General features: G+C 63.7%; 114 protein-coding genes, 1 tRNA gene and 1 other RNA gene (1 of these 116 running past the window's edge). 53 read left to right on the plus strand and 63 right to left on the minus strand.

Going from position 1 to position 111,083, the window contains the following annotated elements; translation table 11 throughout:
• A partial coding sequence (locus tag CLV78_RS11240) for a DNA methyltransferase (protein WP_146136678.1) occupies positions 1 to 332 on the plus strand: 332 nt, incomplete at its 5' end.
• Between the two features lie 150 nt (positions 333 to 482).
• Entirely contained in the window at positions 483 to 1,043 is a 561-nt protein-coding gene (locus CLV78_RS11245; RefSeq protein WP_146136679.1) for a thermonuclease family protein, read from the plus strand.
• A gap of 1 nt (position 1,044) precedes the next feature.
• Here the strand turns inward: CLV78_RS11245 and CLV78_RS11250 are convergent, their stop codons facing one another.
• Together CLV78_RS11250 and CLV78_RS11255 are read right to left on the minus strand one after the other, a co-directional pair.
• Positions 1,045 to 1,578: a DUF3489 domain-containing protein gene (locus tag CLV78_RS11250; RefSeq protein WP_106204921.1), complete on the minus strand. Its 534-nt coding sequence runs from the start codon at positions 1,576 to 1,578 to the stop codon at positions 1,045 to 1,047.
• Between the two features lie 112 nt (positions 1,579 to 1,690).
• Entirely contained in the window at positions 1,691 to 1,918 is a 228-nt protein-coding gene (locus tag CLV78_RS11255) for a hypothetical protein (RefSeq protein WP_106204922.1), read from the minus strand.
• A 111-nt stretch (positions 1,919 to 2,029) separates the two neighbouring features.
• Between CLV78_RS11255 and CLV78_RS11260 the strand changes: the two genes are divergently transcribed.
• From CLV78_RS11260 to CLV78_RS11275, 4 genes are read left to right on the plus strand one after another with little or no spacing between them, the layout of a single operon-like run.
• A complete protein-coding gene (locus CLV78_RS11260; RefSeq protein WP_106204923.1) occupies positions 2,030 to 2,563 on the plus strand; it encodes a hypothetical protein in 534 nt (177 codons plus the stop codon).
• Positions 2,511 to 4,550, plus strand: a complete 2,040-nt coding sequence (locus tag CLV78_RS11265; RefSeq protein WP_106204924.1) for a phage terminase large subunit family protein — start codon at positions 2,511 to 2,513, stop codon at positions 4,548 to 4,550. Before CLV78_RS11260 ends, CLV78_RS11265 begins: the two co-directional genes overlap by 53 nt.
• 1 nt (position 4,551) lies before the next feature.
• Entirely contained in the window at positions 4,552 to 4,764 is a 213-nt protein-coding gene (locus CLV78_RS11270) for a phage head-tail joining protein (RefSeq protein WP_106204925.1), read from the plus strand.
• Between the two features lie 3 nt (positions 4,765 to 4,767).
• Positions 4,768 to 6,240, plus strand: coding sequence for a phage portal protein (locus CLV78_RS11275; protein WP_106204926.1), 1,473 nt, complete (start codon positions 4,768 to 4,770; stop codon positions 6,238 to 6,240).
• A gap of 5 nt (positions 6,241 to 6,245) precedes the next feature.
• On the opposite strand, the gene CLV78_RS11280 is transcribed toward CLV78_RS11275, so the two are convergent.
• Positions 6,246 to 6,644: a type II toxin-antitoxin system VapC family toxin gene (locus CLV78_RS11280; RefSeq protein ID WP_106204927.1), complete on the minus strand. Its 399-nt coding sequence runs from the start codon at positions 6,642 to 6,644 to the stop codon at positions 6,246 to 6,248.
• Complete coding sequence (locus CLV78_RS11285) at positions 6,641 to 6,886, minus strand: AbrB/MazE/SpoVT family DNA-binding domain-containing protein (protein WP_106204928.1); 246 nt, start codon at positions 6,884 to 6,886, stop codon at positions 6,641 to 6,643. The genes CLV78_RS11280 and CLV78_RS11285 overlap by 4 nt, the downstream gene beginning before the upstream one ends.
• 99 nt (positions 6,887 to 6,985) lie before the next feature.
• On the opposite strand from CLV78_RS11285, the gene CLV78_RS11290 reads away from it, so the two are divergent.
• The 5 genes from CLV78_RS11290 to CLV78_RS11310 are packed head-to-tail and all read left to right on the plus strand — an operon-like array spanning position 6,986 to position 10,723.
• The gene (locus tag CLV78_RS11290; RefSeq protein ID WP_106204929.1) at positions 6,986 to 8,320 is read left to right on the plus strand and encodes a S49 family peptidase; all 1,335 of its coding nucleotides are present in this window, start codon (positions 6,986 to 6,988) and stop codon (positions 8,318 to 8,320) included.
• A 28-nt stretch (positions 8,321 to 8,348) separates the two neighbouring features.
• Positions 8,349 to 8,729 (plus strand): head decoration protein, encoded by a 381-nt coding sequence (locus tag CLV78_RS11295; RefSeq protein ID WP_106204930.1) that lies wholly within the window; start codon positions 8,349 to 8,351, stop codon positions 8,727 to 8,729.
• Between the two features lie 22 nt (positions 8,730 to 8,751).
• Positions 8,752 to 9,774, plus strand: coding sequence for a major capsid protein (locus CLV78_RS11300; protein WP_106204931.1), 1,023 nt, complete (start codon positions 8,752 to 8,754; stop codon positions 9,772 to 9,774).
• A 5-nt stretch (positions 9,775 to 9,779) separates the two neighbouring features.
• Positions 9,780 to 10,094 carry a head-tail joining protein gene (locus CLV78_RS11305; RefSeq protein ID WP_106204932.1) on the plus strand — a complete coding sequence of 105 codons (315 nt, stop codon included), beginning with the start codon at positions 9,780 to 9,782 and terminating at the stop codon, positions 10,092 to 10,094.
• A complete protein-coding gene (locus CLV78_RS11310) occupies positions 10,091 to 10,723 on the plus strand; it encodes a DUF6441 family protein (RefSeq protein ID WP_106204933.1) in 633 nt (210 codons plus the stop codon). The genes CLV78_RS11305 and CLV78_RS11310 overlap by 4 nt, the downstream gene beginning before the upstream one ends.
• Before the next feature lie 17 nt (positions 10,724 to 10,740).
• Here the strand turns inward: CLV78_RS11310 and CLV78_RS11315 are convergent, their stop codons facing one another.
• Positions 10,741 to 11,232, minus strand: coding sequence for a hypothetical protein (locus CLV78_RS11315; protein WP_106204934.1), 492 nt, complete (start codon positions 11,230 to 11,232; stop codon positions 10,741 to 10,743).
• Between the two features lie 58 nt (positions 11,233 to 11,290).
• Between CLV78_RS11315 and CLV78_RS11320 the strand changes: the two genes are divergently transcribed.
• The 14 genes from CLV78_RS11320 to CLV78_RS11380 all read left to right on the plus strand — a co-directional run bounded on the left by CLV78_RS11320 (position 11,291) and on the right by CLV78_RS11380 (position 23,888).
• Positions 11,291 to 11,710, plus strand: a complete 420-nt coding sequence (locus CLV78_RS11320) for an acyl-CoA transferase (RefSeq protein WP_106204935.1) — start codon at positions 11,291 to 11,293, stop codon at positions 11,708 to 11,710.
• 24 nt (positions 11,711 to 11,734) lie between these two features.
• The gene (locus CLV78_RS11325) at positions 11,735 to 12,673 is read left to right on the plus strand and encodes a phage tail tube protein (protein ID WP_106204936.1); all 939 of its coding nucleotides are present in this window, start codon (positions 11,735 to 11,737) and stop codon (positions 12,671 to 12,673) included.
• The gene (locus tag CLV78_RS11330) at positions 12,673 to 13,110 is read left to right on the plus strand and encodes a hypothetical protein (RefSeq protein WP_106204937.1); all 438 of its coding nucleotides are present in this window, start codon (positions 12,673 to 12,675) and stop codon (positions 13,108 to 13,110) included. The genes CLV78_RS11325 and CLV78_RS11330 overlap by 1 nt, the downstream gene beginning before the upstream one ends.
• A gap of 14 nt (positions 13,111 to 13,124) precedes the next feature.
• Positions 13,125 to 13,337, plus strand: coding sequence for a DUF7697 family protein (locus CLV78_RS11335; protein ID WP_106204938.1), 213 nt, complete (start codon positions 13,125 to 13,127; stop codon positions 13,335 to 13,337).
• Complete coding sequence (locus tag CLV78_RS11340) at positions 13,330 to 15,495, plus strand: phage tail tape measure C-terminal domain-containing protein (RefSeq protein ID WP_106204939.1); 2,166 nt, start codon at positions 13,330 to 13,332, stop codon at positions 15,493 to 15,495. The genes CLV78_RS11335 and CLV78_RS11340 overlap by 8 nt, the downstream gene beginning before the upstream one ends.
• 61 nt (positions 15,496 to 15,556) lie before the next feature.
• A complete protein-coding gene (locus tag CLV78_RS11345; RefSeq protein ID WP_106204940.1) occupies positions 15,557 to 16,183 on the plus strand; it encodes a DUF2460 domain-containing protein in 627 nt (208 codons plus the stop codon).
• Positions 16,180 to 16,527, plus strand: coding sequence for a hypothetical protein (locus tag CLV78_RS11350; RefSeq protein ID WP_106204941.1), 348 nt, complete (start codon positions 16,180 to 16,182; stop codon positions 16,525 to 16,527). The genes CLV78_RS11345 and CLV78_RS11350 overlap by 4 nt, the downstream gene beginning before the upstream one ends.
• Entirely contained in the window at positions 16,520 to 16,651 is a 132-nt protein-coding gene (locus CLV78_RS24780; protein WP_281261143.1) for a hypothetical protein, read from the plus strand. Before CLV78_RS11350 ends, CLV78_RS24780 begins: the two co-directional genes overlap by 8 nt.
• 4 nt (positions 16,652 to 16,655) lie before the next feature.
• A complete protein-coding gene (locus CLV78_RS11355) occupies positions 16,656 to 17,279 on the plus strand; it encodes a lysozyme (protein ID WP_106204942.1) in 624 nt (207 codons plus the stop codon).
• Positions 17,280 to 17,281: 2 nt separating this feature from the next.
• Entirely contained in the window at positions 17,282 to 17,512 is a 231-nt protein-coding gene (locus CLV78_RS11360) for a hypothetical protein (protein ID WP_106204943.1), read from the plus strand.
• On the plus strand, positions 17,509 to 18,393 hold the full coding sequence (locus tag CLV78_RS11365; protein WP_106204944.1) for a DUF2163 domain-containing protein: 885 nt from the start codon (positions 17,509 to 17,511) through the stop codon (positions 18,391 to 18,393). Before CLV78_RS11360 ends, CLV78_RS11365 begins: the two co-directional genes overlap by 4 nt.
• Positions 18,390 to 18,830: an NlpC/P60 family protein gene (locus tag CLV78_RS11370; protein WP_106204945.1), complete on the plus strand. Its 441-nt coding sequence runs from the start codon at positions 18,390 to 18,392 to the stop codon at positions 18,828 to 18,830. The genes CLV78_RS11365 and CLV78_RS11370 overlap by 4 nt, the downstream gene beginning before the upstream one ends.
• A 3-nt stretch (positions 18,831 to 18,833) precedes the next feature.
• Positions 18,834 to 22,799, plus strand: coding sequence for a baseplate multidomain protein megatron (locus CLV78_RS11375; RefSeq protein WP_106204946.1), 3,966 nt, complete (start codon positions 18,834 to 18,836; stop codon positions 22,797 to 22,799).
• Positions 22,800 to 22,811: 12 nt separating this feature from the next.
• Positions 22,812 to 23,888 (plus strand): DUF2793 domain-containing protein, encoded by a 1,077-nt coding sequence (locus CLV78_RS11380; RefSeq protein ID WP_106204947.1) that lies wholly within the window; start codon positions 22,812 to 22,814, stop codon positions 23,886 to 23,888.
• A 366-nt stretch (positions 23,889 to 24,254) separates the two neighbouring features.
• On the opposite strand, the gene CLV78_RS11385 is transcribed toward CLV78_RS11380, so the two are convergent.
• From CLV78_RS11385 to CLV78_RS11415, 7 genes are all read right to left on the minus strand, one after another.
• Complete coding sequence (locus CLV78_RS11385) at positions 24,255 to 25,364, minus strand: HlyD family secretion protein (RefSeq protein WP_106204948.1); 1,110 nt, start codon at positions 25,362 to 25,364, stop codon at positions 24,255 to 24,257.
• A 57-nt stretch (positions 25,365 to 25,421) separates the two neighbouring features.
• A complete protein-coding gene (locus CLV78_RS11390) occupies positions 25,422 to 26,516 on the minus strand; it encodes an ABC transporter substrate-binding protein (RefSeq protein ID WP_106204949.1) in 1,095 nt (364 codons plus the stop codon).
• A gap of 45 nt (positions 26,517 to 26,561) precedes the next feature.
• The gene (locus CLV78_RS24470) at positions 26,562 to 27,374 is read right to left on the minus strand and encodes a hypothetical protein (protein ID WP_106204950.1); all 813 of its coding nucleotides are present in this window, start codon (positions 27,372 to 27,374) and stop codon (positions 26,562 to 26,564) included.
• 106 nt (positions 27,375 to 27,480) lie between these two features.
• A complete protein-coding gene (locus CLV78_RS11400; protein ID WP_158263509.1) occupies positions 27,481 to 29,112 on the minus strand; it encodes a sulfatase-like hydrolase/transferase in 1,632 nt (543 codons plus the stop codon).
• 114 nt (positions 29,113 to 29,226) lie between these two features.
• Entirely contained in the window at positions 29,227 to 30,990 is a 1,764-nt protein-coding gene (locus tag CLV78_RS11405; protein WP_158263510.1) for a sulfatase-like hydrolase/transferase, read from the minus strand.
• Positions 30,991 to 31,241: 251 nt separating this feature from the next.
• Positions 31,242 to 32,924, minus strand: a complete 1,683-nt coding sequence (locus tag CLV78_RS11410; RefSeq protein WP_211300983.1) for a sulfatase-like hydrolase/transferase — start codon at positions 32,922 to 32,924, stop codon at positions 31,242 to 31,244.
• Between the two features lie 46 nt (positions 32,925 to 32,970).
• Positions 32,971 to 33,237 (minus strand): hypothetical protein, encoded by a 267-nt coding sequence (locus CLV78_RS11415; protein WP_106204953.1) that lies wholly within the window; start codon positions 33,235 to 33,237, stop codon positions 32,971 to 32,973.
• A gap of 98 nt (positions 33,238 to 33,335) precedes the next feature.
• Here CLV78_RS11415 and CLV78_RS11420 point away from each other — a divergent pair, with 98 nt between their 5' ends.
• Positions 33,336 to 34,694 carry a tetratricopeptide repeat protein gene (locus tag CLV78_RS11420; RefSeq protein ID WP_106204954.1) on the plus strand — a complete coding sequence of 453 codons (1,359 nt, stop codon included), beginning with the start codon at positions 33,336 to 33,338 and terminating at the stop codon, positions 34,692 to 34,694.
• A gap of 22 nt (positions 34,695 to 34,716) precedes the next feature.
• Here the strand turns inward: CLV78_RS11420 and CLV78_RS11425 are convergent, their stop codons facing one another.
• Positions 34,717 to 35,511: a patatin-like phospholipase family protein gene (locus CLV78_RS11425; protein ID WP_106204955.1), complete on the minus strand. Its 795-nt coding sequence runs from the start codon at positions 35,509 to 35,511 to the stop codon at positions 34,717 to 34,719.
• 543 nt (positions 35,512 to 36,054) lie between these two features.
• On the opposite strand from CLV78_RS11425, the gene CLV78_RS11430 reads away from it, so the two are divergent.
• On the plus strand, positions 36,055 to 37,128 hold the full coding sequence (locus CLV78_RS11430) for a mechanosensitive ion channel family protein (protein ID WP_106204956.1): 1,074 nt from the start codon (positions 36,055 to 36,057) through the stop codon (positions 37,126 to 37,128).
• 410 nt (positions 37,129 to 37,538) lie between these two features.
• Here CLV78_RS11430 and CLV78_RS11435 read toward each other — a convergent pair.
• Both CLV78_RS11435 and CLV78_RS11440 read right to left on the minus strand, forming a co-directional pair.
• Positions 37,539 to 37,615: transfer RNA gene (locus CLV78_RS11435), tRNA-Met, on the minus strand.
• A 142-nt stretch (positions 37,616 to 37,757) separates the two neighbouring features.
• Positions 37,758 to 38,717, minus strand: coding sequence for an O-fucosyltransferase family protein (locus CLV78_RS11440; protein ID WP_106204957.1), 960 nt, complete (start codon positions 38,715 to 38,717; stop codon positions 37,758 to 37,760).
• Between the two features lie 349 nt (positions 38,718 to 39,066).
• Here CLV78_RS11440 and CLV78_RS11445 point away from each other — a divergent pair, with 349 nt between their 5' ends.
• On the plus strand, positions 39,067 to 40,572 hold the full coding sequence (locus CLV78_RS11445) for a UbiA family prenyltransferase (RefSeq protein WP_245924984.1): 1,506 nt from the start codon (positions 39,067 to 39,069) through the stop codon (positions 40,570 to 40,572).
• Between the two features lie 60 nt (positions 40,573 to 40,632).
• Here the strand turns inward: CLV78_RS11445 and CLV78_RS11450 are convergent, their stop codons facing one another.
• Positions 40,633 to 43,452: a hypothetical protein gene (locus tag CLV78_RS11450; protein ID WP_106204958.1), complete on the minus strand. Its 2,820-nt coding sequence runs from the start codon at positions 43,450 to 43,452 to the stop codon at positions 40,633 to 40,635.
• Positions 43,453 to 43,786: 334 nt separating this feature from the next.
• Here CLV78_RS11450 and CLV78_RS11455 point away from each other — a divergent pair, with 334 nt between their 5' ends.
• The gene (locus CLV78_RS11455) at positions 43,787 to 44,161 is read left to right on the plus strand and encodes a rhodanese-like domain-containing protein (protein ID WP_106204959.1); all 375 of its coding nucleotides are present in this window, start codon (positions 43,787 to 43,789) and stop codon (positions 44,159 to 44,161) included.
• A gap of 32 nt (positions 44,162 to 44,193) precedes the next feature.
• Here the strand turns inward: CLV78_RS11455 and CLV78_RS11460 are convergent, their stop codons facing one another.
• The 6 genes from CLV78_RS11460 to CLV78_RS11485 form a co-directional block, all read right to left on the minus strand.
• On the minus strand, positions 44,194 to 44,742 hold the full coding sequence (locus CLV78_RS11460; RefSeq protein ID WP_106204960.1) for an NADPH-dependent FMN reductase: 549 nt from the start codon (positions 44,740 to 44,742) through the stop codon (positions 44,194 to 44,196).
• A 725-nt stretch (positions 44,743 to 45,467) separates the two neighbouring features.
• Complete coding sequence (gene rplA, locus CLV78_RS11465) at positions 45,468 to 46,166, minus strand: 50S ribosomal protein L1 (protein ID WP_106204961.1); 699 nt, start codon at positions 46,164 to 46,166, stop codon at positions 45,468 to 45,470.
• A 3-nt stretch (positions 46,167 to 46,169) separates the two neighbouring features.
• Positions 46,170 to 46,598, minus strand: coding sequence for a 50S ribosomal protein L11 (rplK, locus tag CLV78_RS11470; protein ID WP_106204962.1), 429 nt, complete (start codon positions 46,596 to 46,598; stop codon positions 46,170 to 46,172).
• 141 nt (positions 46,599 to 46,739) lie between these two features.
• Positions 46,740 to 47,273 (minus strand): transcription termination/antitermination protein NusG, encoded by a 534-nt coding sequence (nusG, locus tag CLV78_RS11475; RefSeq protein WP_106204963.1) that lies wholly within the window; start codon positions 47,271 to 47,273, stop codon positions 46,740 to 46,742.
• Positions 47,274 to 47,463: 190 nt separating this feature from the next.
• The gene (secE, locus tag CLV78_RS11480) at positions 47,464 to 47,655 is read right to left on the minus strand and encodes a preprotein translocase subunit SecE (RefSeq protein ID WP_106204964.1); all 192 of its coding nucleotides are present in this window, start codon (positions 47,653 to 47,655) and stop codon (positions 47,464 to 47,466) included.
• 302 nt (positions 47,656 to 47,957) lie between these two features.
• Positions 47,958 to 48,944 (minus strand): 2-hydroxyacid dehydrogenase, encoded by a 987-nt coding sequence (locus CLV78_RS11485; protein WP_106204965.1) that lies wholly within the window; start codon positions 48,942 to 48,944, stop codon positions 47,958 to 47,960.
• Between the two features lie 168 nt (positions 48,945 to 49,112).
• On the opposite strand from CLV78_RS11485, the gene CLV78_RS11490 reads away from it, so the two are divergent.
• Positions 49,113 to 49,604: an SH3 domain-containing protein gene (locus CLV78_RS11490; protein WP_106205249.1), complete on the plus strand. Its 492-nt coding sequence runs from the start codon at positions 49,113 to 49,115 to the stop codon at positions 49,602 to 49,604.
• Positions 49,605 to 49,608: 4 nt separating this feature from the next.
• Here CLV78_RS11490 and soxR read toward each other — a convergent pair whose 3' ends face one another.
• Positions 49,609 to 50,091, minus strand: coding sequence for a redox-sensitive transcriptional activator SoxR (gene soxR / locus CLV78_RS11495; RefSeq protein ID WP_106204966.1), 483 nt, complete (start codon positions 50,089 to 50,091; stop codon positions 49,609 to 49,611).
• Between the two features lie 90 nt (positions 50,092 to 50,181).
• On the opposite strand from soxR, the gene CLV78_RS11500 reads away from it, so the two are divergent.
• Both CLV78_RS11500 and CLV78_RS11505 read left to right on the plus strand, forming a co-directional pair.
• A complete protein-coding gene (locus tag CLV78_RS11500; protein WP_106204967.1) occupies positions 50,182 to 50,568 on the plus strand; it encodes a VOC family protein in 387 nt (128 codons plus the stop codon).
• 514 nt (positions 50,569 to 51,082) lie between these two features.
• A complete protein-coding gene (locus CLV78_RS11505) occupies positions 51,083 to 51,994 on the plus strand; it encodes a cation diffusion facilitator family transporter (RefSeq protein WP_106204968.1) in 912 nt (303 codons plus the stop codon).
• On the opposite strand, the gene CLV78_RS11510 is transcribed toward CLV78_RS11505, so the two are convergent.
• The 9 genes from CLV78_RS11510 to CLV78_RS11550 all read right to left on the minus strand — a co-directional run bounded on the left by CLV78_RS11510 (position 51,991) and on the right by CLV78_RS11550 (position 61,287).
• The gene (locus CLV78_RS11510) at positions 51,991 to 54,018 is read right to left on the minus strand and encodes a M3 family metallopeptidase (protein ID WP_106204969.1); all 2,028 of its coding nucleotides are present in this window, start codon (positions 54,016 to 54,018) and stop codon (positions 51,991 to 51,993) included. The two genes, CLV78_RS11505 and CLV78_RS11510, sit on opposite strands and share 4 nt — an antisense overlap.
• Positions 54,019 to 54,080: 62 nt before the next feature.
• Positions 54,081 to 54,512 carry a DUF4399 domain-containing protein gene (locus tag CLV78_RS11515; RefSeq protein ID WP_106204970.1) on the minus strand — a complete coding sequence of 144 codons (432 nt, stop codon included), beginning with the start codon at positions 54,510 to 54,512 and terminating at the stop codon, positions 54,081 to 54,083.
• A 438-nt stretch (positions 54,513 to 54,950) separates the two neighbouring features.
• Complete coding sequence (locus CLV78_RS11520; RefSeq protein WP_245924997.1) at positions 54,951 to 55,742, minus strand: amino acid ABC transporter permease; 792 nt, start codon at positions 55,740 to 55,742, stop codon at positions 54,951 to 54,953.
• 133 nt (positions 55,743 to 55,875) lie between these two features.
• Positions 55,876 to 56,667 carry a transporter substrate-binding domain-containing protein gene (locus tag CLV78_RS11525; RefSeq protein WP_106204972.1) on the minus strand — a complete coding sequence of 264 codons (792 nt, stop codon included), beginning with the start codon at positions 56,665 to 56,667 and terminating at the stop codon, positions 55,876 to 55,878.
• A 57-nt stretch (positions 56,668 to 56,724) separates the two neighbouring features.
• Complete coding sequence (locus CLV78_RS11530; protein ID WP_106204973.1) at positions 56,725 to 57,762, minus strand: HesA/MoeB/ThiF family protein; 1,038 nt, start codon at positions 57,760 to 57,762, stop codon at positions 56,725 to 56,727.
• Positions 57,762 to 58,229 (minus strand): dUTP diphosphatase, encoded by a 468-nt coding sequence (gene dut, locus CLV78_RS11535; RefSeq protein ID WP_106204974.1) that lies wholly within the window; start codon positions 58,227 to 58,229, stop codon positions 57,762 to 57,764. Before dut ends, CLV78_RS11530 begins: the two co-directional genes overlap by 1 nt.
• A complete protein-coding gene (coaBC, locus tag CLV78_RS11540; protein WP_106204975.1) occupies positions 58,226 to 59,428 on the minus strand; it encodes a bifunctional phosphopantothenoylcysteine decarboxylase/phosphopantothenate--cysteine ligase CoaBC in 1,203 nt (400 codons plus the stop codon). Before coaBC ends, dut begins: the two co-directional genes overlap by 4 nt.
• A 171-nt stretch (positions 59,429 to 59,599) precedes the next feature.
• The gene (locus tag CLV78_RS11545) at positions 59,600 to 60,385 is read right to left on the minus strand and encodes a ChaN family lipoprotein (RefSeq protein ID WP_245925000.1); all 786 of its coding nucleotides are present in this window, start codon (positions 60,383 to 60,385) and stop codon (positions 59,600 to 59,602) included.
• 23 nt (positions 60,386 to 60,408) lie between these two features.
• Positions 60,409 to 61,287 carry an RNA polymerase factor sigma-32 gene (locus CLV78_RS11550; protein ID WP_106204977.1) on the minus strand — a complete coding sequence of 293 codons (879 nt, stop codon included), beginning with the start codon at positions 61,285 to 61,287 and terminating at the stop codon, positions 60,409 to 60,411.
• Between the two features lie 97 nt (positions 61,288 to 61,384).
• On the opposite strand from CLV78_RS11550, the gene cobU reads away from it, so the two are divergent.
• The 4 genes from cobU to CLV78_RS11570 all read left to right on the plus strand — a co-directional run bounded on the left by cobU (position 61,385) and on the right by CLV78_RS11570 (position 64,999).
• Positions 61,385 to 61,921 (plus strand): bifunctional adenosylcobinamide kinase/adenosylcobinamide-phosphate guanylyltransferase, encoded by a 537-nt coding sequence (cobU, locus tag CLV78_RS11555; protein WP_106205250.1) that lies wholly within the window; start codon positions 61,385 to 61,387, stop codon positions 61,919 to 61,921.
• Entirely contained in the window at positions 61,915 to 62,487 is a 573-nt protein-coding gene (locus CLV78_RS11560; protein ID WP_106204978.1) for a histidine phosphatase family protein, read from the plus strand. Before cobU ends, CLV78_RS11560 begins: the two co-directional genes overlap by 7 nt.
• 58 nt (positions 62,488 to 62,545) lie before the next feature.
• Positions 62,546 to 63,421, plus strand: coding sequence for a glutathione S-transferase (locus tag CLV78_RS11565; protein WP_106204979.1), 876 nt, complete (start codon positions 62,546 to 62,548; stop codon positions 63,419 to 63,421).
• 63 nt (positions 63,422 to 63,484) lie between these two features.
• Positions 63,485 to 64,999 (plus strand): YifB family Mg chelatase-like AAA ATPase, encoded by a 1,515-nt coding sequence (locus CLV78_RS11570; protein ID WP_106204980.1) that lies wholly within the window; start codon positions 63,485 to 63,487, stop codon positions 64,997 to 64,999.
• Between the two features lie 392 nt (positions 65,000 to 65,391).
• On the opposite strand, the gene CLV78_RS11575 is transcribed toward CLV78_RS11570, so the two are convergent.
• The 5 genes from CLV78_RS11575 to CLV78_RS11595 all read right to left on the minus strand — a co-directional run bounded on the left by CLV78_RS11575 (position 65,392) and on the right by CLV78_RS11595 (position 71,663).
• Positions 65,392 to 66,741 (minus strand): hypothetical protein, encoded by a 1,350-nt coding sequence (locus CLV78_RS11575; RefSeq protein WP_106204981.1) that lies wholly within the window; start codon positions 66,739 to 66,741, stop codon positions 65,392 to 65,394.
• 122 nt (positions 66,742 to 66,863) lie between these two features.
• Positions 66,864 to 68,192 carry a TolC family outer membrane protein gene (locus CLV78_RS11580; protein WP_245925002.1) on the minus strand — a complete coding sequence of 443 codons (1,329 nt, stop codon included), beginning with the start codon at positions 68,190 to 68,192 and terminating at the stop codon, positions 66,864 to 66,866.
• A 161-nt stretch (positions 68,193 to 68,353) separates the two neighbouring features.
• Positions 68,354 to 69,007, minus strand: coding sequence for a protein-L-isoaspartate O-methyltransferase family protein (locus CLV78_RS11585; protein WP_106204983.1), 654 nt, complete (start codon positions 69,005 to 69,007; stop codon positions 68,354 to 68,356).
• Positions 69,008 to 69,413: 406 nt separating this feature from the next.
• Complete coding sequence (locus tag CLV78_RS11590) at positions 69,414 to 70,634, minus strand: anaerobic sulfatase maturase (protein WP_106204984.1); 1,221 nt, start codon at positions 70,632 to 70,634, stop codon at positions 69,414 to 69,416.
• A gap of 66 nt (positions 70,635 to 70,700) precedes the next feature.
• Entirely contained in the window at positions 70,701 to 71,663 is a 963-nt protein-coding gene (locus CLV78_RS11595; protein WP_106204985.1) for a LysR substrate-binding domain-containing protein, read from the minus strand.
• Between the two features lie 455 nt (positions 71,664 to 72,118).
• Between CLV78_RS11595 and katG the strand changes: the two genes are divergently transcribed.
• From katG to CLV78_RS11610, 3 genes are all read left to right on the plus strand, one after another.
• Entirely contained in the window at positions 72,119 to 74,290 is a 2,172-nt protein-coding gene (gene katG, locus CLV78_RS11600; RefSeq protein ID WP_106204986.1) for a catalase/peroxidase HPI, read from the plus strand.
• 251 nt (positions 74,291 to 74,541) lie between these two features.
• Entirely contained in the window at positions 74,542 to 75,003 is a 462-nt protein-coding gene (locus tag CLV78_RS11605) for a (2Fe-2S)-binding protein (protein WP_106204987.1), read from the plus strand.
• Position 75,004: 1 nt separating this feature from the next.
• Positions 75,005 to 77,248 (plus strand): xanthine dehydrogenase family protein molybdopterin-binding subunit, encoded by a 2,244-nt coding sequence (locus tag CLV78_RS11610; protein WP_106204988.1) that lies wholly within the window; start codon positions 75,005 to 75,007, stop codon positions 77,246 to 77,248.
• A 424-nt stretch (positions 77,249 to 77,672) separates the two neighbouring features.
• On the opposite strand, the gene CLV78_RS11615 is transcribed toward CLV78_RS11610, so the two are convergent.
• The gene (locus tag CLV78_RS11615) at positions 77,673 to 78,233 is read right to left on the minus strand and encodes a 5-formyltetrahydrofolate cyclo-ligase (protein ID WP_106204989.1); all 561 of its coding nucleotides are present in this window, start codon (positions 78,231 to 78,233) and stop codon (positions 77,673 to 77,675) included.
• The gene (gene mgtE, locus CLV78_RS11620; RefSeq protein WP_106204990.1) at positions 78,230 to 79,618 is read right to left on the minus strand and encodes a magnesium transporter; all 1,389 of its coding nucleotides are present in this window, start codon (positions 79,616 to 79,618) and stop codon (positions 78,230 to 78,232) included. Before mgtE ends, CLV78_RS11615 begins: the two co-directional genes overlap by 4 nt.
• Positions 79,619 to 79,763: 145 nt before the next feature.
• Between mgtE and guaD the strand changes: the two genes are divergently transcribed.
• Entirely contained in the window at positions 79,764 to 81,131 is a 1,368-nt protein-coding gene (gene guaD, locus CLV78_RS11625; RefSeq protein ID WP_106205251.1) for a guanine deaminase, read from the plus strand.
• 52 nt (positions 81,132 to 81,183) lie between these two features.
• On the opposite strand, the gene CLV78_RS11630 is transcribed toward guaD, so the two are convergent.
• The 5 genes from CLV78_RS11630 to CLV78_RS11650 all read right to left on the minus strand — a co-directional run bounded on the left by CLV78_RS11630 (position 81,184) and on the right by CLV78_RS11650 (position 84,908).
• On the minus strand, positions 81,184 to 81,672 hold the full coding sequence (locus CLV78_RS11630; RefSeq protein ID WP_106204991.1) for a CAP domain-containing protein: 489 nt from the start codon (positions 81,670 to 81,672) through the stop codon (positions 81,184 to 81,186).
• A 113-nt stretch (positions 81,673 to 81,785) separates the two neighbouring features.
• The gene (locus tag CLV78_RS11635; RefSeq protein WP_158263512.1) at positions 81,786 to 82,277 is read right to left on the minus strand and encodes a CAP domain-containing protein; all 492 of its coding nucleotides are present in this window, start codon (positions 82,275 to 82,277) and stop codon (positions 81,786 to 81,788) included.
• Between the two features lie 37 nt (positions 82,278 to 82,314).
• Positions 82,315 to 83,658, minus strand: a complete 1,344-nt coding sequence (locus CLV78_RS11640; protein WP_106204993.1) for an 8-oxoguanine deaminase — start codon at positions 83,656 to 83,658, stop codon at positions 82,315 to 82,317.
• Positions 83,659 to 83,661: 3 nt separating this feature from the next.
• Positions 83,662 to 84,477, minus strand: coding sequence for a histidinol-phosphatase (gene hisN / locus CLV78_RS11645; RefSeq protein WP_106204994.1), 816 nt, complete (start codon positions 84,475 to 84,477; stop codon positions 83,662 to 83,664).
• A gap of 71 nt (positions 84,478 to 84,548) precedes the next feature.
• Entirely contained in the window at positions 84,549 to 84,908 is a 360-nt protein-coding gene (locus CLV78_RS11650) for a helix-turn-helix domain-containing protein (RefSeq protein WP_106204995.1), read from the minus strand.
• Between the two features lie 317 nt (positions 84,909 to 85,225).
• On the opposite strand from CLV78_RS11650, the gene CLV78_RS11655 reads away from it, so the two are divergent.
• The gene (locus tag CLV78_RS11655) at positions 85,226 to 86,188 is read left to right on the plus strand and encodes an NADPH:quinone oxidoreductase family protein (protein WP_106204996.1); all 963 of its coding nucleotides are present in this window, start codon (positions 85,226 to 85,228) and stop codon (positions 86,186 to 86,188) included.
• Here CLV78_RS11655 and CLV78_RS11660 read toward each other — a convergent pair.
• A complete protein-coding gene (locus CLV78_RS11660) occupies positions 86,139 to 87,044 on the minus strand; it encodes a LysR family transcriptional regulator (protein ID WP_106204997.1) in 906 nt (301 codons plus the stop codon). The genes CLV78_RS11655 and CLV78_RS11660 overlap by 50 nt on opposite strands.
• Positions 87,045 to 87,169: 125 nt before the next feature.
• Between CLV78_RS11660 and CLV78_RS11665 the strand changes: the two genes are divergently transcribed.
• The gene (locus tag CLV78_RS11665) at positions 87,170 to 87,385 is read left to right on the plus strand and encodes a DUF1127 domain-containing protein (RefSeq protein ID WP_106204998.1); all 216 of its coding nucleotides are present in this window, start codon (positions 87,170 to 87,172) and stop codon (positions 87,383 to 87,385) included.
• A gap of 131 nt (positions 87,386 to 87,516) precedes the next feature.
• Positions 87,517 to 88,299, plus strand: a complete 783-nt coding sequence (locus tag CLV78_RS11670; RefSeq protein ID WP_106204999.1) for a Bax inhibitor-1/YccA family protein — start codon at positions 87,517 to 87,519, stop codon at positions 88,297 to 88,299.
• An 821-nt stretch (positions 88,300 to 89,120) separates the two neighbouring features.
• On the opposite strand, the gene rpmG is transcribed toward CLV78_RS11670, so the two are convergent.
• From rpmG to gatC, 7 genes are all read right to left on the minus strand, one after another.
• Positions 89,121 to 89,288: a 50S ribosomal protein L33 gene (gene rpmG, locus CLV78_RS11675; protein ID WP_068113852.1), complete on the minus strand. Its 168-nt coding sequence runs from the start codon at positions 89,286 to 89,288 to the stop codon at positions 89,121 to 89,123.
• A gap of 123 nt (positions 89,289 to 89,411) precedes the next feature.
• On the minus strand, positions 89,412 to 90,128 hold the full coding sequence (locus tag CLV78_RS11680; RefSeq protein ID WP_106205000.1) for a DUF533 domain-containing protein: 717 nt from the start codon (positions 90,126 to 90,128) through the stop codon (positions 89,412 to 89,414).
• 101 nt (positions 90,129 to 90,229) lie between these two features.
• Positions 90,230 to 90,608, minus strand: an RNA gene (rnpB, locus tag CLV78_RS11685) — RNase P RNA component class A.
• A gap of 11 nt (positions 90,609 to 90,619) precedes the next feature.
• Positions 90,620 to 91,252, minus strand: a complete 633-nt coding sequence (locus tag CLV78_RS11690) for an N-acetylmuramoyl-L-alanine amidase (protein ID WP_106205252.1) — start codon at positions 91,250 to 91,252, stop codon at positions 90,620 to 90,622.
• Between the two features lie 59 nt (positions 91,253 to 91,311).
• Positions 91,312 to 92,013, minus strand: a complete 702-nt coding sequence (locus CLV78_RS11695) for a hypothetical protein (protein ID WP_106205001.1) — start codon at positions 92,011 to 92,013, stop codon at positions 91,312 to 91,314.
• 35 nt (positions 92,014 to 92,048) lie between these two features.
• On the minus strand, positions 92,049 to 93,536 hold the full coding sequence (gene gatA, locus CLV78_RS11700; RefSeq protein ID WP_106205002.1) for an Asp-tRNA(Asn)/Glu-tRNA(Gln) amidotransferase subunit GatA: 1,488 nt from the start codon (positions 93,534 to 93,536) through the stop codon (positions 92,049 to 92,051).
• Positions 93,536 to 93,823 carry an Asp-tRNA(Asn)/Glu-tRNA(Gln) amidotransferase subunit GatC gene (gatC, locus tag CLV78_RS11705; protein ID WP_106205003.1) on the minus strand — a complete coding sequence of 96 codons (288 nt, stop codon included), beginning with the start codon at positions 93,821 to 93,823 and terminating at the stop codon, positions 93,536 to 93,538. Before gatC ends, gatA begins: the two co-directional genes overlap by 1 nt.
• A 232-nt stretch (positions 93,824 to 94,055) precedes the next feature.
• On the opposite strand from gatC, the gene CLV78_RS11710 reads away from it, so the two are divergent.
• Positions 94,056 to 95,381 carry an MFS transporter gene (locus CLV78_RS11710; protein ID WP_106205004.1) on the plus strand — a complete coding sequence of 442 codons (1,326 nt, stop codon included), beginning with the start codon at positions 94,056 to 94,058 and terminating at the stop codon, positions 95,379 to 95,381.
• 5 nt (positions 95,382 to 95,386) lie between these two features.
• Here CLV78_RS11710 and CLV78_RS11715 read toward each other — a convergent pair whose 3' ends face one another.
• Positions 95,387 to 96,043 carry a ceramidase domain-containing protein gene (locus CLV78_RS11715; RefSeq protein WP_106205005.1) on the minus strand — a complete coding sequence of 219 codons (657 nt, stop codon included), beginning with the start codon at positions 96,041 to 96,043 and terminating at the stop codon, positions 95,387 to 95,389.
• A gap of 56 nt (positions 96,044 to 96,099) precedes the next feature.
• Between CLV78_RS11715 and CLV78_RS11720 the strand changes: the two genes are divergently transcribed.
• Entirely contained in the window at positions 96,100 to 96,792 is a 693-nt protein-coding gene (locus CLV78_RS11720; RefSeq protein ID WP_106205006.1) for a metal-dependent hydrolase, read from the plus strand.
• 14 nt (positions 96,793 to 96,806) lie between these two features.
• Here CLV78_RS11720 and CLV78_RS11725 read toward each other — a convergent pair whose 3' ends face one another.
• On the minus strand, positions 96,807 to 97,262 hold the full coding sequence (locus CLV78_RS11725; RefSeq protein WP_106205007.1) for a nucleoside deaminase: 456 nt from the start codon (positions 97,260 to 97,262) through the stop codon (positions 96,807 to 96,809).
• Between the two features lie 72 nt (positions 97,263 to 97,334).
• On the opposite strand from CLV78_RS11725, the gene CLV78_RS11730 reads away from it, so the two are divergent.
• A complete protein-coding gene (locus tag CLV78_RS11730) occupies positions 97,335 to 98,129 on the plus strand; it encodes a pseudouridine synthase (protein WP_106205008.1) in 795 nt (264 codons plus the stop codon).
• 12 nt (positions 98,130 to 98,141) lie between these two features.
• On the opposite strand, the gene CLV78_RS11735 is transcribed toward CLV78_RS11730, so the two are convergent.
• A complete protein-coding gene (locus CLV78_RS11735; RefSeq protein WP_106205009.1) occupies positions 98,142 to 98,522 on the minus strand; it encodes a YrdB family protein in 381 nt (126 codons plus the stop codon).
• A gap of 45 nt (positions 98,523 to 98,567) precedes the next feature.
• Here CLV78_RS11735 and rimO point away from each other — a divergent pair, with 45 nt between their 5' ends.
• Entirely contained in the window at positions 98,568 to 99,956 is a 1,389-nt protein-coding gene (gene rimO / locus CLV78_RS11740; protein WP_106205010.1) for a 30S ribosomal protein S12 methylthiotransferase RimO, read from the plus strand.
• A gap of 21 nt (positions 99,957 to 99,977) precedes the next feature.
• On the opposite strand, the gene CLV78_RS11745 is transcribed toward rimO, so the two are convergent.
• The 5 genes from CLV78_RS11745 to CLV78_RS11765 all read right to left on the minus strand — a co-directional run bounded on the left by CLV78_RS11745 (position 99,978) and on the right by CLV78_RS11765 (position 101,916).
• Positions 99,978 to 100,265, minus strand: coding sequence for a hypothetical protein (locus tag CLV78_RS11745; RefSeq protein WP_211300984.1), 288 nt, complete (start codon positions 100,263 to 100,265; stop codon positions 99,978 to 99,980).
• 56 nt (positions 100,266 to 100,321) lie between these two features.
• A complete protein-coding gene (locus CLV78_RS11750; RefSeq protein WP_106205011.1) occupies positions 100,322 to 100,672 on the minus strand; it encodes a YigZ family protein in 351 nt (116 codons plus the stop codon).
• A 61-nt stretch (positions 100,673 to 100,733) separates the two neighbouring features.
• Entirely contained in the window at positions 100,734 to 100,997 is a 264-nt protein-coding gene (locus CLV78_RS11755) for a DUF6455 family protein (protein WP_106205012.1), read from the minus strand.
• A gap of 15 nt (positions 100,998 to 101,012) precedes the next feature.
• The gene (locus CLV78_RS11760; protein WP_106205013.1) at positions 101,013 to 101,288 is read right to left on the minus strand and encodes a DUF6455 family protein; all 276 of its coding nucleotides are present in this window, start codon (positions 101,286 to 101,288) and stop codon (positions 101,013 to 101,015) included.
• Between the two features lie 76 nt (positions 101,289 to 101,364).
• Entirely contained in the window at positions 101,365 to 101,916 is a 552-nt protein-coding gene (locus CLV78_RS11765) for a M48 family metallopeptidase (RefSeq protein ID WP_245925006.1), read from the minus strand.
• A 277-nt stretch (positions 101,917 to 102,193) separates the two neighbouring features.
• Between CLV78_RS11765 and CLV78_RS11770 the strand changes: the two genes are divergently transcribed.
• On the plus strand, positions 102,194 to 102,430 hold the full coding sequence (locus CLV78_RS11770) for a hypothetical protein (RefSeq protein ID WP_106205015.1): 237 nt from the start codon (positions 102,194 to 102,196) through the stop codon (positions 102,428 to 102,430).
• 168 nt (positions 102,431 to 102,598) lie between these two features.
• The gene (locus CLV78_RS11775; protein ID WP_106205016.1) at positions 102,599 to 103,054 is read left to right on the plus strand and encodes an NUDIX domain-containing protein; all 456 of its coding nucleotides are present in this window, start codon (positions 102,599 to 102,601) and stop codon (positions 103,052 to 103,054) included.
• On the opposite strand, the gene CLV78_RS11780 is transcribed toward CLV78_RS11775, so the two are convergent.
• From CLV78_RS11780 to groES, 3 genes are all read right to left on the minus strand, one after another.
• Complete coding sequence (locus tag CLV78_RS11780; RefSeq protein ID WP_106205017.1) at positions 103,020 to 103,946, minus strand: GGDEF domain-containing protein; 927 nt, start codon at positions 103,944 to 103,946, stop codon at positions 103,020 to 103,022. The two genes, CLV78_RS11775 and CLV78_RS11780, sit on opposite strands and share 35 nt — an antisense overlap.
• Positions 103,947 to 104,066: 120 nt before the next feature.
• Positions 104,067 to 105,719 carry a chaperonin GroEL gene (gene groL, locus CLV78_RS11785; protein ID WP_106205018.1) on the minus strand — a complete coding sequence of 551 codons (1,653 nt, stop codon included), beginning with the start codon at positions 105,717 to 105,719 and terminating at the stop codon, positions 104,067 to 104,069.
• Between the two features lie 56 nt (positions 105,720 to 105,775).
• Complete coding sequence (gene groES, locus CLV78_RS11790) at positions 105,776 to 106,063, minus strand: co-chaperone GroES (RefSeq protein ID WP_106205019.1); 288 nt, start codon at positions 106,061 to 106,063, stop codon at positions 105,776 to 105,778.
• A 233-nt stretch (positions 106,064 to 106,296) separates the two neighbouring features.
• Between groES and CLV78_RS11795 the strand changes: the two genes are divergently transcribed.
• From CLV78_RS11795 to CLV78_RS11810, 4 genes are all read left to right on the plus strand, one after another.
• Positions 106,297 to 107,637 carry a glycosyltransferase family 4 protein gene (locus CLV78_RS11795; RefSeq protein WP_245925007.1) on the plus strand — a complete coding sequence of 447 codons (1,341 nt, stop codon included), beginning with the start codon at positions 106,297 to 106,299 and terminating at the stop codon, positions 107,635 to 107,637.
• 524 nt (positions 107,638 to 108,161) lie between these two features.
• A complete protein-coding gene (locus tag CLV78_RS11800; RefSeq protein WP_106205021.1) occupies positions 108,162 to 108,413 on the plus strand; it encodes a hypothetical protein in 252 nt (83 codons plus the stop codon).
• A 769-nt stretch (positions 108,414 to 109,182) separates the two neighbouring features.
• Entirely contained in the window at positions 109,183 to 110,103 is a 921-nt protein-coding gene (locus tag CLV78_RS11805) for a manganese-dependent inorganic pyrophosphatase (RefSeq protein ID WP_106205022.1), read from the plus strand.
• A 243-nt stretch (positions 110,104 to 110,346) separates the two neighbouring features.
• A protein-coding gene (locus CLV78_RS11810) for a coniferyl aldehyde dehydrogenase (RefSeq protein WP_106205023.1) crosses the window boundary here: on the plus strand, positions 110,347 to 111,083 show its 5' portion. The gene runs 688 nt beyond the window's last position; the window shows 737 of its 1,425 coding nt (coding positions 1–737); the start codon lies at positions 110,347 to 110,349; its stop codon lies beyond the right edge, outside the window.

Genomic DNA, 111,083 nt, shown 5'->3' on the forward strand with positions numbered 1-111,083 from the left:
GGAAACAGACCACACTCTGGCAGATTGCCAACCGCGATCAGGATGCCGAGACTGTGCACGGCACCCAGAAGCCGGTCGAATGCATGCGCCGGCCGGTCCTCAACAATTCCGATCCCGGACAGGCGGTCTACGAGCCGTTCATGGGATCGGGCACGACGCTGATTGCTGCCGAGACCACCAATCGGATCTGCCTCGGGGTCGAGCTCAACCCGGCCTATGTCGATGTCGCGGTTGAGCGCTGGCAGGCCTTCACCGGAAAGGCTGCGGTGCATGAGGCAACCGGCTCTACCTGGGCCGAACTGAAGGCGGAGAGGATCGGAACGGACACCTGACGCCGGGTTCCCGGTCGCGGAATGGCCCCTTCGCCGTCATAGTCAGGAAAGGTTTCTGATGCGATAATCGCGCCGCAACGAGGGAACCGCAGGCACATGCGCCGCAGGCAGGACAACCGACCGATCAGATCGCAGCGCGACTGGCGCCGAATGGCGAAGGAACACGAGAAGGCGCGGCGCCGGAACAATCGACCTTCGCAAAGCTGGCTCACCCGTATGAACCGCCGCTACCCGATGGCGATTCTGATCATCCCGGTCGCGGCATTCCTGCTCTGGATGGCCGCGTTCGGATCGGACAGGTACCCGGAGTTGTTTCCTGGCTTCCTTCGGGAAACCGGCAACAGCGCATCTTCCCCGACGCCGCGCGTGCTTCGTGGTGGCGACGCGCTCAACAACCGGACGGCCACCGCGCCGCAGACCTCGGGCGGTCGCAACCTGTCCGGTCGGGTCAGCCATGTCCGGGATGGCGACACGATCGAGGTGACCGGCACGCCGATCCGGATCGCGGCGCTCGACTGTGCCGAGAAGGGAACCGCGCAGGGCAATGCCGCAACCCGGCGAATGAAGCAGCTGGTTTCCGGCAAACGTCTCGACTGCGCGCTCACCGGGCGGCGCAGCTACGATCGTTGGATCGGCTCCTGCCGGCTGGATGATGGCCGCGATATCGCAGCCATCATGATTTCCGAGGGTGCCTGCCGGCGCTGGCGGTGAGTCACGCGCCAGCGATCCGGTAGACCCTGCCGCGCTCGGGCTCGGCCGTTGCCTCCACGGTCAGCCCGAGCTTCTTGCGCAGCGTGCCGGAGATCGCGCCGCGAACGCTGTGCGCCTGCCAGCCGGTCTCGTCGGAGATCTCGGCGATCGTGGCGCCGCCCGGGGCGGAGAGCATCTCGATCAGCCGGGCCTGCTTTGTGCCGGCGCGCGGCGCGCTGGGCGTGGGTTCGACCGGCTCCGGATTTCGCCGGTCCAGCCGGGTCCGGATCTCGGCCGACGAAAGCCCGATCGCTGCAAGCCCGGCCTCGGTTGCGATCAGAGTTGTGCCATGACTATCGCCGGTCTCCCGCCAGAGCGCCACGCCGCGGGTGATGTTGGCATCGACCTCCTCGAGGAAGCCGAGCTCGGTCATTCTGGTGACGGCTTTCTTCGCCGCGGCACCATGCAGGCCCTTTGGCAGCGGCATGGCAATGGCGTCGTTTCTTGCGGCGGCGAGTTCGAGAATGCGGATTTGGGTGTCGGTAAGGTCGGACATGCTGGGCTCCGTAGAAGCGGGCCCGCGGGATGCAAGCCCTCCTACGAGGCCCGGGCCCGGCCGGCGCATCCCGTTCTGGAACGCGTGCCGGGCTGGCGGGGAAGTATCCTGCCTATTCGGCGCACTCACCCTCGCGGAAGGCGCTGTCGGTGATATCGCGCAGCCGGGCCGCGTAGTGCTGCAGCGTGCCCACATCGCCCCAGCTGACCTCGTCGGGATGAGTGTTGAAATGCTCGTCGCTCAGGGCCTGCAGGCGCCTGAGCATCGTGTCGATCTCGGCCTTGGTGGCGATGAAGGTGCTCAGGGCTTCGGCCTGATTCTGTTGGCGGCGGGTCTTCATAGCTGGCTTCCGATGCAGGTCTGTTCCGTTGCAATCAGAATCGCTCTGTCGCGGAGCGCCATCAACGATAATCGAAGCAATATCATTGCTTTAATCTCTTTGGAGCGATCCATGCAGGGCATGAGTGAACGGGACTACGCCGCGCATGCCGGGCTCTCCCGCGGAGCGATCCAGAAGGCGAAACGCACCGGACGGCTAGCGCTCTTCGCAGATGGCTCGATCGATGCGGCGGCCTCCGATGCCCGCCGCGCGGAGACAACCGATCCCGATCAGCAGAGGCGCTCTGTCGGAGAGTCTGCGCTTTCCGGTCCCGGCGAGAGCAGCTCCTACCTCAAGGCCCGGACGGCGCTCACGGTTTACCAGGCGCAGGAACGGCAGATCGCAATTCAGAAGAAGAAGGGCGCGCTGGTCGACCGCGCCCGGGCCGAGGCGCTGGTGTTCCGTCTCGCCCGGCAGGAACGCGATGCCTGGGTAACCTGGCCGGCGCGGGTGGCGGCGCTGATCGCGGCGCAGGTCTCGGCCGAGTGCGAGAGCGTCTCCGGTGCATCACTCGCGATCGACACCGCGATCATGCAGAGGGTGCTGGAAGCCCATGTCCGGGAACAACTCGACGCCCTCGCCGAACTCCGGGTCTCGCTCGGGTGACCCCGATGACCTGAGCGGGATCGACCAGGGTTTCGACGGCGCCGACGACATCCTGCGGTCCTGGCGTCGTGGCCTGCGGCCCGATCCGGATCTCACGGTTTCCGAATGGGCCGACCGGCATCGCTGGCTCTCCTCCCGCGCCAGCGCCGAGCCCGGCCGCTACCGCACGGACCGCACGCCCTACCTGCGGGAAATCATGGATGCGCTCTCGCCGAGGCATCCGGCGCAGCGCATCAGCTTCATGAAGGCCGCCCAGGTCGGCGCCACGGAGGCCGGTAACAACTGGGCCGGCTTCGTGATCCACCACGCGCCGGGACCGATGCTGGCGGTGCTGCCGACCGTGGAGATGGCCAAGCGCGCCTCGCGCGGGCGGCTCGATCCGCTCATCGCCGAGAGCCCGGTGCTGCGGGATCGGGTGACACCGGCCCGTTCGCGCGAGGCCGGCAACTCGATGCTCTCAAAAGAGTTTCCGGGTGGCATCCTGGTGCTGACCGGGGCGAACAGCGCCACCGGCCTGCGCTCGATGCCGGCGCGCTATATCTTTCTCGACGAGGTCGATGCCTATCCGGCCTCGGCCGACGAGGAAGGCGATCCGGTCGCGCTCGCCGAGGCGCGGACCACGACCTTCGCGCATCGCCGGAAGGTCTTCATGGTCTCGACACCGACCATCCGCGGCCTCAGCCGGATCGAGCGGGAATACGAGGCGAGCGACCAGCGGCGCTACTTCGTACCCTGTCCGCATTGCGGCCACATGCAGTGGCTGCAGTTCGAACGCCTGCGCTGGGAAAAGGGCCGGCCGGAGACCGCCGCCTATCATTGCGAGGGATGCGAGCAGCCGATTGCCGAGCACCACAAGACCGCCATGCTGGCCTCCGGCGAATGGCGGGCAACCGCGACCTCGGCCGATCCGACGGCCATCGGCTTCCACATCTCGGCGCTCTATTCGCCGGTGGGCTGGAAGTCCTGGGAGCAGATCGCCCGGGAATGGCTGGCCGCCCAGGGTTCGGAAGACATGCTCAGGGCGGCGCGCAACACGCTGCTAGGCGAGACCTGGGTCGAGAGCGGCGAGGCGCCGGAATGGCAGCGGCTGGCAGAACGGCGCGAGCCATGGGACACCGCCGGCCTGCCGAATGGTGTGCTGTTCCTGACCGCCGGCGCCGACGTGCAGAAGGACCGGATCGAGGTCGATATCTGGGGCTGGGGCCGCGGGCTGGAAAGCTGGCTTGTCGATCACATTGTCATCGAGGGTGGGCCGAACCGGGCGGAGGCCTGGGCAGAGCTGACGAAGCTCCTCGGCCGCACCTGGGATCTCGCCAATGGCTCGGTGATGCCGATCGCGAAGCTCGCCATCGATACCGGCTACGAGGCCGCGGCGGTCTATGGCTGGACCCGGGCGCAGGGCTTCGGCCAGGTCGCACCGGTCAAGGGCCTCGAAGGCTTCAACCGGGCGACGCCGGTTTCCGGCCCCACCTTTGTCGACGCCACGATCGGCGGAAGGCGGCTGCGACGCGGCGCCCGGCTTTGGTCGGTCGCCACCTCGACTTTCAAGATCGAGACCTACCGCTTCCTGCGGCTGGAGCGGCCCGACGATGCCGAGCGGGCCGCGGGGATCTGCGACCCACCGGGGACCATGCACCTGCCGGACTGGATCGACAGCGAGTGGATCCGCCAGCTGGTGGCCGAGCAACTGGTCACGGTGCGCAATCGGCGCGGCTACGCCCGGCAGGAATGGCAGAAGATCCGCGAGCGGAATGAGGCGCTGGACACGAGAGTCTACGCCCGGGCTGCCGCCTGGATCATGGGCGCCGATCGCTGGGACGAGGCCACATGGCGCCAGCTCGAGGAACAGGCGGGGACAGAAAGCCGGGTGATCGACACACAACCGAGCCCCGGACCTGCGGAGCAGGATCAACAACCACGCGCCGGCACGCCGGTTACGCCACGGCGACGCCAGCGGGCCTATACGCCGCGCTTCATGAGGGACTGAGATGGAGATCGACAGGATGCGCAGCCTGCTCAGCGCGCTGCAGGAGGCGCGCTACGCAGGCATCCGCTCGGTGAGCTATGACGGCAAGACCATCACCTATGGATCGGATGCCGAGCTGGCCGCCGCCGTCACGGATCTCGAAGCCCGGCTGGCTTCGGCCGAGGGCACACCCCGCCGGCGGCGCTGGGGAACCTTGGCGACCAAGGGGCTCTGAGCGATGGCATTCGACTATGTTCGCCAGCTGCTCACCGCGGTGACCGGTGGATTTGACGCCGCGCAAGGTCACAGGCGGCTGCGTGGCTTCCGGGCCTCCCGGGCGCATGTGAACACGCTGATCGCCGGAGCCGGCGCGACCATCACCGCCCGGGCGCGATGGCTTGCCCGCAACAACGGCTATGCCGCGAATGCCGTCGAATCCTTCGCCAGCAATGTCGTCGGCGACGGGATCAAGCCATCGTCGCGGATCGAGGATGCGGCTCTCAAGGAAGAGGTGCAATCGCTCTGGCTCGCCTGGACCGACGAGGCGGATGCCGAAGGTGTCACCGATTTCTACGGGCTGCAGCGCCGGGCGGCCCGCGAGGTGTATCTCACCGGCGAAGTCTTCCTGCGGATCCGGTCGCGCCGCCCTGAGGACGGCCTGACAGTACCGCTGCAACTGCAGATGCTCCCTTCGGAGATGTTGCCGCTCGATCTCAACCGGGAACTGCCGGGCGCTGGATCAATCCGGCAGGGGATCGAGTTTGACGGGATCGGCCGGCGCGTCGCCTATCACTTCCTGCGCCGGCATCCCGGTGACATGACCGAGCCCGGGCTGGCCGGCGAGACGGTCCGGGTTCCGGCGGAGGATGTGATCCATGTGCTGGACCCAAGCGAGGCCGGACAATTGCGCGGGGTCTCGCGTTTCACCCCGGCGATCGTGAAACTCTTCACGCTGGATCTCTACGACGATGCCGAGTTGGAGCGGAAGAAGACGGCGGCGATGTTCGCGATGTTCATCACCTCGCCGGCGCCGGAGACACCGCTGGAGCCCGCCGAGGAGGATCTTGAGGTCGAACCCGGCCAGGTCGTCCGTCTCGATCCCGGAGAGGATGTCTCGACGCCTGCCACGCCGGATTCCGGCTCGACCTATGAGCCCTTCCAGTACCGGACGCTGCTGCAGATCTCGGCCGCGCTGGGCATTCCCTACGGGTATCTCACCAATGACACCGCGAAGGGCAACTTCTCGAATACGCGGATCTCGCTCGTCGACTTCCGCCGCCGGATCTCGGCCTGGCAACATGGCGTGCTGGTCTACCAGATGTGCCGGGCCGTCTGGACCCGCTGGATGGATCTCTCGGTGCTCTCCGGCGCGCTCGACATCCCGGACTACGATCAGAACCGACGCGCGTATCTCGCCTGCGACTGGCTGCCGACAAAGTGGGACTGGGTCGATCCGATGAAGGATGCCTCGGCCGAGATCCTGCAGATCGAGGCCGGGCTCAAATCCCGCACGCAGGCGCTGTCGGAACGCGGCTACGACGCCGAGCAGGTCGATCGCGAGATCGCCGCTGAGAGAGACCGCGAGCAGGCACTGGGCCTCGACTTCCGACGTCCGGGATCACCGGCGCAGGGGCCGTCAGAAACCGGCAGCGAAGATCAAAACGAAGAGACGGAAACGGACGACAAGCGCTCGCCAGAGGAGAAGGCCTGATGCCTTCAGGATTCGAGCAGTTCGACCCCTGGGATGCGGGCGGCTTTCCTATCGAAAGTCACCAGCGGAACGGCATCCGCCCGATGTGCCGCCGCAGCGATCATCAGGTCGGCAAAGCCGAAGCCCCCATCGCGATACTGGAAGACGGCCCGGCCGGTGTCGTCAGCCTGTTCAACCTCGATCTCGGTGGCCGACAGCAGGCCTTCGAGCGCGCCGGCGACTTCGGCGCGGCTGAAGCCATAGGCGCGCTCGAGCACCCAGACGAGTTCCACCATGACCTCGCGGCTGATGAAGCCGGGATCACTCTGGCGGAGCCCGTTCATGAAGTCCGCGGCGACGCGGGCCTGATCAGGATCGTCCTGGGTCAGGAACCGCACCAGCACATTGGTGTCGATGGCGATCACGCGTCGGAATCCTCAGCGGCGCCACCGGCAATGGCTTCATCCATCTCGTCGAGGCTGACCGGTTTCCGGCCCGGCCGGGCCAACAGGCCGGCAAGCCCGCTGACGGGTTGTACCTTCAGCAGCCGGACCTCGCCGTCGAGGATGACATACCGGACCCGATCGCCACTCGCGAGACCAAGCGCCCGCCGCACGTCCTTCGGCAGGGTCGTCTGGCCCTTCATCGTCACTGTCGATTCCTGCATGGGTGTCGCGCCTTACGTTTGAGCATTTCGCCTTACTATATCGGATTAGGGGCGGAGTTTTCAAGATCCATTGCCCCCAACCACAACGAGCAAGAGCTGATGCACCATCCTCAGATCGCCCAGCGGGTGTTCAACACGCCGCTGCTGGTGGAGCCTGCCAAGGCCGCGGCCTTCCTGACCGGCCTCGGTCCCCGCATTGCCGGACAGGAGATCGCTTTCGCGGGCTTGGGGCTCAATAAGGCCGATGTCGTGCGCGCCGCGGCGCGGGCGCAGGCATCCCTCCTTGCCGGAAATACAACCAGGCAAACCGGAGAACAGCCGGACCGGCCCTATGCGCTCACGGATGGCGTTGCCGTCATCCCCATCGCCGGCACGCTGGTGCATCGCGGTGCCTGGATCGGCCAGTCCTCCGGGCTGACGTCTTACGAGGGGATCGCCACGCAGATCGACACTGCGCTGGGCGACCCGGAGGTCCGGGGCATTGCGCTGGAGATCGACAGCTTCGGCGGAGAGGTCGCCGGCGCCTTTGACCTCGCCGATCGCATCCGCGCGGCCCGGGATGTCAAACCGGTGCAGGCCTTCGTCGCGGACCATGCGCTCTCCGCCGGCTACGCGCTCGCCTCCCAGGCCGACCGGATCGTGCTGTCGCGCACCGGCGCCGTCGGCAGCATCGGCGTGGTGCTGATGCACACTGACATGAGCGGCATGCTGGCGGCAAAAGGCCTCGCGGTCACGCTGGTCTATGCCGGGGCCCACAAGGCCGACGGTAATCCCTATGAGCCGTTGCCCGAACCTGTCCGGGACCGGCTGCAGGCCGAGCTCGAAGACCTGCGGGCCCTTTTTGCCGGGACCGTCGCGGCAGGACGTGGAGACAGGCTGACCAGCGGGGCAGCTCTTGCCACCGAGGCCGCCGTGGTCCGCGGCACAGACGCTGTGACCGCCGGCCTCGCCGATGCCGTTGTCGACCCGCGGAGCGCTTTCGCCGGGTTCGTTTCCGAACTGAACGCGCGCGGGGCCGCAGCCCTCCCGAAACACTCACCACTCACGATCGAATCCCAGCAGGAGACCCCAATGACCGAACAGACTGACGCGGCCCCGTCCGTTGCGGAAACGCCGACTATCGCGGAACTGGCTCCCGCGGCCGAGAATGAGGCGCCGACCGCAGCGGCCCCCGATGCCGACGCCATCCGTGCCGAAGCCGCCGAGGTGGCGCAGATCTGCGCCCAGGCCGGGCGTCTCGGCCTCTCGATCGACGCTGCCGATTCCGTCCGGCGTGGCCTGAAACCCGACGCCCTGCGCACGAAGATCCTTGGAGATCTCGCCGCCGCCGGTGACGCGGCCGGCATCCATGCCGCCGCCCCCGCAGCGACACCGCCCGCGGAAAGCCCGATCGTAGCGGCAGCACGCCGCGCCGCCGGCACCGCCGAGCGCTGAGCTTCTCTCTCACCCCGGAGACTGATCCATGAGTCCTCTCATCCAGCCGCCCTCGATGGGCGACGCCCTCAAATACGAGGTCAATCCGAACTACACCCGCGAGACCGTCACCCTGCTGCAGGGCATGGAATATCCCGTGGGCTCGGTCCTCGGCCGCATCACCGCCAGCGGCAAGTACACGCTGGCGACTGATGGCGGTTCCGATGGTGCCGAAACGGCCGTCGGCGTTCTGCTCTATGCCGTTGACACCACGCTGGCCGACGCCACCGGAATCGTGCTGATGCGCGGCCCCGCGATCGTCGCCCGCGAGGGCCTCGCCTTTGACGGCACCGTCGATGACGCGACCAAGATCGCCACCAAGCATTCCGAGCTCGCCGCCGCCGGCATCCTCGTGCGCGACAGCGCCTGATCCATCCCTTCCGGAGCACCCCATGACCATCATCCGCAATCCGTTTGACGCCGGCGGCTATTCGCTGGCGGAGATGACGCAGGCCATCAACATCCTGCCGAACCTCTACACCCGCCTCGCGCAGATCGGCCTATTCGCCTTTGAGGGCGTGACCCAGCGGTCCGTCATCATCGAGCAGATGGAGGGCGTTCTGAACCTGCTGCCGTCCGTCCCGCTCGGTGGCCCGGCCACGGTTGGCACGCGAGAAGGCCGCTCGATGCGCAGCTTCGCGCTGCCCTGGATTCCCCATGACGATGTGATCCTGCCGGCCGACATCCAGGGCACGCCCGCCTTCGGTACGGCGGACACTGCCGATCCGCTGGTGCAAGTGATGAACCGCAAGCTCACGCTGATGCGGCGCAAGCATGCCCAGACCCGGGAATACATGGAGATGAACGCGCTCCGCGGCATCGTGAAGGACGGCGCCGGCACGACGCTCTACAACTACTTCACTGAGTTTGGCCTGACCCAGATCTCGGTCGACTTCCTGCTCGGTACGGCTGGGACCAATGTACAGGGCAAGGTGCGCGAGGTGCTGCGTGCCATGGAGGACAACCTGCTCGGCGAAAGCATGTCCGGTGTCCATGCGCTGGTGAGCCCGGAGTTCTTCGACAAGCTGATCTCCCATGCCAAAACCGAGGAGGCCTACAAGTTCTACGCCGCCACTGGCGCCCAGCCGCTGCGCCAGGACGTGCGCCGCAACTTCCCCTTCGCCGGCATCCTCTTCGAGGAATACACCGGCAGCGTCACGCTCTCGACCAAGGCCACCGAGCGCCTGATCCCGGAAGGTGAAGGCATCGCCTTCCCGCTGGGGACCAGTGACACCTTCACCACCTATGGCGGGCCAGCGAACCTGCTGGAGACCGCCAACACGATCGGCCTGCCGCTTTACGCTCGCCAGCATCTCGACGAGAAGGGCCGCTGGATCGACCTGATGACCGAGGCCTCGATCCTGCCGGTTAACAAGCGCCCGAAACTGGCGATCCGGCTGCATTCGTCGAACTAGGTCCGATGACTGCCTTTGCCGCCGCGCTGGACCGGATCTTCGGTCATGCCGACATGGCCACGGATGCCGTCTGGATCTCCGCGGCCACATCGGAGGAGCGCACGGTCCGGGTCATGCAGAAGGGACCGGACCGGATCACCGGCTTTGGCGATGCCCGGATCCTCTCCGACACGACCACAATCGACGTCCGGGTCGGGGAGCTGCCTGCGCCGCGATCGGGAGACCTGATCATCCTCGGCGCCGACAGTTTCGTGGTTCAGGGAGAACCCATCCGGGATCGCGAGCGGCTGATCTGGACGCTGGATCTGAGGCCGGCATGAAGCTCAAGCTCGAAGTCACACCGGACCTCGTCGCCGCCATGGCAGCCGAGATTGCGGCCGGCGAGAAGGCGGTCACCGCCGCCATGCGCGAGGCTGGCACCGGGCTCAAGACCGCCTGGCGTGGGCAGATCACCGGTGCCGGGCTCGGGCGGCGGCTGGCGAACTCGATCCGGATCCAGACCTACCCGAAGTCGGGTGAAAGCCTGAGTGCCGCGGCACTGGTCTGGTCCAAGGCGCCGGTGATCATTGGCGCCCACGACACCGGCCGGTTCATTCGCTCGAAAGATGGGTTCTGGTTGGCGATCCCGCTCGAAGCGGCGGGAAAGGGCTTCAGGGGCGGTCGGATCACCCCTGGTGAATGGGAACGAAGGCGCGGGCTGCGGCTGCGGTTCGTCTATCGCCGGCGCGGGCCGAGCCTGCTGGTGGCTGACGGGCGGCTGAACACGCGGCGCCTGGGCGTGGCGTCGCGGTCAAAGACCGGTCGCGGGCGGGCCACGGTGCCGGTCTTCCTATTGGTCCCGCAGGTCAGGCTACCGAAGCGGTTGGATCTGGACCGGGATGCCGAGCGGGCGATCGACAGCGTGCCGGGGCTGATCGTGGCAAACTGGGTGGAGGGCAGAATCGGATGAGGGCGGTAATACGCTCACTATGCCGCGTTGAAGTCGAGGATACGCGTCAGAACGATTGTCGCATGTTCGAAGTTCCGCTGCTGATCACGCATTTCATATGCCCATTTGATCCCGTGAAAGAGGTTATTTCGCAAGCGAAAGGCAATGATGAGTAGTGCTTTGGCGATCTCGCCCGGCACGACGTCATCTTCCAACAAAACGGCCTCGACGAGTTCACGTCGGTCGTTCCTTCTGAAGTTCAGCCTCTGAAACTTGTGGTTGGTTCCACCGTCTGACACGTATCTCTGTCGAAAATGCAGTAGAGCATTGGCAAAGGGTTCAGCTGATCTGAAGTTTTGTTCGTTCTGATCGACAAAACGCACGATGGCATTCGCGTTGGCATTTGTCGCAAGAGCTCGCGCCTCGAAGACGCTCCAAACGATAGAAAAGCCGGCTACGGCAGATCGCTCTCCGTCTGAGAGTTCCTGGTAACCCGGTTGAGTTCGTTCAAGCCATTCTTCTGCAAGCATCACGCACCCAAATTCATCCCGTGCACACAATAACCAAGATCTCAGGTTTCTAAAACCAATGCCCACCCACCGCGAAACCATCCTCGCCGCGCTGCATTCGCGGCTCTCGGCGCTGCCCGCCACTGCCCTGCGCGGCGAGGTGCTGCCGGAACGCGTCCCGGCCGACGGCCTGCTGATCCTGCGCGACGGCGAGCCGGGGGAGCCCGAGGTGACGCTGTCGCCGCTCGCCTACCATTACCAGCACCGGGCCGAGATCGAGGCGGTCGTGCAGGGTGCCGAGCGTGACGCGGGCTTCGACACGCTATGCAGCAGCATAAGCACATCGCTCGCGACTGACCGGACGCTGGGCGGGCTCTGCGACTGGGTCGAGGCGGAAGCGCCCCGGCCTGTCGACCTGCCGGTCGAGGGTGCTGCGAGCCTGAAGGCGGCGGTCATACCCGTCATCCTGCACTACACCACCGCCGACCCGCTCGGCTGACCCCACGCACAACAGGAGAACAAGATGGCACGAGCCCAGGGGGCGCGGGCGCAGATGGCGCTTGCGTTCGAGACCGTCTATGGCACGCCGCCCGCGAGCGGCTTCACCAAGATGCCCTTTGCCAGCACGACGCTTGGTGCCGAGCAGCCGCTGCTGAACTCGGAGCTTCTGGGCTATGGGCGCGATCCGCTGGCGCCGATCAAGGACGCGGTGACGGCCGACGGCGATGTCGTCGTGCCGCTCGATGCCGAGGCATTCGGCTTCTGGCTGAAGGCGGCTTTCGGTGCACCGACTACGACCGGCACCGGCCCCTGGACGCATGAGTTTCAGTCCGGCGCCTGGACGCTGCCCAGCCTCTCGATCGAGACCGGAATGCCGGAGGTGCCGCGCTATGCGATGTATTCAGGTTGCGTGCTCGACCAGCTGACCTGGCAGATGCAGCGCTCGGGACTGCTCACTGCAACGGCGCGCCTGGTGGCGCAGGGCGAGACGGTGGACACAGCCACCGCTGCCGGTACGCTCGCCGACCTGGAACTGAATCGCTTCGGCCATTTCAACGGGGCGATCACGCGGAACGGCTCGGCGCTGGGCAACGTGGTCTCGGCCGATATCACCTATGCCAACAATCTCGACCGGATCGAGACGATCCGTGACGATGGGCGCATCGATGGGGCGGACCCGTCCATCGCCGCGCTGACCGGCTCGATCGAGGTGCGCTTCGCCGACAGCACGCTGGTGACCCAGGCGATCAATGGTGAGGCCTGCGAGCTGGAGTTCGGTTACGCACTGCCCTCGGGCGAGAGTTTCACCTTCACCGCGCACGCCGTCTACCTGCCGCGCCCGCGGATCGAGATCTCGGGCCCGCAGGGCGTGCAGGCCACATTCGACTGGCAAGCCGCGCGCGACAGCGTGGTCGGCCGGATGTGCAGCGCCACCCTGATCAACAACACGGAGACGTTCTGATGCTCACGCTCGATCTGACGAATGAACCGCGCTGGCATGACCTTGCCCCCGGCGTCCGGTTGCAGTTGCGCCCGCTGACCACCGCGCTGATGGTGGCGACGCGCAGCGATCCTGACGTCGAGGCTGTACACGAGGAGGCCTCCGACGAGGAGCGCGCGGTGGCCTTCGCAAAGGCGCTGGCCCGGCGGGCGGTGCTCGTCTGGGAAGGTGTCGGCGACGCCGACGGCAATGCCATCGAGCCCAGCTCCGATGCCATCGACGCGCTTCTCGACATCTGGCCGATCTTCGAGGCCTTCCAGCTGACCTACGTCTCGAAGGGCCTGCTACTGGAACAGGAAAAAAACGCCTCCGCGCTCTCGCCGAATGGTCCTTCGGTGGGGGCGACCGATATTGCAGCGCCTGTGCAGGGCACTGCGACGACTGCCCCGCAAGGCTGAACGAACCGCTCACAATGGAAGGTTGGCAGGTCTGGGATCTGGTCGGCCGCCTCGGTGGCCAGCTCCGGGTTCTGCCCGGTGCTGTCATCGGCTGGGATCTGGCCGCCGCGCTTGCACTCGCCGATGCGCTCGGAGTGCCGCCGGTCGCAGCAGCCGAACTGCTGCCCGTCATCGAAGCGGTGATGGTGGCCAAACTCAACGAGCAAATGGATCACGCCAATGGCTGAGAAACGCGTTTCTGTCCGCCTTGCTGCGGTCGGTGGCCGACAAGTGCGCGCCGAGCTGGAAGGTGTCGGCGAGGCCGGTGCCCGGGGTTTCGGACGGTTGTCGCGTGAGATGGAGACTGCGAATGTGCGGATGGCCGGGTTTTCGCGCCGCGTGAAGGTGGCAGCTGCCGCGGCGGTTGCTGCGGCAACAGCGGCCGGTGTCGTCATGGTGCGGTCGGGACTCCAGACCGTCGATGCACAGGCCAAGCTCGCGCAGTCCCTCGGGACCACCGTGGCCTCGATCCAGACGCTGGGGCGCGCGGGCGAGTTGGCCGGTGTCTCCATGTCCGGGATCGAACAGGCGACCAAGGACCTGACCCGCCGTCTGAGCCAGGCAGCGGCCGGAGGCGGACCGGCGGCGCAGGCGCTGGAGCGGCTGGGGCTTTCGGCCTCCGACCTGCTGGAGCTGCCGCTCGACGCACGCGTCGGGGCGATCAACGCCGCAATCGAGGAGTTCGTGCCGGCCGCCGAGCGCGCGGCCGTCGCAGGCCAGCTCTTCGGCGAGGAAGGCTCCATCGCCATATCGCGCATCGACACCGCAACGCTGCGCCAGGCGACCGAGGACGTGCGTGCCTTCGGGGTCGTGGTTTCCGAGCAGGATGCCGACCGGATCGAGCGCACGAACGATGCCATCTCCCGGCTTGGGCTAATCTGGCGGGGCCTGTCGAACCAGCTTGCGGTCGCCGCAGCCCCGGCGCTGGAGGCCGTGGCAGACGCCATGGCGGCGGTGGCCAGTCGAACCGGTCCGCTTGGCCGAGCCATCGCCGGCCTCTTTGACAATATTGGCCGTCTGACCACCTACGCCGCCACTTTTGCCGTGTTTCTGGCCGGGCGCTGGGTCGCCGGGCTTGCCGCGGCAGCGCTCTCCGTCCGCGGCCTCGCCACTGCTCTGGTTGTCCTGCGCGGGGCGCTGATCCGTACCGGGATCGGCGCGCTCATCGTTGGCGCCAGCGATTTGGTTTACCAGTTCACGAAGCTCGCGCAGGGTGCTGGAGGTTTCGGGAAGGCGCTCGAGTTGATGGGCAATGTGGCGAGAGGGGTCTGGGACGGGATCCGCGCCACCACGCTCTCCTTGGTCGACGACTTCCGGGCCGTGCGGGCGGACGTGGAAGCAATCTGGCTGAAGCTGATGGCCTTCCTCTCCCAGAAATGGGCCGACTTCCTCGGCCAGATCGGACCGACCTTCAATGCCGTCGCCGAGGAGATCGGCTCGGAGACCCGGATCGACTGGTTCGGCGCCATGTCCCGCGCCTCGATGCTAGAGCATGGTGCTGCCAATGCCGGATCCCAGGCCGAGAGCTACCGGGCACGGGCTGCCGACACGCGGGCCGGTGCCTTCGACGGCGTCGGCACCGCCATGCAGGCGCTGCGGGATGCGATGACCGGCAGTGACGCGGAGGGCGAGGCTGCCATCGACCAGGCCACCGATGCCGTGGATCGGATGAACGACGCGCTGGACACTTCGGCTCAGGCCGCGCGCGGCGCGGGCGCGGCCGGACGCGCAGCTGGAAGGGAAACCGCCGACGGAGCGGCGAAAGCCGCCACCGGTTGGCAGGCGGCCAACTCGACGCTCAGCGACTATGCCGGCAAGGCCCGCGATATCGGGGCCGATATCGGCCAGAGCCTCGTCGGTGCCTTCCAGTCAGCCGAGAGCGCGGTGGGCGAGTTCGTCAAAACCGGCAAACTCGACTTCCGGGACCTTGTGACCTCGATGATTGCGGATCTGGCCAAGCTCGCAGCGCGGAAGTTCATCCTCGGACCGATCGCCAGCGCGCTGGGCGGGGTGCTGGGCAGTGCCGGCGGTGTGTTCGCCAATGTCCTGCATAGCGGCGGAATGGTCGGTTCGGCGGGATCGTCCCGGATGGTGCCAGCACTCGCCTTTGCCGGTGCCCCGCGCATGCACAGCGGTGGCACGGTCGGACTGCGCCACGACGAGGTGCCGGCGATCCTGCAGCGTGGCGAGCGGGTGCTCTCGCGTCGGGAAGCGCAGGACTACGGCGCTGGCGGCGGAGTGACGATCAACATCAATACCCGCGACGCCGAGAGTTTTCGGCAGTCGCGAACTCAGGTCGCCGCGGACATAGCCCGGGCGGTCTCGCTGGGGCGGAGGGGCATGTGAGTGCGACCCCGCAAGTGGGAACCGGTTACGGGGCCCAGAGCACGAACCACGGAGAGAATCCATGGCATTCCATGAGGTCCGGTTTCCGGACAATATCAGCCGTGGCGCCCGGGGCGGGCCGGAGCGAAGAACGCAGATCGTCGAGCTCGCCTCCGGCGACGAAGAGCGCAATGCCAGCTGGGCCAATTCGCGTCGCCGCTACGACGTGGCCTACGGTATCCGGCGCGCCGATGATCTGGCCGCGGTGGTTGCCTTCTTCGAGGCCCGCAACGGCCGGCTGCACGGCTTCCGCTTCCGGGACTGGGCGGACTACAAATCCTGCCTGCCCTCGCAGAGCCCGGCTCCCACCGATCAGGGGATCGGCACCGGCGATGGCGAGACCTCGGGGTTCCAGCTGCTCAAGACCTACCCGTCCGGGGCACAGGCCTGGAGCCGGTCCATTGCCAGGCCCGTCTCCGGTTCGGTTCAGATCGCGCTCGATGGCGTCGAGCAGGTTTCCGGCTGGTCGGTCGATACGACCTCTGGTCTCGTCACTTTCGATGCGTCACCCGGCGCTGGCGTGCTCGTCACCGCCGGCTTCGAATACGACGTGCCGGTCCGCTTCGACAGCGACACGCTCGATGTGACGCTGGATATCGAGCGACTGGGATCGATCACCTCCATTCCGATCGTGGAGATCCGGCGATGAGTGAAGAGACGGGCTTTATCGCCACCGTGCTGCGCGATCTCACGACCTCGACTGCGGTGATCCTCGCGGCCTGGGGCGCGCTGGGTGGGGCCACCAATGCACTCACGACGAAGATGCATCTGCGGGACGCGCTGCGGCACATCCTGCTCGGCGGGCTGATCGCGGCCGGCATGGGCAGCCTGTCTATGGCCGTCATCACCACCTGGATGGGGCTTCCATCGGCGGCGATCCCGTCCGGCGGCGCGGCTGGCTCGGCGGCCTATCTGGTCGGGGTGTTCGGTCCGGCCTTCATCGAGGTGATCCTCGTACGACTACGTGGCGCGACGGGGGATGGAGATGAATGAGCTGCTCCGCCGCGCAGGTGCCATCCGCTGCGACATCCCCGATCCACGCGAGGCTTTCGGCCACCGTCTCCGCGTCGGTCTGGTGGTCGCGGCATTCATCCTGATCCTCTCACTACTCGGGTAATCCCATGCATATGACGGACCGGGGGCTCATCGCCCTCATCCGGCACGAAGGACTCGTGCCGGGACCTTACCTCGATGTCCGTGACATCTGGACCTTTGGCATCGGACATACCGCAGCGGCTGGCGATCCTGATCCAGCGTCTCTCCCGCGCGGAATGCCGGAGAACCTTGAGGACGGTATCCGCGAGGCCTTCTGCGTGTTCCGGGCCGATATCGCCCGCTATGAGCACGACGTCTGCAATGCCATTGCCGTGTCGGTTGAGCCGCATGAGTTCGATGCGCTGGTCTCGTTTCACTACAACACCGGCGGCATCGCACGGGCAGACCTCACGCGCCGCCTGAACGCGGGCAACCGGGACGCTGCGGCGCAGGCCTTCCTGAACTGGCGGCGACCAGCGGCGATCATCCCGCGCCGGGAGGCGGAGCGGATTCTGTTCCTCGAAGGTCGCTATCCCGCCGGAACCATTCCCGTCTGGTCTGTCGATGCCGGCGGCCGGGTGGATTTCTCGCGCTGTTCGCGACGGCTCACCGAGGCCGAAGCGCTCGCATTCCTGCGACCCGTGCCCGAACCGGCCGGGGTTCTCGCCCGGCTCCGGGCCTTTCTTTCCTTGCTCATCAACAGGAGATGACTATGCGATATGTCCTTCCCGCTTCCCTGACCTGGTGGAGCGGCCTGGCGTCGGTGCTGACCGGCATCGCGGCGCTGGTGCTGCCCGAAGGTGATGCGATATCAGAACTGACCGTCCTGGTTGCGCGACTGGCGAATGCCGGCGATGCCTCTCCCGCCACGCTGATCTTTGTCGGACTGGGTCTCATTGGCTTGCGCGACCGGATTGAGCGCGGGCTGGCCGGAACGCAATGAAGGCGCTGGGCACCGCGCTCCAGGCCCATCTCGACGACGGCACCACGACGCTGGCGTGGTGCTGGCGCATCACCCGCAGCGATGGCGTGGTTCTGGGCTTCACCGATCACGACCGGGATCTTGCCTTCGACGGCACCGGGTTCGAACCGGAGAGCGGCTTTGCCGCCTCAGAAGTGCGTTCTGCCTCGGACCTGTCCGTCGACGCGCAGGATGCGGAGGGCGTGCTGAGCTCGGACCGGATTACAGAGACGGACATCCGTGACGGGCGCTGGGACAATGCCGATGTCGAAGTCTGGCGGGTGAACTGGGCCAACACCAGCCAGCGCGTTCTGATGCGCCGGGGCGCCATCGGCCAGATCCGTCGCGGGCGCCTCGCTTTTGTCGCCGAGGTGCGCTCGCTCGCGCATCTGCTGGGGCAGAATGTCGGGCGCAGCTTTCAGGCGACCTGCGATGCGGTCGTCGGCGATTCCCGCTGCGGGGTGGATCTGGACGATCCTGCTTATCGGAGTGCCGGCGTTGTCACCGGTATCTCACTGGATCGCGCCTTCACCGCTTCCGGCATCGGGAGCTTTGAGGCGGGCTGGTTTACGTTCGGTACGGTGGAATGGACCTCCGGCGCCAATGCTGGCCGGCGGGCAGAGGTTTCCGGCCATGGGCTGGACGGCGGGGATGCATCTGTCAGCCTGCTCGAAGCGCCGGTCCTGCAAATCGCAGAGGGAGATGGCTTCGTCATTCGTGCGGGCTGCGACAAGCGAGTTGCCACCTGCGCAGACCGCTTCGCCAATGCCGTCAACTTCCGGGGCTTTCCGCACATCCCCGGCCAGGACACCATTCTGCGCTACGCCACGAGCGATGGCGGTCACGATGGGAGCGTGTTGTGAGAGCCACCGCCGACCCCGAACGGATCATCGCCACGGCGCGGTCCTGGCTCGGCACGCCCTACCACGATCAGGCAAGCGTCAGGGGCGCAGGCTGCGACTGCCTCGGGCTGGCCCGCGGTGTTTGGCGGGAGGTGGTCGGGCCGGAACCATTTCCGATGCCGCCCTATTCCCGCGACTGGGGCGAGACCGGGACGATCGAGGTGCTGGCTGAGGGTGCGCGGCGCATGATGTCGGAGATTGATCCTGCCGAAGCTGGACCGGGCGCGCTGATCCTGTTCCGCATGCAGCCCCGCGCCATCGCCAAGCATGTCGGCATCCTGACCGGGCCTGATCGTTTCATCCATGCCTATGAGCGACTGGGTGTGATCGAGCAGCCGCTGTCGCCCGCCTGGCGGCGGCGCATTGCCTTCGCTTTCCTGTTTCCGGATCGGAGCTGAGCAATGGCCACCCTCGTCCTCGGCGCGGCCGGTGCTGCCATTGGCGGTTCGATCGGCGGCGCCATTCTTGGTGTCAGTGCTGCCACTATCGGCGGCTTCATCGGCTCGACCATCGGGTCCTACGTGGACAGCTGGATCATTTCCTCTCTCACGCCGGGACAGGACCAGAGTTTCACCGGCCAGCGTCTCGACAGTCTGCGGGTCACGACCTCGACCGAGGGCGCGGTGATCCCGCGCGTCTTCGGCCGGTTGCGGATGGGCACCAATATCATCTGGGCCACCGATTTCCGCGAGAAGAAGAAAACCACCACTCAGGGTGGCGGCGGCAAGGGCGGTGGAGGTGGTGGCGGAACAAAAACCACCACCTACACTTACTTCGCCTCCTTCGCGGTGGCGGTCTGCGAGGGGCCGATCACCGGTGTGGGGCGCATCTGGGCAGATGGCGAGCTGATGGACCTCTCCGGCGTCACCTGGCGCTGGTATCCCGGCGACGAGGTTCAGGAGGCTGATCCTTATATTGCGGCGAAGTCGGGCGCGGAGGCCACGCCGGCCTACCGGGGCACGGCCTATCTGGTGTTCGAGGATCTGGCGCTGGCGGGTTTCGGCAACCGCATCCCTCAGATCAATGTCGAGGTGTTCCGACCTCTGGTCGAGGCGGATACGGCAGAGGGCCTGGTGCGGGCCGTCACCCTGATCCCTGCCTCAGGCGAATTTGTCTATGCCACCGAAGCCATCCGCAAGAGCAACGGCGCCGAGAACCTCAACGCCTCATCGGGCACGACCGACATGGTAGAGGCGCTCGACCGGCTCGAAGCCTCCGCGCCCAATGTCGAAAGCGTCAGCCTTGTGGTCTCGTGGTTCGGCGATGACCTGCGTTGCGGGGAGTGCCGGATCCGGCCGGGCGTCGAGCTCACTTCGAAATCGACCAAACCGAAGTCCTGGCGGGTCAATGGTGTCGCTCGGGACGGGGCGCATCTGGTCAGCCGCGATGATGAGGGCCGTCCGGTCTATGGCGGGACACCGGCGGATTTTTCGGTCGTGCAGGCCATCCAGGAGCTGAAGTCGCGGGGAAAACGGGTCACTCTCTATCCCTTCCTGATGATGGATGTCCCGGCCGACAACACCCTGCCGGATCCGTATTCCGACAACGCTTCCGGGACCGGTCAACCGCCCTTTCCATGGCGCGGCCGGATCACCTGTTCGCCGGCAGTGGGCTATGCCGGCTCGGTCGACAAGACCGCCGCGGCAGCGACGCAGGTCACGGAGTTCTTCGGCGAGGCGGAGGTGTCGGATTTCTCCGTGTCAGGCACCTCTGTCAGCTGGACGGGATCATCGCTCGACAGGGGATTCCGGCGCATGATCCTGCACTACGCGCATCTCTGCGCGGCGGCGGGGGGCGTCGATGCCTTTCTGATCGGCTCGGAAATGCGCGGCCTGACCACCATTCGCGACGGCGCGGCGAGCTACCCGGCCGTGCAGGCGCTCCGCGATCTCGCAACCGACGTGCGCGCCATCCTCGGGCCCTCCACGAAGATAAGCTACGCGGCCGACTGGTCGGAGTATTTCGGCCACCATCCGGACGATGGCTCCGACGACGTGTTTTTCCACCTCGATCCGTTCTGGGCCGATCCGGAGATCGATTTCATCGGCATCGACAACTACATGCCCGTCTCCGACTGGCGTGACGGCTTCGAGCATGCTGATGCACAGGACGGGTGGCCGGCGATCTACGACCGCAGCTACCTGCAATCCAACATCGCCGGCAGTGAGGGGTTCGACTGGTTCTATGCCAGCGCCGCCGACCGCACCGCGCAGCTCCGCACACCAATCAGCGATGGTGCGCACGGCAAGCCATGGGTCTTCCGATACAAAGATCTGCAAGCCTGGTGGTCGAATGCACATTTCGACCGGCCCGACGGGGTTGAGAGCGGGACGCCTACTTCATGGTTGCCGCAATCCAAGCCGATCTGGTTCACCGAGCTCGGCTGTCCCGCCATCGACCGGGGCACCAACCAACCCAACGTGTTCTTCGATCCGAAGTCGTCCGAGAGCTTCACGCCGTATTTCTCGCGGGGCTGGCGGGATGACGCGATCCAGCGAGCGTACCTCGAAGCAACCTGGCTCCACTGGGGCGAGGCCACGAACAATCCGACATCGTCAGTCTATGGCGGACGGATGGTCGAAGTTTCTGAAAGTGCCGCCTGGACCTGGGATGCACGGCCCTATCCCTTCTTTCCGGAGCTGACCGATGTCTGGAGTGATGGCGAGAACTGGCGCCTAGGCCATTGGCTCATCGGCCGGCTCGGATCCGCATCCTTACCAGCACTGGTGCGCCATATCTGCATGCGCGCCGGGCTGTCTGAGGACAGCATCGACGTGTCCGGCCTCTGGGGCGCGGTTGAGGGCTATGCCATCACCTCGATCGAGGCCCCGCGCACTGCGCTCACAACACTTGGGCGGCATTTCGGTTTTGATGCGGTCGAGAGCGAGGGCGTGATCCGTTTCTTCGTGCGAGGGCGGGTCCCGGTCGTGACGCTCACCTTTGAGGACCTGGTGGCCGCCGGCGAAGGCGAGCCTGTCGAGTTGACCCGCGCGCAGGAAACGGAATTGCCGCAGGCCCTGAAATGGAGCATAGCGCGGGCCGATGAGGATTATGACGCGGCGGTGGTCGAGGCGCGCCGGATCACGGTCGACTCTGCACGGATCAGCAGCGAATCCTGGCCCATCGCGGTCCCGCCCGAAGAGGCGGAGCGGCGCTGCCGCCGCGCGCTGATGGAAGCATGGGTCGGGCGTGAAACGGCCACTTTCCAGCTGCCACCGTCGCGTCTCGCGCTGGATCCGGCCGATGTGGTGGAACTCGACCATGATGGGCGGCTGGCCGAGTATCGCCTGACCTCCATCGCCGACAGCGGGGCGCGACTGATCGAGGGGATCCGCCAGGATCGCGAGACAGAAGCGCTGCCGCCCGGCAGCCCGCGCGAGACCTCACCTGATCGCCCGGTGGTGTTCGGGGAGCCGGAAGTTGTCCTTCTCGATCTGCCGCAGATCTCTGAAAACATCCCCGCGCACCGGCCACTGGTCGCGGCCCATGCCATGCCATGGCCGGGGGAGATCGCGGTCTGGCGCTCCGCTGCGGAGGACGGCTTTGAATGGTTGACCGGCATCGACACACCCGCCAACCTGGGTGTTCTCGTGTCCGATCTCTGGTCTGGACCGGTGTCGCGTTTCGACCATGGCAATCAGCTGATCGTCGATCTGAGCTCCGGGACGCTCGAATCCGTTTCGGATCTGGCCCTGTTTTCCGGGGCGAACGCACTGGCCATTGAGTCCGCGCCAGGTGTCTGGGAGATCGTCCAGGCGGGCACGGCGGAGCTTCTGGCAGCGGGGCGCTATCGGCTAACGCGGCTCCTGCGGGGCCAGCGCGGAACCGAGCACGCCATCGGCAATCCAACGCCGGCCGGGGCGCGGGTGGTCGTTCTGGATACGAGCCTAGCGCCGCTTCCCGTCGCGGAGGCGAACCTCGGCATTCCGTGGAACTGGCGCATAGGTCCCGCGAGCCATGCCATCACGGATGATACCTTTGTCGCAGAGACGTTCACGCCCACTGGCGCTGGGCTGCGGCCCTTCTCGGTCGCCCATGTCGAGCAGCCCTGGCGCAGGCCGCGGGCACTCGGCGATCTGACAATCCGTTGGACTCGCCGGTCACGGGCGCTCTCGGCGGACAGCTGGACCGCGTTGGAGGTTCCGCTTGTCGAGGAATTGCAGGCCTTCGAGGTGGAGATCCTTGACGGGGAAAGTGTCAGGCGAACGCTGACCGCCAATACCGCCAGCGCCACCTACACCGCCGCCCAACAGACAGCCGATTGGGATGCACTTCTCGGCACCGGCGACAGCCTCGCCATTCGCATCTATCAGCTCTCCGCGCTCGTCGGGCGCGGGGCGCCAAAGACCGCCACGCTCAATTTCTAGAAAGTTCCGCCCATGTCCGATGCCACCACGAACCTTATGCTGCCATATCTGGTAGCCAGCCAGGCCCAGAAGCATGTTACCCATAACGAGGCGCTGCGGCTGCTGGATGGGCTGGTCCAGATGGCGGTGATTGACCGGGATCTGACCGTGCCGCCAGCATTGCCCGCGGACGGGGACCGCTACATCGTCGGCTCGGGCACCACCGGAGACTGGTCGGGCTGGGATCTGAGCGTTGCGCTCTACGCCGATGGCGTCTGGACCCGCCTCGCGCCGAGGCCGGGCTGGCGCGCATGGGTCGAAGACGAGGGAGTGTTGCTGGTTTGGGATGGTGCGGCCTGGGCGAGCATCCTGTCCACTGAGTTGCAGGACATGGCGCTTCTCGGCATCGGCACCACAGCGGATGCTGCCAACCCGTTCTCCGCGAAGCTCAATTCTGCGCTCTGGACCGCGAAAAGTGTGGCCGAGGGCGGGAGCGGCGATCTCTACTACACCATGAACAAGGAGTCTGCCGGCGACGATCTCGGTCTCACACTACAGACCGGCTACGTGACAAAGGCTCTGATGGGGTTGTTCGGGTCCGACAAGTTCCGACTCGCGGTCTCGGCCGACGGCAGCGCTTTCTTCGACGGGCTGATCGTCGACAACACCACCGGCATCGTCGATCAGCCGCAACTGCCGCGGTTCAAAGGATACACGAACTACGACAACTACGTCAGCGTCGACACCTGGACGAAGATCGGTATCAACAACACCGACTACAACGATCAGGGGGCGTTCGACGCCGTGAACAGCCGTTTCGTTGCACCAGTTGACGGCACGTATCTCTTGGGTGCCTCGCTGCTCTACAAGGTCAATTCCAGCACTTCGTCGCGGATGCGAGGTCGGCTGGTGCTCAATGGCACGACCGAAATTCGGGGATCAATGGGGGAGATCTCCGGTTCGCATGTTTCGGACACAACCGCGCTCTGGTTGCAGACCATGGTGGCGCTCAGCGTCGGAGATACCGTCGAGCTTCAAGGGTATTTTCGGGCGGTAGACGGGTACTTCGCCGCCGAGCATACCTCGTTTTGGGGAACGAAGTTCGGGTGACCATCTTGGAGCCTTGGAATTTCACTAGCAATCGGAAGCGAGGCCCATCGTCGAACACTGACCAGCACGGGAAAGCGCAACGACCTGTCATGGCGGTGCCACTTTGCGCAGCGAGTGCTGAATGCGAACCGAACGCTTGACCGTTCAGTAGCCCTCGCTGTACATCCAAAATTTTCCGATCTGCTGGAGCATCAGCAGGAACCATGGCCGGCGCCAGTTCGATCTCCGAATGATCAGAAAGGCCTACAAGAACACGATGAAAAAACCTCCGGCCAGGTCCGTTCATTACGCGTCTTGCTCCAAACGAAAGATCGGGATGCACGCCCTAAGCCACTCGAAGCAGACAAGGAACAGCGACCATCATGTTCATAGATAGTTCATTTGTTTGGTGATCCAGAACAGGATTTCGGCCAGGATACCGATCGCCCCGGCTTTTTCTGTCAGGACGAGGGCTGTTCCTGAACTGCCAATTGGCAGGTTGGAAAGATTGGTCTCTGCCGGGGAGGCGATCAACACGGGGTATTGCGCACTTCCGCGCAACTCTCTCAGGCTCGGCAATCCGGTACGCGTGTCCAGCGCGCCTTCGGCGGTGCCGGTTGGGAAAGCCGCGATCTGCGAGGTGAACTCGGTGCCCGGCATCGTGCGAAGGGCAATGCGAATGTCGTCCCCGACGGACACATTCCCCCGGCTCGATTGCGGCAGAGCCGCAATGAGGAACCGGTCGTCACGAATGGTGAAGTTGATTGCGCCGCGGATCGTTGTGGCCCGGTTTCCGGGGCGGAGCGTCACACCAGTGACGCGGCCGTCCGCCGGGGCTCGCACGACCGTCTGTTCGAGATTCCAGCGAGCCTGCGCCAGCGCGTTCTCGACCTCAACGACACCGACATCCGTATCGTCGATCTGAGCCGCGATGCGCCTTTCCAGGCTGGCTTTGCGCGCCTCGGCGGCACGAATGCTGGCCTTGAACTGATCGATTGTGGAAACCGCTTCCTGCAACTGGAACGTCGTCGACGCGCCGCGATCTTCCAGCTCGATGATGTCGTCCCGGCGTTGGATCCCGAAGGCAAGCTGGACCTGCAAGGACTCGATCTCGGCTTCCGCCGCCACCAGATCTTCCCGAAGCTGATCGGCCGCCGAAAGCGCCGCCTCCCGCGAGGCTTCCAGCCGCGCGACCTCGGCGGCATAGACCGTGTCGTCGATCCGGAACAACACGTCACCCTCGTTGACGTCGCTGTTCGGCGCGACGGCCACTTCGGTCACCCGGCCGGCCACATTGGGGACGATGTTGGTTACCACACCCTGCACCGACACCGTCCCGGTGGGCGTTGTGTAGGTCAGCGCGCCGATCACCACGAGTGCGATGACAAGAGCACCGGTCCAGACAAGGCCCTTGAACCCGCCGTTCCAGGGCAGCAGCTTCAGCCGGAAGAAGATCAGCCAGACGAGGCCGGCATAAAGTCCAAGGATAATGAGCATCGGTCGTGTCTTTCGGTAAATGGGCGTTTGGGATCGCAAGAGGCCGGGGGCCGTTCCTTAGATGCCCTCTGCGAAATCGAGGCTCTCGGGGAGGAAGGTGTCCTCGATCGTCAGAACGCTGTTGGCAAGCCCCTGGTCGTGGGAATAGCGATACAGCGTCTCGATGGCTTTGCGGTTGGCCTCCATCCCGTAGGGATAGAAATTCTGCCCCATCAGCGCGCGGGTGTTTTCCAGCTCCTGAGAATACCACGGCAGCATATCGGTGGCCCAGGTCAGCCGGTCCTTGGTGCGATAGGCCAGCAACTTTGCCTGCGAATAGGCGTCGAACACGGCGCGCGCCAGCCAGGGATGCTCGGCGGCTGTGTCGCGGCGGATTGCCAGCACATGCATGATCGGGAAGATCCCGGTGCGGCCGAAGTACTCCTGCTCGACAGAACGGAAATCGGGAAACAGCCGCGCGATGCGTTCGTCGCCCTGAAGGTAGGCGGCCGGGGTTGCGGCATGGAACAGGGCGTCGACCTCGCCCGCCAGCAACAGTTCCGACTCGTCCATGCCCGGTGTGCCGGTTGAGACCTTCACACCCTCGGGCAAGCGGTTCTCCTGATCCGAGATATTGCCGGCCTCGCCGGCGGAGCTGTCATCGGTGGCGATCACCCATTCCAGATCGGACGGATTCACTCCGTAGTCTTCCTCGAAAATCCCGCGAATCCAGGTCAGCGAGGTCGAGGAATAGCCCGCCGTGCCGATCCGCCGCCCCTTCAGATCCTCGGGGAGATTAATCCCGGCATCAGTGCGCACAAAGACGCTCTTGTGCCGGAACTGGCGAAGCAGGGGCACGGGCAGCAGGGCATAGTCCCGGAACCCCTCATTGGCATGGGCCAGCATGAAGGGATGCAGGCCAAGCTCGGTGATTTCGTTCTTGCCGGCACCGGTAAAGGCGGCAGTGTTCATGTCGCCGATGGCATCCTGCACAAAGGTCGCCTGCGCGCCTTCGATCTCCACGCTGCCATTGAACAGGGCCTGCGTGCGGTCCAGCAGATAGCTGGACACGGTGATCGGCAGGGCGCCCTGCGCCGTGGCGCGGCTGGCCCGAAGGAATGCTGGCGTTGCCAGAACGGCGGCGCCGGTTTGAAGGAAGTCTCTGCGGATCATCTGTCAGGTCCTTTGAGTGGGTAAAAGCGAGCGGGACGCGCGCGGTTATTTCGGAAACAGCAATGTTGCCCCAAGCGTCACGCCCCAGTCGTCCGGGCCCCCGTCCGGTGAGGTGACCCAGTGCCGCGCGGTGGCCGACAGGCTGATTCGCTGGCCGCCGATGGACACCAGCTTGCTTGTCTTGAGATTGACCGGAACGGTCCATTCCTCGCTGAGCCAGTCATAGGTGCTTTCGGTGTTGAGCGCGAAGGTCCAGGCGTTTTGCGTGGTGTAGTTGACGAAGGGCTGGAGGAACGTATCGCTCTGGCTTGGCGCGGAGGTGTCGATATTCCAGATATGGTTGGCCAGCATGCCATAGGTCCATGGCCCGGATTGCTTCAGGGCCACACCCGTCAGACCGGCGCCCCATTCGTTGCGGCCCGGGCGATTGTCGGCAGTGGCGATGGCATCGAACGGGATCTGAAAGACCGGCCCGACACCCCAGGTCAGGCCACCGGCCGTCGGTTGCTTGGGGGAAAAGAAGAAACTCTGAACCACATCGGCAAGCCCCTCTCTGGACGGTCCGGGGGTGATGTCGCTCTGCGAGACAAAGGGAATGATCGTCCGCGAAATGACGTTCCAGTCCTCGGAGATGCTGAACGGAATGACCGGCTTCACGACAAAGGCCGTCTGTGATCCGTTGCCGTCCGCGCCGAGCCCCTCGTCGTAGATCAACTCGATCGGAACCGAGATCAGAGAGGCAATCGGATTGGCAAGTTGCTTGGCAAGCTCTTCCTCCGACTGGGCCTGAACGCCGGAAGCTAGAGAGGACACCGCGCCGACGAAGCAAACAAGGAGCGCGCATTTTTGATCTGGCATTCGGGGCGGTCTCCGCAGCGGATTGGAGTGGCTCAAGGCGCATTCGCCTGAGCCTCAAAGACAGCCCCCGGCCCTCAACAAGAAGGCCGGGGGCAGGACCAGCAGATTACTGATCTTCGAGCCGCACGATGCTCGTGTAGGGCTCGCCACGGGCAACCGGTGTGTGCGGGTATTCCCCGATCAGAGCGGTATGGCGCTCGACGATGTGGTCGAACTGCGCCCAAGCCCAGAGGAACTCGGCCATCAGCGGATGTTCTTCGCGCGGGTCCTTATAGATGTCGAAGAACTCGGCCCCCGCGAGTCCACCACCGCCCAGAGAGAAGTGACGCTTGAACTGCTGCTTCACCACCGAGCCAAGCTGGGCACCCTTGTAGGTAAAGACGTAGTCACGGCGCCCGTGGGTGTCGCCGTTGACGAACAGCGCAGTCTGGTCGATGCCGTCGATGATACGATCAGTCGGGATCTGGTCATACCGACCGGTGATGCGGGCGAAGGTATTGAACAGGTCCGAGACGTGGATCATGTCGCCAATCACCGTGCCCGGCTCGATCACGCCCGGCCACTTGATGAAAGCGGGCACGCGGATGCCGCCTTCGGTGACGTCGTTCTTGCCACCCCGGAAGAAGCCGTTCTGGCCGGTTTCGGGCCAGACATGGGCCATCGGGCCATTGTCGGCCATGGCGATGACGATTGTGTTTTCGGCAATGCCCTGCTCTTCAAGCAATGCGAACAGTTCACCGATCTTGGCGTCCATCCGCTTGATGCTTTCGGCCGAGGCGGTGCCATTTTGCGTCGTGAAGGGACGCACAGCATCTTCGTCTGCCAGATCGAACACGTTCGGCCACCATTGCAGCATGAACGGCTTGTCGCTGTCAGCGTGCTTGACCACGAATTCCTTCGTGCGCTCCCACATCCGTGCATTTGCGTCCTGATAGTCGGCAAAGGTCTTCGGCGTGGAGAACTCGCGAACTTCGCCGCCCTCGGTGCCTTCGACGGTCCAGATCCATTCCAACGGACGGAACGTGTCATCGAAGAAGTACTTCTTGTCGTAGCCGTCCTCGTTATAGGCCGTTGTGTAGCCGGTATTCTCGGCGTCCTCCGTGAACATCTGGCCGGCGAACTGGTTGTAGAGCGAGAAGATCGCCTCGTCCCAGCCCTGGTTGGTGACGTAACCTTCTTCCTGGTCGCCGAAATGCGCCTTCTCGAAGAAGCCGGTGTGATAGGTGTCGTCCACCACTTCGGCAATCGTCACCTCGGAGCCCGGAAGGCCCATGCGGTGGATCGGGAAGATCGGGAAAACCATGCCGGACCGCACCGCAAGACGGCCGGTCGCGGCGGCAACCCGCGTGGGCGTGCAGGAGGGCTCGGTGTACATCCGCGTGAACGAGGCGCCTTCGGCAGCCATCTGTTCGATGTTCGGTGCGTCGTAGCCCGTGATATCGGTCAGCAAGCGATGGCCGACTGAGCCATAGCGCGTGTCGTCCCACAGGATGTGGATGATGTTGGGCTTCTTGCCGAACCTCGCCTCAAGCTCGGCGAGTTTCGCCGCGACCTCCTTGTCTTCTTCGGCCCACCGGTCCCCATTCTGCTCCCAAAGGCGCTGGAACTCGGCGTCGTGTACGAGGCCGCCGGGCACAGGTGCAGTCTGAGCCGTCGCCGAAACTGCGGACAGTCCGGCGAGGGCGACGGCCGATGCGGCCAGAATCCCCGTGTATTTCGGGTGTTTGAGACGCTTCACAATGATCTCCTATCTGAGCTTTCCCAAGTGTTGTTCAGTTTGGCGGCCGGTCCGCCACGACAGACAATAGGCGGGTTCGCGGCCCCACGCGGAGGGCCGCAATCCTGAACCGGCTCAGTTGCCGATGTCGGGATCCATCGCAGGGTCAAACGGCAACTGATCCAGATGCTCGATATACTCCAGCGGATCGAAGGGCAGATCCTTCAGCACAAGCTGTGGATTCTGTTCTTTGATCAGCGCCTCGGATGCATTGGCGATCCCGGTCCATGGGATACCGTGCACTTCGGTCCGGTCCGGATAACGCTGTTTCCAAAGATCGTGGCGCAGACGCATCCGGTTGAAGGGCCGCTTGAGGTGAATGAGGTTGGTCAGCATCGGCGACGCCTCGCGCGGGTCGGCTGGCAGGAAGTAGAATGCCGCCGGAATGCCGCTTGCGTCACCCACCGGGTCGGGCGAGATGAAGTGGCGCTTGTAGTCGCCCTTCACGATCGCACCAAGCATTGGACCGGCATAGGTGAAGGTGTAGTCGCGACGGCTGTGGCTATCTCCGTTCAGCAGCAGCGCGGTCTGGTCGATGCCGTCAATCACCCGGTCGGTTGGGATGTTAGCCATAGCGCCGGCCACGCTGGCAAAGGTGGTGAAGAGGTCGGTGATATGGATCATATCGCCTGCCAGTTGCCCTGCTTCGATCATGCCGGGCCACACCGCGAAGGCCGGCACACGCACGCCACCTTCAAGAAAGTCGCCCTTGCCGCCCCGGAAAATGGTCTCGGCAAAACCGGTGCCCGGAGGCGGGTTGTGCGACATCGGACCGTTGTCTGCCATGGCGATGATCAGGGTGTTCTCGGCCACGCCCAGTTCGTCCAGCTTGGCGCGGATATCGGCGATCAGCGGATCGATCGTGCATTGCAGCCCGTTGTGCAGCATGCTGCGGGCGCGGGTGCACTTCGGCCGGATTGGCAGGAAGCTCGACATCATCGGCCAGTTGGCGACATAGAAGGGCTGTTTGGCTTCGACGCTGCGCTCCATAAACGCCATCATGCGCTCAAGACCCTCGCCATCGATCATCTCGTAGGATTCAAGGCTGTTGTCGCGCCATTGCCGCGTTTCGCCGCCCTTGGTGCCCTCGGCGACCATCACCCAGTCCTTGGTGACGAAAGTATCGTCGAGCTTGTAAGGATCTTCGATCAGCAAGTCCTCGAACAGGCCGAGCTGCGCGTTGCCTTGTTCGGCTTCGCGCGTGTTCAGAGACAGGATCTGGTTGTATCCGGTAAACAGCGCTTCATCGAAGCCCTGGTTGTGCGGATAACTCTGTTCGATGTCGCCAAGGTGCCATTTGCCATAGAACGCAGTGGCATAGCCCGCCTTGGACAGCACTTCGGCCATGGTCACTTCTTCGTCCGCCAGGCCGTGGCTTTCTTGCAGCATGCCGATATTGTACATGCCGCTGCGGATCGCCATGCGACCGGTGGCAGCCGCTGCCCGGCTGGGTGTACAGCCAACCTCGGTATACATACGGGTGAACATCATGCCGTCTTCGGCCAATGCGTTGATGTTGGGTGTGTCCAACCCGCGCACCTTTTGAATGGCGGGGATGCCCAGATCACCATAGGCGGTATCGTCCCACATGATATGAATCAGGTTGGGCGGCGTGCCAAACTTTGCTTCAAGCTCAGCAAGTTTGGCCTCGATATCGACATCCTCGGCAGCCCAACGCTCGCCATTCTGGGCGTGCAGAACGTAGTATTCTGCGTCGTGAACGATCTGGCCCGAGCTCTCGTCGCTCTGCGCCCAACCGGGAGACGCAAATATCCCCCCGGCCATTATCGCTGCAGCAGCGAATACGCCGCCGGTCAGCTTTCTTCTGCATGTCGTCATCATTGCTCTCCTGTTGAATTCAAGCGTGGATTTTTACAAGAAATTGTCATCCACGGCCTGTCTCGCGCCGCATAACCCAATAGATTTCGTCTTCCGGCCTTTTCCGGGCGTTCTGTTCCCGAAGTGTCACCGGCGACTTCGTCCCGGCGCATTCCTGCCACTGGTTCGAGGTCGCCGCTGATCTTTTCGGAGATCGTACTTGGTCGTGTATCCGATCCCAATCAGTGATCGAGTGTAGAGACCAATCTGGATCAGTTCTTCCCGGTTTCCATGGTTCTGCGAACATTCTGCTGGTATTCGATGCTCTCGGGGCGCAGATTCTCGATACCTTCAAACGGAACGCCGTGACGCGTCGGGGTGAACGGGTATTTCGCGTTCATCTGTTCATGACGTTTCTTCATCTGATCAAACGGCCCCCACGCCCACAAGAACTGCGCCATCATTCCGCGCATCTCACGGGGGTCCTGGTAGAGGTCGAAAAAGTCATTCTTCACCAGACCGGCGCGGCCGCCAACCCAAACCCGCTTGTATTGTTGCTTGATGGTCGCTGCATGCTGAGGGCCCGTGTAGACGTGATAATAGTCGCGGCGGCTCTGCCCGTCACCGAGCAGAAAGCTCGCGGTCTGGTCGATGCCATCAATGATCCGGTCTCTCGGAATATGCTGCGTGGCGTCGCCAAGCCGGGCGAAAGTGGTGAACAGATCGTGCACCGTAATCATGTCACCCATGATCGTTTCGGGTTCGATGACACCTTTCCACTCGGCGAAAGCTGCGACCCGGATACCGCCCTCGCGATAGTCGCCTTTACCGCCGGCAAACACGACCTGATACTGGGCACCGACAACCTCAACGAAGGGTCCGTTGTCTGCCATGGCGATGACCAAGGTATTCTCGGCAATGCCCAGTTCTTCGAGTTCCGCAAGAATTGTCCCGATTTCACGGTCTAGGCGCTCAATATTCTGAGCAAACGCGCTTCCGTTGCTCGTGGTCATCTCCTCGTCGTTTCGAATGACATCATAGACATTGGGCCAGTAGGCGAGGAAGAAGGGGTTGTCGTCGTTGGCTTTCCTGCGGATGAAGTCGAGGGACTTCTCGAAGTGCATCTTGTTGAGGGCGCGGTAGTTTTCGAGCGTGTCCTCGATCGTGGCAGGGAGCGTTTCCCGGGCCAGGCCGCCTTTCTCGCCCTCGATATCCATGATGTAGCCATATGGTCTGAACTGCTGATCGACCAGATAGTTTTTCTCGGTCATTTCAGGTGTGTAGCCAATGGACATCCCGGCCGCTTCACCATCCGCATGCCAGAAGTTTGCCGGGAACTGGTTGTACATCGAGAACTGGGCTTCATCGAATCCCTGATTGTGCATAAAGCTCTCTTCGATGTCGCCCTGGTGCCCTTTGCCGAAGAGCGCAGTACTATAGCCGGCTTCCGAGAGGACCTCCGCAATCGTGACTTCCTCTGCCGGTAGACCGGCGCCTTCCGGAGGAAAAGCGACTGTGTGCATTCCGCTGCGCACGGCGAGCCTGCCAGTAAGAAGCGCCGCCCGGGTCGGTGTGCAGGAAGGTTCGGTGTACATACGGGTGAAGGTCATACCCTCTTTACCCATCTGGTTCAGACTTGGAGTGTCAAAACCGCGGATCTTGTTGAGCGACGGGATGCCCACCTCGCCAAAGCTGTTGTCGTCCCACATGATGTGAACGATGTTCGGGCGCTTGCCGTACTTTTCATACATTGCATCCAGCGTCTGCTGGAGTTCCTCGTCTTGAACAGCCCATTGCTCCCCAAACTGCTCTTGCAGAATATCCTGCTCTGCATCGTGGATGATGCCGCCAGCGGTCTCGGCACCCTGTGCCCAAGCGGGGAATGTCATTGCCCCGGCCAATGTCACCGCCAGGGCGAGTGCGCCGCCGGTCAGCTTGTTTCTGCATGTCGTCATGAATGGTCTCCAATTTTTTTTTGCCATGCTGCCTGACGGGTGGCGGTCACACGCTGCCGGTTTCGTGCGTCAGGGCGCGACGAATTTCGTCTTTCAGGCCCTCAAGGCACTCAGTCACGGCATCGTCAGCCGGTCCTTCGTCCCGCAGAATTCCCGCCACCGTTTCGAGGTCGTTGCAGATCTCTGCGAACACCGGATGGCTCCCGCGCAGACGCCGTATCTCTTCCCGCCAAGTCGGGAAGAAATCCTCAGCGGTCCGTGCATCGGGATGGTTTGGTGCGGGCTCAGTCTTCATCACGGAGTGTTGCGTCATCCTTGATTTCTCAAGCAAGGGGTATACCGTGTAATCAACGTTAAACTCTCAGTTTAACATGTATTCAACATGCTGTTAGAAAAGGGAATTTTTGACAGATGCACGACGCGGCGGAGAATGATGATCCGAACGAAGCGGTGCCAGAAATGTCCATCCGTGTCGAACTCGATCGTATTCTCCGAAGCGCGGCATTCGCGAATGCCGACCGGCTGAAGGCGTTTCTGAGCTACGTGGTCGAGGAGAGTCTCGCGGGTCGGGGGCACCGTGTCGCCGGCAAGACCATCGCCCATGATATTTACGGCCGGGCACCGGATGACGGCAGCGCCAGCATTGTTCGCGTAGATGCGGGCAGGTTGCGGCGCAAGCTCTCAGAGTACTACGAGGGCGAAGGCGCCGGAGATCCGGTCAGGATCCATATCGACAGTGGCGGCTATGCTCCGCGCTTCGAGGCAATGGAACCAAGTGCAGCGACTCCAATTCTCGAGGGCCAGCCTCACGAGGCTTCGCCCCAGCCCCGTGGCGATCTTCCATGGTTGCTCATTGGAGCCGTCGTCCTGGCGTTGGTGGTTCTGGTCGGAGTATTGCTGGTCCGATGGCAGAGGACGTCGGAGGTGACACCGCCTTCGGATCATTCGTTCCAAAACCAGACGGAACGATCCGCCCTTGCCGAAAGATCCACTGCAACCCTTCAGGCGTCAAACCTCGCCGAACAGGCCAGCGGATTGCTGTTCCCGATTGCAGATGTCAATCATCAAAAACTCGCCACGTCCATGTATAGGGAAGCCATCCGGATAGAACCGGATCTTTCCGATGGCTACGCCGGTGCCGGCCACAGCCTCGGCACCCTTGCGCTGCTGGCACCGGATGCGGGAGTTGGTGCCGACCTTCTGCGCGAAGCCGGGGCGATGGCGGACAGGGCCGTCAACCTCGCCCCGCGCAGCGGATGGTCCCAGTCCGCAGCGGCCTGGGTTGCGTTTGCAAATGGTGACTACGAGCGGGCCGTGGACCTGAGCCGACTGGCGGTTTCGTTGGACGACATGGACGGCAAAACACTTGATTTCCATGGTGTCATTTTGGGAACGACCGGTCACTTCGCGGAATCCGCCGATGTCTCCGCCCCCGCACGCCCCCGAAACGACAGGGGCCGTCACCCGGCCCACCTGAACATCCACGGTGTCGCGAACTTCCACCTTGGCAACTACGAGACCGCGCTCGCCTCCTTCAATGCAGCGATTGAAGAGGGCGGGCCCGTTGGTCAACTCACCTTGATGTACAAGGCTGCCGCCCATCAGGCCCTCGGCGATACCGCCGCAGCAAAAGCCCTGCTAACGGAATTGCAGGCAACCTGGCCCGCCTTCCGCCCGGATGTCGCACTAAAGCGGTTTTACCAGCACCCGGAGCATGCCGAACAGGTTCTCGCAATGCTGGTGGCGGCCGGGTGGTCCGTAGAGCCGTAGGCTGGAGAATCAAAAAACTGCCTCAGGACAGTACGCGATCCAGCGCGCGTTTCACATTGTCCCGGTTGGCCGTCGCCACCTCGAGGATCTCGGCGGCTTTGTGATAATCCATCGATTGGAATGCACTCGTTCTCGGCTCGATCAGAAGGGCTCCGGGCCGGTCACTCAGCTGCTGCTGCAGCATGCGCCTCATCATGATCCGCATCGCCCCAACCGCAGTTTCCATCGGGCCCGGAACGTCAACACTGTCGAGCGCCTCCATACTTGCCACATCAACAGCCAGAGTGACATCCGCGTCCGCCAGTGCGTCAAGCGGAAGGTTGCTGGTGACCCCACCGTCAACAAGCACCCGGCCAGCAAGGAGCGTCGGTCGAAAAACGCCGGGGATGGCGATCGACGCTGCCAATGCAGGCTTGAGAAGGCCATCACGGAGGAACACCGTCTCACGCGCATGGAAATCCGTTGCGACCGCCGTAAATGGGATGTGGAGCATGTCGAACCGTTCGGGAACGGTCGGCGGAAGCGCGATCTCGATGGCGTCATGTGAGTTGAACGCGCCGGGCACGCCCGGAAGCCGCGCTGGATTTGATGCGAGGAACCGCCTCAACACGCGGCCGGGATTCGCCGCGACGCCGAGGATCCACTCTCGAATATCAATGCCCGTCATTCCAGCGGCATAGCCGGCCCCGATCAGTGCGCCCATCGACGTTCCTGCAATCTCAACAGGACGCAGGCCCAGTTCGTCCACCACCTCGAGGACCGGCACGTGCCCGATCCCTGCTGCTCCTCCCCCACTCAGTGCAATCGCAATCCTCATCGCCACGAGCCGCGCGATTGATACCTGACCGGAGTTCCCGCTTCCAAAGGCATAAGCTAAAATCCCCACTGCGCATTCCCACCGATGCAGCGTAGAGTGATCGTATGCGGCCGCTCAAGATGTCCTCTCGCAAAAAGCTGGGCTGCGCTCACATCCTTGTTGTGGGGGTGGCCACATGGGCCGCTCCTACCGGGTCGCAAGATCTGGAACTGAAAACGGATTTCGAACAAGCATGTCCCTCCGCTGCGACGCCTTGCGTTGAAGGGGCCGGGCGTCTTCATTGTACAGGAAAGTCCTCAAGAGAGCGGCGCACCATGAACACCGCGAAAGACGTCGCTTCCCGTCTTGCCCCGTTGCCGAGCGACGTGTCGAGGGCGGAATCCCATACGAGACACCGGAGCAATGCTCGCCTCATGACAGGTGCCCAACCCGGCGCCTTGGCAATCGCTCTGGCGGCAACCTCATTGCTTTGGGTATAAGTCTACAGCCCGGATTTTCTGAAAACTGCTTCTGGGTACTGCAAAGAATCATGAGGTTCAGATATTGGGCGAAGGTCTTGCTTCGAACGTTTCCCCGCAGGTCGGAGCGCTGCTTGCACTGGCGCTTCTGGCGGTCTTCGTCCTTTGGCGACTTGTACGATTGTCCGGGCCGGTTCAGGCATTTCTGAAGCGTTATCCATGGGGAAGCGCGGCAATCGATATGGTCCTCTTTCCGGCTGCGGTCTACGGATCCGGCCGACTTGTCGAGGCGTTGTTCGGTCGGATGGGCCTTTCGATCTGGCAAGGCGCCGTACGGGAGGTGACCGAACTCCTGATCATCCTCGCCGTCTCCTCTGGCGTGGCGCGACTGATCGAACTCTGGTTGGTGTTTCAACGGCCGGGACAGGCATCCGGCAGCCGCGAAATGAAGCTGTCACAGCTTGGTCGGACAGTTCTGTTCGGGTTCTGTTTGTTCATCGGCCTTCTCGTTTATCTGTCCGCGAACGATCTCGCGCCGACGGAACTCTACGTTTCGACCGGGGCCGTCGCTGCGGTGCTCGCCTTTGCAATGCAACAGACGCTCGGCGACCTCTTCGCGGGAATTGCGCTGAGCATCGAACGACCTTTCCGGATCGGCGACTGGCTGCGCTTCAGCGACGGGATGGAGGGCGAGGTGACGGATATCAACTGGCGAGCGACCCGGTTGCGCGGTTGGGACAACACGACCTATGTCGTTCCCAATGGGGAGCTTTCGCGGCAGAGCTTCACGAACCTGCATGGCCCGGACCACGTTTTTGCACCGTGGTACCTCGTGAATGTCTCTGGCGACTCAGATCCGCAAGACGTCAAGACCCTGCTGGAACAGGCAGCCGTACATTGTGAAGCCATTCTCAAGGAGCCCGCCCCGGTTGCGCGCCTGATGGACGGCACGTCGAACCCCTACACCTACATGGTTTGGGTCCATTTCCCCAACTACCCCACGATGTTTGCCGGCCGGGAGCAACTATATCGCGAGATCCATCGCCGGTTGAAGTCTGAGGGGTTGCAGATCTCTGCCGATATCCACGAAATCCGGAGTCGCTCGGAAGTGCACACAGAGGCCGCGTCATCCGGTGCGCCAGAAACAGATCGACCATGACGCCTGCTTGGGCGTCCATTGGGTGAACAGGGTCACGTCCGACAATGGGTATTTGGTCGGCGACGAAAAGGGCCACCAATACCGGTGCTCCCGGTCTCCAGAGCACTCTTGGGGGCCTTCCACCGTGCAATTCGTGCCGTTGCGTTTTGCAATCCACGTGTGTTGGAACTGTTGCCCTGGCCTTGCTGCGCTTCCTACCTGGGTCTTCGTTTGCTACGGATCTTCGAATGAATCACTGCTGGCCTCACTTTCTGAGCCACAGAGCACGAATCCGGGCTCATCCGCCGAACTCGGCCTCGGCTCTTTCCAGAGGACTCGTCAAACGTTGAGGTGGCGTTGATGTAAAACGCGACATCAAAAACTTGATCGGCCGAGGCCGACTTCAAGTCTTTGATATCGTGTAGGATTTCTGGTTGCGGGGGTAGGATTTGAACCTACGACCTTCAGGTTATGAGCCTGACGAGCTACCGGGCTGCTCCACCCCGCGCCAAGAGATGCTTATCTAGCTCTGTGGCTGAGGGTCCGCAAGGGGGGCAAACGACTTTTGTGAACTTTTTTCGAACCTGACCGGCAGCGGTGCTTTTTCGCCCTCGTGCCCTCGCTCCCAGCGGCGCGCGAAGCATGCATGCCTACAGAAATGGCTGGATCCAGCGTTTCGCCCGGACCAAGGGGTTGATGCGATCAACATCCAGGATCGCGCCGTTCCCAAAGCCGCCGATCAACGTTGCCACCCCCGAGAATGTCGAGTTTGAGGAACAGATCAGCCGGTCACAAGCAGCAAGAGTCCATAGGTCGACCATCGCATTCTCGGCTTCGGCTTGCAGGTTCACCTGGTTCCACCCGCCCGGTTGGTGCAGGCGGCATCCATCGTCCGAGAGGTGTTTCTCGATCACGGTGACACGGTCGAACCGATGCGTCAGCAGATCCTGGGCTTCGCGGCTGTCGGTTGCCAGAAACACCGGGGCGTCGGGCATCTTGGCCCGCAGACGTTCGAGCGCGGCGACCGTTTTTTCGAGCGGGCCCCTCATGTCGGTAAACCTCAGGTGCACGCCGATTCGTGGCGACGGCATACCGTCTACGACCTGATCGACCGCGCTCCGCACGGTTTGGTTCGGCGGGAAGTACCGTTGCAGGTAGTCGCGCAGAATCTCCTTCGCCGAGCGACCGCGAAAGCGAGGGTCCCGCATCATGTGTCCGCGAAGCCGCGGCAGTTTCGAGACATAGGACCAGTAGACGGCCACGGGTTCAGGATGATCCAGATGCCGCAGGTCGACACAGGATGCGCGATAGACACGCGCACCCTCGTGGCGATCTCCGACGATATCATTTGCGTATTCGCCCATGCGGCCCGACCAGACCGATGGCGTGACCTGGGTCTCCGCATCGAACCGGGCGGGATCGACGGTCGCGGGGGTATCGAACAGCAACGGGTAGGCGTTGGTGCCGTAGTCGGCATAGGCACCGTCCCGCCAGTCGACAACGGGGATGCGCCCCGAAAGGTCGGCATAAACAAGGCCGGTCACGGCGGCCAGCATCCGGTTTCCGAGCCCGGCCTTTCCCTTGATCACCAGATATCGTTCGTCTGCCACGTGTCGCCTGCTCCGCTTCGGTTCGGGTTAGGACAATACGCGAAGACGGGGAAGAGGAAATCCGGCCGGACGGTCCGCATGGACGCTGCTCTTGTCGCCCTCCGATCCGCCACCCCACGGTATCAAAGGCGCGCGGGGCCGCTCCATTGCCGGGAGAACGGGTCGTTGCAGCCACGAAACGAAGTGGCCGGCCGAACCACCGCACCCTATGGACCGGTCGGGCCACATGTTCTAGCAATCGAACCAAAGAAACGAACGCGGGCACGACAGGCAGGGCAGCACGGACCGGATCGACCGAATTGGCGGCGAAGCTCCGTTCCGACGCCTGCAAGCAGGAGCAGACCGAACGATGACCTCACCGACGGACAACATGGGTCCCGACTCCGTACCCCGGCCGCAGTCGACCGTTTCGGAGCCATCGGAGGACGCGCTTCCGGTTCTTGCCGTCGACCTCGACGGGACGCTGCTGCGCAGTGACATGCTACTCGAAACCTGGTGGAGCGCGGTCAGTGATGATGTCCGAGTGGCTGTTCCGCGTGCGCTTACACTGCTGAAGGGCAAGGCGGCCTTCAAGGCTGCCTTGCGCGACGTGTCGTCGGTGGATGTCGCCGCCCTGCCCTACAACGCCGAGGTTCTTGCCTATATCAAGCAGCACCGGGCGCAGGGCGGCCGGGTCGCGCTGGTGACGGCAAGCGACCAGGCAATCGCCGATGCCGTTGCCGACCACCTGAACTGTTTCGAAGATGTGCTCGGCTCGGACGGGCAGGAAAACCTCAAGGGCGCAACCAAGGCGGCCACACTGGTGGAACGGTATGGCGAGCGCGGCTTCGACTACATCGGGGATCATCCTGCGGATGTGGCAGTCTGGCGCCACGCGCGCAAAGCCATAACCGTCGACGCGCCCGCGAAGCTTCGCGGCCAGGCGGACGACGTCTCGCTGGAGGCCGAACACCTTGGCGACAGCACGTCGGCAAGCACCGCGCGGACCTGGCTGAAGGCGTGTCGGCCACATCAATGGGTGAAGAACATCCTGGTGTTCCTTCCCGCGCTGATGGCCCACAGCGCAGATGGTGGGCAATGGCTTGCGGCAACGCTCGCCTTCGTCACGTTCTCGATGGTGGCATCCAGTGTCTACCTGCTGAACGATCTGCTCGATCTGTCCGCCGACCGGGCACACCCGCGAAAGCGATATCGCGCCCTGCCCTCCGGCAACATGAAGCTGATCCACGGCTCGCTTCTGGCACCGGCATTGCTGGTGACTGGGCTTGGGCTCTCGATGCTCTTCCTACCGGGGCGGTTCACCCTCGTCCTGCTTGCCTACTTCTGCCTGACGAGCGCCTATTCCCTGACGCTCAAGCGGCAACTGGTGATCGACATCTGCACGCTCGCGACACTCTACACGACGCGCATCATTGCCGGCGGCGCGGCCGCCAATGTCGACCTGTCACCCTGGCTCCTTGCGTTTTCCATTTTCCTGTTCCTGTCGCTCGCGGCCATCAAGCGGCAGGCGGAGTTGATCAGCGACTTTGCCGCCGGGCGCGAAGGTTCAAGCGGGCGGGCCTATGTGACCGGCGACCTGCCGATCATTGCAGGCATGGCAATCTCGGCAGGGTATCTCGCCGTTCTGGTCATGGCGCTCTATGTCAACTCGCCGATCGTCACCCAGTACTACACCTCGCCGCTCTGGCTCTGGCTTATCTGTCCGATCCTGCTCTATTGGGTCAGCCGGGCCGTGATGCTCACCCACCGCGGGCAGATGCACGACGACCCGGTCGTCTTCGCCCTGAAGGACAAGATGAGCCGCCTTTGCGCTGTCCTGATCATCTGCATCGGGTTTGTTGCGACCTTTGTCTAGAACGCAATGGGGCGACACATGATGTGCCGCCCCACTTTGGCGCATATTTGGACTGCCCGCTCAGACCGTCTGGACCACGAGGTTGTCGAGGTCCATGTCCGTCGCCTCTTGTGTCATCAGGAACCAGACCAGCAGGCGTGCGGTACCAAACGGTGTGGTGAACTCGAGCGGCCCGATCGTACCGACGTCATTGACAGTATATGATCTGGTACCGGTCAGGTTGATCGATGCAATCTCACGCCCATTCTCGTCCAGGCAATCCACGCCGACCCAGATCTTCTTGCCCGGAACGCCCACGCGCGTCGCCTCGACCGACACCGCGTAATTGGTGATTTCCGACACCAGAATACCGCCGGTCCTGAGGTAGTCCTGGCTGATCCCGGTCCAGGCTGCGTTGCTGCCATCGCAGACGATCTGCCCACCGACGAGGTTGATCCCCGCCGACTCGTCCCAGGCCGCGGGATTGTCGAACCCGGCATCCACAGCGACATTCGGGCCCGGCCCGGCGCCTTCAGGGATGGCGGGCAGCAGGGCCTCGTTGATGGTTTCGTTGACAAAATCCCCGATACCGTTGGCCAATGTCGTCCCGACTGCGCCGATATCGTTGGTCGAGACCGCGCCGTCGCCGTTCCTGTCCAGTGGTCCCAGGGGTTTCAACCGGGCCTGCTCCAGCGCGTCCTGCCGATCGGCCGGCTCGAACGTGCTGCCCTGGAAAATGTCGCTGTAGCTGGTCAGGTCGGTTGGGTCGACCTTGCCGACATAGTTGCCGTAGACCGTGTTGCCGGTGTGATAGCCATCCCGGTTGGTGTCGATCCAGTGGCAGACATTGTAGCGAATGACGCTGTCGCTGAACGGGCCGAAGATCTGCGGCGAAAGCGGAACGACGCCATCCGCCACCGGCTCACGGGCCGGCAGGAAGGTGTTCCCCTCGATCTCCGCTCGCTGGATCGTGTGTTCGAACGTCACCCCGTGGCCGGATTGCAGGTAGGCGACATTCCCCTTGATCGAGAAATCCCGGTAGATATCCGCCTCGTTCACGAGGGCATGGAACAGCATGAACTGGATGCCGTTTCCCTTGCCATCCGCATCGACGACATCCGTCGCGCCCGGGAACACTGTGTTTCGATGGATGCGGACGTTGTGCACGTCGCCACCGGGCAGACTGCCTCCGCGTGGGAAGGCCTGTATGAAATCGGCATGCCGGTAATTCGCGTATGACCCTGCCCAGTCGGTGAATACGTTGTCGAAAATGTCGACATTGAAGGTGTCACCTCCCGTCGGCCGCGGGCCGAGTCGGGCAAAGTCGCCCCACATCTGCGTGGCCGAACAGCCGCGAACGGTGATGTTGTCGCCACACAGGCTCAAGGCGTTGACCATGTTGTGGAAGGTGCAATCCTCGATCAGCAAGCCGGAGATCCCGAGTTTGGTTCCGATCCCACTTGCCTCCAGTCCCGGCAGTTCCACAACTCCGGGTTCATAGGCCCCAAGCAGGCAGTCGACGTCACAGCGACGGAAGGTGATATTCTCACCGACGCCGTCGCCATAGCGGCTGAACTGCACGACATGCTTGACGATATGCGGATTGATCGCGCCGAACGCGTCATGGGCCAGCGCGAAGTTGAGATCCTCGAACGTCACGTTTCCAAAGACGCCCTCCATGGCGAACAACTCCATGCCGGTCAGCGTCGGACGGTCGTTCACATCTGACGGACGCAGCGTGACAACCTCCGTGAAATCCTTGCAAAGCTCCCTGAAGTCCTGGTTCCAGGTATCGTGTGTCCCCGGCCGGATCTCGATCGTTCGGCCGCTGATGGGCGCACCGAGGGCGATGATCGACAGGATCTCCTCTGCGGAGGCGGCGGACATGGTGTTGCCGACGACGTCGATTTCAACCGTCTCCCCGCTATCCATCGCAATCGCGTAGACGCCCTCGCCGAGCTTGTCCGCCTCGCCCTGTGCAGTTGGCACGAGATATCCGTTGGCAATCTCGAAATGCCCTGAGTCGTTGCCGGCGGCGATCTCGCCTCCGGTCACGGCGATCCCCCCCTCACCGGCACGGGTCAGCGCACCAAAGCGGACCAGATCCGCAGGCGTCCCTCCGGCAGAGACGGCAGGCCCGCTGATGTCCACAATTCGGATCTCGTGGATCTCGTAGCTGCGATTCTGTGTCACGACCCCTGCCACTCCAAAGGAAAGCTCAAGGCGACATGTTTCTTTGGGTGCAGGTCCGAATTCAAGTGTATCCATGTCGCGGCGGGCACGGCGCTCGACCAGGACCCCTCCACTGGAATCGAGAAACCGCAGGGAACAGGAGCAGGTCGCAGCCACATCCGGGTTTGGGCGAGCCTTGAAATGCACCTTGTAGCTCCGCCCCGGAAGCGCTGCACGGCGCAGGGCGAGCCGGGGATTGGACTCCGAGGTGTCGCCGAACACCATGGCACCGGGAGTCTCATCCTCGATCATAACGAGCGTCGGGTCGTGGACCAGCGAGCCCGGCACGATGTCGAAATCGGCACGTGCATCGTCGGCAAACCCATTGGCATAGAGCTTGATCGCACTGTCCGGATCGGCGTCTTGTCCCGAAAACACGACCTGAACCGGATAATCGCGACTCTCCGACGCGCCATTGCTGAGGCGGTATGTGAACTGACCGGCGAGGACGTGTTCATCGGGCAGCGGCACGGTGACGCCCGTGTCATCGTAGGTGACTCGCCCCGACGCGGTGACAGCAACCTTGCCACCGACGCCGCCTGTCAGAGTGTACCATCGGGTATCGTAGTTCTGGTCCAGGTTGACGCGGGAAACCTGCAGCGCGCGCCCCTGCGGATCGAGGCTGTCTGTCAGCAGATTGAAACCCGTCTGTTCGGTTCGGATTACCATGTCCATTCTCCAAAGGTCCTGCGGCGGGCGACGTTGCGCCGGCATTCATGTTCCCGTTCCGGACGGATGCGCTGGCCTCGCCGGTGGTGCGGGGACTGGGCCCCTTCCGGCGGTCCTTCGCAAAATCTCCGCGACTTTCTTTACCAATCGTTAAACGTTGCGAACGCAGACCGCTCCGACCCGGACATGGCTGGTGGATCAGGTTTTGATCGTCATGCAGTGAGCAATCCGGGGAACTCCGCCGCGGCCAGAATCGTGGACGGGACGAAAGGGCGATGACAGAGGGGAGTTCACCAAGTACTTCTTGGCCACCACCAGCATGAAAGGATTTGCCATGAAGGGCGCACAGGACTTCCTTGAAGAAGCAAACGCAGTTGTTCCGCGGATCTCGCCGGAAGAGGGGATCGAGAAACACGCCGCCGGTCAGACCGTTTTCCTCGACGTGCGGGATTCTTCCGACATCGCGAATTCAGGCACCATCAAGGGGGCCGTACGCATCCCCCGCGGCATGATCGAGTTTGCCGCCGACCCGAGCACACCGTTTCACGAAACGCGGCTGACGCAGGACGCGGACATCGTTCTTGTCTGTGGCGCAGGCGGGCAGGCCGCACTGGCGGGCAAGACCCTGCACGATATGGGCTACAAAAAAGTCTCGAACGTGGGTGGTTTCAAGGACTGGAAGGACGCCAACGGCCCGACCGAGGACTGATTGCAGTACAGACGTCTCTGTCCGTCGCGGCCTCAGCCGCGGCGGACCTCCTCGACGAAACCGGCGACGAAATCGGATAGCTTCTGCCGCGCGGCGTCATCCACCAAAACGCCATCGGCATCGAACGCCTTTCGCGCCTGAGAGAGCATCAACCGACCACCATGCCACTGTCGCGCCTTCAGCGCACGAAGCACGGGCAACCAGGCGTCCTGGCACAGAATCGTTCCGAATCCCCCGGGGGAGGCCCCCATGACCGCAACCGGCTTGCCGGCAAACACCCGCGCGCCCGGACCGCTGCCGATCCAGTCGATCGCGTTCTTGAAAACACCGGGAATGCCGTTGTTGTATTCCGGCGTGACGAGCAGCAACCCATCAGCCGCGTCGATCTCATCGCGCAGCCGCAAGACACTCTCGGGAACGCCCTCCCCGTTCTCCACGTCCGCATCATACAGCGGCACGCCCCGGATCGTGCCGATCTTCACTTCGGCCCCAACTGGCGCAACGCTGGCAGCCGCGCGCAACAAACTGGCATTGAAAGATCCCTCGCGAAGACTGCCGCTCAACCCAAATATCGTGGTCAAAGTCTCTCCCTTCCGTGCTTTTCAACCCTTTACCAGATGGGGGACATGCACGTTTTGACAAGTCGATCGCCGCGAGATCACACGCGAAGTGACTGCCTTGCCATGTGTCAACCGACGAGCCGAGCTGTATGATCTCAGGTCAGCCCTTTGCTCCGCGGGTGGCAGCCATCGTTCCGAAACCCGCGACGAGCGACCCTAGTGGTGCCGGTGGACTTTCCGATCACTTGACCTCGCCACCCGAAAACAGGGGCGTTTCTCAGTAATCGAGACCAAGCTTTGCCACGGCCCAAACGGCTACCTTTCAGGGGGCGTTGCGCGGATTGCCGGGCGCATGGTCCAAGGCAGGCCGATGCCTCCACTCTGGACCTTGTTCGATTGTGCAAGAACGTGATCGCCTGACCCGGAGTGGGACAGAAGAAGCTGTCGCTGTGCAAGGGAATGGGATCGCCCCGAGAGCCGTCTCTTCCCGGCCGCATGTTTTCTCAGAACAGGTAGAACTGCGACCGGCATTTCGAACGGGAGCCAGTCGAGGCCAATTCTATCGACGAAGCCCCAGCGCCCCTTCCTAGCGAAAGCCTTGCCCGGCCAAACCCATGCCTGAAAAAACGATGATTCAGGTCGTCGCTCCAGAAGACATCGACGATGTAGCAAGGCCTGCGACGATTTCCCCAAAAGCAAGGGCGCCCGAAGGCGCCCTTACGAAGTCAGTTCCAACTGCCGAGCGTTCAGTGCTCGGTCGCGGCGGCCACGTCGATGGTCACGCCCGGGCCCATGGTCGAACTCAGCGAGATCTTCTGCATGTAGCTGCCCTTGGCGCCCGAGGGCTTCGCCTTGGCAACGGCGTCGCAGAAGGCCTTGACGTTTTCGACCAGCTTGGCCTCGTCGAAGGACGCTTTGCCGACGCCGGCGTGGACCACGCCACCCTTCTCGGCCTTGAACTGGACCTCACCGCCCTTGGCGGCATCAATGGCCGTCTTGACGTCAGGGGTCACGGTTCCAACCTTGGGGTTCGGCATCAGGTTGCGCGGGCCGAGGATTTTGCCGAGGCGACCGACGACCGGCATCATGTCCGGCGTGGCGATGCAACGATCGAAGTTGATCTCGCCACCCTGGATGGCCTGCATCAGGTCTTCGGCGCCGACGATATCCGCACCGGCTTCCTTGGCTTCTTCGGCCTTGTCACCGCGGGCAAAGACAGCGACGCGCACGGTTTTGCCGGTGCCGTTGGGCAGCGTGACGGTGCCGCGAACCATCTGGTCGGCGTGGCGGGTGTCGACGCCGAGGTTCATCGCGATCTCGATGGTCTCGTCGAACTTGGCGACGGCATTGCCCTTCACCAGTGCGACGGCTTCCTCGACGCTCAGTGATTCCTTGCCGGCAACAGCTTCACGGGCGGCGCGGGTACGTTTTCCAAGCTTGGCCATGATTTACCCTTTCACCTCGATACCCATCGACCGGGCGGAGCCCAGGATGATCTGCATTGCTGCGTCGATATCGTTCGCATTGAGGTCCTTCATCTTGGCCTCTGCGATTTCCTTCACCTGCGCTGCGGTCACGGAGCCGACGGTTTCCTTGCCAGGGTTGTTGGCAGCGGACTTGAGCTTGGCAGCCTTCTTCAGGAAATAGGACGCCGGAGGCGTCTTGATGTCCATCGTGAAGGACTTGTCCTGATAGTAGGTGATGATGGTCGGGCACGGCGCACCGGGCTCCATGTCCTGCGTCTTGGCATTGAACGCCTTGCAGAACTCCATGATGTTGATGCCACGCTGACCGAGCGCGGGGCCAACGGGGGGGGACGGGTTCGCCTGTCCGGCGGGCACCTGAAGCTTCATGGTGCCGGCGAGTTTCTTGGCCATCTGGCCTCTCCTTCTTCCAACGACCCGCGAACGCGTTCGGGGCCTTCGATGTTGTCGTGGTCAGGTTCCGGGCGCGACCGGGCTGCCTCCCACGCTTGATCCCGGCGCATGCCGGGACAGGCGGATTTCCCGCCCGAACGCTCAGACCTCCTTGGAGACCTGAGTGAATTCCAGTTCGACCGGGGTCGCCCGGCCAAAGATCGACACCGTCACCTTCAAGCGCTGGTTGTCGTCGTCCACATCCTCGACCATGCCCGAGAACCCCTCGAACGGGCCATCGGTCACGTTCACGGTCTCGCCCACTTCGTAAACGATCAGCGAGCGCGGCGCTTCCACGCCTTCCTCGACGCGGTTGAGGATCTGGTTCACCTCGGCATCGCGCATCGGCATCGGCTTGCCCTGGGGACCAAGGAAACCGGTGACGCGGTTGATCGAGTTGATCAGGTGATAGCCGCGATCGCTCATTTCCATGTGCACCAGCACGTAACCGGGCATGAAGCGGCGCTCAGCGGTGACCTTCTTGCCGCGGCGAACCTCGATGACTTCCTCGGTCGGCACGAGCACCTCGTCGATCTCGTCTTCGAGACCGGCCTGGACCACATCGTGACGGATCTGTTCGGCAATCTTCTTCTCGAAATTCGAGAGGACGCTCACCGAGTACCAACGCTTCGCCATGTGCAGTGCCTTGCCTTTGTTCCTTTCCGACCCGGGGGTCGGTCGTTTCAATTTCGCAGGGCCGGTTCGCCCTTTCTCCAACAAAAAGCGGCGTGCGACTCGAATCGATGCACGCCCTTGTCGGAGAGTTCGGCTGCTTTAGCGCCCCGAACGACGGGATTCAAGGGCGCGGACGCGCCCAAGGCCCTGATCAGCCGAACATTCCGAGCACGGCTTTCAGCGCTTCGCGGATGCTCAGGTCCACCAGAAAGAAGAAAATCGCGGTCAACGTTGCCATGACAAAGACCATCGCCGAGGTCAGCAACACCTCGCGCCGCGACGGCCAGACGACCTTGGCGACTTCGGAGCGCACCTGCTGGATGAACTGGAGTGGGTTTGCCATAGTCTGACCTGCGGTTTCGGTTCGGGTGGTTCAGGCGCTGCACATACGCGGCCCTTCGGGTGAATTCAAGCGGTGTCCGCCCGAAAGGCGCGTAACAGGCGGGTAAGCCCATTTGCGCCATGGCAGATGTCCGGCTCGGGCACGTGAAACCGCAAGAGCCTCCTGCGGTGTCACGGCACAGGGAAGCGCCGGAAGCCTCCGGGTTCGACGGATCTCCGCCCGGGCCACGGGTTGGTCTGCCGTGGCACCTTTTTCGGGCCCCGCAACCGCCCCACGGCCTCAGACAGAAGTACGCCCGCTGCTCAGAGCATCGAAGGCACGATCAGGTCCGGTGGCCGGTGTCCATCGTCAAAGGTCTTGATGTTGATGATGACCTTCTCGCCCATCTCGATGCGGCCTTCGACCGTCGCCGATCCCATCTGCGGCAGCAGGACCACGTTGTCGAGGTGACGCAAGCGGGGATTGATCTCTGCGCCATGCTCATAAACGTCGAGGCCCGCTCCTGCGAGTTCGCCCGCGCGCAGCATCCGTGTCAGTGCGTTTTCGTCCACGACCTCTCCCCGCGAGGTGTTCACGAGCAACGCTGAAGGCTTCAACAGTTTCAACCGCCGCGCATTCATCAGGTGAAAGGTCGAGGGCGTGTGCGGGCAATTGATGGAAATCACGTCCATCCGGCTGACCATCTGGTCCAGGCTCTCCCACCAGGTCGCACCCAGACCTTCCTCGACCTCCGCCTGCAACCGGCGGCGATTGTGATAGTGCACTTCCATGCCAAAGACATTTGCCCGGCGCGCAACGGCCTGTCCGATCCGGCCCATACCGAGGATGCCGAGCCGCCGTCCACCCACACGCCCGCCCAGATACGCGGTCGGCGCCCAGCCGTCCCACTGACCGGTCTGCATCACCGCGAGTCCCTCGGGGATACGGCGCGTCACGGCGAGGATCAGCGCCATGGTCATGTCCGCCGTGTCTTCCGTGGTCACACCCGGTGTGTTGGACACCAGGATGCCGCGCTGCCGCGCAGTGGCGACATCGATGTTGTCGACCCCAGCCCCATAGTTGGCAATCAGCTTCACCCTTTCGCCCGAGTGCGCCAGCATGGAGGCGTCAATATGGTCGGTGATCGAGGATACGAGCACATCGGCGCGACACATCGCTGCGATCAACTCGTCGCGCGTCATGGGACGGTCGTCCTCGCGCAGTTCGGTGTCGAACAGCTCCGCCATGCGGGTCTCGACAACCTCTGGCAACCGTCGCGTAACGACAACACTCAGCCGTGGCTTCGGCATTTGTCCCCTCCTCAAACTTCCCTGGGCTCAACCTCGCTGTCAGAGTGGCGAGAGAAGCGGTGCAGCACAAGCGCCCCCGGAACCGAGCGACAAAAAGACATGGGACGACAGGCATTCCAACGCCAATTCAAGGCGTTTCCCTCATGGATTCCGGCTTTTCCGGCTTGGATGGCGGCCATCGTGCTGTGTCTCGCCAGCCTGATCGCAGGTGATTCTGCGGCGCAGCAAGTCGATCGGGGACCGGTCACGAACCTGCCGCTTCCACGCTATGTCTCGCTCAAGGCAGCCGAGGGCAATGCCCGCCGGGGGCCGTCCCTCAGCCACAGGATCGACTGGATCTACAAGCGCCGTTCGTTGCCACTACAAGTGACTGCGGAATTCGGCCACTGGCGCCGGGTACGTGACCGCGACGGCGCCGGCGGCTGGGTCCATTACTCGCTTCTGTCCGGCGTGCGCACCGTTCTCATCGAGAAGGACATGGCGCAGCTTCGCAGCAAGCCATCCGAGGATGCGCCGGTTGTTGCGCAGGCGGAGGCCGGCGTGGTTGCCCGCCTTGGTGAATGTACCCAAAGCTGGTGCCGCGTGACGGCCGGTGGTGAACGCGGCTGGATCCCGAAGGCATCGATCTGGGGCGTGGACCCGGGCGAGGTCCGGGAATAGGTCGCTAGCCCTCCGTCCCGACGGTTTCCGGAACGTCCGAGGACCGGTCCCCCATCAGATAGCGCGGCCCTGTACCGCGTTGGGCGGCCTTGTCCTCTGCGTTGTAAAGCGCGCAGCTCTCCAGCGAGAGACATCCACAACCGATACACCCGTCCAGATTGTCCCGCATCGCCTCCAGCGCGGCGATCTGCCGGTCGAGATCCGCGCGGATCGTTCCGGCGATCCCGGCCCAGTCTTCGCGCGTCGGGGTCCGGCTTTCGGGCAGCCTCGCGAGTTCGGCGCGGATTCGCTCCAGCGAAAACCCGAACTGCTGCGCGATCTGGATGAAGGAAAGGCGCCGGATCTCCGATCGCGCAAACCGCCGGTGCCCGCCAGCGTTGCGTTCCGCCCGGATCAGGCCTTGCACCTCGTAGTAGCGGATTGCCGAAACGGCGATCCCGGTACGGGCGGATAGTTGTCCAATGGTGAGTTCGCGGCCAAGCGGCATGGGGAGGCTCCCGAGAAATGTCTTGATCTGAAGTGAGGTTTAGAAATTATCACCGGTCGCGTAAAGGGAATCACACAGATGGAGGGCCACATGGGCACCGCTACACTGGAACACGCGAATATCACCGTCTCCGATCCGAAGGCCACGGCGGCGGAACTGATCGACCTCTTCGACTGGCACATCCGCTGGGAGGGCGAAGCCATCAGCGGCGGCTACACGGTCCATGTCGGCAACGACACTACCTACCTCGCCGTCTATGCCCCTCCGGGTGACAAACACCGCCCCGAGGGCAGCAGCTACGCGACCCTCGGCGGGCTGAACCACATCGGCGTAGTGGTCGAGAACATCGAGACTGCCGAGGCGCGCGTGAAGGCCGCCGGCTACACCCCACACAACCATGCCGACTACGAGCCCGGGCGCCGATTCTACTTCGACACCTCCGACGGGATCGAGATCGAGGTGGTGAGCTACTCCTGACCTGCCCCGCAAAACGATGCGCATTTCGGCGGATTGAGTATCGCGGCAATGGCCTGCCGGGCCGCAAAGCCCGGCTGGGTTGGGGGGGGAACGTCGAGTTCAACCCGGCTCCGGGTGTCGCCATGCCCAGACAGTGACAGGTGTACACCGCATGGCATCCACCCCTTCAGCAGCCGGTTCGCCACCGATTTCATCCGCGCTATGCGGCTGATCAGGCGGCAGGCAGGGCGCGTGCGATACCGCAACAATCGCTGCGTGACAACGCTGGCGGCGAGCAAACGGGAAGCTGATGGCCCTAAGCAGTGGCAGGCAGCTGGACGCGCCAGCCCGTGATCCGGTCCGAATGGCACATGTCACTCGCAATGTGCGGCCGGAGTTGGAGCGCGGGACTGACGCGACGAGCACGCCACGCTGAGCCGCCGTTCCGGGGCTTCCGCCTCCGGACCGTGCAAGGTAAAGGAGGCGCGTTGTTCAATCAGCCTCGCCCGCGTCAACCGTCCAGGAGTGCTTCCGGATGCCTGCCCACCACACCCGAATGAACATCATCGCCGCTGTGGCCTCCTGTTCGGTGGCGCTGGTGCTGGTGCTGCTAAAGCTCTGGGCGTTCGGCCAGACCGGGGCGCTCTCGATCGCAGCCTCTTTGGCCGACAGCGGGATGGATCTGGTGGTGTCTCTTGCGGCATTTGCCGCGATCTTCTACGCGGCGCGGCCTCCCGACAAGGATCACACCTTTGGTCACAACAAGGCCGAAGATCTCGCGGCGCTCGGACAGTCCCTTTTCATCCTCGCGGCGGCTGGTGTCATTGCCTGGGGATCGGTTCATCGCCTGATCTCGCCCGAACCGCATGCGTTGGCGGCAGAAGGGCTCGGGATGGCGGTAATGCTGGTCTCAATCGTGCTCACGCTCGGGCTGGTGCTGTTTCAACGCCGGGTGGCGCGTCTGACCGGCAACCGCGTCGTGGCCGCCGACGCATTGCACTACATCGGCGACCTGCTACCCAACATCGGCGCCGTCGTCTCGCTGTGGGTGTCCTCGCGCTACGGGATCGGCTCCATCGACTCCATTGTCGCCCTTGCCGCAGCGCTTTTCATGGCAAACGGTGCCTTGAGGATCGGCAAAGGCGCGTGGAATGCACTGATGGACAAGGAAGCCGCGCCGGAGGTCGTCGCCGAGATCGAGATGCTCGCGGGAAGCTGGCCCGGGATCGAGAGCTACCACGATCTGCGCACACGTTCCTCCGGCTCACGGGTCTTCGTCAATCTGCATGTCGAGATCGACGGGCGGCTCACCCTGACCGAGGCACATGATATCGGCGCGGGACTGCGCCATGCAATTCTGCGGAAATACCCGCAAGCCGACGTCATCATCCACAAGGATCCGATCCGCCACCCTGCGAAGGAAGCAGCGGATCACGATGTGGCCTAGGCCGCCGTGTCCAACCCCCGCCCCTTGAGCAGCGCCTCTATCCCGGGCAGCCGGCCGCGAAAGGCCGTGTAGAGGACATCGGGCTCTTTCGAGCCGCCAGTCGACAGGATATGCGCCTCAAGGGCCTTCGCCGTATCGGGATCGAAGGGATCACCGACCTCCTCGAAGGCGGCGAACGCGTCCGCGTCCATGACCTCCGACCACATGTAGCTGTAGTATCCCGCGGCATAGCCGCCGCCATGGAACACGTGGGCGAAATGCGGCGTGGCATGACGCATGCGGATGGCCTGCGGCATCCCGATGCTTTCCAGCACCTCGGCCTGTTTTTGCACCGGGTCGGCAGGCGGTGGACCGTCATGGAACTCGAGGTCGACCATGGCCGAGGCGATGAACTCCACCGTCTGGAAGCCCATGTCGAAATTCGCCGCTGCCAGTACGCGCTTCAGCATCGCCTCCGGCATTGGCTCGCCGGTTTCGGCGTGCGTCGCGAACTGCTGCAAAACCTCGGGCACTTCCAGCCAATGCTCGTAAAGCTGGCTCGGCAGTTCCACGAAGTCGCGTGGGACCGAGGTGCCCGAAATGCTCTCGTAGGTCACGTCGCTCAACATCTGATGCAATGCATGGCCAAACTCATGGAAGAGCGTCCGCGCATCATCGTAGGACAGCAATGCGGGCGAGCCCTCGGCTGGCTTGGCGAAGTTGCACACGTTGATGACATGGGGGCGAATGTCACCCGCGAGCTTCTGCTGGCTGCGCAGCGCGGAACACCAAGCCCCCGACCGCTTACCGGAGCGGGCAAAATAGTCGGCGATGAAAACGGCCACATGTTCGCCATCCCGCGTGACATCCCATGCCCGGGCATCGGGGCTGTGCAACGTCGCATCGACCGGCGCGAACTCGAGCCCGAAAAGGCGACTGGCACAGTCGAAAGCCGCCTCCACCATGCGGTCGAGTTGCAGGTAGGGCTTCAGCTCGGCCTCGTCGAGGTCATGCTCGGCCTTGCGGCGCTTCTCCGCATAGTAGCGCCAGTCCCACGGTTGCAACGGCAGATCGCCACCGTCGGCCACGAGCATCCGCTCCAGAACCTCCGCGTCCGCATCGGCGCGGGCCTTTGCCGGGGTCCAGACATCCATCAAAAGCTTGCGGACGTTCTCCGGCGTCCCGGCCATCTCGGTCTCCACCTTGTAGGCGGCGAAAGTGTCATAGCCGAGCAGTTGCGCCCGTTCATGGCGGAGCGACAGCATCTCCGCGACCATGGCACGGTTGTCGGTTTCGCCGCCATTGGCCCCACGGGAGGTCCATGCCTCGTAGGCCACCTTGCGCAAATCGCGGCGCGGGGAGAATTGCAGGAACGGCACCACCAGCGAACGCGACAAGGTTACCACGGGACCGCCCACCCCCTTCTCGGCACCGGCGGCACGCGCGGCATCGACCACGAAGCCCGGCAGCCCTTCGAGATCACCTTCGGACAGTTCCATGAACCAGTCCCGCTCATCGGCCAGCAGGTTCTGCCCGAATGCCGTCCCGAGTTCCGCAAGCCGCGTGTTGATCTCCCGCAAACGGGTCCGACCGGCATCGTCGAGGGCCGCCCCGGCTCGGCGGAACCCTCGGTGCGTCAGCTCCAGCACCCGCGCCTGCTCCGTGTTCAGTCCGAGATCCTCGCGCTGCTGCCAAAGGCTGTCGATCCGGGCGAAGAGCGCCTCGTTCAGGTAGACGTCCGAGGAATAGGCCGCCAGTCGCGGGGAAAAGTCCCGCTGCAGCGCCTCCCGTTCCGGGTTGGAATCCACACTGGCCAGGGTGAAGAACACCGACAACACGTCGGAGAGCTGTTTGCCCGCGAGTTCCAGCGCCTCGATCGTGTTGGCGAAATCGGGCGGCTCGGGACACTCGGCGATCGCCTCGACCTCCGCTTTGGCGGCCTCGATCGCCAAGTCGAAAGCCGGAGCAAAATCGGCGTCCGTGATGGCCGCAAAATCGGGAAGATCGAAAGGCGTGGTGCGCTCTGCAAGCAACGGGTTGGTCATGGCGGGGCTCCGTCAAAGAGGTTTGATCGGAACCTAGGGTGCCCCGCCAGCGGTTGCCAGTGCTACTCGACGGTGATGGTGATCACGTCCGAGACAACGGGCGGGTCGTGCGGCACATGGTTCAGATCGCCCAGCACCAGTTGCAGCGTGTGCGATCCGGGTGCCAGCTCCAGCGTGACTTCGGTTTGCCCCTTGCCGAAATGGATGTGGTTGTCATCGGCGGGAAGGTTGGTCGTCAGCTCGTCGGCACCGTCTTCGCCTTCGCCCAGCTGCGGACGGTCGATCAGGATGTGATGGTGCCCCGAGTTTTCCATCTCTGTGCCGGCCGGAGCAACCTCCATTCCCTCCAGTCCGAACTGGATCGTGACGGGCGACGCCACCGTTGCGCCGTCCTCGAGGTTGGCGAAATACACTCTCGCCCCTTCGGGCGACGCTGTGTCCTGTGCAAACACCGGCGCTGCGGCAAGAACGGCGGCAAGAAAAAAGGCTCTCATGGAATATCCTCCACTGCATTCAGTGATCTGTTCGCAGAACAAGGATAGCGCATTCCTCAAGCGTTACCAAAAAACGCAGTCCAGCCCCTGCCATGAAGCCGCCGACCGGAGCCGAGCATGCAGCGCCGGAGAAGCCTCTCCCTTGCGGGGCGCTATCCACCCGTGGTGTCCGACCACGTCGCCCCCGGTCGCACGGATGGCTTGGCTCCAGGGCGGTGTCAGGTGGTTCAGGTTCCGGAGATAGTGGAGTTGCAATCCTCCCGCTTTGCTTGGCCGGCGCAGGCAGGGCCGAGATGCGCCTTGCGCACGTTGAAGCGCATGCTGCCAAGACACGAGCCCTCACGTGTTGCGCGGACGGACTCCACGCGTTCCATCGTATCTAACGATATCACGGGGTGACGCGGCTTTTCTCCGGCGCGATGGACGCCAAACAGGCGCTCAACCCGGCTTGCGGCTCATGTGCCGTTCGAACCGCCGCAGCGCGAGCGACAGGGTCACGGTCATCAGGAGATAGAGATAGGCGACCACGTTGTAGGTTTCGAAATAGCGGAAGTTGCCAGCGGCGGTGATCTTGCCAAGCTGCGTGATGTCCATCACGCCGAGGACCGAGACAAGGGAGGAATCCTTGATCATCGCGATGAAGTCATTGCCAAGCGGTGGCAGGATCGTCCGGATTGCTTGCGGAAACACGATGAAGCGGAACCGCTGCCAGTTGTTGAGGCCCAGCGCCTTCGCGGCCTCGACCTGCCCCTCGTCCACGGATTGCAGGCCGGCGCGGAAGACCTCTGCGATGAAGGCCGAGTAGCCAATAGTCAGCGCGAGGATGGCGCGCCAGATCAGGGGGAAATCGCGGGTCCGGATCGTCTCCATCCCCAGCCCATCAAGCCCCCAGTTCACCGCCGCCACCAGTCCCGGCGCAATGACGAAAGCCACGTACAGCAGCAGCACGATGATCGGCAGACCGCGCACGATCTCGATATAGAACCGCGTTCCTTCCCGCAGTAGCCGGTAGCGCGAGAGGCTGCCCACGGCCAGCCCAAGTCCGATCATACAGGCAGAGGAGAACCCGACAGCCGTGACAAAGAGGGTGATCCAGACACCGCGGCTCAAAGTCACCAGCACCTGGGTGTAGAGATCGTCGGTCACAATCCTCCACAAGAAGAACGCCGCCAACCCTGCTGCCGCAACCAGCCACCAGGGGAATTCACTGTCCTTCGGAGCCTTGCCCAAGTCCTGCCTCGCAAGGGCGGTCCCGCAAGGGGGCCGGCCCGTCTTCGTTCGGTGTGTCGTCCCGCCGATTGTCACGCACGACATGCGCATTCCTCCGCCGGGACAGAGCCAATTCAGCAGTGCAGACCGCCCATCAGCCGCCCAGCTTGTAGTCGAGGAACCACTTCTTGTTCAACGCGTCCAATGTGCCGTCTTCCTTAAGCGCCCCGATTGCGGCGTTGAAGGGCTCCACAAGCTCGGATCCCTTGGGGAAGATGAAGCCGAAATCCTCTGTGCCCAGCGGCTCACCGATGATCTTCAGCCCGCCGTCGGATGCGGAGACATATCCCTGTGCGGCCGTGCTGTCCGAAAGTGCCATGTCCACGTCGCCCACGCGCAATGCCTGGATCGCGGCGCCGAAGGTCTCGAACAACTTCATACGCGGGTTCTGCTCGTCGCCATCCAGAACCTCGTAGATGCCAACGTAGAACGGAGTCGTCCCGGGTTGCGCACCGATCAGAAGATCCTCGTCGGCGGCAAACGCCTTGTGATCGGCGAACCGCTCCTCATCGCCACGCACGAGGATCATCATCTCCGAGCGCAGATAGGGATCGGAGAAATCGACCTTTTCCGCGCGATCCTCGCGGATGGTGATCCCTGTCATGCCCATGTCGTATTGTCCCTCGGACACCGAGGCGATCATCGCGTCCCAGCTGGTGTTCTCATAGACGACGGAGATGTTGATCCGCTTCGCGATCTCCTCCATCGCGTCATATTCCCAGCCGATCGCATCGCCCGTCTTGGGATCGACAAACTGGAGCGGCGGGTAGGCGTTCTCGGTGACGATCACGACCTCCTTGCCGCCAAGATCCGGCATCTCGGCCAGGGCCGGTACGGCGACAAGCAGCGCGGCGGCTGCAAGCGCAAGCGACGTGGGATTTTTCATCGGGACTCTCCACTGTTGTTTGGCCGAAGTATGACCGGCAACGGCGCAGTGTCCAGATCACCCGTGGCAGACCGGGCAATCCTCCCGGGACTTCAGGGCAATCTGCCGCGTCTCCGCATAGAGCGCATCATACAGAAGCATCCGCCCGCGCAGCGGCTCGCCGGCCCCCGCGATCAGTTTGACCGCCTCGGCCGCCATCATCGTTCCAACGACTCCCGGAAGTGGACCGAACACCCCGGCTGCCGCGCAGCTGGGGGCGAGTTCCGGCGCCGGCGCCACGGGGAAGACACACTCATAGCAAGGCGCACCGTTCTTGGGATCGAACACGGAGATCTGCCCCTCCCACTGGCTCAATGCGCCGGACACCAGGGGAATTCCCGCCGCCACGGCGGAGCGGTTCGCGAGGTAGCGCGTGTCAAAGTTGTCCGTCCCGTCGAGCACCAGGTCATATTCGGCAAACAGCTCCACCGCGATTTCTTCGGTAAGCCGCCGATGGTACGGAAGGACGGTGATGAACGGGTTCAGTGCCTCCATCGTGGCCTTGGCCGAGAATACCTTGGAGGCGCCGATGCTCTCGTCACGATGGATCACCTGCCGTTGCAGGTTGGCATTGTCGACCTCGTCATCGTCGATGACCCCGATGGTGCCAACGCCCGCCGCCGCGAGGTACAACAGCGCTGGAGAGCCAAGCCCGCCCGCGCCGATCACCAGAACTTTCGCGTCCTTGAGTTTTTTCTGCCCCGGCCCGCCAAGCTCGCGTAGTACGATGTGCCGGGCATAGCGTTCCAACTCCGCATCGCGGAATGCACCCGGTGCCGCGTCTGTTTCGGCCTCGGCCGGCTGTGCGCGGGTCTTCAGCCATCGAATACCGCGCGCATAGACCATCCCGAGCAGCGCCGCCGCGCCAAGCAACAGCCACAACGCCGGCGATTCTCCGGTCGCCATCCGCAAGGGATGTCCATCGGGCAGAACAAGGTGCTCCAACAACACGCCGACATAAAGGATGCCGATCATGGTCCAGCGCATCCGCTTCGGCGCGTTCATCAGTACGCCAGCGCCCCAGATCACCCCGGCTAGAAGCAGGACCAACAGCATCAGCCACGCCCCGTGGAACCAAAGCCCCCGGTTCCACGCGTCGTGGCGCCCAACCCTTCGGTCAGTTCGAAGCGCGCCTGGACGACGGGGGCGACTATCGCCTGCGCAATGCGCTCACCATGGGCGATGGTGAAGGGCACATTGCCGAGGTTGATCAACAAGACGCCCAGGGGGCCGCGGTAGTCGGCATCAATCGTACCCGGCGTGTTGGGCAGGCTGATCCCGTGCTTGAGAGCCAGGCCGGAGCGAGGGCGGATCTGCATCTCGTATCCCCCCGGGATCTCGACCCGCAGCCCCGTTGGAACGATCCGGCGCGCCATGGGCTCCAGTGTAAACCCATCAGCGCGATCCTCCGGTGCCAGGTTGGCCCGCAGATCTGCCCCCGCCGCGCCTGCCGTCTCGTACCGTGGCAGCGCGACCTCCGCGTCGGCCCACTCTTCCCGGATCACCTTGACCGAAACTCTCATGTAAGCGCCTCGGCAATCCGCGCGGCAAGGCGTTTCGCAACCTCATCCTTCCCGAGCCTTGGCCAGACCTCCGGCCCCTCGGCCGAGATCAGCGTGACCTCGTTCTCCGTCCCGCCCATGATCCCCGTACCTTCGGAAACGTCATTCGCGAGGATCCAGTCGCAGCCCTTGCGGTCCCGCTTGGCCGTGGCATGGGCGACGACATCGTTGGTCTCTGCTGCGAAACCCACAACAAGCGCAGGGCGACCTGCGGCCATGCCAGATACCTCGGCGAGGATGTCGGGGTTTTCCGCGAACTCCAGCGCCGGGGCCTTGCCGCTCCCATCCTTCTTCATCTTGCGTTCGGCCGCGTTGGCAACATGCCAATCCGCCACGGCCGCCGCGAATACGCCCGCCTCCGCCGGCAGTCCGTTCAGCACGGCATCGCGCATGTCCCGCGCGGTCTCGACCCTGACGATGTCGACTCCGTCCGGCGGCGGAACCGACGCCGGTCCGGTCACAAAGGTGACGTCAGCCCCAAGGTCGCGCAACGCGGCTGCAATCGCGGTGCCCTGCGCGCCCGAGGAACGATTGGCGATATAGCGCACCGGATCGATGGGCTCATGCGTCGGCCCGGAGGTCACGATGATCCGTTTGCCCGCAAGCGGGCGCGGTGTGGCCCCCAGTGCAGCTTCCACCGCCTGCACGATTTCATGGACCTCCGCCATGCGCCCGAACCCGAACTCGCCGCATGCCATCGGTCCCCTGTCGGGCCCGACAACCCGGATCCCGTCGCCACGCAATGTCTCCAGGTTGCGCTGCGTCGCCGGGTGCTCCCACATGCGCACGTTCATCGCCGGCGCGATCAGAACGGGCTTGTCCGTGGCCATAAGCAAAGTTGAGGCAAGATCATTGGCATGTCCGTTGGCCATCTTCGCCATCAGGTCGGCCGTTGCTGGTGCCACGACGACCAGATCGGCGTCCCGGCTCAGTTCGATATGGCCCATCTCCGCCTCGTCCGTCAGGTCGAACAGATCGCGGTAGACCTTTCGTGCCGACAGCGCCGATGCGCTCAGGGGCGTGACGAACTGCTCTGCGGCCGGCGTCAGCACAGGTGTCACGGTGAATCCACGGTCCCTGAGGCGCCGGATCAGATCCAGCGACTTGTAGGCAGCGATACCGCCCCCGATGATCAGAAGAATGCGCCGGTGCAATGCCATGGATCCCGTCCCTCGAAGTATCTGCACCCGGTTTAGGCAGGCCGGTGCCGGAATGGCAAGCTCGCCCGCCTATCCCCTTGCGCGAACGACCGCCCCGCGTCCACGCGCCAAAGGCGCGCCCGGCCCCAAGGATCCCTGGCGCCCGTGGCGCCTCGGATCGAGGGGAAGCCTCTATCCCTTTGTGAACACTGCACAGGGATCTTCGCGCTCCGCAGCCTCGGTCACGATCCATGTGTCATGCGGTTGGTCAGGGTCAGCGCGAAGTTCGACCTGTGCGAGGCTCACCACCGAAATCCCCGGCGACATCGCCTCCAGGTAGACCGGCATGCCCCAATCCTTCCGAGTGTGGCCGTTGCCCGTGATCACGGCCACCGGCCCGCCTGTCTCCTCCAGCGCCTGCAATGCGACCGCCGCGAAGCGCGCATCACGCAACCGCTGCGCCTCGACCATACCTCCAAGCATCTCCTCGGGCAGTGCGTCGCAATGCGCCGCCAGTTGGAATGCCTCCCGCTCTGCCTGCACGGCCTCGGGAAGCGGGCCCAGGCCGCTGTCCTCGGCGCCCCCGCCAAACACGTCGGCCGCGCCGCGCTTCATCGCATCCAGAAGGTCATCGCGATCAACAGCCATTCCGTACACTGGCGCCGACGGCGCGGCGAGGAAGACAGGGTGATACATCTCGAAGTCCGGCCAACCGCCATCGTCCCAGCCAATCGCATCCGCCAGGGCCTGCGGATCGGACCGGTCCATTTCGTTGACGATACCGGCCTGCGCGGCGTTCAGCATCTCGAACACCAGCGCGGTGGGTTCCAGCGCCGCAACGGCCGCCGCCTGCGCGAGATGATGCGCAGGATTGTCGTGCACCTCGCCAAGCAAAACGATCTGCGCACCGGACATGTCCAGCGCCTCAACCGACGCAATCTCGGCGGCACCGGCGGACGCGGAAAGTGCCAGACTCATCGAAATGGACGACGCAAGGACCCTCATGCGAGAAAGTCGTACACCGCGCCGGCCCGTCCCTCCAGTGCCTTTCTCATCTTGCCAAAGGCCGCCGCCTCCAGTTGCCGAACCCGCTCCTTCGACAGCCCCAACTCGCCACCGAGCGATGCCAGCGTGCGCGGTTCAGGCCGTATTCGCCGTTCGCGAACGATGAACTGCTCCCGCGCAGTCAACTCGTCCAGAGCCTCAAGGATCCACTGGCGAACAACTTTCGAATCTTCGTCCTGCGCCACGGTCTCCTCGGCTGACCGGCCGCCATCCTCGATGGTATCGATCCATTCGCGACCATCCTCATCGCCCCCTTGCGGCGCATTGAGGGAGAAATCCGAGCCGGAGAGCCTTCCGCGCATCATCATCACATCGCCGACGGGAACACTCAGTTCCATCGCGATACGCTCCTCCAGTTGCGCCCGGTCCAGTTCCTCGCCGCGCTCTCCCGCCTCGCGCTCAAGCCGGGCCTCAAGCCTGCGGAGGTTGAAGAACAGGGATTTCTGACTGGTGGTCGATCCGGTCCGCACAATGGACCAGTTCCGCATCACGTGGTCCTGGATCGAGGCGCGGATCCACCACACGGCATAGGTGGAAAAGCGCACTCCCCGGTCCGGGTCGAACTTCTCGGCCGCTTTCATCAGGCCAAGACTGGCCTCCTGAATGAGGTCGTTCATCGACGCCCCGTAGCGACGAAACTTGGACGCCATGGAAATCGCCAGCCGCATGTAGGCGGTTACAAGACGGTGCAGCGCCGCCTCGTCACGCCGGTCCCGCCACGCTCGCGCGAGTTCCAACTCCGTCTCCGCATCCAGAAGTTCCGCCGACATGGCCTTGCGCGTCATGGTGCGGTCACGAGGGCTCTGCGCGTTCATGCTGTCCTCCTTTGGCCCGAAGAGGGCTTTCGCTATCCTGTTCGCATCTGATACGCACCAGATCGACAAACGGATCACCCGAACCACGCCACGACCCATGACACCCCAGATCACCCTTGTCCTTGGAGGCGCCTCCTCCGGCAAATCCGCCCGCGCCGAGGCGTTGGTGCGCCACCTTGGGCGGCCACGGATCTACCTGGCGACCTCGCAGGCGTTCGATGCGGAGATGGAGGCCAAGATTGCGGCCCACCGGGCCGACCGTGGCACCGGCTGGGACACGAGGGAGGCGCCGCACGACCTTGTTGGGGCGCTTGGGGATATCCCTGCGGGACATGCCGTCCTGCTGGACTGCATCACTATGTGGCTCAGCAACCGCCTGTTGGCCGATGCCGATCCGGAGGCCGAGTTCCCCGCTCTGCTCGCAGCTCTGGAGAGCTGTGCCTGCCCGGTTGTCGCGGTGTCGAACGAGGTTGGTCAGGGACTTGTGCCCGAGACGGCGCTGGGTCGGCGTTTCCGCGATCTTCAGGGCCGCCTGAACCGGCAGATCGCGCAACGCGCCGACCGCGTCGTCGCCGTCATGGCCGGCCTGCCGCTCGCCCTCAAGGGCAGCCTACCGGAGGATGTCGAATGGTAACATGGTGGTGGATCCGGCACGGGCCAACGCACCGACGTGACATGAACGGCTGGACGGATGTTCCGGCCGACCTGTCTGATACCGACCTCCTGCGGCGGGTCGCCGATCACTTGCCTGAAAATGCCCCGGTGATCTCCTCCGACCTTTCCCGCGCGATCACGACCGCTGACGCGATACAGGGCAGCCGCCCACGCCTGCCCCATGATCGCGGATTGCGCGAAATCCACTTCGGCGCCTGGGAGGCCCGCACATTCGATGACGTGCAGGAAGAGGACCCCCGCCTCGTTCGCCGGTACTGGGAAGCGCCCGGCGACGTTCGCCCGCCCGGTGGTGAGAGTTGGAACGACCTGTCCCAGCGGGTAAACCGTAGCGTCGACTGGCTGACCGGAGAGGCCGGCGACATCATCGCGGTGGCCCATTTCGGCACAATCCTCAGCCAGGTTCAACGCGCGCTTGGGTGCTCTGCACTTGAAGTCATGGCCCGGAAGATCGACAATCTCTCCGTAACCCGCCTCCAATTCAACGGGCGCGGGTGGGACGCCGACATCATAAATCATAATTTGTGATGCTTTTGCGAATATATATAAATTTGCGTGAAGTCTTGATTGACGATAGCCTGCCCGCATGACCTATCAGCTTCATATTGGTGACTACACCTACTCGAGCTGGTCGCTGCGCGGCTGGCTCCTGTTCGATCGGTTCGGTTTGCCGGTCCGCACTTCGTTCGTCGATTTCAACAAGGGCAGTGTCGCCAGCCAGATGGCTGCCCTGCCACCGGCCCGGACAGTGCCGACACTTGAGACCGCCGACGGCACGGTCATCTGGGACTCGCTTGCGATTGCCGAGGAACTGGCGAGCCGGCATCCCGAGGCAGGTCACTGGCCGTCGGATCCGGCGGCAAGAGCCATTGCCCGCAGCCTCGCCGCCGAGATGCACTCCGGTTTCATGGCCCTACGCAGCGACTGCCCGATGAACCTCCGCACCGCCTATTCGGATGCGGCCCCCTCCGAGGCCGTCCTCGCGGACCTTAAGCGGCTTGAAGAGATCTGGGCTTTCGCCAGAGACGCCACCCAACCCAAGGGGCCATGGCTTTGCGGAGAGTATTCGGCAGCCGACGCGTTCTTCGCGCCGGTCGCGGCCCGCATCGCCGGGTATTCCCTACCGGTCTCGGACCGCGCATGCGCCTATGTCGAGGCCCATTTGGCCGATCCCTCGTTTCGGCGTTGGCGCGCGTTGGGTCTGGTTCTCGGAGGACACCTTTCCCGCTATGATCAACCCCATCCCACAATGGCATGGCCCGCAGTCGCAACGCTGCCGGCCCGGGCTGTGAAAAATGGTCCGTCGGTGAACGCCGCCTGCATTTTCTCTGGCAAACCCGTCACCCATTTCGCGGAGGTGAACGGGATCGTCATTGGCCTGTGCAACCCGACCTGCCGTGACAAGGTCGTGGCCGATGCAGCGGCATGGCCCGCAGTATGCGATCTGCTTGGTATTAACTGAATATCAACCCATTCCCGCGCATCAGTCGATCACTGATTTAACCAGGATTGGCGGGGCGTGAGAATGGTGGCGCGAGCCCATACAGTGGCGTTCGAGGGGGTGGAGGCGCGACCGGTCGAAGTGCAATGCGCGGTCACACCCGGACTGCCGGCATTCTCCATCGTGGGTCTGCCGGACAAGGCGGTCAGCGAGGCGCGCGAACGCGTGCGCTCAGCTTTGCAGGCGATGTCCATCGCCTTGCCCTCGAAACGCATCACCGTAAACCTATCTCCTGCCGACCTGCCGAAAGAGGGGTCGCATTTTGACCTGCCCATCGCGATGGCGCTGCTGGCCGCGATGGATATCCTGCCAACGGAACTTGTGGAACGCACTGTTGCCCTTGGCGAGTTGTCCCTCGACGGTGGGCTGGTGCCGGTGATCGGTGCCCTGCCCGCTGCGATGACAGCCGCCGCCGAGAGCATGGACTTGCTGTGCCCGAGGGCCTGTGGCCCGGAAGCCGCCTGGGTCGAGGCGGCCCATGTCATCGCGCCAGACACGCTTGCTTCAGCCGTGCGACACTTCACTGGACAGACCCCCCTGGCCCCTGCCCGCCCCGGAGAGGTTGTCCGGGATGTCGGACCAAAGGATTTCCGGGAGGTCAAGGGGCAGGAGCGTGCCAAGCGTGCCTTGGAGATCGCCGCCGCCGGGCGACACCACTTGCTGATGGTTGGTGCGCCCGGGTCAGGCAAATCCATGCTTGCCGCCCGTGCACCCGGCATCCTGCCACCGCTATCGCCGATCGAGGCGTTGGAGACCTCGATGATCCACTCACTAGCCGGCACGCTGGTGGATGGAGGCATCTCCCGGCAACGTCCGTTCTGCCAACCGCACCATACCGCCTCCATGCCAGCAATCGTCGGGGGTGGGCGCGGCGCGCGGCCCGGTCAGATCTCGCTTGCGCACAATGGCGTGTTGTTCCTCGATGAACTCCCGGAGTTTTCCCGCCAGGTACTGGAGACCCTGCGCCAACCCATCGAAACCGGCGAGGTGGTCGTGGCGCGCGCCAACGCACATGTGACCTATCCCTGTCGTTTCCTTCTGTTGGCTGCCGCCAATCCGTGTCGCTGCGGCCACCTCGCCGACCCTGCCCGCGCTTGTGCCCGCTCTCCGGGGTGTGGCGAAGACTACCTCGGCCGGATCTCCGGTCCACTGATGGACAGGATCGACCTGCGGATAGAGGTTCCGCCGGTTGCCTTCACGGATCTCGACTTGCCGGAGGCCGTCGAAGGCACGGCTGACATCGCAGCACGTGTGGCCGCCGCCCGGGACGTTCAAAGCCAGCGCTTTGCGGAAACTCCGGATCTGCGGGTCAATGCCGATGCTGAAGGCAGCGTTCTGGAACAGATTGCCTGCCCCGACCCGGAGGGGCACGATCTTCTGCTCAAAGTGGCAGAGAAGTTCGGCCTGACCGCGCGCGGATACCACCGCGTTCTGCGTGTGGCACGGACGATTGCCGACCTCGACGGAAGCGATACCGTTCGGCGTCCGCATGTCGCGGAAGCGGTCGGATTTCGCCTAGTGCACGGCCTGGTCAATTAGGCACCGCGACCGCAATCGCCTGTTTGCTTGATCTGACAACTATGGAAGGAACGGTGACGACCTGGCGGCGCGCTTGCCGGGCAACGGCGTGGCACCAACTGCACGATCTCGTGGCCGCACTCCAATCGATGTCTCGTTGTGTGGGCCACCTCGACTCACATCGCCGCAGGTTCCAATCGCACAGTGCTAAGCGCCCATGATGCGGAGTCTCTTGCTACTCACGATTGCCCTAGCCCACTCGATCAGCGCTCAGAGCGCCCAGTCCGAAAAAGGGACTTTTCGAACCATGCCGAAGAGCTTGGATACACCTTCTTCGTCGCCGAACTGGCCGGTATCGAATGGCGGTCGACATTCGCGATAGGGTTCATTCCAGCGTCACGGCGTTGTCCCGGTCAGTCAAAATCCCGCGCGGCCAGCGTTCTGTGGATTTCCCGGCGGACAAGTTTGCGAACGTTTTGCGTGATCTTCTCACCGAGTTTTCCACGGAGTTCCTCGTGGACGATTTCAACGACAAGGGCGCGCAGCATCTCTTCGTCCATCGGAGTCAGAGCGGTCTCGAAAATGTTCTCGTCGAGTTCATCATCTTTGCGGTTTTGGTCACCAGCATTCGGAACATCTTCCCGCGCCCGAGAAGGAGCCACACCGGAGAGAACATCCGCGAAAGCCCCCATTTTCCATGGGTGGGACGCGGCATCCTCGCCGTTTTCGGTCGCCTCGGTTTCCACCACATCGTCGTGATCCGGTTCTTCCGACGAAGCCTCGGGCGGTTCGGGACTGTCCATAGACAGCGCCTCCTCCGCGGGATTGGGCTCTGGCTTCGAGTCAGCCTCCAAACGCAATCCACCCAAAATCCGTGAGACATGCTCGCCTTCGACAACTTCCGCCTCCGTTGGAGACCCGTCTGCGTCCGCCTGGCTGGCGTCGGCCTCGTCGTACGGAACGCGTTCGATCACTTCAGCCTGCCGTGGACCGAATCTGAAACCCGCACGCGGAGCGTTTCTCGGCGGATCAGGGTCTTCCCGGTCGTCTTGGGCGTTGGCTGGTTCACCCCGCATGTCGGAATCTGGCTTGGCCTCCGGGTCCTCTTGGCCGGCAGCGAGAGGAGCATCTTCGATCGACTCGGCGTCTCCGTCTGACAGGGACGGTGTCTTGATGCCGACCGGATCATCCAATGCATCTACAATCGGCGTACCCGGATCCTCCCCCTTGTCCACGCGAATTGACGCCTTCCCGCTTTCTATCGCGGACCGAAGTGCGGCCTCATCCCTTTCCATCGCGGAGCGCAGGAATGTCGGCATGCCCTCGGGCAGAACGATTGCCTCCGCCTCGGAGGTCTCGCCATCGGCAACAGGTTCCTCTGCAGCGGTTTCGTGGACAGGATGAAACTCGATCTCGTCCGGCGAAAACCCTTCCGGCCCGGAACCGAAACCTGAAACCGCCGATGAATCGACCTCTGTTCCTGGAGCGGTGTCTTCGTCGGCATCGCGGTTCCACGCGGCGACCGAATCCTCATCGGCCGGCTCATCCGGGATGCGCAGCGCAGGCGTCAGAACAAGCGCATCGGGTTCCAGACGCTCGGCGGCCGCCTCCTCTGAATCCGCAGCGGTTTCTCCCTGCACACCCGCAGCAGCATTGTCTTCTTGCTCAGTGGCGGAGTCGGGGCGGTCCTTGCTGCTCGATACGAGTCGCCGGATTGACGACAGGACATCCTCGATCTCTGCATTCGTCACTGGATCAGACATGCTCGCTCCCGCCAATTGCGTTTCCCTCAAGGTACGTCTGCCGACCCTCTTGCACAATACGATCCAGACGGGGCGGATCACTCCACCCCGTCCAGGTCAAAAAACCATCGCTCCGCGGAATGCTACTTGCCGAGCTTCCGCAACACACGGTCAAGCTGCTTGCCGCGCGGAGAAAGACGCGCCGGTGCCGACTTGACGGCATTGTAGTAGCCTGCGGGGTCATAGGTCTGGATTCCCAGCTTCAGGTGATCGACAGTCATCAGACCCATTGCAGAAAGAAGTGAATAAACTGCTACGTACTGCGTAGCGACCGCGTCGATCTTCGCGGCGCGCGCGTCGAGCAGTTCCTGCTCCGCATCGAGCACGTCAAGCGTCGTACGTGCACCGAGCGTGGCCTCTTCGCGGGTCCCTTCGAATGCGATTTCGGCAGCGCGGATCTGCAGATCCGTGGCCAGGATCTGCGCCTTGGCCACATCGAGATTTGCCCAGGCGTTGGCAACCGATTCCTCAACCGTCAGAGTGGTTTGCAGGAGTGTCGCACGCGCAGCATCACGCCGCGCCATCGCCTGACGCTCCAGCGCCGCCAACCTGCCGCCCTGATAGATCGGCTGGCTCAGGCGCACACCCAGCGAATGGCGCTCGTTCCAGTTGTTGGTTTCGGTCGATGAGGTGATAAGGCCGGAGATCGTCGGCCGATAGGCACCGGACGCGATCTCGATCCCGATCTCCGCCACAGTGACTTCACGCTGTGCCCGGCGAACATCCGGGTGCGTTCGGACGGCGACGTTAATCGCCTCCTGAACCGATGCGGCCGTGGCCGGCAAACGTCCGGGCGTCGCCAGCGTGCCAGGATAGCGCCCGACAGCCGTGCGGAACGTCTCGCGAGAAACTTCGAGGTCACCACGCGCGGCCTCCAGCGAGCTTTGGGCCGCCGCAAGCCGGCTGTCCGCCAGCGCGACGTCCGTACGAGTCACCTCGCCGACTTCGAACCGATCCTGCGTCGCCTGCTTTTCCTGCGTCAGAACGCGAACGTTGTTCTCACGCAGATCTACGAAGGCAATGGCACGCAGGACGCCCATGTAGGAGACAACGGCCTGCAAGAGAACGGATTGCTCGACAGAGCGGAGCGCCTCCCGCGTTGCCAGAACAGTCTCTTTCTGGGAGTCGATGGTGCGACGGTTCCGTCCACCAGCATAGAGGATCAGTTCGGCCTGAAGCTGAAATGTCGCGCTCAGGTTGTCATCGAAGGTCGGGTTCCCGGTGTTGCTGAAACCGGTTATCGGGTTTGGATGAACTCCACCCCAGTCGGTGATGAAATCCAACGTCGGCCGCAAGCTGGAGATCGCCACGGCGACATCCTCGTCCGCAGCGCGCAACAGGGCTCTGTTCTGGGCGAGAAGGTTCGAATTCCTGTACGCGTCGATCAGGGTGTCGGTCAGGGTTTCGGCCAAAGCCGAGCTGCCTGAAAATGTTGTAGCGGCGACGGCCAGACCGGCCACCCCGCGTCTTAGGCGCTGTCCAAAGTTCCTCACGCGAACTGCTCCTTCTCGTGGGCCTGTAATGTGAGGGTTTACCCCCATTTTCGGCCACTATAGCAGCAGTGATTCGCCAATTACAGCTTGAAAGCAGTCTTTTGCTCGAAGCCGGGAATAACTGGTGCAAATGCGTTAAATGCGAAACGCCAGTTGATCACCCCATCGGACTTGATCCCGAGGCGAACGACGCCAAGATTGTTCTCCATGAAGAGGCAGGCAATGCGTCCGCCGTCGCGGAGTTGCTCCACATAGGCCTCGGGCAGTTCCTCAACACCGCCTTGTATCAGCATCACGTCGTAGGGACCGTGCTGAGGCGCGCCCTCGTCAAATGGGCCATGAACGACTGCGGCATTGTCCACGCCCTCTGCTGCGAGGATCGACTCTGCCTCGTCGGCAAGAGCCGCATCAGCTTCCAGCGCCACGACGGCCTGTGCCATCCGGGCAACAACCGCAGTGGAATATCCCATCCCACACGCCACATCGAGCACCAGCTCGTCGGCGCTGATGTTCAGGACATCAAGCAACTTCGCAAGCGTCCGCGGCTCCAGCACAACCCGGGAATCACCGAGGTCGATATTGGTGCCGACGTAGGCCGAGGCACGGCAATTGTCAGGAACGTAGAGTTCACGCGGCACGGACAGCATCGCATCGATGATCGGGTATTTCGTCACGTCCTGCGGCCGGACCTGAGTGTCCACCATGGTCGTGCGATGGGTATCAAAGGAGGTCATGAAGGCACCTGTAGAGCGGACGCGTCGCCATCGTGTGGCACAATCATTGCTGCGAGGCAACATGCGCACACGCCGCAGATCCGTCGGGGTGGGGATCAGGGGCGGCGGATGGTACCATTTCTACACAGCGCACGTCGTGGCCAGCGTGTTGTCGTGTCGGAGAAACTCCATTTGGCGCCGTCCGTGTTCAATCGCCCCGCTGGACACCGCGCAAGTCCGGCAGACAGTCCAGTTTGAGGGCCACGGGAATGCCGCACTTGTCGCCGGATCGGAACCGACGATCACAACCAGTCCATGCAGGGATGCCGGCACCAATCCGAGTTGATCTGTTTCGCGGGCCTGCCGTTGCCCGGGATCTCGCGCGCGAAGCCGTGTTCGAACCGATCGGCCTACCTGGCAAATCCGTTCATTCGCCGCGCTTCATCGCGTCGGCGGCCGGACGCCCGGAAGCGATAAGGCGAGCCATGTCCTGCAGGCGCGGCCCACAATGCCGGAAGAACATCGTGTAGCTCTCGCAGAAATAGTTGTGCCCTGCCTCGCCAAGCTTGTTCACAGCGAACCGATGCTTCGGACACCCGCCATTGCACGCAAACCGAAAGCTGCAATCCCTGCACTGCTGCGTGAGGCCGTTCTTCTTGTCCTGACCGAATGAATCCTGGCGGTCGGTCCAGACCATGTCGCGCAGATGTGTCTCGCCGATCTTTCCGAGCCGGTACTCCGGGTACACGTAGTGGTCGCAGGAATAGAGGCTGCCGTCATGTTCGAGGGCGAGTCCGTTGCCGCAGGTTTCGGCAAAGACACAGAGGCCCGCATCATGGCCCATCCACAGACCAAGCTGCACGTCGAAGAACTGCACGAAAACTTCGCCAATGTCGTTTCGGTACCAGCTATCGAAAATGTCGCAGAGAAACTTCCCGTAGGCGCGCGGGCTGACACTCCAGTCGGTCACGCTGTTGCCCGGATCCATATCCACCTGCGGCGCACTGGCAAGCCCGTCGCCTTCGCGCGCGCTTCGCTCCACGATCGGGATAAACTGCAGGTAGTCGAACCCGACACCCTTGAGGAACCGATAAATCTCCTTGCCCTTGCCGCTGTTGGCCCTGTGCACCGTGGTCAATGCATTGTGGTCCACTCCGTGCCGTTGCAGCACCTCAAGTCCCCGCATCACCGCATCGAAGGTCGGCCGGCCGGCGCGGTCGATCCGGTAGCGATTGTGGATCTTCTTGGGCCCGTCGATACTGAGCCCGACAAGGAACCCGTTCTCCGCAAGGAAGGTGCCCCAGGAATCGTCCAGCAGCATGCCGTTGGTTTGCAGCGAGTTGCTGATCCGCACTCCGGGCGGCGCGTGTTTCTTCTGTAGTTCCACGATCTTCTGAAAGTACCCGACGCCGAGCATCGTCGGTTCACCGCCCTGCCACGCAAAGAGCACCTCGGGCATGCCGGCCTCCACCGAAGCCTCGATCAGCTGCAGAATGTAGGTCTCCAGGACCTCGTCAGACATGCGGAACTTCTTCTCGGAAGGAAAAAGTTTCTCCTTCTCCAGGTAGTAACAATAGGTGCAATCGATATTGCACCGTGGCCCGATGGGCTTCGTCATGATGCTGAATGGTTGCGGGGCCCGGGTCATCGAATGTCTCCTGTCGTGGCTGTCGTCCCGTATCTGCGCGGAAAGGTCAATCCTGGCCGCCCTGGATCAGGCAGTTTCGCCGCCCCCCGCACAGGCGCCCCGCGCCGCGGCGACACCCTCGGCGACCAGGCCTTCGCCTGCCATTTTCAGCAATTGCCAGAGATCTTCGAACCACCCCTGTCCGCGCGCGCTTTCCCGTCGAACCAGGCCGATTGCCCGCTTGGGCTCGGGTGCCGGGAACCGTGTCAGGCGCATTTCCGGCGCCGCGGACAGTTCCTTGGCCAAGGCAATTTCCGGCATGAACGTCAGCCCGAAACCGCCGGCAACGAGACCGGACAGGGTCGAAAGCGACGATGCGCCCAGATCGACCCGCGTATCGCGCCGATCAAGGGAACAGGCCTCCAAGGCCTGATCGGCAAGGCAATGCCCCTCGTCCAGTAGCAGCAATTGCCGTGGTGTCAGTGACGACGGATCGGGCACCCGCCCCTCCGCCAACAGGGCCTCGATGCGGGTGCTGGATCCGGCCAGAAGAAACCGGTCTTCGAAAAGGGGCATCTCGGTCAGCCCATCCTCACCCGACGGCAGGGCAACCACCGCGGCATCCAGTCGGCCCATGGTCAGATCGTTCAGAAGCTCCTCTGTCGTCGCCTCCCGGACCCTCAGGTCCAGCCCGACGTTCTGCGCCCGGAGCAATGGCAGTGCCGCAGGAATCAGGTAGGGCGCGACCGTCGGGATCATCCCGAGCGCCAGACGGCCGCTGAGCCCGCTTGTGACCCTAGCACTCCGCTCCAGCGCGCCGAGCTCCGACATCACCCGGCGGGCATGATCGACGATCTCATGTCCGGCAGGCGTCAGCACCACCCGGCGCGGCAACCGTTCGAGCAGAACCACGCCAAGCGCCGCCTCCATGTCGCGAATCTGGACCGACAGCGCCGGTTGGGAGACATGCACCGCCTCCGCCGCACGCGAAATCTGACCGTGCTCGGCAACGGCAAGCAGATAGCGAAGCTGTCGCAGGGTGACACTCATACCCGCCTCCAATCCAACTCACGGACCGCATGCCCGCCCCATATCGCCGCTCCGGCCCCGCCACGCGGGATCCAGGCCCTGATTCCCCAGCACGGAAGGCGCAAGAGCACCGCCTCGCGATGAGCAACCGGCGCTGCCCGGCACCACGTCGCCCGCCGCCGCTCAGGAGCGATCCCGGTCGGTGGCAAGTCAGATCCACGCGATCCAATCCATAGGAAAAACTAATGCAAAGCATATGATTTCGCAATTTTTACTTATCAGAATACTTTGCTATCCCCTCATCGACCGACACGGCCGCGCGGTGCGATTCCCGCAGGGTGCACCCCCGGCTGGCAACCGGCCGAAGCGCCAGACACCCGCGACGGCGCGGCACCGACAAGAAACACCATCCTCGCCGAATCCACGGCGAGACCACGACACCGAAGACACCCCACGCATCACCAACGGAGGCTATCATGGACGGCAACGACACCCCCACCGGGAAGTGCCCAGTCATGCACGGAGGCAACACGGCAACCAACAAGTCCGTCATGGACTGGTGGCCGAATGCGCTGAACCTCGAAATCCTGCACCAGCACGATACGAAGACGAACCCGATGGATCCGGATTTCGACTATGCCGAGGCCGTCAAGTCGCTCGACTTCGAAGGCGTCAAAGCCGATGTGAAGGCCCTCCTGCACGAAAGCCAGGACTGGTGGCCTGCCGACTGGGGACACTATGGCGGCCTGATGGCTCGCATGACCTGGCACGCCGCCGGCTCCTACCGGCTCGCAGACGGTCGCGGCGGAGCGGGATCCGGGAACCAGCGCTTCGCGCCGCTGAACTCCTGGCCGGACAACGTTTCGCTCGACAAGGCCCGCCGTCTGCTGTGGCCCGTCAAGAAGAAGTATGGCAACAAGCTGAGCTGGGCTGACCTGCTGGCGCTGGCCGGAACCATCGCCTACGAAGACACCGGCCTGAAGACCTTTGGCTTCGCCTTCGGCCGTCCCGACATCTGGGCCCCCGAAACTGACACCTACTGGGGGGCGGAGAAGGAATGGCTGGCCCCGTCCGATGAGCGCTACGGCGATGTCAGCGATCCTTCGACGATGGAAAACCCGCTCGCCGCGGTTCAGATGGGCCTTATCTACGTGAATCCTGAGGGCGTGAACGGCAATCCCGATCCGCTCAAGACCGCCGCCCAGATGCGCGAGACCTTCGCCCGCATGGCGATGAACGATGAGGAAACCGCGGCGCTGACGGCTGGTGGACACACCATTGGCAAGACGCACGGCAATGGCGATGCGGACGCGCTCGGCGCAGATCCGGAATCCGCCGGCGTCGAGGCACAGGGCATGGGCTGGGAGAACCCGAACATGGGCGGCAAGGCCGCCAACGCGATCACTTCGGGCCTTGAGGGCGCATGGACGACGGAGCCGACAAAGTTCGACATGGGCTTCTTCGACATGCTCTTTGGCCACGAATGGGAACTGCGCAAATCCCCCGCGGGTGCCCAGCAGTGGGAGCCGGTGGACATCAAGGAAGAGGACAAGCCTGTCGACGCTTCCGACCCGTCCATCCGCCGCAACCCGATGATGACCGACGCCGACATGGCGCTGAAGATGGACCCGGTCTACAACGAGATCTGCCAGAGGTTCATGGCCGATCCGGAGTACTTCCGTGACACTTTCGCCCGCGCGTGGTTCAAGCTCACCCACCGGGACATGGGTCCGAAAGCCCGTTACGTCGGACCGGACGTCCCCGCCGAGGACCTGATCTGGCAGGACCCGATCCCCGCAGGCTCCACGTCCTACGATGTCGCGGCGGTGAAGGCGAAGATTGCAGCGTCCGGCCTGAGCCTCTCCGACATGGTGACAACCGCTTGGGACAGCGCCCGCACCTATCGCGACTCCGACAAGCGGGGCGGAGCGAACGGAGCCCGCATCCGCCTCGCTCCGCAGAAGGACTGGGAAGGAAACGAGCCCGAGCGCCTCACTCGCGTCCTCTCCGTGCTGGAACCCATCGCTGCCGAGACCGGCGCCAGCATCGCAGACGTGATCGTGCTGGCGGGCAATCTCGGGGTCGAGCAAGCCGCCAAATCCGCGGGTTTCGACGTCACGGTCCCCTTCACTCCGGGGCGCGGTGACGCTACGGACGAGATGACGGACGCCGAGTCCTTCGATGTGCTGGAGCCGATCCATGATGGTTACCGCAACTGGCTGAAGGCCGATTACGTAGTCTCCCCGGAAGAGTTGATGCTCGACCGGACCCAGTTGATGGGGCTTACGGCCAACGAGATGACCGTGCTTGTTGGCGGCATGCGGGTCATGGGCACCAACCATGGCGGCTCTGCGCACGGCGTCTTCACCGACAGGGTCGGCGCCCTGTCGACGGATTTCTTCACCACGTTGACCGACATGGCCTACAAATGGGTTCCGGTCGGCGACGGAGCCTACGAAGTCCGGGACCGCGCCAGTGGCGCGGTGAAGTACACCGCCACGCGGATCGACCTTGTCTTTGGCTCGAACTCTATCCTCCGGGCTTATGCCGAGGTCTACGCCCAGGATGACAATGCCGAAAAGTTCGTCAGGGACTTCGTGGCCGCCTGGACGAAGGTCATGGACGCCGACCGTTTCGACGTGCGGTAGAGAGACCGAGCACTCAACGACCAGCGGCGCCCCCACCAAGGGGCGCCGCTTGTTTTTCCTGGGTGACGAATATGGCGCATTTTCTGTGTATTGCTGCCGACGGCACAATATTGGCCCGCAGAGATGCACACCGGCGAACACATGCTGTGCATGCACTTTACAAAAATCCATTTTGACATCCTCGGGCAATATGTAAAATTCCGAGAAAGTTCGGGATCAATGCTCCACCCTCGGAGCGAAAGGAGGAGCGCGTGAAACTCAACGTGAATGGCAAGGTCCACGACGTGGACGTCGAAGAGGACATGCCGCTGCTCTGGGTCCTGCGGGACGAGTTGAAGATCAAGGGTGTGAAGTTCGGCTGCGGGGTTGCCGCCTGCGGGGCCTGCACGGTGCATCTCGACGGCATGGCCGTGCGATCATGCCAGACCTTCGCGGGTGATGTCGGCGAAGCCGAAATCACCACCATCGAGGGAATGGGGACGCCGGACGCCATGCACGCGGTGCAACAGGCCTGGGTCGAACATCAGGTCGCCCAATGCGGCTACTGCCAGTCCGGGCAGATCATGCAGGCCGCCAGCCTTCTGGCGGAAAATCCCGTGCCCACCGATGCCGACATCGATGATGCCATGTCCGGCAACCTGTGCCGGTGCGGAACCTATCCACGCATCCGTGCAGCGGTCAAAACCGCCGCCGCCCGCCTGAAGGAGGCCTGAGATGAGCCGGATCGGAACCATCGCCCGCCGTACCTTCCTCGTGGGCTCCGTCGCCATCGCCGGCGGGGTGGCCTTTGGATACTACCAGTACCGGAAACCCCACGCGAACCCGCTCCTCGACGAGCTGGGCGAGGGCGAGGCAGCGCTGACCCCCTGGGTGCAGATAAACGCCGACAAGATCACGTTGATCACGCCGCATTCCGATCTTGGCCAGGGGGCCGCATCCATGCAGGCCATGTTGCTCGCCGAAGAGTTGGACCTGGAGTTCGGCCAATTCGAAATCTCCCCCGGCGTCCCGAGCCCTGCGTATTACAACACGGCTCTCGCCGACGAAGGCGTTCCGTTCAATTCGCACGACCACAGCTTTCCAGCCGACGCCATGCGCGGAATCCTGGGTGTGGTCGTCAAGATCATGGGCGTGCAGGGCACCGGCGGATCGACCTCGGTCCCCGACAGCTTCGACAAGCTTCGGACCGCAGGGGCGGTCGCGCGCGAAACACTGAAGAAAGCCGCAAGCGAGAAGTCCGGCATCAACACCACAGCGCTGAAGACGGCGAGTGGCAAGGTGATCCTGCCCGACGGCACCGAATACAGCTATCAGGAACTGGCGCCGATCGCCGCCGGGATCGAACCCGTCACCCGGGTGAAACTGCGCGAGCCTTCCGAGTGGCGGTTGATCGGCAAGGAAGTGCAACGGCTCGATATCCTCGCCAAGTCGACAGGCACCCAGACCTACGGAATCGATCTGGAGATGGACGGCATGGTTCATGCCGCCGTGAAGGTGAACCCGCGACAGGGAGGCGCGCTCAACAGCTACGACGCAAGCGCTGCCGAAGGGATGCGTGGCGTTCTGAAGATCGTGGAGGTGACGAACGGCGTTGCCGTGGTTGCGGACAACACCTGGCGCGCCTTCCAGGCAGCCGAGGCCATCACTTTCGATTGGGGACCCGCCCCCTACCCGGCAGACATGGATGGTCACTGGGCAGAGGTCGCGAACTCCTTCGTGGAAGAGCGGCTGGATGCGGAATGGCGCAACGACGGCGATGTTGCGACCGCGCTGGCATCCGGGCAGTCCGTGGAGGCGGAATACCGCGCTCCCTACGTCGCCCACCAGCCGCTGGAACCGCTGAACGCGTTGGTTTTGATGGAAGGCGGCCGAGTCGATATCTGGGTCGGCCATCAGTTTCCCCGCTTCGCTCAGCAGAAGGTGGCGGAGGTCGCCGGGATCGACCCCGAGGCCGTACACTTCCACCAGCAGTTCTCGGGCGGCAGCTTCGGCCATCGTCTGGAATTCGAGAATATCACGCTGGCGACAGAGATCGCGATGCAGATGCCCGGCACGCCGGTGAAGCTGACCTTCACCCGTGAGGAGGACTTCGCCCATGACTATCCGCGCCAGATTGGCATGGCGCGCGGTGTGGGCCGCGTGAAGGACGGGAAGGTGGATGCCATCGACCTCCAGGTCGCCACCGTGTCGTCTACCGATTCCCAGATTGCGCGCCTCGGCCAGTCCGCACCGCCGGGTGCCGACACGCAGATAGCGGCAGGCGCCTGGAACCAGCCTTTCGCGGTGCCGAACTTTCGTTTTCGCGCCTACAAGGTCCCGCCGCTTTCTCCAACCTCATCCTGGCGGTCCGTCGGCGCCTCCAGCCAGGGTTTCTTCGCTTCTGCCTTCCTGGACGAGTTGATCCACGCAGCGGGCGCTGACCCGTTGGAGGAGCGGCTGCGGCTCTGCAACCACGACATCGCGCGCAAGGTGCTCGAAACCGTGGGCGACATGTCCAGCTGGGGTACGGATCCTGGAGAGAATCGCGGCCGTGGGCTCGGCTTCGTGGACAGTTTCGGCGTGCCGGTCGCCGAGGTCGTCGAGGTGACGAACACCGGGGACGGCATCCGGATCGACAAGGTCTTCGTTGCCGCCGATGTCGGCCGCGTTGTGGATCCGGTGAACTTCGACAACCACGTCAAGGGCGGTGTCGTTTGGGGGCTCGGCCACGCGATGAACTGCGAGATCACCTATGCCGACGGCATGGCGGAGCAGGCGAACTACTTCGATCACGAGGGAATGCGGCTGCACCAATGTCCGGAGATCGTCGTTAAGGGGCTTGAGAACGCGTCCAGAATCCGCGGCATCGGCGAACCGCCAGTGCCGCCTGCCGCCCCGGCACTGGCCGCGGCGATCTTCGACGCCACCGGGATCCGGCTGAGAGAGATGCCGTTCAACAAGTTCGTGGATTTTGTCTGAAATCGCCCCACCGAGCCTGCGTTCGCGCAGGCTCAGCTCAGCACCCCGCGCTCCAACAAGGTCGCGCGGCAAACTCACAGCACCGGTCGGACCAGCGCGCGAGCGCAATGTGCGACCTCCACAGCCCCGCGACCATGGCGCACCCGGTCAACAGATACGTGCTCACATTTGCCCGCCGGTCCCCCGAAACCGAACGGTCGCCTGGCAGGCCACCCTCGTGCTCGCCTCCTCCATGCGGCAAGCGGGGAGAGGTTTCGCACAACCCTCTGCGATGTGCTGACTTGTCTGGCCCGATGCGTCGCAGCCAATGACGGTCGCAAAGCTCGGCCTGCGGGCACGCCATTCATGACCGTACATCAGTTATGCACGTGCCAGAACCGCCCCGAAGGGGCGCCCGGCCCCAAGGATCCGCGACGCGCCAGCGTCAAGGATCGAGGGGCAACACACCATTCTCGGTTACCACCTCGTCGAGCCGCTGGTCGGTCGGTTCCAACGGAAGGGCTTCGGTTTGCTGATCCCCATAGGCGAAACCGATGGCCCGAACGGGCCCCGTCGCCCGCAGTCGCTCCAGCGTCCTGTCGTAGAATCCGCCGCCGTAGCCCAGCCGGTACAGTCCTGCATCGAATGCCACCAGCGGCACGATGAGCACATTCGGCACCAGAACAGCGCCTCCCACCGGGATCATGACCTTGAAGCTCCCTTCCTCAAGTGCACATCCCGGGCGCCAATCCCGGAAGGTCAGCGGACACCCGTGGCCCTCGACCACAGGGACGCAGATCCGGTTGCGGGCCGACAGGGCGCCCATAGCCGGCAGCGGATCGGCTTCAGTGCGAATCGGCAGGTAGCCCGCGATGACCTGCCCGGTCACGCCCCGCAGATACGATTCAAGCTGCGCAGAGGCTGCCGCCCGATGGCGTGCATGCGCCGTCTTGCGCCGCGCATATGCCGCCGCCCTCTCCGTCGCCTTCCGTTCCGCAAGGTTCACAACAACACCACCGCGGCAAGACCGAGGAACGCAAAGAAGCCCACCACATCGGTGACTGTCGTCACGAAGGTGCCGGAGGCCAGCGCCGGATCGACGCCCAGCTTCTCCATCATCACCGGGACGAGGATCCCGGCCAACGCCGCCACGGCCAGGTTCACGACCATTGCAAGGGCAATCACGAGCCCGAGCTGCGTCGAACCGAACCAGAGTAGCGCCACGATCCCCATGACAATCGCAAAGAACAACCCGTTCAGCAGCCCGACCAGCAGTTCCCGCCCGACCACCCGCCAGACATTGGACCCCGTGAGGTCCTTCGTGGCGATGGCCCGGACAGCCACCGTCAGGGATTGCGTCCCTGCATTGCCCCCCATCGATGCAACGATGGGCATCAGCACCGCCAGGGCCACGATTTCACCGATCGCCCCTTCAAACAGGGCAATCACCAGCGACGCGAGGATGGCGGTGGCCAGGTTCACGGCCAGCCAGGGCAAACGCAGTTTCGTCGTCTCTATCGCCGTGTCGCTCAGGCTCGACTCCTCGGTCACCCCCGCCAGACGCAGCATGTCCTCCTCGTGCTCGTCATCGAGCACCGCCATCGCATCATCGATGGTGATCACCCCCACCAAGCGGTCGTTCGCATCCACGACAGGCACGGATATCAGGTGATACTGGTTGAAGGCATAGGCCACCTCGCTCTCGTCCTGATCCACAGGCACGGTGCGGAAGGAATGCTCCGTCGCATCGCGCATGGGCGTCTCTCGCGGCGTCGACAGCAGCTTTCCCAACGTAACGTAGCCGGTGGGCCGCATCCGCGGATCGACAAGAATCACGTGGTAGAACTGTTCGGGAAGGTTCTCGCTCTCCTCGCGCAGGTAGTCGATGGCCTGCCCGACGTTCCAGTATTCCGGGGCCGTCACGACCTCCCGCTGCATCATCCGACCAGCGGAGAACTCCGGGTAGCCAAGTGCCTGCTCGACCGCGACCCGCTCGCTGGCTGGCAACGCATCGAGAACGACGCCCTTCTTGTCCTCCTCCATATCTTCGAGGATGTCGACAATGTCGTCGGATTCGAGGTCGAGGACGGCCTCCGACAGCACGTCGTCGGGCAGCATCTCGATCACTTCCTGCCGCACACTCTCATCGAGTTCCGACAGGATTTCACCGTCGATGTCCCGTCCCCAGAACCGCAGCAGGAGGTGTCGTGTCTTGTCCCCCACCTGTTCCATGAGATCGGCGATATCCGCCGGGTGAAGCTGGTCGAGCAAGCGCCCCAGACGAGCCGCATCGCCGCTGCTGATCGCCAGCAGGATCGCCTGCACACGCTCACGTTTCAGGGCATAGGCATCGTCATCCCGACCGGCCGGGTCGGCAGTCTCTTCGGCCATGGCACGCCCTTTCCACGTTTCGTCGTGCCCCAAGATACGACAGCGGCGCCGGGGCGCAACCGCCCAGCCGGACTGCCGAACCGCTTGCCGCGGCTGCCCCGTTGCACCCCACCGGCAAGGCGCCTAGGCTTTTGCCATGACCGCCATTGATCACCTGATCCTGGGGCAGGTGCTGGACATCCACGCCAACCCTTTCGACGTCGAGCCGGACGGCTGCGCACGCCACATCCGTCGTGGGGCAATCCTGGTCCGTGACGGCGCAATCCACGAGATCGGAGAAGCCGAGGACCTGCGCGCGGCCCATCCCGATGCCCGCGTCACCGATCACGGTGAGGGGGTTATCCTCCCCGGCTTCGTCGATTCCCATGCCCACTACCCGCAGACGGCCATCATCGCCTCCTGGGGGAAACGGCTGATCGACTGGCTCAACAGCTACACCTTCCCGGAAGAAATGCGGTTCCGCGATGCCGACTATGCCAACGAGATCGCGAACCGCTACCTGAACCTGCTGCTGACTCACGGCACGACCTCAGTCGCCAGCTTTTGCACCATCCACCCGGCCTCGGTCACGGCAATCTTTGCCGCCGCCGAACAGCGTGGCATGGCCGTGACCGCCGGCAGAACCTGCATGGATCGCAATGCACCCGACGGCCTGCGGGATGACGCACAGAGCGCCTATGATGAAAGCAAGGCGCTGCTGGAAACCTGGCACGGGCGCGGGCGCGCGACCTACGCCATAACACCACGGTTCTCCCCCACCTCGACGCCGGAACAGCTGGAGGCGCTCGGCGCGCTCTGGGCAGAGCATCCCGACTGCCCGATGCAAACCCATCTGAGTGAACAGACCGACGAGGTGGAGTGGGTCGCCGAGCTATATCCATCCAAGAAAGACTACCTCGACACCTACGAGGCGCATGGCCTGCTCAAACCCGGTGGCATGTTCGGCCATGCGATCTGGCTGACCGACAGCGAGCGCGACCGGCTGCGCGACCACGGCGCGGCGCTCATTCACTGCCCGACATCAAATACGTTCATTGGCTCCGGCCTTTTCGACACCGCGCGGGCAGTGGCGGAGGGACAGACGGTCGGGTTGGCCACCGACACCGGCGGCGGCTCCTCCTTTTCGATGCTGCACACGATGGCCTCCGCCTACGAGATCGGCCAGCTCACCGGAACGGCATTGCATCCCGCGCAGCTTCTCTGGCTGGCCACCACAGGTTCGGCCCGCGCCATGCGCCAGGCCGACAGGATTGGTACGCTGGCGCTCGGCTCGGCCGCGGATCTGGTTGTGCTCGACCTCGCCTCCACCCCGGCAATCGCGCAGCGACAGGCCCGGGCGGAGACCATCTGGGAAGCGGTGTTTCCGACGATCATGATGGGAGACGATCGCGCCGTTGTCGCAGTTCACGTCGGCGGGCGGCTGTTCGATACACACAAGGGGGAATGGGCCTTCCCCGACGCGAGCCACAGCAGGCCACTCAACCCGTTGATATCAGACAGCCTCGGGCTCTGACCCCGCAAGCCGCCGGGCGCACGGCCAATGACCTTCCGGGCTGTTGAGCGGTTCAGCAGCCCGGACGGGCCAGCACAAGAACCCAGGTGTTGTTCGGAGCCCGCGCAAGGCCGTACTCCGTGGGCATCCGGTGCAGCATGAGCCGCTTGTGTCCCCAGGAGTTGATCCACGCCTGTACCACAGCGGCGGAATCGCGCTGACCACGGGCAATGTTCTCTCCGGCCCAGCAATAGCTGTAGCCGGTCGCCCTCAGCCGTTCGAAGACCCGCGCGCCCTCTGGGCTCCGGTGGGAGAAATACCCGCGCCGTGCCATGTCCTGTGCGTGGATCGCAGCAACCTTTTCAAGCCGCTCGGATGGGCGAAGGCTGTTCCGGCCGTTGGTCGTGCGCAGCTGGTTCACCAGCTTCCCGACCTGCTGGGATGTGCTTGCAGACGCCTGCCAAACGAGCGGTTCCGATGGCGCGCCGAGCCGCGTCGCCGCATCCCCGATCTGCACGGAGGCCAACATGGCCAACGCTGTCACCATTGCTCCCAAAGCCATCAGATTCTCCTTCTGTCTGCCCGCAGCCTCTCAGGTCCATTCGCTTTTCGATGGGCCTTTTCATGGCAGGGTAATGGCAGAGACAAGGGATTTGCCAGATGTGCTCCGACGGATCAGCAGGGTCTTGCCAATACAAGCACCCAGGTGTCGCCGGCCCCGCGCGCCGCGCCGAATTGCCGGGCCTTGCGGCTCAGGATGTTCCTCTTGTGCGGCCCCGACCCCATCCATGCACCGACCATCGACGAGGCGCTTTTCCAGCCCCATCCTATGTTCTCGGCCGCCCAGCAGGCCTTGTAGCCGGTACGCCGGATGCGTTGGCCATGAGTCGATCCATCCGTCCCCTTGTGCGAGTAGCTTCCGGTTCGCGCCATATCGGAAACGTGGCGTGCGGCCGCCTTGTCCAGTTTGGCCGATCGGGCCAGCGCCGCACGGCCGGACCTCTGGCGTTGCGAGTTGATCAGGGCGCCGACCTGGTCGGAGGTCGCGACCAGAGTCAGCGGTGACGCCGTTTCCCGCGATGGGGCGTGCAGCACGCCGCCTGCCAGCGCGATGCACGAGGCAAGCGCCAGCAGCATGCCGGCTGTCCGTCGGATCATTGGTGTCATCGGCTGCCCTCTCGTTTTTGGGAGAGAGAATCCGAACCTAGGCGTCGTTGGCAAGCCCTTGGGCGAGGCGATTGGCCTCTCCGGCGACCTGTCGCGCATCGAGTGTGACCAGATTGCCCTCGTTCACGACCAGCTTGCCATCGACCAGCAGGTCGCGCACCCGGCGCGGGCCGGCAAGCAACAGCGCCACGGGATCCCAGGACCCCGCCGCCTCCAATCCGGAAAGATCCCAGACAGCGATATCGGCCCGCTTGCCAACCGCCAGCGCGCCACAATCGGGACGGCCGAGCACCTGCGCGCCACCAAGCGTGGCAATCTCCAGTGCCTCACGCGCGGCCATGGCGTCGGCGCCCCGCGCCACCCGCTGCAGAAGCATCGCCTGCCGAGCCTCGCCTATCAGATCGCCGGCATCGTTGCTGGCCGAGCCGTCGACCCCCAACCCCACCGGCACACCGGCATCCCGCATGGCGCGGACAGGCGCGATGCCGGATCCGAGGCGGCAATTCGAACAGGGACAATGCGCAACGCCCGTTCGGGTTTGCGCAAAGAGATCGATCTCCCTCCCGTCCAGTTTCACGCAATGGGCATGCCAGACATCATCGCCCGTCCAGCCCAGCTCCTCTGCATATTGCCCCGGGCGACAGCCGAACATCTCCAGACTGTAGGCGATGTCCTCGTCATTCTCCGCAAGGTGGGTGTGCAACATCACGTCCTTTTCACGGGCAAGGATCGCGGCATCCCGCATCAGTTCGCGGCTGACCGAGAAGGGCGAACAGGGCGCCAGCCCGACGCGAACCATCGCGCCCTCGGCAGGATCGTGGAAAGCATCCACCACCCGTTCGCAATCGCGCAGGATCGTGGGCTCGCGCTCCACCAACGAGTCCGGAGGCAATCCACCAAGGCTCTGGCCGATCGACATGGCGCCGCGGGTCGGGTGGAACCGAAGCCCAACCTCGAGCGCGGCCTCGATGGTGTCCTCAAGCCGGGCGCCATTGGGATAGAGGTAGAGGTGATCCGACGACATTGTGCAGCCTGAGAGCGCCAATTCCGCCAGACCGAGCCGGGCGGAGGCGCGGATATGCGCCGGCCCCATGCGCGCCCAGATCGGGTAGAGCGCCTGCAACCATCCGAACAGCAACGCATCCTGCGCCGCCGGTACGGCCCGCGTGAGCGTTTGGAACAGGTGATGGTGCGTGTTCACGAGACCGGGCGTCACGAGGCAACCGGCTGCGTTCAGCACGTCTGCTCCTTGGGCCTCCAGCATCGTGCCGATCTCGACGATGACGCCGTCCCGCAGACGCAGGTCAGCCCCAGCCAGTTCCCTGCGGGCCGGGTCCATGGTCACGACGTGATCGGCGTTTCGGATCAGACGGTGCGACATGGCTCAGCCCCGCAGCCGGGCGAGCGCCTCGGCGTGGATCTCAGGGTTGGCCGCGGCGAGAACGCGTCCGCCCTCATGGGCCGGGCCACCGTCCCAGTTCGTGACAATGCCGCCGGCGGCCTCGATCACCGCTATGGGCGCGCAGACGTCATAGTTGTGTAGGCCGGCCTCGATCACCAGGTCGATCTGCCCCGCCGCAAGGAGGCCGTAGGCATAGCAATCCGTCCCGTACCGTGTCAGCTGCGCGCCGGATGCGACACGCTCGAATGCGCTTCGCTCCTCCACGCTGCCAACCTCTGGGAAGGTCGAGAACAGGATCGCCTCGCAGAGCGGCCGGGAGGAGCGAGCGACCAGGGTCCGGTCGCCATGCGGGCCCGTCAGTTGCGCCTGCCCGAGCCCCCCGATCCAACGTTCCCCGGTGTAAGGCTGGTCAATCACACCCAGTATCGGCCCGGCGGCCCCATTGACCGCGATCAGAACACCCCATGTCGGCGTTCCCGACAGGAAGGCCCGTGTCCCGTCGATCGGATCGAGCACCCAGGTGAGGCCGGAGCGGCCTTCAGTGGCGCCAAACTCCTCGCCCATGATCCCGTCGAGCGGGCGGCGCTCGGCCAGACACTCCCGCATCGCCCGCTCGGCCGCGCGATCGGCCCGTGTCACCGGGTCGAACCCTTCCGTCCGCTTGTTCTCCGTGGCCAGCTCATTCGACCGGAAGAGCGGCAGGACAGCCTTGCGGGCGGTGTCGGCAAGCGCATGCGCCGTCGCAATCAACTCGGCGGCAAGCTCGTCAGGCAGTTCGGGGGCGAGGTCTTGGGTCATGCGGGCATCCCACGGCAGTGTCAGGGGCTACGCCCCATTTGCCCTCGCGGTACCGAGGCCGGGGCCGTGGGTCAAGCGACCTCGCTCAGAACCCGATCCAGGTCGAACAGCCGACGGCGTTGGTTTTCCGGAATTGCGTAGTAGGATCGCACCAGTTCCATCGCCTCTCGATCCCCGAGCAGATCGCCCGTGGGTGTGCCCCCCTCGTGATTGTCATCAAGCCCCTCAAAGAAGAAGCTGACGGGCACATCTAGCGCCTCCCCGATGTCCCACATTCGCGATGCGGAAATCCGGTTCATGCCGGTCTCGTATTTCTGGATCCGCTGGAACTTGATCCCGACACGCTTTGCCAGCTGTTGCTGTGTCATGGCGATCTTCCAACGGCGATGGCGAACTCTCTTGCCGACATGGACATCGACCGGATGTGTCATTTGGAAAGTCCAACCAGATAAAAGTTACTTGAACCAAAGGGGAACCCCGTTGGGCTAGAGCCAACCTTGGTCCCGGATCCCATGAGATGCCACCCATCCGCTGCCATGTAGCGAATTCCTAGTTCTCACCTGGCAGCAATCGGGACCGTCGGGTTGCCCGGACTCGCCCAAAACCCGCAGGTGTCAAATGACCGCGCCGGCATCCCGTTCGGGCGTCGCCACAGATTGCTACCATCGCAGCCCCGAAGGGCGTCCATCTGCCCCTTTCGCAACACCCGCCAACTGCTATCTTCCCCGAAAAACCGGGGAGAGGCTTGGTGAAGGCATTTCAGATCGCGGAATACGGCTCGACGCCTGCGCTGGTGGATATCGACCTGCCCCCTCTGGGCCCAACAGAGGTGCGTGTCGCGATCGAGGCGTGCGGGCTGAACTTTGCCGATACGCTCATGATACGCGGCCAGTATCAGGAACGGCCCGTTCCGCCGGTGACACTCGGCATGGAAATGGCCGGGACCGTGACAGCCATCGGCGCTGAAGTCGCCGGACTTGCCCCGGGCGATCGCGTTGCCGCCTTCAATGGTCAGGACGGTCTGGCAGAAGAGGCCAACCTGCACGCCGATCGATGCGTGCCGCTGCCCGACGGGATGAGCGCGCTGCATGCCGCCGCGTTCCAGGTCGCATATGGCACGTCGCACATGGCGCTGGACCATTGCGCGAAGTTGCAGCCGGGCGAGCGGCTCGTGGTGACGGGCGCGGCTGGTGGCGTTGGCCTGACGGCGGTCGAGATCGGCGCCTTGATGGGGGCTGAAGTCATCGCGATTGCCCGTGGCGCCAACAAGCTGGAGGTGGCCCGGGCTGCTGGCGCCAATCACGTGATCGACGCCGAGAGCGAGGACATCCGAGGACAGCTAAAGGCCCTGGGTGGGGCGGATGTCGTGTACGAGACCATCGGAGGCGCGGTGTTCAACGCCTGTTTCCGCGCCACGAACCCCGAGGGCCGCATCCTTGCCATCGGTTTCGCAAGTGGGGATGTGCCGCAAATTCCGGCCAACCATCTTCTTGTGAAAAACCTCTCGGTGATTGGTCTTTATTGGGGCGGATACCTGAAGTTCCGACCTGCGGTCCTGACGGGTTCGCTGTCACACCTCATGCGATGGTACGAAGACGGGAAACTGAGCCCCCACGTAAGCCATGTCCTTCCCCTGGACCGCGCGGACGAGGCGCTCAACCTCATCCGACAGCGGAAATCGACAGGGAAGATCGTGGTGACGATGCGGTGAGCCCATCCGAGCGATAGGCTTCGCGCACCAGATCCACCAGTGCCACTTCGGCCCGGCCGCGCGCGAACTCGGACACGTAGAGGTTGATCGAATAGCTTGGCAGTTCCGGCAGGCCACCATTGTGCTCGATCTGCTCAAGGAAGGGCGGTTCGGTTCCCTCCAGCATCAGCGCGACGGCGAGGTCGGCCCGCACGGTGGCCTCGATGGTGCGGTCGGAATCCGACTCGACCGCCATCTCCCATGTGATGGCACAAGCGTCCAACGCCCGGATGCCCGCCGAACGGAACAGGCACAACCGCCCCGATCCCAGGCGCAACGGGCGCTGACGCCACGCAATGCCCCCCTTTGCCCCGATCCAGGACAGGGGCTTCTGTGACAGGACCTGCGCGCCTTCGCCATGTCCGCGTTCTGTGGTGAGAATCATGGCGAACTGGCCACGGTCGAACTGCTCTAGCAGCCGCCGGGAATAGGACGAGACGAGGTTGACGCGCATCCGGGGAAAGGCGGCATTGAAACGCCGCAGGATCTCGGGGATGTGCGGGTAGACGATATCATGCGGCACGCCGAGCATGATTTCACCGCCATAGTCATGTGCTGTGAGGCGATCAATCGCCTCGTCGTTTATCTCCAGCATGCGCCGCGCATAGGCAAGGAGTTGTTCGCCCGAGGAGGTCAGCGCCACGCCCCTGCCGCTCCTGTCCAGAAGCGATACGTCGAGCGACTCTTCCAGACGCTTGAGCTGCATCGATACGGCAGACTGCGTGAGGTGCAGGAAACCTGCCGCCTTGGTCACCCCGCCGCTGTCGGCGACCGCAACGAATGAGCGCAGGGAGGTCAGGTCCAGGTTCCTCGGCATTCATCACGTTCCTTGATGGGAAAGTTCAAAAACATTCGTTTTGAAAATGAAACACACCCACCCATATAGATCAAGAGAATTGATGGCCCACCCGGTCACGTTCACAAAACGTTAAGGAACCTGAAATGAGCGCACATAGCATCAATACCCCCCTCCTGGGCGCAATGCGTCACGAGGGATTCTTCGGCCAACTCACGGGCATGATGGCCCTGCACAAGCAGCGCCGTGACCTTGCCAAGCTTGACGACCGCGCCCTCAGCGACATCGGCGTCTCCCGCTATCAGGCCGAGATCGAGGCCTCGCGTCCCGCCTGGGACGTGCCGCAGCACTGGATGAGCTGAACGAAGCGTTTCCCGGGCAAACAACCGTTTCGCTCGGGATGCTCTTGAAAATCCGCCTCCGTCGGACAATATAAACCGCAAAGACGCCCGCTGACCCAGCGGGCGTTTCAAGGAACACCACGGAGGTACTCATGGCACAATTTGATACGGTCCGGACGGCTGGCGTTACCGGCGCCCGCGCTGCCCAGATCGACGAGGGCCTTCGCGCCCATATGAACAAGGTCTACGGCACGATGTCCGTGGGCATGCTGATCACCGCACTGGCCGCCTGGGCGATCTCCGGGCTGGCCTCGACGACCGATCCGTCGCAAGCTGCGGCACAGATCAGCGCAACCACCTACCTGACCGATTTCGGTGTCGCGATCTACGCATCGCCGCTGAAATGGCTCATCATGTTCGCACCGCTGATCTTCGTCTTCGGCATGGGCGCGATGATGAACAAGATGTCCGCGGCCACCGCGCAGCTTGTGTTCTATGCCTTCGCAACGGTCATGGGCCTGTCGCTAAGCTCGATTTTCCTGGTCTACACCTCGACGTCGATCGCACAGGTCTTCCTGATCACCGCCATCGCCTTTGCCGGCCTGTCTCTCTATGGATACACGACCAAGAAGGACCTGTCCGGCTGGGGCACCTTCCTGATGATGGGCCTGATCGGTATCATCGTGGCCTCAATCGTGAACATCTTCCTCGGCTCCCCGGCGATCATGTTCGCGGTTTCCGTCCTCGGTGTGCTGATCTTCGCTGGCCTGACAGCCTACGACACGCAGAACATCAAGAACACCTACATCCAGATGGCCATGCATGGCGATCAGGAGTGGCTCGGCAAGGCCGCCATCATGGGCGCGCTCAGCCTCTACCTGGACTTCATCAACATGTTCATGATGCTGCTCTCGCTCTTCGGCAACCGCGAGTAATCGCAGCCGCACTCCAGACAGGAAAGGCCGGGCACAAGCCCGGCCTTTTTCATTGCCGTCCATCTGGTTTCAGCCTGCGCCGAGCCACTCCACCAGAAGCGTATTGTGGCCATCCTCCCCTCCTGATGCAAAGTCACCCACCGCCCGGCGGTGAAGCACGTCGGCAGCTCGTGCATTCATCTGGGAATGATCCGAAGACCCGGCGCCCAGCGCATCGGTCCACCGTACACCTCCATATCCACCCCAGCACCACCATTGCTGCGCTCTCCGTCTGCGCGTGGCCCCGCCAACCCAAGGCATCCCATCGCGGGCGCCTCCTCCCGATTGCCCAACGCGCGGCATGGTGCCAGAGCCCGCACAGGGTCGTCCACCTCGCCGATACCCAACGTTCGGCGCCATCGTTCTCGGAACCGCCCGGTCACTTGGATGAGTTTGAAGGCAGAACCGACCACGATGGCCCCGTCACGAACGGCTATGCATGACAACTCCATCGTGTCGGCAAACGTCCGGAACCCGGCAAAACTGTTGCCTCTGTCGGAGCGCTCAAATCGTAGAGGCGGGGCCGCTTACATCACTCTACACAGGGCTGCCCCCAACGCGTCGGCCCGCCCTGTACGCGGGAGGATGCCGGCACCAGATCGTGTGGAGCGGCCCCTGCCACCGTCACGGGGCACATGGGAGGGCAACTTGACGGTATCCGCCAACATCATGCGGGACGGGCGCTGCCCCTGCACGACGCTCTGGCGAAAACCGGCCGTCGCAACGCAAAAAGCCGCCCGGTTTCCCGTGCGGCTTCGAGCGTGTCCAGGGACAGGCAGATCTTACTTGATCTTGCCTTCCTTGTAGTCGACGTGCTTGCGCGCAACCGGGTCGTACTTACGAACGACCATTTTCTCGGTCATGGTGCGAGCGTTCTTCTTGGTCACGTAGAAGTGGCCGGTGCCGGCGGTGGAGTTCAGCCGGATCTTGATCGTGGTCGGTTTTGCCATGGTCGGTCTCCTGAAACGGACGAACCCGCCCGTGAAATCTGAAACTGGCCTTTTAAGCGGTGGCGACGGACTGTCAAGCCGAATCGCCACCGCCATGAGGTGCGGCGTGGCGTGCCTTGGCAATCAGGCGTGACCAAGCGTGGGCACACCCATCCGCCGGTGGATCTCGTCCCGCTCCGCGTCGCTCAGGCCGAGCCCGGAGGCAAGCTGGCGCAGGTAGGTGGCCTCGGCGGGATTGTCCAGCCGGATGGCCGCCAGCGAGGTGGAATAGATCTGCCCGCGGCCGACGTTGCCGGCATCCCGCACCAGCGCGTTGACATCGGAGGGCGCCCTCAACTCGGCCTCGACAAAGGCCCGCTCCTCGTCGCTGATATCACCAAGGCGCTCCAGGATCGCCTGTTGCTCGCCCTGATCGATTTCCCCATCCGCCTTGGCGGCCTGGATCATGGCACGGATCATCAACCGTGCTTGCTGCTCCATCGCATCGGCAACTGGAGTTTGCCCGAACATCGCCTCCATCATGTTGGACGTCTGCTGGCTGCCAGTTTCTGCAGCTCCGCGCATCGTGGCCATAAGACTGCCGAGACCCGCCGCACTCGCCTCGGTGGCACCTGCGGTTGCGGAACCCATCTGCCCGAGCATCTGCTTGACCTTCTCCGAGCCGCCGGGAATTCCGAATTGCTCCGCCAGTTGCCCCAGTTGATCGGCAGCCGGACCGGAGCCAGCCCCCTTCAGCATGTCCTGAAGCCCGGTCATTCCTCCCATGTCCTTGTACTTGTCCATTCCCTTGGCGGCAGCAAATCCCATGGCCACCGCGGCCAGTGCCTTGACGAAACTCATTTTGGCTCCTCCCTGGTATGAATAGTGCCAGACGACGCTGGCGAATGCCCACAGCCTAACGCCAAAAGGCAACGTTGCAATGAAAGCGAGGCCGGGATGATGTGCGCGGATGGCCTGTAAGCCGGATTCTGTTCCGGGGCTTGCGCCCCTTCGACGACCATTCCTCTAGGCGTGCCGTTACCGACACGCTCAAGCTGCCTACCCGACCTGCCTGGGGCTGAAGCGGCCCTGGGGACATGCCCCGCGGAGGTCCTATGTGGCATTGCTCCCGGTGGGGCTTGCCGTGCCGGGACTGTTGCCAGCCCCGCGGTGGGCTCTTACCCCACCGTTTCACCATGACCCTGCATGCAGGGCCGTCTGTTCTCTGTGGCGCTTTCCGTCGGGTTTCCCCGCCCGGGCGTTACCCGGCACCGTTGCTTCAGGGAGTCCGGACTTTCCTCGCGGCGGGTCGCCCCGCCCCGCGGCCATCCAGCCATCCGCGCAGGAGTCACTTAGGCAGTGCCCCGGGGAGGGTCAACGGGAAACCGGTGCCGCAACTCGTGGGCGAGCGCCATGTCCTCTGTCGACAAGGCACCTTTGGCCCAGGGCCGGAACCGGGATCGAAACGCCTCCAGAAGCACCTCGGGCGCCCCCCCTTGCGGGTACCCGAAACCGCTGAGACACCGGCAGAATGCCGCCATGTCGACCACAGGGAGCGTCCCGGACTCGGGCTGCGGCCAGATCGCGAGCCCATCCGCTGCCAGCCGTCGCCAGTCGAAGCGCGCCCCCGGATCCAGTTTGCGGCCCGGTGCCATGTCGGAATGCCCGATGACCCGAACCGGCGGAATGCCGTTGCGCCGCAGAACGTCGGACAGCAGGGCCTCCAGCGATTCCATGAGTGGTTCGGAAAACGGTGCGGTCCCGTCATTGTCCAGCTCGATCCCGATCGAGTGGCTGTTCACATCCGCCCTGCCGCCCCAGGAGCCAGCGCCGGCGTGCCAGGCGCGATGCGCCTCGCCGACCAGCGTCCAGACCGTGCCGCAGCGACCGACCAGGTAGTGGCAGGACACCTCGGCAACCGGGTCGCAAAGCCGATCGAGTGCCGCCTCGGCACTCTCCATCGCCGTGTAGTGCAGCACCACCATATCGGGGTCGGCACCGCCCTTGCGGGGGCCGAAGTTCGGTGAGGGCCGGTCGCGCAGGTTCACTGGCTGACGGCGCGGCGGAATGGCTCCGGATTCCACTGGCAGGCAAACCCGTCGCCGTCTGGGTCAAGCCCAAGCTTGTCCCTTTGCGGCCCGCCCGATTCGAGGAAGGCCCGCTGCGCCATCTCCGAAGAAACGTATTTTCCACATTTCCGCGCCGAACGACTCTCGTTCGTCATCCCGCGCGAATAGACCTGCTGGCCGACGCGGTTTGTGGTCTGCAAGGCATAGGCCACTATATCCGGACCGGTGTCACCCGGCCTCTGAGGCACCGCGGTCGGTGACACTGTCGCGCTCCTGACTTCCGGCTGCTGTCCGCCCTGAAACGTTTGCTGCGAACTGGCGGTCGTGTTGGCGCCGCTCACATAGGCCGCACCGGCGGCCGTTGCCGCCAGTGGCGCGCCGGCTGCGGGGGTGATCAACTGGGTGTTTGGCGCTGCTCCGATGCCTGCCGCGGCAAGGTCTGCGCTGCTGACGCCGCCCGAAGGCGCTCCGGCGGCTGTTGGCGCCCCGGTGGCCTCCGGCGGCAGCACGGTCGTACTGGCGGCAAGTTGTGCGTCACGGGCCGCCCGGGCCTGCTGCTGTTGTCGCTGGTATTCGGAATAGTCGCCGAAACCAACACCCGCCGCGGAATCCGGAACCTGTGGCTCGCAAGCTGCCAGGCCCATCAGGACCATGGCCGCAATCGCCAGACGTGTCATGCCTCTCTCCTGCCCGTTTCTTCTTGATGGAGAGGTTACCACCAGCGTGCGGGCTTGGCCACAAATCCGGCGGCGGTCTCCAGCGCCTGACCGATATTGAGCAGATCGCCCTCCTCCCATGGGCGCCCAATCAGTTGCAGACCAAGCGGCAGGCCTTGCGCGTCGAGCCCGGCCGGCACCGAGATTCCCGGCAACCCGGCGAGGTTCACCGTCACCGTGAAGACGTCATTGAGATACATCTGCACCGGGTCGGCATCCGCCATTTCACCCAGCCCGAACGCCGCCGAGGGGGTCGCAGGTGTCAGGATTGCATCCACGCCCTGATCGAAAACACGCTCGAAGTCGCGCTTGATCAGGGCCCGCACCTTGCGGGCGCGGTTGTAGTAGGCGTCGTAGAAACCGGCCGACAGCACGTAGGTGCCAACCATTACCCGGCGCTGAACCTCCGCGCCGAAGCCTTCTGCGCGGGTCTTCTCGTACATCTCGGTGATGCCGTCGCCCTGGGCCAGCCCGGCGCGGTGTCCGAAGCGGACGCCGTCATAGCGCGCGAGGTTGGAAGAAGCCTCCGCAGGGGCAATCACGTAGTAGGTCGGCAGCGCGTACTTGGTATGCGGCAAGGTGATATCGACAATCTCCGCCCCCGCATCCCGCAGCATGTCGGCGCCGTCGGCCCAGAGTTCCTCTATCTCGGCCGGCATGCCCTCCATCCGATATTCCTTGGGGATGCCGATTTTCTTGCCGCGAATGTCACCGGTCAGCGCGGCCTCGAAGTCGGGCACCGGAATGTCGGCAGAGGTCGAGTCCTTCGGATCGTGCCCGGCCATGGCGCCCAGCATGATCGCGGCATCACGGACCGATTTCGTCATCGGACCGGCCTGATCGAGCGACGAAGCAAAGGCGATGATCCCCCAGCGGGAAACCCGCCCGTAGGTCGGCTTCAACCCGGTGATCCCGGTAAAGGCGGCCGGCTGGCGGATCGACCCGCCGGTGTCTGTTCCCGTTGCGGCAAGGCAGAGGTCCGCGGCCACGGCCGAGGCCGATCCCCCGGAGGACCCACCCGGCGTCAGCGCGGCATCACTGCCATCGCGGCGCCATGGGTTCACGGCATTGCCATAGGTCGAGGTTTCGTTGGAGGAGCCCATGGCGAACTCGTCCATGTTCAGCTTCCCGAGCATGATCGCACCCGCCTGCCACAGCTGCGTGGTCACGGTCGATTCGTACTCTGGCTTGAATCCTTCAAGGATCGCGGAAGCCGCCTGGCTGGGCACGCCCTGCGTGCAGAACAGGTCCTTGATGCCGAGCGGGATGCCGCACATCGGGTTCTCCGCGCCGCCCTGGATGCGAGCATCGGCAGCGGCGGCCTGCTGGAGCGCGACCTCCGGGGTCTTGTGCACGAAGGCACCCAGAGCATCGGCCTTCTCGATCTCGTCCAGGCACGCCTGGGTCAATTCGGTCGATGTGACCTCCCCGGCGCGCAGCTTGTCACGGGCGTCGGCAATCGTCAGCTTGGTCAGTTCGGACATCACTCAACCACCTTCGGCACGGCAAAGAAGCCCTCGCGGGCATCGGGGGCATTGGCGAGCACCTTGTCCTGGTAGCCGCCATCGGTCACCTCGTCGACCCGCCGCTTCAGGCGCATCGGCGTCACGGAGGTCATGGGGTCCACGCCCTCCACGTCCACTTCATTGAGTTGCTCGATGAAGCCAAGGATGGCGTTGAACTCGCCGGCAAGTGCCGGCAGCGCCTCGTCCTCGACCTTGATACGGGCGAGTTTGGCGACACGGCGCGCGGTTTCGGTGTCGATCGACATGGGGCCTCCGGGGTCGGGCGGATGATCGACACGGGTTTATCCCCGGCCCGCGCGGGTCGCAAGGCGGTCATGACCGCCTCGGGGCGGCAATTGGCGCATATCGACCGCCCCAAGCCTCCGAAGCACCGCAATCGGGTCGTCTCGCCACGAGGTCGTGCGGAAATCGCTCCTTGTCGCATCCCCCCGGGGGGGATACGACAGACACAGAGACACCGTCCTGAAAGCCGTCGCCATGGGCAGACTCCTCACAAATCGCACCTATCGACACCTGTTCGGCGCACAGATCGTCGCCCTGATCGGCACCGGGTTGGCGACCGTCGCTCTCGGCCTGCTGGCGTTCGAACTTGCCGGCGACAAGGCCGGTCTGGTGGTGGGGACCGCGCTGACGCTCAAGATGGTGGCCTATGTCTTCCTGTCGCCGATGGCCGGTGCCCTGGCGGACCGCGTTTCCCGGCGCAGGCTCCTCGTGGCGCTCGATGCCGTGCGGGCCTGTGTGGCGCTCATGCTGCCGTTCGTGACGGAGATCTGGCAGATCTATGTGCTGATCTTCCTGCTTCAATCGGCGTCCGCCGCCTTCACGCCCACGTTCCAGGCCACGATCCCGGACGTGTTGCCGGACGAGGAGGATTACACCCGGGCACTCTCGCTTTCCCGTCTCGCCTACGACCTGGAATCCCTGCTGAGCCCGATGCTGGCAGCCGCGCTGCTGGCCGCCATGAGTTTCGATGCGCTGTTCCTCGGCACGGGGATAGGCTTTGTTGCCTCCGGTCTGCTTGTTGTTTCGGTGGCACTCCCCAACCCGAAGCCGAGCCGGAAGCGCCGCTTCGTCGATCAGGCCACGCGCGGGATCCGGATCTACCTGAACACCCCGCGCCTTCAGGGGCTTCTGGCACTCAATGCCTGCGCTGCGAGCGTCATCTCCATGGTGTTGGTCAACACGGTTGTGCTGGTACGCGGCGATCTCGGGCTTGGCGAGAATGCGGTGGCGCTGACTCTCGGCGCCTTCGGGGCCGGATCCATGGCGGTTGCCCTCGTCCTGCCCCGTGCGCTCTCGCAGATCGCAGATCGGCGGGTCATGGTCAGCGGCGCCACAGCCCTGGTTGCCACGCTCGCGGCGCTGGCCGCTGTCGTGGCTGTGGCCGGACTGACCTGGGGCGCGCTCCTTTTGGGATGGGCCGTTCTGGGCGCCGGGTATTCTGCTGTCATGACCCCCTCGGGAAGGCTTCTGAAAAGATCGGCGCACCCGGAGGACCGCCCCTCCGTCTTCGCCGCACAATTCGCACTGTCCCATGCCTGCTGGCTGGTTGCCTACCCGCTCGCAGGTTCGTTGCAGACATACGCGGGCACCATGCCGACGATGATCTGCCTCGACATTCTCGCAATGCTTGGCCTGCTCACCTCGCTCCGTCTGTGGCGGGCCAACCAACCCCGAGAATTCGAACACCGCCACGACGATCTTCCCGACGACCATCCGCATCTGCAGGACCACGGGACTGGTGCACACAGGCACACGTTTGTTATCGACGATGTCCACCGCCACTGGCCGGGCGCCGGCTGACCGCGTCAGAGCCGCGCGGCCACCACGTGCCGTCTATAAACCTCGATCATCCAGCCCAGCATGATCCCGTTCAGGATGTGCCACATGAAATGGGTCCCAAGGGGAAAGCTGCCACAGACGGTCTCGTCCACGGTGCGGAAACTCAGGGATACCACGAGAATCCCTGCCCCAATGGCCAGTCCACGCGCTGTCTCGGGCGCACGCTCGCGGAGCGCGATGGCATAGAGCGCAATCAGCAACGGCACCGGCCAATAGGCCGCGGAGACTTCGAAAAACGGCGCGCTGGCGAACACCGGCCCGGTGATCGCGGCAAACGGAATGAACCCGGCCGTGGCGAGCAACGCCCATGGAAGCCGCAGCCCCCAGAAGTCCCGGTTGGCCGCAAAGATGTAGAGCAGGATGTAGATCCCGATCGGGGCGACATCGGCAATCGCGGCCCAGACCGTGGCATGGGTGTGGAAGAGCCAGGACCCGACGCCGATCGCCGCGAGCACCGCACAGAGCGCCTCTGCCAACGGCATCTGCTGGCCGCGCACGCGTCGCCACATGATCCATGCGGCGATCACGAAGGCAAGGTTGGTGACCGCGTTCACCGGTTCCGACCAGTAGGTGAAGTCGGTGCGCTCGCAATAGCCGTCAACCTGCTCGATCAAACCTTCCATTTACCTGCCTCCGGAGTAGGGTTTCCCTGAACCTATAGCTGCGGGAGGAGAAGGAAATGAAGATCACATGGCTTGGGCATTCCGGCTTTCGCATCGAGATCGCGGATCAGGTCCTGCTGGTCGACCCCTGGCTGACCGGAAACCCATCGTTTCCCGAGAACCGCAGGGCCGAGGCTGTCGAAGGCGCTACGCATATCCTGTTGACACATGGCCATTTGGATCACAGCGCCGATGCCGTTACCCTCGCGCGGGAGGCCGGCATCCCGCTGGTCGGTATCTTCGACCTGATGAGCCATCTGGAGTCCAGCGAGGGCGTCAGTGTCGTCGGGTTCAACAAGGGTGGCACGGTAAGCCTTGGCGAGGTGGCGGTGACGATGGTCAACGCGGTGCATTCTTCTTCTGTCAGCACCGACCACGGCCCCATGTATGCGGGCGCAGAAGCCGGCTTCATGATCGCAGCCGAGGGGCACACGCTCTATGTTTCGGGCGACACGGATGTGACCGCCGACATGGGCGTGATGCAGGCCCTGCACGCCCCGGACATCGGCATCCTGTGCGCCGGAGGGCATTTTACAATGGACATGAAACGCGCGGCCTACGCGGCCAGGACGTTCTTCGATTTCAAGGTGGTGATCCCCTGTCACTACAGGACATTCCCACTGTTGGAGCAATCGGCAGAGGAACTGGTCACGGCTCTGCCCGGTGTTGACGTGAAGACGCCCGATGTGCTGGAACCCGTGGAGATCTGACCACCCCGGCGGGGTCAGCCGCGCTTGGCGGCGAAGAAAGCCCTAAGCATGGCCTCCGCCTCGTCCGCGCGGAGGCCGTCGTAGACTTCCGGAACATGATGTGCCTGTGGATGGGAGAAGATCCGCGGCCCGTGGTCAACGCCGCCGGATTTCGGGTCCGCAGCCCCGTAGTACAGCCGCGCAATGCGGGCCGCCGAGATCACGGCGGCGCAGGCGGGACAAGGTTCGAGCGTCACGTAGAGCGCATGCCCCGGCAACCGCTCCGACGCGGCGGCCGCACAGGCCTCGCGAATGGCCAGAACCTCGGCATGAGCGGACGGGTCGCAAAGCTCTCTTGTGCGGTTCCCCGCCCGCGCCACGACACGCCCTCCCGGATCGACAATCACCGCACCGACGGGCACCTCCCCTCGGAGAGAGGCAGCGCGGGCTTCAGCCAGGGCGTCTTCCATATGGCTCTTGAACGGGCTCATGTTTCTCCCCTGCACCGCCACCCGTCCCGTGTCCAGCCTTGTCCAGCCCGTCGGGCCAGCGTATCCGGGGGCATGAGTGAAAACACATCTCCCCCGAAGCCCGGCGACCGCATCGCCAAGGTCATCGCGCGCGCAGGCGTCGCCTCCCGCCGTGAGGCCGAGAAGATCATCGCGGCCGGTCGGGTCACTGTGAACGGCCGAAAGATCGACAGCCCGGCGTTGAATGTCACGCCCGCCGACAGGATCACGGTCGACGGTGTGCCGCTGGCCGAACCGGATCCGCCAAGGCTCTGGCTCTACCACAAGCCGACCGGGTTGGTGACGACGGCCAGCGACGAGAAAGGGCGAAGGACAGTGTTCGATGCCCTTCCCGACGACATGCCAAGGGTGATGTCCGTTGGACGGCTGGACCTGAATTCCGAAGGGCTGCTGCTGCTGACCAATGACGGGGAGATCAAGCGCCGGCTAGAGCTGCCGTCCACCGGCTGGATGCGCCGATACCGGGTGCGCATGAAGGGCACACCGAAGGACGAGACCTTTGCACCGCTCCGCCAAGGGCTGGTGGTCGAGGGGGAACGGTTCCAGCCCATCCAGGTGACGCTCGACCGCCAGCAGGGCGCCAACGCCTGGGCAACCGTGAGCCTGCGCGAGGGCCGCAACCGGGAGATCCGCCGCGCAATGGAGGCGGTCGGGCTTACCGTGAACCGCCTGATCCGGGTCAGCTATGGTCCGTTCAGCCTCGGCGATCTGAAAGCCGGAGAGGTCGACGAGGTGAAAGGCCGGGTATTGCGTGACCAGTTGGGGCTGGACAAGGAGTTCAAACCCGCAGCCCAACCCAAGCGCCGCCCGCAACGGAAACGTCGCTGACCGTCACGTGCTTCACGGCCGGCGCAGCAGCCAGGCGATCCTGTCTGTCGACAGTGCGTAGTGGACACAGATCAAGGCAACCATCACCAGCCCTGCGGCGTGGAGGCTGGCACCAACGAATGCGCCTGCTCCCCCCAGCAGGACCGTCAGTTCGATCAACAACCGCACCCAGCCCGGCACAGCCACGGGCGCCTCTCCAGATCGGCTGGGATCACCGGGCACGTTGAACGTTCCCCAGATCGCCGCGACCGCGACACCAATCGATGCCGCCGCGAGATACCGCCAGCCCCCATCGGCCCGGCTCCACGCCCAGATCGCGAAACCAGATAGGGCCGCGAGTTCGAGACTGAAACGGAGAAGCAGGTTTGCGCGGTTCATGGCCTGCCGTAGCATGACGCAATCACGTCCGGGGTTTTTTCTATCGCCGAGCGCCGCTATATGCGCCCCATGTCCAGCAACCCGCCCGACCTCCGCCCCGACCTGGCCCGCGCCAGGGTCACCGAAACCGCCCGCGAAGGCCAGCCAACCATCGGCATGGTCTCCCTCGGGTGCCCCAAGGCGTTGGTGGACAGTGAACGGATCCTGACCCGGCTCCGTGCGGAGGGCTACGGGATCTCGCCGGATTACTCGGGCGCGGATGCCGTGATCGTCAACACCTGCGGGTTTCTCGATTCCGCGAAGGCGGAAAGCCTGGAAGCAATTGGCGAGGCCTTGGCGGAAAACGGAAAAGTCCTGGTGACCGGCTGTCTTGGCGCGGAACCGGAGTACATCACCGGCGTGCATCCCAAGGTGCTCGCGGTCACCGGCCCGCACCAGTACGAACAGGTTCTGGACGCCGTTCACGCCGCCGTACCACCGGATCCGAACCCCTTTGTCGACCTCATGCCCGCAAGCGGCGTGAAGCTGACGCCCCGGCATTATTCCTATCTGAAGATTTCCGAGGGCTGTAACCACAAGTGCAGGTTCTGCATCATTCCCGACATGCGTGGGCGCCTGGCAAGCCGCCCGGTTCATGCCGTCCTGCGCGAGGCGGAGAAGCTGGTCGAGAATGGCGTGCGGGAACTTCTGGTCATCAGCCAGGACACATCCGCCTACGGGGTCGACCGCAAGCATTCACAGCACCCCTGGAAAGGGCGCGATGTCCGCAGTCATATCACCGACCTCGCCCGGGAACTGGGCCAGTTCGGCGCCTGGGTGCGACTGCACTATGTCTATCCCTACCCCCATGTACGGGAGTTGATCCCGCTGATGGCAGAGGGCCTTGTCCTGCCCTATCTCGATATCCCCTTCCAGCACGCACACCCCGACACGCTGAAGCGCATGGCGCGCCCGGCGGCGGCTGCCAGAACGCTGGACGAGATCGCCGCATGGCGAGCCGTCTGTCCGGACCTGGTCCTGCGGTCCACTTTCATCGTCGGGTATCCCGGAGAAACAGAGGAAGAGTTCGACACGCTTCTGGAATGGATGGACGAGGCGCAGCTGGATCGCGTGGGGTGCTTCCAGTACGAGAACGTCGACGGCGCGCGGTCGAACGACCTGCCCGATCACGTGCCCGCCGAGGTCAAGCAGGAGCGGTGGGAGCGATTCATGGAAAAGGCGCAGGCAATCTCCGAGGCCAAGCTCGCGGCAAGGGTCGGCCAGCGGATGGACGTGATCGTCGATCTCGTGGAAGAGGACGCTGCGACGTGCCGCACGAAGGCAGACGCGCCGGAGATCGACGGCAACCTTTTCATCGACGAGGGGCATCGGGACCTGTCGCCCGGCCAGATCGTGTCGGTCGAGGTGGACGAAGCTGGCGAATACGATCTCTGGGGTCGGCTGGTCTAGACCAACCGACCACTCAGGCGCTCAGCGACGGGGCACGGAGTACAGGATATACCCCTGGTAGGCGGCCACCTGCACCGCGCCGGTGTCCGTCACGAAAACACCGACGCCTTCGTAGTCCTCAGGACAGGCAACGAGGTCGGCCGCATCATCCAGGAACTGGTTGGTGTAGCCATTTTCACCCACCCGGCGGCATTGGTCGCCATCGGCACGGTATCCGTTGCCGAACAAGGGCAAATCTGACGTCGCGGGCGCAGGCGTTTCGCAGGCCATCAGAAACGCGGGAAGGGCAAGTAGTATGGGCAGTCGCATGGGAATACCTCCTGTTGAATGCCCCACCCTAGCACGGAACCGCGCCACCTCAGCCATCAGCCACGATTATCGAGGTAGTAGCGCACGGCGTCCTGCACCCTGCGGAACCGATCGCCGCCCAGTTTCACGCCGCCGTACCAGCGCGTCACCACGACGATGTGCCCTTCCAAGCCTTCGCGTTCCAACATACGCAGGATGACCATGCCCGCCCCGCTCTCGCCGTCATCGTTCTTGAGCGGGCCGTCGGGCAGCAGTACAGCCCATGTGTTGTGCGTGGCCTTGGCGAACTTCTTCTTTCGGCACAGGGCCTTCAGGAAGTCTTGCGCCCCTGCTCGATCGCCTACGGGTCCGCCCGACACCGCGTATTTGGACCCGCGATCGGTCAGAAAGCCCTCGAAGATCTCCATGCAGTTCCCCTGGTATCGAAGCCTCGGACGATGGCATGGCGGCGTGCCAAGGAAAAGAGGATCAGTGTGGTTTCAGTGCATCGAGCGCCGTACCGTTCCGGCAAAAATCAGGCGCCTGCGCAGACAGTGCCGGCCCGCCCTGCCCGGCCAGCCAGTGCTGACACGACGCGACATGGGAGCACGCCGAACAGGCCCGAACCAGGTCGAGGTATTCCTCCGCACTCAAACGTCCTTCGTCCATCGCGGCGCTGAAGTTCAATCCGATGGTACGGCCGACGCTCCGCGTGAGCCAGAAGTGGAAATCGGTATCGCCCGGGCAACCCATGGTCTCTTTCCCGCGTCAGGAGGGTTTCTGCACCTCTTTCAATGCCTTGAGGTCATCGAAAAGACCGGCGTTCGCGCAGGTCGCGGGGGCGCTGTCGATCTCGTGGTGCTCGCGCAACCAGTATTTGCACTCGCTGCCCCACTCACATCCACGGCACCGTTGCACTGTGGCCGCCCAGCTTTTCTGGTCGAACCGGCCGTCGTCGATTGCAGCTTGCAGATCGACCCCTGCGGCCTTGGCCATCGATAGCGCCAGCCAGTAGTGCTCGCGCTCGGATCCCAGTGGTTTCATGACGTATGTCCCGAGTTTCCCGTTTTTTGACTTGGGGCCAACATGCACCAGACGGGCAAACGCGCCTTGATACAGGTCAAGGCTGTCGGGCGAGCGTCGCCGAGACCTCTCGGACAAGGGCCTTTCTCTCGGCGTTTGGCGGGTGCGTGCCCAGAAACTCATCTCCCGGGTCGGGAATGCGCGCGAAATAGGCAGATCCCAGAACTGGGTCATACCCCGCCCTGGCGGCGATCACGGTCCCGAGGCGGTCTGCGCGGAGCTCCAGGACCTTGGAGAACCGCCGCGCTCCCACCTGCGCACCAAGAGCCGCCGCGGCGGCGATATCTGCCCGCGATTGTCCCTGTGCCTGGGCGAGCGACCCGAAGATCATGGCGCCTTGCTCCGCGCTGCGCTCGGTTGCGCCTATGTGCCCTTCGATCTGGTGCGCAGCCTCATGGGCAAGAATGAAGGCCAGTTCATCTTCGTTGCGGGCATCGACCAGCAGCGGCAACGTGAAGAGAATGGCTGGGCGGCCGAAGCGATCGCGGGTCTGGAAGGCGTTGCCGTCGAGTCCGGGGCGATCATCGACGAATATCTGCAGGTCACAGGAACTGACGATACCCAGCTTCTTGCATTCAGCCTCGGCCACCGGGGCCACTCGGGCAATGACCGTCTCAAACCGCTGGAGGGCCCGTGTGGCCTCGGGTGAATGCCGAACAGGCACAGGTTGCGGACCCGGCACCGGGCCGGCACACGCCGAAAGAAGCAACAGAAGGATTGTTGAAATCAGTCGATGCACGGGCAAGTCTCCATCCACTCGGTCAAATCTAGCAGCTTGCCCTTGCGCCGCTACCGCGCTCTCGCGATTGTGCTGGTGCAAGGACCGCAGGCGGCCTTGCCTGTCAGACAAGGAGCGGGGTCAGCGCATGTTCACAATCGAGCACGAATTCGACGCAACCGTTGTCACATTGATCGACGAGGGTCCAGCCCCGGTGTCCGAAGACATCACGATCAATGCGTTCGAAGATTGCGTGACGATTGAGCAACTCGATCCGCGCACCGACGAGGTCCAGAAGATCACGATGTCCATCAGGCAATTGAACGACCTCACGGCGGCACTGGATCTGCCGGAAGGCATCTACCAGATTCGCCGCGTAGAGTAGCCCTCTACGACAGCAAACGGAGAGAGAAGCTTTTTACTCCCACGCGCGGCCCGGTTGGTCGCGCGACCCGAGGAAGGCAGCATCGAGGTCCCGCCGGTATCCCAGTTGATCCGAGGGAGCGCGGATATGCCAGCGCCACTGCAATAGCCGGATCATAAGGAGACGAATATGCCCCCCAAGGCCAAGTTGATGCCGCGGTTGGCCGTACGCGCCTTGCTTCTTCACGAAGACAAGCTGCTGCTCGTCAACGCCTGGCCGGGAGAGCAGAGTGATCTCTGGTGCGCTCCGGGCGGCGGCGTGGAACCGGGTCAGTCGCTGCCGGGCAATCTGGCCCGCGAAGTCATGGAGGAAACCGGGCTGGCGATTGACGTCGGCCTGCCCTGCCTGGTCAACGAGTTTCACGATCCGCCCAGTGGATTCCACCAGGTCGAGGTCTTTTTCCGCTGCCGGCTCGCGGGCGGTCGGCTGCGCGATGACTGGCAGGATCCAGAGAGGGTCGTGACCCGACGCACTTGGGTCTCGCGTAGGGACATCGACGGCTACAGGTTGCGACCGCGGTCTCTGCCGGACGTGGCCTGGAATGACAGTTTCACCTACGATCCGCTGGAGTTGATCCTGCGCTAGGCTCCGGGGGCGCATGCAACAGCACAGGCTCATCGGCCGACACAACGGCTTCGGCGGCCTGTGGAACGGTCGGAGCGTTGGCCACATGCACCCTGTTGCGGCCAGCGACCCTTGCCTGTCGGGCAGCAGTCATTGCCGCCTCTGCCATCGCGTCAAAATCTGCTGCCTCCTCCCCCGTCGCGACACCAATGGAAACGGTCAGGGAGTGTCCGGAGATTGCCAACCGGTCCTCTGCTGCCATGCGCAATCGTTCCGCAGCGCGGACGGCCTCATCCGTGGCGCCATTCGGAAGGCACACGAGGAACTCGTCACCACCATAGCGGGCCACAAGGTCGCCTCTTCGGAGTGTTTGCATCAGCAAATCGGCGGTTTGGCGGAGAACCCTGTCGCCCTCTGCGCGGCCGTGTATGGCGTTGAGACTGCGAAACCCGTCCACGTCCACAATCAGCACCGCACCGGGGTTGCGCGCCGGCGCGCGTTTCCCGACGCCCTCACGGTTCAGCAACCCCGTCAAAACGTCCCGGTCTGCTGCGCCAGCCGAAGTGTCGAGAACTTCGGCCTGCCGCGCCGCGAGTGAATTCGCGCTATCGATCAGCAATCCCAGTTCGTCATGGCCCCCAAACTCGATTTGACGGGTTCGATGACCGGCTTCAGTCCGGCGAAGTGATATGCTCAGAAGGTCGAGTGGCGCAAGCAGGGCCGAAACAGCCTGCGCACCCCAGATCGCGGCGGCAAGCGCCGCGCAGAGAATGAGCGCCGTGCTGCCGGGCATTTGCCGCGGAACCAGCAGCCCCGCCAGAGCCGGGAGCGCCACCGCGACCGCCACGACGCAGGCAAACTTCGCCGCATAGGACCCCGGGAAGAGGCGGTTCAGGAGAGAATACAGGCGCATGGCGAAATCCCTTCCCGCTTGGGATAGCCCCGCCCTTCTTAAGATCCGGTCAATCCTTCCCTAAAAAGAAAAGGGGCCGCGTATGCGGCCCCTTCCGTCAGATAGTCCGACTGCGGATGATTACATCATGCCGCCCATGCCGCCCATGCCGCCCATGTCGGGCATGCCGGCGGCACCTCCGGCACCCGGCTTCTCGGGCTTGTCGGCAACCATGGCTTCGGTCGTGATCAGCAGCGAGGCAACCGACGCCGCGTCTTCCAGGGCGGTGCGAACCACCTTGGCCGGGTCGATCACGCCGAAGGCATGCATGTCGCCATACTCTTCGGACTGAGCGTTGAAGCCGAAGGAGGCATCGTCGCTTTCGCGGATCTTGCCAGCCACGACCGAGCCGTCGACGCCGGAGTTCTCGGCGATCTGACGCAGCGGCGCTTCGAGCGCCTTGCGGACGATGGCGATACCGGCGTTCTGATCGGCGTTGGCGCCTTCCAGACCGGCCAGTTCCTTGGCACCGTGGATCAGGGCAACACCACCACCGACGACGACGCCTTCCTGAACAGCGGCACGGGTCGCGTTCAGAGCATCGTCCACGCGGTCCTTGCGCTCTTTCACTTCCACTTCGGTCATGCCGCCCACGCGGATGACGGCAACGCCGCCGGCCAGCTTGGCAACACGCTCTTGCAGCTTCTCACGGTCGTAGTCCGAGGAGGTTTCCTCGATCTGCTGACGGATCTGGGCCACACGGGCTTCGATCTCGGCCTTTTCGCCGTTGCCGTCGACGATCGTGGTCTCGTCCTTGGTGATTTGGATCTTCTTGGCGGTGCCGAGCATGTCGATGGTGACATTCTCGAGCTTCATGCCCAGATCTTCGGAGATCACCTGGCCGCCGGTCAGGATCGCGATGTCCTGCAGCATGGCCTTGCGGCGATCGCCGAAGCCCGGAGCCTTGACGGCAGCGATCTTCAGGCCGCCACGCAGCTTGTTGACGACGAGCGTGGCCAAGGCCTCGCCTTCGACGTCTTCAGCGATGATCAGGAGCGGCTTGCCGGACTGGATGACGGTTTCGAGCAGCGGCACCATCGGCTGCAGCGAGGAGAGCTTCTTCTCGTGCAGCAGGATCATGCAGTCTTCGAGATCGGCAATCATCTTGTCCGGGTTGGTGACGAAGTAGGGGGAGAGGTAGCCGCGGTCGAACTGCATACCTTCGACGACCTCGGTCTCGGTCTCCAGGCCCTTGTTCTCTTCGACGGTGATGACACCCTCGTTGCCGACCTTCTGCATCGCATCGGCGATCTGGCGACCGATTTCGGCTTCGCCGTTGGCGGAAATGGTGCCAACCTGCGCAACCTCGTCGGAATCCTTCACTTCGCGAGCGGAGGATTTGATGGTCTCGATGACCTTGGCGACGGCCAGGTCGATACCACGCTTGAGGTCCATCGGGTTCATGCCGGCAGCAACCGACTTGAGACCTTCGCGGATGATCGCCTGGGCAAGCACGGTGGCGGTGGTGGTACCGTCGCCGGCTTCGTCATTGGTGCGGGAAGCAACTTCCTTCACCATCTGGGCGCCCATGTTCTCGAACTTGTCCTCCAGTTCGATTTCCTTGGCGACCGAGACACCGTCCTTGGTGATGCGCGGGGCACCGAAGGATTTCTCGATGACGACGTTGCGGCCTTTCGGGCCGAGGGTCACCTTCACCGCATCGGCGAGGATGTTGACGCCGGCAAGCATACGGTTGCGGGCTTCGGATTCGAACTTGACGTCCTTAGCAGCCATTGGTTGCTACTCCTGAATTCTGTGTATTTCCGAAAAGGGTGACGCGATAGCCGGGATCAGGAAATGATACCCAGGATGTCGCTTTCCTTCATGATCAGCAGCTCTTTGCCGTCGACGGTGACTTCCGTGCCGGACCACTTGCCGAACAGGATCTTGTCGCCTTCCTTGACGTCCATCGCGATGCGCTCGCCATCTTCGTCCTTGGCGCCAGCACCAACGGCAACGACCAGGCCTTCGGCAGGCTTTTCCTTGGCAGAATCGGGGATGATCAGGCCGCCAGCGGTTTTTTCTTCGCTTTCGACACGCTCGACCAGGACCCGGTCATGCAGCGGAGTAAATGCCATGTCGGAACGCTCCTACATTCTTGTTGTTTCGGTTTTGTCACTCACTGGAAGCGAGTGCTAACGCGAGGGATGTAGGCAAGTGCCAGTTACGAGTCAACAGGTCGGATGCGTTTTCGGGCGGCTTCGGCGGCTATACTTTCGGACCCGGGCTGCTAGGGTGCGCCCGAAGACCGACTGGCCATGCCTCCGGGACCAAACCGGGGCGTGTCCAACCGCCCCGCAGGACACGCACCTTGCCTCCAGACGTCCCCTCGCGACCTGGCCCGGGAGCCGACAACAACGGCGCAACGCTATTGAAGGTCCTCCTGCTGGCCGACGATTGCAATCCGGAATGGCCCTCGCTTCCGATCGTCGGATTCAAATACGCATGCGCCCTGGCCCGGCATGCCAATGTGACCGTTGCGACCCATGTCCGCAACCGCGAAAACATCGAGAAGCACGCGCCACCGGGGCTTCGCTTCCGCTACATCGACAACGAGTACATTGCCCGGCCATTGTACCGGCTCGGCACCTGGCTGAGGGGGGGCGACGAGGTAGCGTGGTCGACCGGCATGATCATGAGCTACCCCTCCTACCTCGCGTTTGAGCGCGAGGTTCGAAAGGTCTTTCGAACAGAGTTCGCCGAAGGAGCCTACGACATCGTTCACCGCATCACACCCATGTCGCCGACCATGCCCAGCGCCATCGTAGGCAGGACAGGCACGCCCTTTGTGATCGGTCCGCTGAACGGCAACCTCGACTGGCCGGCTGCATTCCGGGGAGAGCAGAAGCGTGAACGAGAACGGCTGCGCGCCCTTCGCGGTGCCCACAAATGGCTGCCCTATGCGCGCCGGACCTTCGCCAGGGCGGACCTCATTCTCGCTGGATTCGACCATACCGCGCGCGACATCGCGCCGCGGAACCGTTCAAAGCTGGTCAACTTCCCCGAGATCGGTTTCGACGCCCAGATCTTCCACGCCGACGGGCGCGCGCGCGCCTTTTCCGGACCCGGCCCACATCGCTTCCTCTTCGTCGGGCGGCTGGTGCCCTACAAACTCCCCGAAGTCGCAATCAGGGCCTTCATGGATTCGGAGATCCTGGCTCCGCATCATCTGCACATCGTCGGCGACGGGCCGGAGTACAGTAGGCTTCGCGACATTGCCGCGGGCACACGGAATGCTGACCGGATTCACTTTGAAGGGCACACGACACAAGCTGGCGTTGCCGATCGAATGCGCGATTGCGATGCCTTCGTGTTTCCTTCCATCCGAGAACTCGGCGCCGGTGCCGTGATCGAGGCGATGGCAAGTGCGATGACCTGCATCGTGGCCGACTACGGCGCTCCCGGGCATCTTGCAGCGCATGGCCGCGGCCATCGCCTGCCGATCTCGGGTCTGTCCGAAATGGTCGACGCCTGCCGGGCGCGCATGGAGCAATGTGTTCTCGATCCGGAACCGCAAACGGTAGTGGCGGAAAAGGCTCACCGTTACGCTGTCAGCGGGTTTACCTGGGACCAGAAGGCGAAGGTGACGCTTGGTTACTACCGGGACCTCATCGAGATGCAACCGATCCGGGATCGTGGCGATTTCGACTGAACAGTAGCCTGCCACGCGCGGGGCGGGCGACACCACCGTTTCAACGCCCAATCGGTTGGCCCGGCGCGATGGCGCTCACGACCAGGCGACAAAAAAGACCGACAATCCGAAGGTTGGCGGTTCACAAATCAAGTCGATCGTGGTAACGAGCGCCAACTCGTACCAAACGAGGAGGAAGCACATGATGATGATCCAACAAACCCGGAACTGCCGTTCCTGATCTCGCCGACCGGCACGTTGTTGCTGGTCCCTTCCTCACTACAAACCCGACATCGCGACCTGCCTGACGCACTCTTGCTGCGTCCGTCGCTGACGTCCTTGCATATCACCGTCTGACACCACGACCGCTTCAGCGGTTCAACATCCCCAACCCGTCGGCTTGCCGACAATCCAAGCGTTTCGCGAAAAAAAGGAGATCCTTTCCATGACCAATATTCTTCGAACACTCCGTCGGACCTGCCGCCGGTCGAACCCGCGCAAGGCAGCCTTCTCCCTTGATCATCATCAGATTCACGAGAAACACCATGACCACGCCCCTATTCGAAGCGGCCATTCTGGCCGGAAGATTCACTGAGATCCACGGCCCGGACGAGCATCCGGAAATCAATCACGTCGCACTGCCCCCAAGCCGGGCCGTCCGCGCCGAGGTCGCGGCAATGCTGCGTGAAATCGCGGCCGATCCGCCCCCCGACCGCCGCAGGCGGACACTTCCGGAACGACTGCGCGACTGGGTTCCGCGCTTCGCACACTGGTTGAGGGCCATGCCCCTGCCCTGACCCGTGCCATGCCGGGCGGCAGCCCGGCATGGCATCGTGTCCCAACACACCACCAATGCGCCCAAGGCGGCTTCTTCCGGCACGCGACACGCGTTGAGAATCTTCGGACGCTTTGGGCTTGGCTCCGGCTTTCTGAGCACCGGACGGGTCTGCCGTAGTGACCAAGGACAGCCTGGACTGTGCCCCTGCAATACAAATCGATGGCAGCACATTTGGGTCGAGGCCTATCGCAGCGTTGTGGCTTTCGCTCCTTCCGTCCGAGCCCTTGCAGCCCGGCATTTCAACCGCGACTTGCGACCTGAAGGCCTCATGCGGCCTTCATCGCCTCACGAAAGCGTCGCACCATCAATGCCATTGCGGCACTCTTGCCTAACCCTGTTTTTCCGTCGTTGGCCACAGCGAACCCCAACAGGAGCTCGCCCACGCAACAGCGCGTCAGGAGCAACTGCCATCCTGTGTTCATCAATGGCGGAAAAGGTGCGTGAGTTTTGCCACCCCAGCGCCGGGTCGTAGGTCCTTCGAGCGGGCGGTCGGCACGGTGCAATGAAAGCCCGGAGTGGTCAGCGCTGGCCAACCTTTCGCGCGCCGACAGTCGTGAGCGCTTCAGATTGGCTCCCGCTTGGAGGCACCGTATTCCGGGCAATTCGAGCCAGTCCTCCGCCGAACGGCATCATGTTCGGAGGCCACCGCGCTCAATCGCCCCATGACAGGCGCATCGCCCGCCCCTATAAGGGCCGCGATTTTCCAATCCTGACGACGGACCATACTCATGACCATCAAGGTTTTTGGCCACAAGGCCCCCGACACCGATTCCACCGGCTCTCCGATCATCTGGGCCTGGTATCTTTCCGAGATCAAAGGCACCCCGGCCGAGGCCAAGCTGCTGGGCGAACCCAACACCGAGGCTGCCTTCATGCTGGAGCGCTGGAACCTCGACAAGCCGGAGATCATAGAGGCGGCTGGCGAAGGAGAACCCTGTGTCGTGGTCGACACCAACAATCCGGCGGAACTGCCAGACGACATCAACTCCTGCGACCTGCTGCAGATCATCGATCACCACAAACTGACCGGCGGCATCGAAACCAAGGGTCCGATCGACATCACCATGCGTCCACTGGCCTGCACGGCCACGATCATGAATGACCTGATGGGCGAGAGCCGCAACGCCATGCCCGATGCGATCAAGGGCGCGATGCTCTCCTGCATTCTCAGCGACACGATGGAGTTCCGCTCCCCGACCACGACCGACGTGGACCGCGTGCTGGCAGAGCAGCTTGCACGAGATCTCGGCATCGACATCTCCGACTATGCTGCGGAAATGTTCGCCGCGAAATCCGACGTCTCCGCGTTCTCGGACGCGGAACTGATCCGGATGGACTCGAAGATCAACGAGGTCGATGGCGTCAAGTTCCGGGTCTCGGTGCTGGAAACCACCTCCCCGTCCATTCCGCTCGACCGCAAGGACAGCATTTTCGAGACCATGAAGTCCGTCTGCGAGGAGGACGGCGTCGATCACGTGCTGATGTTCGTCATCGATATCCTGAAGGAAGAAGCGACCCTGCTGATCCCGAACGATGTCGTGAAAGCCGTGGCGGAGAAGAGCTTCGGCGCCACGGTCGAAGGTGATTCCGTGGTCCTGCCGGGCATCCTTAGCCGCAAGAAGCAGATCATTCCGAACCTGAAGGTCTGATCGCGCACCCGATCCGCGTGTTTAACGCGTCTTAGACATGTCGAACGCCCGGCTTCACGGCCGGGCGTTTCCTTTTGAAGTGACAGCTCCGAACGATAGAGCGTCATCCTCCCTTTCGCCCGCATACAACGGGATCGTGTCGGAAAGCCCCCGTGACCATTCGCGCGCCAGTTGCGCGACGGCACCGATTGACCGCCCCTTGGGCTGGCAGCATCCTCGATGTAGCACATGGGAGAACCGGCCATGCCAGATGGATCCGCAACCGACCTGCGCAACCGTGCCGGCGCACCAATCCTGGAGATCCAGCGCGCGGCCTTCCTGCGCCACGGCGCCCCCGACCTCGCCCACCGCCGTGCCGCCCTGAAGAGGCTCAAGGGTGCCATTCTGGGCAATCGCGCGCGACTGGAAGCGGCTGCGCAGGAAGATTTCGGGGTCCGGTCTCCGATCGAGACCGACCTCATCGACATCGGCCCGACGATACAGTCGATCAACCACATGCGTGCCAATCTCGGTCGCTGGATGAAGCCGCGTCATCGGCCGACGCCGATGTTGATGCAGCCCGGAAAGTCCGTCCTGCATCACCAGCCCGTCGGGATCGTCGGCATTTTGTCGGCATGGAACTATCCCGTGGCGCTGGCGCTTGTGCCGCTAGCCACGGCACTTGCAGCGGGCAACCGTGTGATGCTGAAGACCTCGGAACTGGCCCCTGCGACGGCCGATGTGCTGGCGGAGATGCTGGATGGAGCATTCGCGCCCGATGAAGTTGCCACGATCACCGGTGATGCGGAGCTTGCGGCTGCCTTCACAACCTTGCCGTTCGACCACCTGTTCTTTACCGGCTCCACCGACGTGGGGCGCCGGGTGATGCGGGCCGCGGCCGAAAACCTGACCCCGGTCACGCTGGAACTTGGTGGGAAGTCGCCCGCGATCCTCTGCGATGACGCGGATTTCGTGCTGGCCGCCGGGGACATCGCTTTCGG

It is taken from the genome of Aliiruegeria haliotis, from assembly GCF_003003255.1.
Lineage (GTDB): Bacteria > Pseudomonadota > Alphaproteobacteria > Rhodobacterales > Rhodobacteraceae > Tropicimonas > Tropicimonas haliotis.

What these genes read in the sequence shown, in the direction of transcription:
- CLV78_RS11245 (WP_146136679.1), top strand. Translation starts at nt 483, where the DNA reads ATGGCGAAGGAACACGAGAAGGCGCGGCGCCGGAACAATCGACCTTCG.
- CLV78_RS11250 (WP_106204921.1), bottom strand. Translation starts at nt 1,578, where the DNA reads ATGTCCGACCTTACCGACACCCAAATCCGCATTCTCGAACTCGCCGCC.
- CLV78_RS11255 (WP_106204922.1), bottom strand. Translation starts at nt 1,918, where the DNA reads ATGAAGACCCGCCGCCAACAGAATCAGGCCGAAGCCCTGAGCACCTTC.
- CLV78_RS11260 (WP_106204923.1), top strand. Translation starts at nt 2,030, where the DNA reads ATGCAGGGCATGAGTGAACGGGACTACGCCGCGCATGCCGGGCTCTCC.
- CLV78_RS11265 (WP_106204924.1), top strand. Translation starts at nt 2,511, where the DNA reads ATGTCCGGGAACAACTCGACGCCCTCGCCGAACTCCGGGTCTCGCTCG.
- CLV78_RS11270 (WP_106204925.1), top strand. Translation starts at nt 4,552, where the DNA reads ATGGAGATCGACAGGATGCGCAGCCTGCTCAGCGCGCTGCAGGAGGCG.
- CLV78_RS11275 (WP_106204926.1), top strand. Translation starts at nt 4,768, where the DNA reads ATGGCATTCGACTATGTTCGCCAGCTGCTCACCGCGGTGACCGGTGGA.
- CLV78_RS11285 (WP_106204928.1), bottom strand. Translation starts at nt 6,886, where the DNA reads ATGCAGGAATCGACAGTGACGATGAAGGGCCAGACGACCCTGCCGAAG.
- CLV78_RS11290 (WP_106204929.1), top strand. Translation starts at nt 6,986, where the DNA reads ATGCACCATCCTCAGATCGCCCAGCGGGTGTTCAACACGCCGCTGCTG.
- CLV78_RS11295 (WP_106204930.1), top strand. Translation starts at nt 8,349, where the DNA reads ATGAGTCCTCTCATCCAGCCGCCCTCGATGGGCGACGCCCTCAAATAC.
- CLV78_RS11300 (WP_106204931.1), top strand. Translation starts at nt 8,752, where the DNA reads ATGACCATCATCCGCAATCCGTTTGACGCCGGCGGCTATTCGCTGGCG.
- CLV78_RS11305 (WP_106204932.1), top strand. Translation starts at nt 9,780, where the DNA reads ATGACTGCCTTTGCCGCCGCGCTGGACCGGATCTTCGGTCATGCCGAC.
- CLV78_RS11310 (WP_106204933.1), top strand. Translation starts at nt 10,091, where the DNA reads ATGAAGCTCAAGCTCGAAGTCACACCGGACCTCGTCGCCGCCATGGCA.
- CLV78_RS11315 (WP_106204934.1), bottom strand. Translation starts at nt 11,232, where the DNA reads ATGCTTGCAGAAGAATGGCTTGAACGAACTCAACCGGGTTACCAGGAA.
- CLV78_RS11320 (WP_106204935.1), top strand. Translation starts at nt 11,291, where the DNA reads ATGCCCACCCACCGCGAAACCATCCTCGCCGCGCTGCATTCGCGGCTC.
- CLV78_RS11325 (WP_106204936.1), top strand. Translation starts at nt 11,735, where the DNA reads ATGGCACGAGCCCAGGGGGCGCGGGCGCAGATGGCGCTTGCGTTCGAG.
- CLV78_RS11330 (WP_106204937.1), top strand. Translation starts at nt 12,673, where the DNA reads ATGCTCACGCTCGATCTGACGAATGAACCGCGCTGGCATGACCTTGCC.
- CLV78_RS11335 (WP_106204938.1), top strand. Translation starts at nt 13,125, where the DNA reads ATGGAAGGTTGGCAGGTCTGGGATCTGGTCGGCCGCCTCGGTGGCCAG.
- CLV78_RS11340 (WP_106204939.1), top strand. Translation starts at nt 13,330, where the DNA reads ATGGCTGAGAAACGCGTTTCTGTCCGCCTTGCTGCGGTCGGTGGCCGA.
- CLV78_RS11345 (WP_106204940.1), top strand. Translation starts at nt 15,557, where the DNA reads ATGGCATTCCATGAGGTCCGGTTTCCGGACAATATCAGCCGTGGCGCC.
- CLV78_RS11350 (WP_106204941.1), top strand. Translation starts at nt 16,180, where the DNA reads ATGAGTGAAGAGACGGGCTTTATCGCCACCGTGCTGCGCGATCTCACG.
- CLV78_RS24780 (WP_281261143.1), top strand. Translation starts at nt 16,520, where the DNA reads ATGAATGAGCTGCTCCGCCGCGCAGGTGCCATCCGCTGCGACATCCCC.
- CLV78_RS11355 (WP_106204942.1), top strand. Translation starts at nt 16,656, where the DNA reads ATGCATATGACGGACCGGGGGCTCATCGCCCTCATCCGGCACGAAGGA.
- CLV78_RS11360 (WP_106204943.1), top strand. Translation starts at nt 17,282, where the DNA reads ATGCGATATGTCCTTCCCGCTTCCCTGACCTGGTGGAGCGGCCTGGCG.
- CLV78_RS11365 (WP_106204944.1), top strand. Translation starts at nt 17,509, where the DNA reads ATGAAGGCGCTGGGCACCGCGCTCCAGGCCCATCTCGACGACGGCACC.
- CLV78_RS11375 (WP_106204946.1), top strand. Translation starts at nt 18,834, where the DNA reads ATGGCCACCCTCGTCCTCGGCGCGGCCGGTGCTGCCATTGGCGGTTCG.
- CLV78_RS11380 (WP_106204947.1), top strand. Translation starts at nt 22,812, where the DNA reads ATGTCCGATGCCACCACGAACCTTATGCTGCCATATCTGGTAGCCAGC.
- CLV78_RS11385 (WP_106204948.1), bottom strand. Translation starts at nt 25,364, where the DNA reads ATGCTCATTATCCTTGGACTTTATGCCGGCCTCGTCTGGCTGATCTTC.
- CLV78_RS11390 (WP_106204949.1), bottom strand. Translation starts at nt 26,516, where the DNA reads ATGATCCGCAGAGACTTCCTTCAAACCGGCGCCGCCGTTCTGGCAACG.
- CLV78_RS24470 (WP_106204950.1), bottom strand. Translation starts at nt 27,374, where the DNA reads ATGCCAGATCAAAAATGCGCGCTCCTTGTTTGCTTCGTCGGCGCGGTG.
- CLV78_RS11405 (WP_158263510.1), bottom strand. Translation starts at nt 30,990, where the DNA reads ATGACGACATGCAGAAGAAAGCTGACCGGCGGCGTATTCGCTGCTGCA.
- CLV78_RS11410 (WP_211300983.1), bottom strand. Translation starts at nt 32,924, where the DNA reads ATGACGACATGCAGAAACAAGCTGACCGGCGGCGCACTCGCCCTGGCG.
- CLV78_RS11415 (WP_106204953.1), bottom strand. Translation starts at nt 33,237, where the DNA reads ATGACGCAACACTCCGTGATGAAGACTGAGCCCGCACCAAACCATCCC.
- CLV78_RS11420 (WP_106204954.1), top strand. Translation starts at nt 33,336, where the DNA reads ATGCACGACGCGGCGGAGAATGATGATCCGAACGAAGCGGTGCCAGAA.
- CLV78_RS11425 (WP_106204955.1), bottom strand. Translation starts at nt 35,511, where the DNA reads ATGAGGATTGCGATTGCACTGAGTGGGGGAGGAGCAGCAGGGATCGGG.
- CLV78_RS11445 (WP_245924984.1), top strand. Translation starts at nt 39,067, where the DNA reads ATGACCTCACCGACGGACAACATGGGTCCCGACTCCGTACCCCGGCCG.
- CLV78_RS11450 (WP_106204958.1), bottom strand. Translation starts at nt 43,452, where the DNA reads ATGGTAATCCGAACCGAACAGACGGGTTTCAATCTGCTGACAGACAGC.
- CLV78_RS11455 (WP_106204959.1), top strand. Translation starts at nt 43,787, where the DNA reads ATGAAGGGCGCACAGGACTTCCTTGAAGAAGCAAACGCAGTTGTTCCG.
- rplA (WP_106204961.1), bottom strand. Translation starts at nt 46,166, where the DNA reads ATGGCCAAGCTTGGAAAACGTACCCGCGCCGCCCGTGAAGCTGTTGCC.
- rplK (WP_106204962.1), bottom strand. Translation starts at nt 46,598, where the DNA reads ATGGCCAAGAAACTCGCCGGCACCATGAAGCTTCAGGTGCCCGCCGGA.
- nusG (WP_106204963.1), bottom strand. Translation starts at nt 47,273, where the DNA reads ATGGCGAAGCGTTGGTACTCGGTGAGCGTCCTCTCGAATTTCGAGAAG.
- secE (WP_106204964.1), bottom strand. Translation starts at nt 47,655, where the DNA reads ATGGCAAACCCACTCCAGTTCATCCAGCAGGTGCGCTCCGAAGTCGCC.
- CLV78_RS11485 (WP_106204965.1), bottom strand. Translation starts at nt 48,944, where the DNA reads ATGCCGAAGCCACGGCTGAGTGTTGTCGTTACGCGACGGTTGCCAGAG.
- CLV78_RS11490 (WP_106205249.1), top strand. Translation starts at nt 49,113, where the DNA reads ATGGCGGCCATCGTGCTGTGTCTCGCCAGCCTGATCGCAGGTGATTCT.
- soxR (WP_106204966.1), bottom strand. Translation starts at nt 50,091, where the DNA reads ATGCCGCTTGGCCGCGAACTCACCATTGGACAACTATCCGCCCGTACC.
- CLV78_RS11500 (WP_106204967.1), top strand. Translation starts at nt 50,182, where the DNA reads ATGGGCACCGCTACACTGGAACACGCGAATATCACCGTCTCCGATCCG.
- CLV78_RS11505 (WP_106204968.1), top strand. Translation starts at nt 51,083, where the DNA reads ATGCCTGCCCACCACACCCGAATGAACATCATCGCCGCTGTGGCCTCC.
- CLV78_RS11510 (WP_106204969.1), bottom strand. Translation starts at nt 54,018, where the DNA reads ATGACCAACCCGTTGCTTGCAGAGCGCACCACGCCTTTCGATCTTCCC.
- CLV78_RS11515 (WP_106204970.1), bottom strand. Translation starts at nt 54,512, where the DNA reads ATGAGAGCCTTTTTTCTTGCCGCCGTTCTTGCCGCAGCGCCGGTGTTT.
- CLV78_RS11525 (WP_106204972.1), bottom strand. Translation starts at nt 56,667, where the DNA reads ATGAAAAATCCCACGTCGCTTGCGCTTGCAGCCGCCGCGCTGCTTGTC.
- CLV78_RS11530 (WP_106204973.1), bottom strand. Translation starts at nt 57,762, where the DNA reads ATGCTGTTGGTCCTGCTTCTAGCCGGGGTGATCTGGGGCGCTGGCGTA.
- dut (WP_106204974.1), bottom strand. Translation starts at nt 58,229, where the DNA reads ATGAGAGTTTCGGTCAAGGTGATCCGGGAAGAGTGGGCCGACGCGGAG.
- coaBC (WP_106204975.1), bottom strand. Translation starts at nt 59,428, where the DNA reads ATGGCATTGCACCGGCGCATTCTTCTGATCATCGGGGGCGGTATCGCT.
- CLV78_RS11545 (WP_245925000.1), bottom strand. Translation starts at nt 60,385, where the DNA reads ATGAGTCTGGCACTTTCCGCGTCCGCCGGTGCCGCCGAGATTGCGTCG.
- CLV78_RS11550 (WP_106204977.1), bottom strand. Translation starts at nt 61,287, where the DNA reads ATGAACGCGCAGAGCCCTCGTGACCGCACCATGACGCGCAAGGCCATG.
- cobU (WP_106205250.1), top strand. Translation starts at nt 61,385, where the DNA reads ATGACACCCCAGATCACCCTTGTCCTTGGAGGCGCCTCCTCCGGCAAA.
- CLV78_RS11560 (WP_106204978.1), top strand. Translation starts at nt 61,915, where the DNA reads ATGGTAACATGGTGGTGGATCCGGCACGGGCCAACGCACCGACGTGAC.
- CLV78_RS11565 (WP_106204979.1), top strand. Translation starts at nt 62,546, where the DNA reads ATGACCTATCAGCTTCATATTGGTGACTACACCTACTCGAGCTGGTCG.
- CLV78_RS11570 (WP_106204980.1), top strand. Translation starts at nt 63,485, where the DNA reads ATGGTGGCGCGAGCCCATACAGTGGCGTTCGAGGGGGTGGAGGCGCGA.
- CLV78_RS11575 (WP_106204981.1), bottom strand. Translation starts at nt 66,741, where the DNA reads ATGTCTGATCCAGTGACGAATGCAGAGATCGAGGATGTCCTGTCGTCA.
- CLV78_RS11585 (WP_106204983.1), bottom strand. Translation starts at nt 69,007, where the DNA reads ATGACCTCCTTTGATACCCATCGCACGACCATGGTGGACACTCAGGTC.
- CLV78_RS11590 (WP_106204984.1), bottom strand. Translation starts at nt 70,634, where the DNA reads ATGACCCGGGCCCCGCAACCATTCAGCATCATGACGAAGCCCATCGGG.
- CLV78_RS11595 (WP_106204985.1), bottom strand. Translation starts at nt 71,663, where the DNA reads ATGAGTGTCACCCTGCGACAGCTTCGCTATCTGCTTGCCGTTGCCGAG.
- katG (WP_106204986.1), top strand. Translation starts at nt 72,119, where the DNA reads ATGGACGGCAACGACACCCCCACCGGGAAGTGCCCAGTCATGCACGGA.
- CLV78_RS11610 (WP_106204988.1), top strand. Translation starts at nt 75,005, where the DNA reads ATGAGCCGGATCGGAACCATCGCCCGCCGTACCTTCCTCGTGGGCTCC.
- mgtE (WP_106204990.1), bottom strand. Translation starts at nt 79,618, where the DNA reads ATGGCCGAAGAGACTGCCGACCCGGCCGGTCGGGATGACGATGCCTAT.
- CLV78_RS11630 (WP_106204991.1), bottom strand. Translation starts at nt 81,672, where the DNA reads ATGGCTTTGGGAGCAATGGTGACAGCGTTGGCCATGTTGGCCTCCGTG.
- CLV78_RS11635 (WP_158263512.1), bottom strand. Translation starts at nt 82,277, where the DNA reads ATGACACCAATGATCCGACGGACAGCCGGCATGCTGCTGGCGCTTGCC.
- CLV78_RS11640 (WP_106204993.1), bottom strand. Translation starts at nt 83,658, where the DNA reads ATGTCGCACCGTCTGATCCGAAACGCCGATCACGTCGTGACCATGGAC.
- hisN (WP_106204994.1), bottom strand. Translation starts at nt 84,477, where the DNA reads ATGACCCAAGACCTCGCCCCCGAACTGCCTGACGAGCTTGCCGCCGAG.
- CLV78_RS11650 (WP_106204995.1), bottom strand. Translation starts at nt 84,908, where the DNA reads ATGACACATCCGGTCGATGTCCATGTCGGCAAGAGAGTTCGCCATCGC.
- CLV78_RS11660 (WP_106204997.1), bottom strand. Translation starts at nt 87,044, where the DNA reads ATGCCGAGGAACCTGGACCTGACCTCCCTGCGCTCATTCGTTGCGGTC.
- CLV78_RS11665 (WP_106204998.1), top strand. Translation starts at nt 87,170, where the DNA reads ATGAGCGCACATAGCATCAATACCCCCCTCCTGGGCGCAATGCGTCAC.
- CLV78_RS11670 (WP_106204999.1), top strand. Translation starts at nt 87,517, where the DNA reads ATGGCACAATTTGATACGGTCCGGACGGCTGGCGTTACCGGCGCCCGC.
- rpmG (WP_068113852.1), bottom strand. Translation starts at nt 89,288, where the DNA reads ATGGCAAAACCGACCACGATCAAGATCCGGCTGAACTCCACCGCCGGC.
- CLV78_RS11680 (WP_106205000.1), bottom strand. Translation starts at nt 90,128, where the DNA reads ATGAGTTTCGTCAAGGCACTGGCCGCGGTGGCCATGGGATTTGCTGCC.
- CLV78_RS11690 (WP_106205252.1), bottom strand. Translation starts at nt 91,252, where the DNA reads ATGGTGGTGCTGCACTACACGGCGATGGAGAGTGCCGAGGCGGCACTC.
- CLV78_RS11695 (WP_106205001.1), bottom strand. Translation starts at nt 92,013, where the DNA reads ATGACACGTCTGGCGATTGCGGCCATGGTCCTGATGGGCCTGGCAGCT.
- gatA (WP_106205002.1), bottom strand. Translation starts at nt 93,536, where the DNA reads ATGTCCGAACTGACCAAGCTGACGATTGCCGACGCCCGTGACAAGCTG.
- gatC (WP_106205003.1), bottom strand. Translation starts at nt 93,823, where the DNA reads ATGTCGATCGACACCGAAACCGCGCGCCGTGTCGCCAAACTCGCCCGT.
- CLV78_RS11710 (WP_106205004.1), top strand. Translation starts at nt 94,056, where the DNA reads ATGGGCAGACTCCTCACAAATCGCACCTATCGACACCTGTTCGGCGCA.
- CLV78_RS11715 (WP_106205005.1), bottom strand. Translation starts at nt 96,043, where the DNA reads ATGGAAGGTTTGATCGAGCAGGTTGACGGCTATTGCGAGCGCACCGAC.
- CLV78_RS11720 (WP_106205006.1), top strand. Translation starts at nt 96,100, where the DNA reads ATGAAGATCACATGGCTTGGGCATTCCGGCTTTCGCATCGAGATCGCG.
- CLV78_RS11725 (WP_106205007.1), bottom strand. Translation starts at nt 97,262, where the DNA reads ATGAGCCCGTTCAAGAGCCATATGGAAGACGCCCTGGCTGAAGCCCGC.
- CLV78_RS11730 (WP_106205008.1), top strand. Translation starts at nt 97,335, where the DNA reads ATGAGTGAAAACACATCTCCCCCGAAGCCCGGCGACCGCATCGCCAAG.
- CLV78_RS11735 (WP_106205009.1), bottom strand. Translation starts at nt 98,522, where the DNA reads ATGCTACGGCAGGCCATGAACCGCGCAAACCTGCTTCTCCGTTTCAGT.
- rimO (WP_106205010.1), top strand. Translation starts at nt 98,568, where the DNA reads ATGCGCCCCATGTCCAGCAACCCGCCCGACCTCCGCCCCGACCTGGCC.
- CLV78_RS11745 (WP_211300984.1), bottom strand. Translation starts at nt 100,265, where the DNA reads ATGCGACTGCCCATACTACTTGCCCTTCCCGCGTTTCTGATGGCCTGC.
- CLV78_RS11750 (WP_106205011.1), bottom strand. Translation starts at nt 100,672, where the DNA reads ATGGAGATCTTCGAGGGCTTTCTGACCGATCGCGGGTCCAAATACGCG.
- CLV78_RS11755 (WP_106205012.1), bottom strand. Translation starts at nt 100,997, where the DNA reads ATGGGTTGCCCGGGCGATACCGATTTCCACTTCTGGCTCACGCGGAGC.
- CLV78_RS11760 (WP_106205013.1), bottom strand. Translation starts at nt 101,288, where the DNA reads ATGAAACCACTGGGATCCGAGCGCGAGCACTACTGGCTGGCGCTATCG.
- CLV78_RS11770 (WP_106205015.1), top strand. Translation starts at nt 102,194, where the DNA reads ATGTTCACAATCGAGCACGAATTCGACGCAACCGTTGTCACATTGATC.
- CLV78_RS11775 (WP_106205016.1), top strand. Translation starts at nt 102,599, where the DNA reads ATGCCCCCCAAGGCCAAGTTGATGCCGCGGTTGGCCGTACGCGCCTTG.
- CLV78_RS11780 (WP_106205017.1), bottom strand. Translation starts at nt 103,946, where the DNA reads ATGCGCCTGTATTCTCTCCTGAACCGCCTCTTCCCGGGGTCCTATGCG.
- groL (WP_106205018.1), bottom strand. Translation starts at nt 105,719, where the DNA reads ATGGCTGCTAAGGACGTCAAGTTCGAATCCGAAGCCCGCAACCGTATG.
- groES (WP_106205019.1), bottom strand. Translation starts at nt 106,063, where the DNA reads ATGGCATTTACTCCGCTGCATGACCGGGTCCTGGTCGAGCGTGTCGAA.
- CLV78_RS11800 (WP_106205021.1), top strand. Translation starts at nt 108,162, where the DNA reads ATGACCACGCCCCTATTCGAAGCGGCCATTCTGGCCGGAAGATTCACT.
- CLV78_RS11805 (WP_106205022.1), top strand. Translation starts at nt 109,183, where the DNA reads ATGACCATCAAGGTTTTTGGCCACAAGGCCCCCGACACCGATTCCACC.